The organism is Streptomyces populi (genome assembly GCF_002911015.1).
In the GTDB taxonomy this organism is placed as follows: Bacteria; Actinomycetota; Actinomycetes; order Streptomycetales; family Streptomycetaceae; genus Streptomyces; species Streptomyces populi.
Genome location: NZ_KZ626873.1, coordinates 1 through 85,687, shown reverse-complemented (window position 1 = coordinate 85,687; position 85,687 = coordinate 1). Strand labels below are relative to the sequence as shown.

74 protein-coding genes, 1 tRNA gene and 1 riboswitch are annotated in these 85,687 nt (G+C 72.5%); of the genes, 47 read left to right on the top strand and 28 right to left on the bottom strand.

Going from position 1 to position 85,687, the window contains the following annotated elements; all coding sequences use genetic code 11:
- Nucleotides 1–34: 34 nt before the first annotated feature.
- The 6 genes from CW362_RS19185 to CW362_RS19160 all read right to left on the bottom strand — a co-directional run bounded on the left by CW362_RS19185 (nucleotide 35) and on the right by CW362_RS19160 (nucleotide 6,402).
- Nucleotides 35–571: a hypothetical protein gene (locus CW362_RS19185; RefSeq protein WP_103550735.1), complete on the bottom strand. Its 537-nt coding sequence runs from the start codon at nucleotides 569–571 to the stop codon at nucleotides 35–37.
- A gap of 274 nt (nucleotides 572–845) precedes the next feature.
- Nucleotides 846–2,375 carry a hypothetical protein gene (locus CW362_RS19180; protein ID WP_162684125.1) on the bottom strand — a complete coding sequence of 510 codons (1,530 nt, stop codon included), beginning with the start codon at nucleotides 2,373–2,375 and terminating at the stop codon, nucleotides 846–848.
- Nucleotides 2,376–2,531: 156 nt separating this feature from the next.
- Nucleotides 2,532–4,391: a HEAT repeat domain-containing protein gene (locus tag CW362_RS19175; RefSeq protein WP_103550733.1), complete on the bottom strand. Its 1,860-nt coding sequence runs from the start codon at nucleotides 4,389–4,391 to the stop codon at nucleotides 2,532–2,534.
- A 245-nt stretch (nucleotides 4,392–4,636) separates the two neighbouring features.
- A complete protein-coding gene (locus tag CW362_RS19170; protein WP_103550743.1) occupies nucleotides 4,637–4,996 on the bottom strand; it encodes a hypothetical protein in 360 nt (119 codons plus the stop codon).
- 88 nt (nucleotides 4,997–5,084) lie between these two features.
- Entirely contained in the window at nucleotides 5,085–5,807 is a 723-nt protein-coding gene (locus CW362_RS19165) for a hypothetical protein (RefSeq protein ID WP_103550732.1), read from the bottom strand.
- A gap of 169 nt (nucleotides 5,808–5,976) precedes the next feature.
- Nucleotides 5,977–6,402 (bottom strand): hypothetical protein, encoded by a 426-nt coding sequence (locus tag CW362_RS19160; protein ID WP_103550731.1) that lies wholly within the window; start codon nucleotides 6,400–6,402, stop codon nucleotides 5,977–5,979.
- Between the two features lie 197 nt (nucleotides 6,403–6,599).
- Here CW362_RS19160 and CW362_RS19155 point away from each other — a divergent pair, with 197 nt between their 5' ends.
- The 15 genes from CW362_RS19155 to CW362_RS19085 all read left to right on the top strand — a co-directional run bounded on the left by CW362_RS19155 (nucleotide 6,600) and on the right by CW362_RS19085 (nucleotide 25,297).
- A complete protein-coding gene (locus tag CW362_RS19155; RefSeq protein ID WP_103550730.1) occupies nucleotides 6,600–8,834 on the top strand; it encodes an N-6 DNA methylase in 2,235 nt (744 codons plus the stop codon).
- 169 nt (nucleotides 8,835–9,003) lie between these two features.
- Nucleotides 9,004–9,603: a hypothetical protein gene (locus CW362_RS19150; RefSeq protein ID WP_103550729.1), complete on the top strand. Its 600-nt coding sequence runs from the start codon at nucleotides 9,004–9,006 to the stop codon at nucleotides 9,601–9,603.
- 38 nt (nucleotides 9,604–9,641) lie between these two features.
- The gene (locus CW362_RS19145; RefSeq protein ID WP_276313681.1) at nucleotides 9,642–11,126 is read left to right on the top strand and encodes a serine/threonine-protein kinase; all 1,485 of its coding nucleotides are present in this window, start codon (nucleotides 9,642–9,644) and stop codon (nucleotides 11,124–11,126) included.
- Nucleotides 11,127–11,301: 175 nt separating this feature from the next.
- The gene (locus CW362_RS19140) at nucleotides 11,302–12,129 is read left to right on the top strand and encodes a glycoside hydrolase domain-containing protein (protein ID WP_103550727.1); all 828 of its coding nucleotides are present in this window, start codon (nucleotides 11,302–11,304) and stop codon (nucleotides 12,127–12,129) included.
- 219 nt (nucleotides 12,130–12,348) lie between these two features.
- The gene (locus CW362_RS19135) at nucleotides 12,349–13,008 is read left to right on the top strand and encodes a SurA N-terminal domain-containing protein (RefSeq protein WP_103550726.1); all 660 of its coding nucleotides are present in this window, start codon (nucleotides 12,349–12,351) and stop codon (nucleotides 13,006–13,008) included.
- A 185-nt stretch (nucleotides 13,009–13,193) separates the two neighbouring features.
- A complete protein-coding gene (locus tag CW362_RS19130; RefSeq protein ID WP_103550725.1) occupies nucleotides 13,194–14,231 on the top strand; it encodes a nucleoside triphosphate pyrophosphohydrolase in 1,038 nt (345 codons plus the stop codon).
- A gap of 184 nt (nucleotides 14,232–14,415) precedes the next feature.
- Complete coding sequence (locus CW362_RS19125; RefSeq protein WP_103550724.1) at nucleotides 14,416–15,687, top strand: cytochrome P450 family protein; 1,272 nt, start codon at nucleotides 14,416–14,418, stop codon at nucleotides 15,685–15,687.
- 315 nt (nucleotides 15,688–16,002) lie between these two features.
- Nucleotides 16,003–16,902, top strand: coding sequence for a transglycosylase family protein (locus CW362_RS19120; protein ID WP_338069067.1), 900 nt, complete (start codon nucleotides 16,003–16,005; stop codon nucleotides 16,900–16,902).
- Between the two features lie 182 nt (nucleotides 16,903–17,084).
- Nucleotides 17,085–17,277: riboswitch (cyclic di-AMP (ydaO/yuaA leader) on the top strand.
- A gap of 4 nt (nucleotides 17,278–17,281) precedes the next feature.
- Entirely contained in the window at nucleotides 17,282–18,001 is a 720-nt protein-coding gene (locus tag CW362_RS19115; protein WP_103550722.1) for a LysM peptidoglycan-binding domain-containing protein, read from the top strand.
- Nucleotides 18,002–18,365: 364 nt separating this feature from the next.
- A complete protein-coding gene (eno, locus tag CW362_RS19110; protein ID WP_103550721.1) occupies nucleotides 18,366–19,652 on the top strand; it encodes a phosphopyruvate hydratase in 1,287 nt (428 codons plus the stop codon).
- A gap of 129 nt (nucleotides 19,653–19,781) precedes the next feature.
- Nucleotides 19,782–20,258 carry an FtsB family cell division protein gene (locus CW362_RS19105; RefSeq protein ID WP_103550720.1) on the top strand — a complete coding sequence of 159 codons (477 nt, stop codon included), beginning with the start codon at nucleotides 19,782–19,784 and terminating at the stop codon, nucleotides 20,256–20,258.
- A 40-nt stretch (nucleotides 20,259–20,298) separates the two neighbouring features.
- Complete coding sequence (locus CW362_RS19100) at nucleotides 20,299–20,868, top strand: DUF501 domain-containing protein (RefSeq protein WP_103550719.1); 570 nt, start codon at nucleotides 20,299–20,301, stop codon at nucleotides 20,866–20,868.
- Nucleotides 20,865–21,836, top strand: a complete 972-nt coding sequence (locus tag CW362_RS19095) for a Ppx/GppA phosphatase family protein (protein WP_103550718.1) — start codon at nucleotides 20,865–20,867, stop codon at nucleotides 21,834–21,836. Before CW362_RS19100 ends, CW362_RS19095 begins: the two co-directional genes overlap by 4 nt.
- A 556-nt stretch (nucleotides 21,837–22,392) precedes the next feature.
- Complete coding sequence (locus CW362_RS19090; protein ID WP_103550717.1) at nucleotides 22,393–23,781, top strand: NAD(P)/FAD-dependent oxidoreductase; 1,389 nt, start codon at nucleotides 22,393–22,395, stop codon at nucleotides 23,779–23,781.
- 226 nt (nucleotides 23,782–24,007) lie between these two features.
- The gene (locus CW362_RS19085; RefSeq protein ID WP_103550742.1) at nucleotides 24,008–25,297 is read left to right on the top strand and encodes an SAM-dependent methyltransferase; all 1,290 of its coding nucleotides are present in this window, start codon (nucleotides 24,008–24,010) and stop codon (nucleotides 25,295–25,297) included.
- A gap of 111 nt (nucleotides 25,298–25,408) precedes the next feature.
- Here CW362_RS19085 and CW362_RS19080 read toward each other — a convergent pair whose 3' ends face one another.
- Both CW362_RS19080 and CW362_RS19075 read right to left on the bottom strand, forming a co-directional pair.
- Entirely contained in the window at nucleotides 25,409–27,937 is a 2,529-nt protein-coding gene (locus CW362_RS19080; RefSeq protein ID WP_103550716.1) for an ABC transporter permease, read from the bottom strand.
- A gap of 231 nt (nucleotides 27,938–28,168) precedes the next feature.
- Nucleotides 28,169–28,939 (bottom strand): ABC transporter ATP-binding protein, encoded by a 771-nt coding sequence (locus CW362_RS19075; RefSeq protein ID WP_103550715.1) that lies wholly within the window; start codon nucleotides 28,937–28,939, stop codon nucleotides 28,169–28,171.
- A 587-nt stretch (nucleotides 28,940–29,526) separates the two neighbouring features.
- On the opposite strand from CW362_RS19075, the gene CW362_RS19070 reads away from it, so the two are divergent.
- The 3 genes from CW362_RS19070 to CW362_RS19060 all read left to right on the top strand — a co-directional run bounded on the left by CW362_RS19070 (nucleotide 29,527) and on the right by CW362_RS19060 (nucleotide 32,187).
- Nucleotides 29,527–29,609, top strand: a tRNA-Leu gene (locus CW362_RS19070).
- A 267-nt stretch (nucleotides 29,610–29,876) separates the two neighbouring features.
- Entirely contained in the window at nucleotides 29,877–31,061 is a 1,185-nt protein-coding gene (locus tag CW362_RS19065) for a 4-hydroxybenzoate 3-monooxygenase (protein ID WP_103550714.1), read from the top strand.
- Between the two features lie 229 nt (nucleotides 31,062–31,290).
- Nucleotides 31,291–32,187: a Bax inhibitor-1/YccA family protein gene (locus tag CW362_RS19060; protein ID WP_103550713.1), complete on the top strand. Its 897-nt coding sequence runs from the start codon at nucleotides 31,291–31,293 to the stop codon at nucleotides 32,185–32,187.
- Nucleotides 32,188–32,317: 130 nt separating this feature from the next.
- Here CW362_RS19060 and CW362_RS19055 read toward each other — a convergent pair whose 3' ends face one another.
- Nucleotides 32,318–32,548 carry a DUF4287 domain-containing protein gene (locus tag CW362_RS19055; RefSeq protein ID WP_103550712.1) on the bottom strand — a complete coding sequence of 77 codons (231 nt, stop codon included), beginning with the start codon at nucleotides 32,546–32,548 and terminating at the stop codon, nucleotides 32,318–32,320.
- A gap of 104 nt (nucleotides 32,549–32,652) precedes the next feature.
- On the opposite strand from CW362_RS19055, the gene CW362_RS19050 reads away from it, so the two are divergent.
- Nucleotides 32,653–32,964, top strand: a complete 312-nt coding sequence (locus CW362_RS19050; RefSeq protein WP_206300988.1) for a hypothetical protein — start codon at nucleotides 32,653–32,655, stop codon at nucleotides 32,962–32,964.
- Nucleotides 32,965–33,012: 48 nt separating this feature from the next.
- Here CW362_RS19050 and CW362_RS19045 read toward each other — a convergent pair whose 3' ends face one another.
- The 3 genes from CW362_RS19045 to CW362_RS19035 form a co-directional block, all read right to left on the bottom strand.
- On the bottom strand, nucleotides 33,013–33,819 hold the full coding sequence (locus tag CW362_RS19045) for a hypothetical protein (protein WP_103550710.1): 807 nt from the start codon (nucleotides 33,817–33,819) through the stop codon (nucleotides 33,013–33,015).
- A 282-nt stretch (nucleotides 33,820–34,101) separates the two neighbouring features.
- Nucleotides 34,102–35,322: an acetyl-CoA C-acetyltransferase gene (locus CW362_RS19040; protein WP_103550709.1), complete on the bottom strand. Its 1,221-nt coding sequence runs from the start codon at nucleotides 35,320–35,322 to the stop codon at nucleotides 34,102–34,104.
- A gap of 403 nt (nucleotides 35,323–35,725) precedes the next feature.
- A complete protein-coding gene (locus CW362_RS19035; protein WP_103550708.1) occupies nucleotides 35,726–36,754 on the bottom strand; it encodes an SGNH/GDSL hydrolase family protein in 1,029 nt (342 codons plus the stop codon).
- Nucleotides 36,755–36,897: 143 nt separating this feature from the next.
- On the opposite strand from CW362_RS19035, the gene CW362_RS19030 reads away from it, so the two are divergent.
- Nucleotides 36,898–38,292 (top strand): cystathionine beta-synthase, encoded by a 1,395-nt coding sequence (locus tag CW362_RS19030; protein ID WP_103550707.1) that lies wholly within the window; start codon nucleotides 36,898–36,900, stop codon nucleotides 38,290–38,292.
- A 591-nt stretch (nucleotides 38,293–38,883) separates the two neighbouring features.
- On the opposite strand, the gene CW362_RS19025 is transcribed toward CW362_RS19030, so the two are convergent.
- Nucleotides 38,884–39,321 carry a hypothetical protein gene (locus tag CW362_RS19025; RefSeq protein WP_162684124.1) on the bottom strand — a complete coding sequence of 146 codons (438 nt, stop codon included), beginning with the start codon at nucleotides 39,319–39,321 and terminating at the stop codon, nucleotides 38,884–38,886.
- A 144-nt stretch (nucleotides 39,322–39,465) separates the two neighbouring features.
- Here CW362_RS19025 and CW362_RS19020 point away from each other — a divergent pair, with 144 nt between their 5' ends.
- The 3 genes from CW362_RS19020 to CW362_RS19010 all read left to right on the top strand — a co-directional run bounded on the left by CW362_RS19020 (nucleotide 39,466) and on the right by CW362_RS19010 (nucleotide 41,553).
- Nucleotides 39,466–39,885, top strand: coding sequence for a hypothetical protein (locus CW362_RS19020; RefSeq protein ID WP_162684123.1), 420 nt, complete (start codon nucleotides 39,466–39,468; stop codon nucleotides 39,883–39,885).
- 74 nt (nucleotides 39,886–39,959) lie between these two features.
- A complete protein-coding gene (locus CW362_RS19015) occupies nucleotides 39,960–40,829 on the top strand; it encodes a MurR/RpiR family transcriptional regulator (protein ID WP_103550741.1) in 870 nt (289 codons plus the stop codon).
- Between the two features lie 154 nt (nucleotides 40,830–40,983).
- Nucleotides 40,984–41,553, top strand: coding sequence for a hypothetical protein (locus CW362_RS19010; protein WP_103550704.1), 570 nt, complete (start codon nucleotides 40,984–40,986; stop codon nucleotides 41,551–41,553).
- Nucleotides 41,554–41,583: 30 nt separating this feature from the next.
- On the opposite strand, the gene CW362_RS19005 is transcribed toward CW362_RS19010, so the two are convergent.
- The 5 genes from CW362_RS19005 to CW362_RS18985 form a co-directional block, all read right to left on the bottom strand.
- Nucleotides 41,584–41,958, bottom strand: coding sequence for a roadblock/LC7 domain-containing protein (locus CW362_RS19005; RefSeq protein WP_103550703.1), 375 nt, complete (start codon nucleotides 41,956–41,958; stop codon nucleotides 41,584–41,586).
- Between the two features lie 14 nt (nucleotides 41,959–41,972).
- Nucleotides 41,973–42,479 carry a roadblock/LC7 domain-containing protein gene (locus tag CW362_RS19000; RefSeq protein ID WP_103550702.1) on the bottom strand — a complete coding sequence of 169 codons (507 nt, stop codon included), beginning with the start codon at nucleotides 42,477–42,479 and terminating at the stop codon, nucleotides 41,973–41,975.
- Between the two features lie 65 nt (nucleotides 42,480–42,544).
- Complete coding sequence (locus CW362_RS18995; protein WP_103550701.1) at nucleotides 42,545–43,357, bottom strand: hypothetical protein; 813 nt, start codon at nucleotides 43,355–43,357, stop codon at nucleotides 42,545–42,547.
- Nucleotides 43,354–43,761, bottom strand: coding sequence for a hypothetical protein (locus CW362_RS18990; protein WP_037628227.1), 408 nt, complete (start codon nucleotides 43,759–43,761; stop codon nucleotides 43,354–43,356). The genes CW362_RS18995 and CW362_RS18990 overlap by 4 nt, the downstream gene beginning before the upstream one ends.
- Before the next feature lie 352 nt (nucleotides 43,762–44,113).
- Nucleotides 44,114–45,538 carry a type III PLP-dependent enzyme domain-containing protein gene (locus CW362_RS18985; RefSeq protein ID WP_103550700.1) on the bottom strand — a complete coding sequence of 475 codons (1,425 nt, stop codon included), beginning with the start codon at nucleotides 45,536–45,538 and terminating at the stop codon, nucleotides 44,114–44,116.
- 256 nt (nucleotides 45,539–45,794) lie between these two features.
- Here CW362_RS18985 and hutU point away from each other — a divergent pair, with 256 nt between their 5' ends.
- The 4 genes from hutU to hutI all read left to right on the top strand — a co-directional run bounded on the left by hutU (nucleotide 45,795) and on the right by hutI (nucleotide 51,285).
- A complete protein-coding gene (gene hutU, locus CW362_RS18980) occupies nucleotides 45,795–47,459 on the top strand; it encodes a urocanate hydratase (RefSeq protein ID WP_103550699.1) in 1,665 nt (554 codons plus the stop codon).
- The gene (locus tag CW362_RS18975) at nucleotides 47,456–48,679 is read left to right on the top strand and encodes an allantoate amidohydrolase (RefSeq protein WP_103550698.1); all 1,224 of its coding nucleotides are present in this window, start codon (nucleotides 47,456–47,458) and stop codon (nucleotides 48,677–48,679) included. The genes hutU and CW362_RS18975 overlap by 4 nt, the downstream gene beginning before the upstream one ends.
- Nucleotides 48,676–50,034 carry a formimidoylglutamate deiminase gene (locus CW362_RS18970; RefSeq protein ID WP_103550697.1) on the top strand — a complete coding sequence of 453 codons (1,359 nt, stop codon included), beginning with the start codon at nucleotides 48,676–48,678 and terminating at the stop codon, nucleotides 50,032–50,034. Before CW362_RS18975 ends, CW362_RS18970 begins: the two co-directional genes overlap by 4 nt.
- 75 nt (nucleotides 50,035–50,109) lie before the next feature.
- Nucleotides 50,110–51,285, top strand: coding sequence for an imidazolonepropionase (gene hutI, locus CW362_RS18965; protein WP_103550696.1), 1,176 nt, complete (start codon nucleotides 50,110–50,112; stop codon nucleotides 51,283–51,285).
- Between the two features lie 35 nt (nucleotides 51,286–51,320).
- Here the strand turns inward: hutI and CW362_RS18960 are convergent, their stop codons facing one another.
- Together CW362_RS18960 and CW362_RS18955 are read right to left on the bottom strand one after the other, a co-directional pair.
- Nucleotides 51,321–52,898, bottom strand: coding sequence for an RICIN domain-containing protein (locus CW362_RS18960; protein ID WP_103550695.1), 1,578 nt, complete (start codon nucleotides 52,896–52,898; stop codon nucleotides 51,321–51,323).
- A gap of 323 nt (nucleotides 52,899–53,221) precedes the next feature.
- Entirely contained in the window at nucleotides 53,222–54,130 is a 909-nt protein-coding gene (locus CW362_RS18955; RefSeq protein ID WP_103550694.1) for an RNA polymerase sigma factor SigF, read from the bottom strand.
- Nucleotides 54,131–54,379: 249 nt separating this feature from the next.
- Between CW362_RS18955 and CW362_RS18950 the strand changes: the two genes are divergently transcribed.
- The 6 genes from CW362_RS18950 (at nucleotide 54,380) to CW362_RS18925 (ending at nucleotide 60,794) form a co-directional block, all read left to right on the top strand.
- Complete coding sequence (locus CW362_RS18950; protein ID WP_103550693.1) at nucleotides 54,380–54,748, top strand: STAS domain-containing protein; 369 nt, start codon at nucleotides 54,380–54,382, stop codon at nucleotides 54,746–54,748.
- Nucleotides 54,749–55,023: 275 nt separating this feature from the next.
- Nucleotides 55,024–55,578: an ATP-binding protein gene (locus CW362_RS18945; protein WP_103550692.1), complete on the top strand. Its 555-nt coding sequence runs from the start codon at nucleotides 55,024–55,026 to the stop codon at nucleotides 55,576–55,578.
- A gap of 1,015 nt (nucleotides 55,579–56,593) precedes the next feature.
- Nucleotides 56,594–57,346, top strand: a complete 753-nt coding sequence (locus tag CW362_RS18940; RefSeq protein ID WP_103550691.1) for an LPXTG cell wall anchor domain-containing protein — start codon at nucleotides 56,594–56,596, stop codon at nucleotides 57,344–57,346.
- Between the two features lie 30 nt (nucleotides 57,347–57,376).
- Entirely contained in the window at nucleotides 57,377–58,357 is a 981-nt protein-coding gene (locus CW362_RS18935; RefSeq protein WP_103550690.1) for a hypothetical protein, read from the top strand.
- 5 nt (nucleotides 58,358–58,362) lie between these two features.
- On the top strand, nucleotides 58,363–59,466 hold the full coding sequence (locus CW362_RS18930) for a hypothetical protein (protein ID WP_240657862.1): 1,104 nt from the start codon (nucleotides 58,363–58,365) through the stop codon (nucleotides 59,464–59,466).
- Between the two features lie 62 nt (nucleotides 59,467–59,528).
- On the top strand, nucleotides 59,529–60,794 hold the full coding sequence (locus CW362_RS18925) for a hypothetical protein (RefSeq protein ID WP_206300990.1): 1,266 nt from the start codon (nucleotides 59,529–59,531) through the stop codon (nucleotides 60,792–60,794).
- A 115-nt stretch (nucleotides 60,795–60,909) separates the two neighbouring features.
- On the opposite strand, the gene CW362_RS18920 is transcribed toward CW362_RS18925, so the two are convergent.
- Nucleotides 60,910–62,406 (bottom strand): oligopeptide:H+ symporter, encoded by a 1,497-nt coding sequence (locus CW362_RS18920; RefSeq protein ID WP_103550688.1) that lies wholly within the window; start codon nucleotides 62,404–62,406, stop codon nucleotides 60,910–60,912.
- A 524-nt stretch (nucleotides 62,407–62,930) separates the two neighbouring features.
- On the opposite strand from CW362_RS18920, the gene CW362_RS18915 reads away from it, so the two are divergent.
- Together CW362_RS18915 and CW362_RS18910 are read left to right on the top strand one after the other, a co-directional pair.
- Entirely contained in the window at nucleotides 62,931–63,608 is a 678-nt protein-coding gene (locus tag CW362_RS18915) for a response regulator transcription factor (protein WP_037628240.1), read from the top strand.
- A gap of 285 nt (nucleotides 63,609–63,893) precedes the next feature.
- A complete protein-coding gene (locus CW362_RS18910; RefSeq protein WP_103550687.1) occupies nucleotides 63,894–65,177 on the top strand; it encodes an ATP-binding protein in 1,284 nt (427 codons plus the stop codon).
- Between the two features lie 30 nt (nucleotides 65,178–65,207).
- Here the strand turns inward: CW362_RS18910 and CW362_RS18905 are convergent, their stop codons facing one another.
- On the bottom strand, nucleotides 65,208–65,747 hold the full coding sequence (locus CW362_RS18905) for a GtrA family protein (RefSeq protein WP_103550686.1): 540 nt from the start codon (nucleotides 65,745–65,747) through the stop codon (nucleotides 65,208–65,210).
- A 210-nt stretch (nucleotides 65,748–65,957) separates the two neighbouring features.
- Between CW362_RS18905 and CW362_RS18900 the strand changes: the two genes are divergently transcribed.
- The 3 genes from CW362_RS18900 to CW362_RS18890 are packed head-to-tail and all read left to right on the top strand — an operon-like array spanning nucleotide 65,958 to nucleotide 68,838.
- A complete protein-coding gene (locus CW362_RS18900; protein WP_206300986.1) occupies nucleotides 65,958–67,118 on the top strand; it encodes a 5-(carboxyamino)imidazole ribonucleotide synthase in 1,161 nt (386 codons plus the stop codon).
- Nucleotides 67,115–67,639 (top strand): 5-(carboxyamino)imidazole ribonucleotide mutase, encoded by a 525-nt coding sequence (gene purE, locus CW362_RS18895; protein WP_103550685.1) that lies wholly within the window; start codon nucleotides 67,115–67,117, stop codon nucleotides 67,637–67,639. The genes CW362_RS18900 and purE overlap by 4 nt, the downstream gene beginning before the upstream one ends.
- Before the next feature lie 5 nt (nucleotides 67,640–67,644).
- Complete coding sequence (locus CW362_RS18890) at nucleotides 67,645–68,838, top strand: dipeptidase (protein WP_376452659.1); 1,194 nt, start codon at nucleotides 67,645–67,647, stop codon at nucleotides 68,836–68,838.
- A 119-nt stretch (nucleotides 68,839–68,957) separates the two neighbouring features.
- Here CW362_RS18890 and CW362_RS18885 read toward each other — a convergent pair whose 3' ends face one another.
- Nucleotides 68,958–69,317, bottom strand: a complete 360-nt coding sequence (locus tag CW362_RS18885; RefSeq protein WP_103550684.1) for a VOC family protein — start codon at nucleotides 69,315–69,317, stop codon at nucleotides 68,958–68,960.
- A 104-nt stretch (nucleotides 69,318–69,421) separates the two neighbouring features.
- Here CW362_RS18885 and CW362_RS18880 point away from each other — a divergent pair, with 104 nt between their 5' ends.
- Nucleotides 69,422–69,949 carry a CGNR zinc finger domain-containing protein gene (locus CW362_RS18880; RefSeq protein ID WP_103550683.1) on the top strand — a complete coding sequence of 176 codons (528 nt, stop codon included), beginning with the start codon at nucleotides 69,422–69,424 and terminating at the stop codon, nucleotides 69,947–69,949.
- 324 nt (nucleotides 69,950–70,273) lie between these two features.
- Here CW362_RS18880 and CW362_RS18875 read toward each other — a convergent pair whose 3' ends face one another.
- Nucleotides 70,274–71,617 carry a UDP-glucose dehydrogenase family protein gene (locus CW362_RS18875; protein WP_103550682.1) on the bottom strand — a complete coding sequence of 448 codons (1,344 nt, stop codon included), beginning with the start codon at nucleotides 71,615–71,617 and terminating at the stop codon, nucleotides 70,274–70,276.
- 191 nt (nucleotides 71,618–71,808) lie between these two features.
- Here CW362_RS18875 and CW362_RS18870 point away from each other — a divergent pair, with 191 nt between their 5' ends.
- A complete protein-coding gene (locus CW362_RS18870; RefSeq protein WP_103550681.1) occupies nucleotides 71,809–72,966 on the top strand; it encodes an acyl-CoA dehydrogenase in 1,158 nt (385 codons plus the stop codon).
- A gap of 69 nt (nucleotides 72,967–73,035) precedes the next feature.
- Here the strand turns inward: CW362_RS18870 and CW362_RS18865 are convergent, their stop codons facing one another.
- Nucleotides 73,036–73,710: a tellurium resistance protein gene (locus CW362_RS18865; protein ID WP_103550680.1), complete on the bottom strand. Its 675-nt coding sequence runs from the start codon at nucleotides 73,708–73,710 to the stop codon at nucleotides 73,036–73,038.
- Nucleotides 73,711–73,913: 203 nt separating this feature from the next.
- Here CW362_RS18865 and CW362_RS18860 point away from each other — a divergent pair, with 203 nt between their 5' ends.
- Genes CW362_RS18860 through CW362_RS18840 form a run of 5 tightly spaced genes read left to right on the top strand, consistent with a single transcriptional unit; the run spans nucleotide 73,914 to nucleotide 78,915 of the window.
- Entirely contained in the window at nucleotides 73,914–75,419 is a 1,506-nt protein-coding gene (locus CW362_RS18860) for a methyl-accepting chemotaxis protein (RefSeq protein WP_162684122.1), read from the top strand.
- Nucleotides 75,416–75,892 (top strand): hypothetical protein, encoded by a 477-nt coding sequence (locus tag CW362_RS18855; RefSeq protein ID WP_103550678.1) that lies wholly within the window; start codon nucleotides 75,416–75,418, stop codon nucleotides 75,890–75,892. The genes CW362_RS18860 and CW362_RS18855 overlap by 4 nt, the downstream gene beginning before the upstream one ends.
- A gap of 17 nt (nucleotides 75,893–75,909) precedes the next feature.
- Nucleotides 75,910–76,575 carry a vWA domain-containing protein gene (locus CW362_RS18850; RefSeq protein WP_103550677.1) on the top strand — a complete coding sequence of 222 codons (666 nt, stop codon included), beginning with the start codon at nucleotides 75,910–75,912 and terminating at the stop codon, nucleotides 76,573–76,575.
- Nucleotides 76,576–76,597: 22 nt separating this feature from the next.
- On the top strand, nucleotides 76,598–77,971 hold the full coding sequence (locus CW362_RS18845; RefSeq protein WP_162684121.1) for a protein phosphatase 2C domain-containing protein: 1,374 nt from the start codon (nucleotides 76,598–76,600) through the stop codon (nucleotides 77,969–77,971).
- Nucleotides 77,968–78,915 carry a hypothetical protein gene (locus tag CW362_RS18840; RefSeq protein WP_103550737.1) on the top strand — a complete coding sequence of 316 codons (948 nt, stop codon included), beginning with the start codon at nucleotides 77,968–77,970 and terminating at the stop codon, nucleotides 78,913–78,915. The genes CW362_RS18845 and CW362_RS18840 overlap by 4 nt, the downstream gene beginning before the upstream one ends.
- Before the next feature lie 97 nt (nucleotides 78,916–79,012).
- Here CW362_RS18840 and CW362_RS18835 read toward each other — a convergent pair whose 3' ends face one another.
- Nucleotides 79,013–80,323 carry an LCP family protein gene (locus CW362_RS18835; protein WP_103550736.1) on the bottom strand — a complete coding sequence of 437 codons (1,311 nt, stop codon included), beginning with the start codon at nucleotides 80,321–80,323 and terminating at the stop codon, nucleotides 79,013–79,015.
- Between the two features lie 118 nt (nucleotides 80,324–80,441).
- On the opposite strand from CW362_RS18835, the gene CW362_RS18830 reads away from it, so the two are divergent.
- The gene (locus CW362_RS18830; protein WP_103550675.1) at nucleotides 80,442–80,990 is read left to right on the top strand and encodes an acyl-CoA thioesterase; all 549 of its coding nucleotides are present in this window, start codon (nucleotides 80,442–80,444) and stop codon (nucleotides 80,988–80,990) included.
- A 120-nt stretch (nucleotides 80,991–81,110) separates the two neighbouring features.
- Here CW362_RS18830 and CW362_RS18825 read toward each other — a convergent pair whose 3' ends face one another.
- On the bottom strand, nucleotides 81,111–82,607 hold the full coding sequence (locus tag CW362_RS18825) for an LCP family protein (protein WP_446459443.1): 1,497 nt from the start codon (nucleotides 82,605–82,607) through the stop codon (nucleotides 81,111–81,113).
- Between the two features lie 176 nt (nucleotides 82,608–82,783).
- Between CW362_RS18825 and CW362_RS18820 the strand changes: the two genes are divergently transcribed.
- Nucleotides 82,784–83,815 carry a glycosyltransferase family 2 protein gene (locus CW362_RS18820; protein ID WP_103550673.1) on the top strand — a complete coding sequence of 344 codons (1,032 nt, stop codon included), beginning with the start codon at nucleotides 82,784–82,786 and terminating at the stop codon, nucleotides 83,813–83,815.
- 106 nt (nucleotides 83,816–83,921) lie between these two features.
- Here CW362_RS18820 and CW362_RS18815 read toward each other — a convergent pair whose 3' ends face one another.
- Nucleotides 83,922–85,634, bottom strand: coding sequence for an LCP family protein (locus tag CW362_RS18815; protein WP_103550672.1), 1,713 nt, complete (start codon nucleotides 85,632–85,634; stop codon nucleotides 83,922–83,924).
- Between the last annotated feature and the right edge of the window lie 53 nt (nucleotides 85,635–85,687).

Genomic DNA, 85,687 nt, shown 5'->3' with positions numbered 1-85,687 from the left:
CCGCGGTGGGCGGAGGCCGTCGGCCCCGGCGCCCTCAGCCGAGTCCGTACGCGGCCGATGCGTACGGGGCCGCCTGCTCCGGGGTGAGGTAGCGGGAGACGCGTACGAGGACCGGGCCGTGGACGTAGTCGTACTCGGCCAGGGCCGGGGAGGACTCGGCGATGCCGCGGATGTACTCCGCGCGCGCCCTGGCGTCCGACGCGTCGGCGAACACCTCGACGGCGCCGCCGCGTTCGACGGCGCCGGGGTCCGCTCCGGTCACCTGGGAGGCCTGGACCCAGCTGTCCGAGAAGGTGACCTTGGACGTGTACTCGCCCGGGCGGCCGAGCAGGTGGTTCGGGTCGTTCTCCGCCGTGACGGTTCCCGTCAGGGTCGCCGTCCGCACCCGTGCGGACAGGGACCGGAACGCGGCCCCCGCCGTGAGCTGTCCGTCCGCGCGCGTGCTCGCCCTCGCGGGTTCGTGCGCGTCGGCCGGGGTGTTCGAGGGCGCGTTGCCGCACGCGGTCAGGAGAGCCAGGAGGGCGACGACGGGTGCGACGGCCGAAGAGGCGGCGGAGGTGGTTCTGTGCATGCCGGAGATGCTGGCGGTCGAGCCGTCGTGGTGTGTCCGTGTAGCGGAGTCGTTACGCGGTGTTCCCATGATCGAGGCCGTGTTCGACCGGTGCGTGCGGGAGCTTCGCCGGGTGCGGCGGGGCGGGGGAACCGGCAGGGCTTCCCGTGCCGGTGGGGTGAGGTGTCGAAGACCTCACCCCACGGCACGGGAGCCCCGCTCGTCCTCGGACCGGGCGGCGTCACCCGGTCGAGGCCGCGCCGGAAGGCTTCCCGCGTCGTCCTGCGGGGAGCCCTCAGGACCGCCGGCGCCTGCGTGCCGTGGCGAACAGGACCGTGCCGGCGCCCGCGGCGAGGACGCCCGCCGCTCCGGCGATCCACGGCGCGGCTCCCGCTCCCTTGCCCGGCACCTTCACGACGATGGCGGCGGTGTCGTTCCCCGTGTCGCTGTTGCTCTCGCGCAGCACCTCCAGCCCCACCTTGCCGGGCTTGAGTGCGGACGCCTTGTCGATGCGCAGCTCGAAGGGCCACACGAGGCGCTCACCGGAACCGACCCACCACTCGTTGTTCTCGCCCCTGCACGTGTAGACGCGGCCACCGGGCCTGGTCTCGTGGTCGTCCTCCGTCCAGCACCGTTTCGGAACCTTCACCACGGTCGTGCCCGGAGGAATCGTGATCGTCGTCTGGACCGAGGGATCTTCGAGGGGCTCGGTGCCCGTCCAAGTGCGCATTCCGCCGGGGCCGTTGTCGCGGTATCCGACCTGCACCGTGACCACGTCGCCCGGCCGTCCCTCCGCCGAGGCGCCGACGGCTTCGACGTCCGCCGTGGTGTCGACCTTGTAGGCCGGTCCGAGACCCCTGGAATGCGGCTTGCCCGGAGGTGCGCTGTCCGGGCGCGGTACGAGCTTCAGCTCGGGTCCCTTGCCGGGGTGGACGTCGGTCATCCTCCTCAGCTGGTCCGTGTCGCCCAGATGGCTGATCAGCACCGTGCCGAGTGCGTCGTCGTCGATCCTGAGCGGGCCCGGGGACACGTCGAAGGAGTCGCCCACCTCGATCGTGTCGTCGAAGTGACAGACCGCCGCCGGGAACGCCAGGTCGGTGAGGGTCCCCGGATCGCTGTCCATGGGGAGGGGCAGCTTGCCGTACGTGCAGTTGCCGAACTCCTGCTTGAACGAGCCGTGCGCGGCATGCATGGAGAAGTCGGTGCCCTTGAGCGTGTTCGCGCCGAAGTAGGTGAAGCCCGCCCCGGGACGCACCTCGGCGCCGGGCTTCACCTCTCCCTTCACCGCTCCCGTCGCGCGGTCCTGGACGAACCCCTCGTCCTTGATGTCGACCTTCCACACCCGTTCGGTGATCGCGGCTCCGTCGGCCCGTCCGCTGACCCGGATCTCGCCGGTGGTCCCGCCCCGCGCGCCCTTCAGGCTCCGCACCCGGAAGTGGCCGAGCCGGGTCGTCCTACCAGGTGCGGGGGCTTCCTTGCCCTGGCAGACCAGGACGCCCTCGGTCTTCTTCTCGCATCCGGAGAAGGGGGTGGTGACGTCCACGGCCCCGACGAGCGAGCTGTAGTCGACGGTGAGCGTGTACGACGTGATCTTCGTCTTGCCCGTGTTGGTCAGCGTCACGTGATTCACCGCGTTCGGGTCCATGTCCGTATAGGGCACGGCCTCCAAGGTGTAGCTGCCCACGGTGCCGCCGCCGGCACCCGAGGCGACCTCCAGCCCCGCACCGGCGGCGACCGCATGCTCGGGCGGCACACCCGCCGTCGTGACCACTGCCAGTAACCCGGCCGCGGCCCACGCCCCCCGCGGCACTTGGGTCACCTTCATGGAACCCCTCCCAAGACCAAGCAATACACGCCGTGAACGGCGCGAGAACAATGACCTTCTAGACAAGACGGGGTGCCGAAAGGTTGTGCGGGCTCCGGCGGCGCGGGCCGAGGCTGTGGCGTGGTCGACCGGTGAGGCCGGACGCGATGGATCCGGTCAGCCGAGCAGGAGCAACATCCTTGACAGCGTGCGCAGTTCGTCGTCCGGGTGGTCGTTGCCCGAGAAGGGGGAGTCGGGGAGCAGGCGCTTGGGGGAGGAGACGTAGGAGCGGAGGACGGGGTGGAGTTCCTTCGGGGAACGGCCCGTCGCGACGAGGGCCTTGAGGGCGCTGACGCCGACCGGGCTGGGGCCGGCCAGCTCGGCGAGGACGGGGACCGCGCGGTCCGGGGATCCGGTGATCCAGTGGTGGGCCTCGGCGGCCGCCTTGCGCGTCCAGTCGTAGCCGGCTTCCAGCAGGGGCTCGACGAGGGGGAGCAGCGGAGCGGCGGCGCCGCCCAAGGGCTCCAGGCCGCTCAGGTACCAGTGGGTCTGGCCCTTGGACGAGAGCAGTTCCTCGTGGACGCGGAGAGCCACGGAGGGGTCGTCGGTCAACCGGTGGTGGGCCACGGCCGCCGTCCCCCTCAGCGAGGGGTCGCCGCTCCCCGTGGCGTCGAGCAGCAGGTCGACGACCTCCGGTGTGCGTACGCCGTTGGCGCCGAGTCGGCGGGCGGCGACGATGGCCGCGCGGCGGGACTTCAGGCAGTCGACCAGTTCGGGCCGGGCGGCGACGGCCGCGGTGGTGCCGAGCGGGTCCAGGGCCTGGACCAGGGCGATGCCGTCGTTCCCGGTGGCGCCCGCGGCCAGTTCGCGGCGGATCACGGGTATCAGCCGGTCGGCGGCCTCCGGGAAGTGCCGGGCCGCCGCTTCGAGCAGCCGCGCGGTGGGGCGTTCGAGCACCAGGTCCAGGGCGCGGGGGTCGCGGGAGTTCACCAGGGCGAGGAGCGCCGGTTCGGCGAACTCGTCGGCGGCGCCCGCGTACCGGTGGAGCGCGTCCTGGAGATCGGCGTCCGGTTCGGGCGCATGGCCGATCCAGTGGCCGATCGTGCGGAGCAGGGCGTTGGGCTTGTCCTGGTGGGGCAGGGCGGCCAGCGACAGGGCCAGGACCTCGTGCTCGCGGTCGCGCCACTTCTCGGCGATTCCCCCGGCCAGCCAGGAACCGCGTGAGCCGACGTCCCCGGCCGCGATCCAGCGGGCGGCCACGGTGAGGGCGACGTCCGGCTCCCGGCCGAGCAGGTCGGTGAGCCGCTGGTCCTGGGTGGTGGTGTCCGACCACGGGTAGTCGTCGTCCCCGGGGTCGGGCTCGGCGCCGTCCTCGGCGAAGACCTCCACGAGCTCGGGCGCGTACGGCGGGCCGGACCGTTCCGCGGCCAGCCGGGCCGCGGCGAGCCTCACCTCGGACAGCGGGCTGTCCAGGGGTTCCAGCCTCCGGCCGAGCAGGTTCAGGACGATCAGCGCGTCCGCCCGTACCGCCGGGACGGGGTCGTCGGCGTAGAGGCCGTCGACCCGTTCGACGGCCAGGGCCCGCAACGCGTCCGGGAGCACGTCGGCCACGGCCGCGACCGTCCGCAGCGCCGCCCGGCGCACCCCGCGCCCGGGGTCGTCGAGGCACGGCAGCAGCTCCGGGAGCACCTCGCGGAGTTCCGCGCAGACCGCGGCGACGTGACTGCCGGGCCAGCGCGGCGACTCGACGAAGCCGGGGTTGTGGTCGGCGAGGACGGCGAGCAGCATCAGCAGGTCCTCGCGCTTGTGCGGCGCGTGCAGCACGGCGTGGGCGAGGAAGGGGACGGCGGGGGCCGAGGCCTGGTAGATCGAGCCCTGGTGGTGGATGTTGCCGTAGAGCTCGTAGACCGCCTCGTCGGCCGTTTCCTCGCCGTCCTCGTAGAGCGCCCTGATCAGCTCGGGCACGTCCTCGGCGGGGCCGTAGGCGTGGGTCAGGTCGGACCACCGGACGTCGTCCAGCTCGGCCGGAGATCTCATGCGCGCGCTCCTCGACTGATCAGCTGCGCCGACCATATCGACCGCCTCCGACGGCAACGCTCGTGTGCCATTGCGCGGACGCCCGGGGCGGCCATCCGCTCGGCGACGATCTGTTCGGCGACGATCTGTTCGGCACGAGCGGGAAGGTGCTGTGGTGCGAGGCGGGGCCGTCGCCCCGCGGCGGTCCCGGTGCGCGTCGGCGCGTGACCGGCAGGGCCCCGGTTCCGGGGCCTCGCCGGGAGGTGTCAGCGCATGTACGGGTTGCCGGGCGTCTGGGCCGCCCAGGGGCCGCCCGCGCCGGCCATGGCGTTCCGCGGGGTGGGCTTGTCGAACAGCGGGCCCAGCAGCAGCCATACGGCCAGGGCCAGGCAGGAGATGGCGATCAGTCCCAGGGCCGTGTCCCCCTTGCCCGCCGGGAGGTCCGCCAGCGACAGCGACCCCACCTCGTAGAGCGCGAACGCGCCGAAGGCGCCCCAGTCGGCCCCCCGGCCCCGGCGGATCGCCACGTACAGGAAAGGCACCCATACCAGCAGGCCGACCGAACCGACCGCCAGAACCGACCACGCCAGCCGCTGGAACCAGCCGGCTTCCAAGCGCTTGTGCATCACGCCCCCGAATACCGCATCGAACCCCCGAGAGGATTCCCGGGCTCCCGAGAAACCGCCCGGGGGCGCCATACTCCCATCCGGCAGGTCACGCGTGCTCGTGTTCGGCTTTCAGGGAGGTCACGATCCGGGCGGTCAGCTTCTTCGCCGTGGCCGCGCCGTTGTCGTGTCCGTCGGTGGACATCACCGTGACGACGTCCGTCCCGGACTGCGCGGCGATCAGGGTCGACCCGTTCTCCCAGGCGCTGTTGGTCAGGGTGATCGTGTAGGCCGCGTCGCCGAGACCGGCGGTGTCGGCACCGGCGACCTTCACCTTGGTGTGCGTGTCCGCGTCGGTGTAGGTCGCGCAGGAGCCGACGGCCTTCTTCAGGTCCGCCATCACCTTCGCCGCGGTCGTGCCGCGGAAGGTGTCGATCTCCTGGGCGATGTCCTCGGACGTGTTCTTGTTGACGTAGTCGTTCTGGGCGAAGGAGACGCCCGAGGCGCCGGTGATCGCTATCCAGCTCGTACCGCCGAGCAGCTTGCAGTCGGGCTTCGCCACGGGCGAGGAGCTCGGCGCGGTGTACGTGGTGCCGGTGTCCCGCGCGCCGCTCGGGTCCACCGCGAAACCGGCGGCGAAGAAGGAGGCGGGCGCCAGTGCCTTCTTGAGCTGCGCGCCCGTCAGCAGACCGGCGTTGGGGTCCTTGGACGGCTTCTTCGCCGTGGCGGCCGTGTCCGAGGTGCCGTCGGTCGAGGAGGAGCAGGCGGTGAGGGCGAGCGGGAGCACGGCGGCGGCGAGCAGCGCCTTGGCCGCGAAGGGGAGGTGACGCATCGGGATCTGTCCTTCGGAGATGAGGTCGGAACGGGCGAGCGCCCGTCCGGGCGGTGCTTTCGGTTGCGGGACCGTGGACGCGCGGGTCGCGCACGGTCGGTGTGGTGCGATGTCCTGAGGTGCTCGCGCCGCCGGTGCGGCGTCGGCGGGCCGGGCGTACGGCGACGGGTCAGCCGGTTCTCTTCCAGGTCCCGCAGCCGGACGTCCTGAAGTAGGTGTCCTCGCGGCTGATCGTGACGACGGCCGTGCCGGTGACGTCGCCTTCCGCGATGAGCGAGGCCGGGCCGCGACCGGGGTCCTTGGAGCGTTCCCAGTGGCAGGAGCCGGTGGTGTTGCCGGTGGTGCGGTAGGTGCCGGGTTCGACGTCCGGGCCGACCCGGAAGTCGCCGGTCCCCGTGAACGCGGCCCTTCCCTTTCCGGCCGTGTCGGCCGTGCCGGTGTGCTGCCGGGTGCCGGGCCGTGGAGTCGTGGACGCCGAAGGGCCCCTGTCGGTGCCGTCGGCCGTACGGCCGTGGTCGGCGCTGCCTGCGTTCGCCGAGACGACGCCGATGACGACGAGGCCCACGGTGGCACTCAGTGCGGCCCTGCCCTTCATGCCCACGGCTGTTCCCTCCCCGGCGGACGCCGTGATGGCGGCCGCTCGTTCGCTGGGTCAATAAGACCAGAGGCTGTGAATCGAGTCAACACGGTTCACGCGATATCTTGCGTGCGTGGCGTGAACGGGCAGATCTTGCCCGCGTCGGTATGCTCGGCGTCACACAGGGGCGAGTCGGGGCGAGAGGGGCGAGGCGAGTGCAGGACAACGCGACCGAGGTGACCGCCGCCGGAATCGCACGGCTGGCCGGCGTCGGCCGCGCGGCCGTGAGCAACTGGCGCCGTCGGCACGCCGACTTCCCCAAGCCCGTCGGCGGCACGGAGACCAGCCCGTCGTTCGCCCGCGCCGAGGTCGAGACCTGGCTGCGCGACCAGGGGAAACTCGCCGAAGTGCCCCTGCGGGAACGCGTCTGGCAGCAACTCGTCGGCCACCCCGAGGGCCCGGCCGCCGCACTCACCCACGCCGGCTACGTGCTGCTGCTCATCCACGACCGGCCGGCGAGCTGGCTCGAGGCGAGCGCCGGCTCCGACGAGCGCCTCGCCGCGCTGCTGCCGACCGCGCTGGAGCAGGCCGTCACCCCGCGGTTCGGCCCGGTGCGAGGCGAACGGGGTGTTCACGCCGAAACGGACACGGCGTCCTCGACGGCTGTGAACCGACCGGTTACGGTGAACCCACCGGTGACTGTGAACACCCCGGAAGGCGGTCCAGGAGGATCGCCGGCCCCGCACACCCCTGCCGCTCACACAGCCCTCACAGCCCTCACAGCCCCCGCAGGCCCCGCCGCCCCCGCGGTCCCAGCCCCCGCCGCCGCGGTGCACCTCCCCACCGGCCCCCAACTGCTCCCCTCCGCCCCCCTCCTCCGCGGTGTGGCCGAACTCGCCGCCGAGCTGGGTGCCCGCCAGGCCTTCGAGTTCCTGCTCGGACGGCACCTCGACGCCAACCCGCGCCAGTACACGCCCACCCCCACCGAGCTCGCCCGCCTCATGGCCGACCTCGCCGGCCCCGCCCGCACCGTCCTCGACCCGGCCTGCGGCACCGGCGCCCTGCTGCGCGCCCTCGACGCCCGCCCCGGCCAGGAACTCCACGCCCAGGACAGCGCCCCCGAACTCGCGGCGCTCACCGCGCTCCGGCTCGCCCTGCACGGCCCGGCCACCGTGCGCGCGGCCGTCGGCGACACCCTGCGTGCCGACGCCTTCCCGCGGCTGCGCGCCGACACCGTCCTGTGCCACCCCCCGTTCAACGAACGCAACTGGGGTCATGACGAACTGGCCTACGACCCCCGCTGGGAGTACGGCTTCCCGGCCCGTGCCGAGTCCGAGCTGGCCTGGGTGCAGCACGCGCTGGCCCGGCTGCGGGACGGCGGCACCGCCGTCCTGCTCATGCCGCCCGCGACGGCCTCCCGCCGTTCCGGCCGCCGCATCCGCGCCGACCTGCTGCGCCGCGGCGCGCTGCGGGCCGTCGTCGCGCTTCCGGTCGGCGCGGCGGCCCCGTACAACATCCCCCTGCACCTGTGGGTGCTGCGCCGGCCCGAGAAGGCGCCCGGCCGGCCCGAGGTGCTGCTCGCCGACACCGGGCAGTTCGCCGGCGAGGGGCGCGGCGGTCCCGACTGGGGGGCCGTCAGGGACGTCGTGCTCGACGCCTGGCGGGCCCACGACCGGGACGGCACCCTCCAGGAGCGGCCCGGTCTGGCGCGTTCCGTGCCCGTCATCGAACTCCTCGACGACGACGTCGACCTCGCCCCGGCCCGCCACCTCCCGCCCCCGGCGGCGGCCGACGGCGCCGAGCAGCTCGCGGCCGTGCGCGAGTGCCTCGACGAGACGCTGCGCCTGGTCACCGGTCTCACTCCTCCTCCCGCCACGACGGCGGGGCCCGCCCGCTGGCCGCTCACCACCGTCGGCGAGCTCGCCCGCGGGAGCGCCCTGGTGATGCGTACGGGCGGCAACGGCGGCCCCACGCGGGTGCCCGTCCTCACCGACCACGACGTCCTCGCCGGCACCGGCCCCACCGGGACCCTGCCCGAGAGCGACGACGAAGCCGTGCTGACACGGGCGGGCGACGTGGTGGTGCCGGTGCTCGGCGGCGGCTCGGTGGTCCGGGTGGTCGACGGCACGACGGCGGGCGCCGTCCTGGGACGCAACCTCGTGCTCCTGCGCCCCGATCCCGCGGCGCTCGACCCGTGGTTCCTCGCCGGGTTCCTGCGGGGCACCGCCAACAACCGCCAGGCCAGCAGTTACGCGTCCACCGCCACCCGTCTCGACGTGCGCCGGCTGCAACTGCCGCGGCTCCCGCTGGACGAACAGCGCCGCTACGGCGCCCGGTTCCGCGCGCTCGACGAGTTCGAGCGGGCGCTCAGGCACGCGGGCAGGCTGGGGGACCAGCTCGTGCGCGGCATGTACGACGGGCTGACGGACGGGACGGTGCCCCCGGGCTGAGGCCCCGCGCCCCCCACCCGTCACCCGGGTCGCGGGGCCCGCCCTTCGCGGCCGCCCGCGGCGTCGTCCGAGGTGATCGGTACGACAACGGCTGCGTACAACCCGGGACCGGTCGTCCGTGTCGGGCTATACGCTCGAACTCCTATCGAACCCAGGTCCGGGAGCAGTCATGTACGGCCACGGCGGGACGCCACCCACCCGCGGCGCGGTAACCGTCATCGCGTTGCGGGTGCTGTACGCCTCCTCCGCGATCCTGTCGTGGGGTCTGTTCGCCTGTGTCCCGTTGTTCCGGGTGGCGGTCCAGCGCGGGCGGTGGTTCGACTGGGCGGCGGCCTGGGCGTCGCTGCCGGTGTCCTTCGGCGCGCTCATGGTCGTCGGCACGGTGCCGTACAGCGACAGCAGGGGCGATGTCGCGCTGACCGTGGCGCTGCTCCTCGGCGTCGGCAGCGCCGCGTACTACCTGACCAGCGACATCCGTTTCCACAACGAGCGGCGGCGCTCCATGGCGTACGCGCCGACCCACCCGTGGACCGTGCCCGGGCCGTACGCCGGTCCGCTGTCCGCGCCGCCCGCCCCGCCGTACCCGGGCGTCCTCGTGCCGCAGCCGGCGCCTCCCGTACCGGGGGCGTACCCGCCGGTGCTCCAGCCCCCGCCGCAGCGGGTCGCGCCCGCCCGCATCGACCAGGTGCGCGCCGAGCTCGACGAGCTCAGCGACTACCTGCGCAGCCACGGGGACCGGCGCGACGGCGACCACGAGGGCGGACGGTGACCGGGGAAGCGGGGCACGTCGTCGCCGGGCGGTACGAACTGGCCACGCTCATCGGGCAGGGAGGCATGGGCCAGGTCTGGACGGCCTACGACCAGCGGCTCGACCGGCGGGTCGCGGTGAAGCTGCTGCGCCCCGACAAGGTGGCCGGCCAGGAGGCCGACGAACTGCGCCGCCGCTTCGCGCGCGAGTGCCGGGTGACCGCCCAGGTCGACCATCCCGGACTGGTCACCGTGCACGACGCGGGCAGCGAGGGCGAGGAGCTGTTCCTCGTCATGCAGTACGTGGACGGCGCCGACCTCTCCGACCACCTCGCCGAGCACGACCCCTACCCGTGGCAGTGGGCGGTCGCGGTCGCCGCGCAACTGTGCGCCGTGCTGAGCGCCGTGCACGCGGTGCCGATCGTCCACCGCGACCTCAAGCCGCGCAACGTGATGGTGAGGCAGGACGGCACGGTGACCGTGCTCGACCTCGGGGTCGCCTCCGTCATGGGCACCGACACGACCCGCCTCACGCACACCGGCTCCCCCATCGGCTCGCCCGCCTACATGGCGCCCGAGCAGGCGATGGGCGGCGCGGTGGGCCCGTACACCGACCTGTACGCGCTCGGTGTGCTGGTGCACGAACTGCTCAGCGGCGACGTGCCGTTCAAGGGCTCGACGGCGCTCGGCGTGCTGCACCGGCACCTGTACGAGCCGCCGCTGCCCGTACGCCGGCTGCGTCCCGAGATACCGGAGGCGCTGGAGGACCTGGTCCTGCGGCTGCTCGCGAAGGACCCGCAGCACCGGCCCGCCTCGGCGCAGGAGGTGTACGAGGACCTCGTGCCGCTCCTGCCCGCGCGCGGAACACCCACCGGGGCGCCGCTCGATCCCACGCGCCCCTTCCTGCGCCCGCACGCCCCCTGGCCGGACCGCGCGCGCACGCCCGCGCCCCGGCCCGCCCCCGAGGCGCGGGCCGCGGAGAAGGCAGACGTCGCCGACGCCGTCGACGAGGTGAAGCGCCTTCTGGGCGAGGGCCGCATCACCCAGGCCGTCGACGTCCTCGGCGCGATCCTGCCCGTCGCCGCACGGCAGCACGGCGAGCGCTCCCCGGTCGTGCGCACCCTGCGCAAGCAGTACGCGGCCACGCTCATGGACGACGGCCAGTACCGGCGCGCGCTGCCCGAACTGCGCCGCCTCGCCGACGAACGCGCCGCCGAAGCCGGCCCGGCCGACCCCCAGTCCCTGCGCCACCGCTACGAATCCGCCCAGTGCCTGGAGCAGTTGGGCGACCCGGCGGCGGCGCTCGCCGAGTACCGGGCGCTGCTGCCGTACTACGAGAACCAGTCCACGGCCGACGACCCGGAAACCGCCCTCGACGTCCGCCGCCGCATCGGCCACCTGCTGCTGGCGCTCGGCGACCGCGCCGCCGCCCACGACACACTGGCCCGGCTGCTGCACGACGTGGAGCGCCTGCACGGCCCCGGACACCCGCTCGCGGCCGAGATCCGGAGCGCCCTGCACTGGCTGGGGCAGGTGCGTGGCTAGTTTTTGCCGTGTCCTGAGAGGATCTTGTGACTCTCCAGGGGCTTTCTTTCCCGAACGGGCATGCGCGGCCGGTTAGGTTGCGCTCTGTTCCGTGCCGTGTGCGTCACGCTCCGCGCGACGTGCGTCTCGTCGCACAACCGGCCGGCATCACCGGCACGACCAGGGGTGGATCCACATGTCCGAGCACCGTCAGTCGAAGAAGCGCCGGTACATCACGTGGGGGGTGGCCGGGGCCGCCGTCGTGGCCGGCGCCGGGATCGCGGCACAGGCGTCGATGGCGACGACCACGTGGCCGGCCCAGAGAACCTACACGGGCCGCGCCTTCGACACCTGCGCGGCGCCCTCGTCGGCCGCCATGAAAGCCTGGAACACCGGCTTCTACGGCGCCGCCGCCGTCTACATCGGCGGCAAGAACCGCGGGTGCAGCCAGCCCAACCTGACCGCGTCCTGGGTGAAGTCGGTCAGCGCGCTGGGCTGGAAGCTCATCCCGCTGTACGTCGGCGCCCAGCCGTCCTGCCAGACCGGCAGCAGCCCCGAGAAGCTCACCCCCTCGACCGCCGCGTCCATGGGGGCGGCCGACGGCGCGGACGCGGTAGCCAAGGCCGCCGCCCTCGGCATGAAGGCCGGCAGCCCGGTCTACCTCGACATGGAGCCGTACGACCTCACGAACAAGGCCTGCAACGACGCCGTGCTCACGTATGTGCGCGCCTTCGACAAGGCCCTGCACGCCAAGACGTACCGCACCGGGTACTACGGCTTCACCAGCTCCAGCGCCAAGGCCGTCGCCACCGCGACCGACAAGACGGACCTGCCGGGCAACCTCTGGTACGCGCTGTGGGACAAGACGAACACCACGACCACCGACTGGCCGTTCGGCGCCACCCAGTACCCCGGCCACAGCCGCGCCCACCAGTACATGGTCAACAGCAAGGAGACCCGCGGCGGCTACACGATCACCGTGGACCGCGACGCCTGGGACGCGCCGGTCGCCATCACCGGCTGACGCGGGGACGGTCGGGGGCGGGTCAGCCGGCGGGTCGACCGGCCGTGGTCACCCGTACGGGCGGGACGCACGACCGTTCCGCGAGGCGGGGCGGGCCCGGCGGTGCCCGAAGTCGTCGTGAATCGTTGGTCGAATGGCTGGCCGAGAGGCGGGCCACTGCCTACCATCGATCACCGCAAGACTTTGTGCACCGTCGCACAATCTCCTCGGGAGGCTTCCTTGCACCGCCGTCGTCGCACCGCGTTCGTCCTCTCCGCCGCGATCGTCGCCGCGGCTCCTCTGCTCACCGGCTGTGGCAGCGACGCCCATCCGGGCGCGGCGGCCGTCGTCGGCGACAGCCGGATCACCGTCGCGGAGCTCCAGGGCCGGGTCGACGAGGTGCGCTCGGCGCAGCGGGCCGCCAGCAAGGACGACGCCCAGTACGCGCAGGTGGTCGCGAGCACCGGCACCCTCACCCGGGACACGCTGCACGGCCTGGTCCTGGACCGGGTCCTGGACCGGGCGGCGAAGAACGCCGGCGTGACCGTCACCCGCAAGGACACCCAGCAGATGCGCTCGGCCCTCGAACAGCAGGCGGGCGGCCCACAGGCGCTGGAGACGGCCTGGCTGTCGAACTACGGCGTGGCGCCCAGGCGTCTCGACGACAGCCTGCGCACCGAGATCGAGGCCCGCAAGCTCGCCTCCGCCCTCGGCGTCGACATGAACACCACCGACGGCAAGGCCGCCTTCTGGAAGGCGATGTCCGCCGCGTCCGAGGAGCTCCACGTCGACCTGAACCCGCGTTACGGCACCTGGGACGTCCAGAAGAGCAGCCGCGTCGACGCGAGGACGCCGTGGGTGCGCGAGGTGTCCGCTCCGGCGAGCCCGCAGCCCGCGTGATCCCGTGCGGGCCGTGTGATCCCGCGCGGCCCGCGTGACCGGTCTCGCGGGCCGGCGGACCGGCCGTGTCCCCGGGCCCTGTGGACAACTCCGGGGGTGCCCGCGGTGTGGGTTACGTTCGAGGGGTGAACGCAACCAGTGAACCGACCGGGGCCGCTCAGGGCGGCGAGGGGAGCGCGGCCGGCATGACCGCCGACGGCGCGAGCGCCGCCGACCCCGGCCGCATCGTCCTGCTCACCACCAGCCACCGTGTCGCGCCCGGCCTGCTGTCCTGGCCGGCCTGGCAGGCGCTGCGCGGTGCCGACCGGGTGCTGTGCTCGGACGGCGCGCACCCGCAGGTGCCGTATCTGCGCGAGGCGGGCATCGGGGTCGACGAGGAGGCCCCGACCGCGCGGGAGCTGGTCGACGCGTGCGCGGGCGGCCGCTCGGTGGTCGTCGTCGCCACCGGTGAGGGCGAACCCCGGCTCACCGACGGTCTGGCACGCCTGGCGGGTTCCGGCCGCACACGGATGCCGGACCTCGAGCTGCTGCCCGCCTCGTACGACCTGCCGGGCGCCCGCCTGCTCGACCTCGTCCAGGTGATGGACCGCATCCGCGCCGAGTGCCCCTGGTCGTCCCGGCAGACGCACGAGGGCCTGGCGAAGTACGGCCTGGAGGAGGCGTACGAACTCGTCGAGGCCATCGAGGAGGGCGACCGGGACGAGCTGCGGGAGGAGCTCGGTGACGTCCTGCTCCAGGTCGTGTTCCACTCCCGGATCGCCGAGGACGACACGGAGGCCCCGTTCTCGATCGACGACGTGGCCGGCGGGATCGTCGCCAAGCTGATCCGCCGGCACCCCCATGTGTTCGGCGACGAGACGGCCACGACGCCCGAGGAGGTCCGGGAGCACTGGCTGCGCACCAAGGCCGAGGAGAAGCGGCGTTCCTCCGTCACCCAGGGCATACCGCTCGGCCAGCCGGGCCTCGCCCTGTCGGCCAAGCTGTCGTCCCGGGCGCGTACGGCGGGACTCGACGTTCCGCTGCCCGCGGGGGAGGGCGTGGGGTACGAGCTGCTGGCGATGGCCGTCCGGGCCGAGGCCGAGGGCGTCGACCCCGAGGCGGCGCTGCGGGCGGCGGCGCGGACGTACCGTGACGCGATCCGCGGGGCGGAGGGCCTCGGGGCCCCCGGCGCGGACGGCCACGAGGACGACGACCACGAGGACGACGGCGGGTACGAGGGCTAGAACGGGCACGACGGCCGGGACGGGGGCGAGGGCGAGAACGAGGGCGGGCCCGGTGTCCGGGCGGTGGCGTGCCGGGCGGTCCGGGGGCGGGGGCACCGCCTCCCGCGGCCACCGTGGTCCGCGGGGCGCACCACCGGCGCCCCGCGGCCAGGAGGCCGCCGCCCCCTGCGGATACCGTCGGGGAGTGACCGAGCACGAAGCCTCCGCAAGCGCCGCCCCCGAACTCTTCACCTGGGAGTTCGCCACCGACCCCTACCCGGCCTACGCCTGGCTCAGGGAGCACGCGCCCGTGCACCGCACCCGGCTGCCCAGCGGGGTGGAGGCCTGGCTCGTCACGCGGTACGCCGACGCCAGGCAGACGCTCGCCGACCAGCGGCTGTCCAAGAATCCCGCGCACCACGACGAGCCCGCGCACGCCAAGGGCCGCACCGGGATCCCCGGGGAGCGCAAGGCCGAGCTGATGACGCACCTGCTGAACATCGACCCGCCGGACCACACCCGGCTGCGGCGGCTCGTCAGCAAGGCGTTCACCCCCCGGCGCGTGGCCGAATTCGCCCCACGGGTGCAGGAGCTGACGGACCAGCTCATCGCCGGGTTCGCGGCCAGGGGTTCCGCGGACCTCATCCACGAGTTCGCCTTCCCGCTCCCCATCTACGCCATCTGCGACCTGCTCGGCGTCCCGCGCGAGGACCAGGACGACTTCCGGGACTGGGCGGGAATGATGATCCGGCACGGCGGCGGGCCCAGGGGCGGGGTCGCCCGGTCCGTGAAGAAGATGCGCGGGTACCTCGCCGAACTCATCCACCGCAAGCGCGAGGCGCTGACCGCGGAGCCCGAGCCCGGCGAGGACCTCATCTCCGGTCTCATCCGCGCCTCCGACCACGGGGAGCACCTCACCGAGAACGAGGCCGCCGCCATGGCCTTCATCCTGCTCTTCGCCGGGTTCGAGACCACGGTCAACCTCATCGGCAACGGGATGCACGCCCTCCTGACCCACCCCGGGCAGCGGGCGCTCCTACAGGCCTCCCTCGCGGCCGGGGAGAGCGGGCTGCTGGAGACGGGCGTCGAGGAACTCCTCCGCTACGACGGGCCCGTGGAACTGGCCACCTGGCGGTTCGCGACCGAGGACGTGCGGATCGGCGGGCAGGACATCGCGGCCGGCGACCCCGTGCTCGTGGTCCTCGCCGCCGCGGACCGCGACCCCGAACGCTTCGAACAGCCGGACACGCTCGATCTCTCGCGACGTGACCTTCAGCACTTGGGATACGGCCACGGCATCCACTACTGCCTGGGCGCGCCGCTCGCCCGGCTGGAGGGGCAGACCGCGCTCGGCACGCTCCTCAAGCGACTTCCCGACATCCAACTCGCCGGGGAATCGGCCGATTTGCGCTGGCGCGGAGGGCTCATTATGCGCGGATTGCGCACGCTTCCGGTGGAATTCACCCCGGCCAAATAGGACTTGATCGGCCCATCGGCGACCCTTCGGCGCCTCTGCCGAACGAACCCTTCCGCATACCGGAAAGAGTGCCCTTCGGGCTAGCGGAACATGACGCTCCATCAAGTCTGTGATCTTCGCGTGATCTGTACTGCATCGACTTGTAACCAGCGTTCGACTGCGACTACCTTCACCCATCAACGCGGCGCCCGTGCTTCTCGTTCGGCGGGGGCCGTGCTGCTCCCCCGCTGTCGCTCGAAAGGCTCTCGCATGCTCTCCGGGAACGGCCGTCACCGTCGCCCTCGTCAGGCCCCGGCACTCATCGTCGCCGCAGGGGTGACCGGATCGGCGATCGCCATCCCGTTGCTCGCCGCGGCGAGCGCGAGCGCGGCCGACGGGACCACCTGGGACAAGGTGGCGCAGTGCGAGAGCGGTGGCGCGTGGAGCTCCAACGGGGGCAACGGGTACTACGGCGGCCTCCAGCTCGACCAGGCCAACTGGGAGTCGCACGGCGGCCTCGAGTACGCCCCGACGGCCGACCAGGCCAGCCGCTCGCAGCAGATAGCCGTCGCCGAGAAGGTGCTCGCCGACTCGGGTCTCGCGGCCTGGCCGACCTGTGGGCCGCTCTCCGGGCTCGCCAAGAGCTCGGGCGAGGTCAGCGTCGACACGGGCGTGGCCGGCGACTCGTCGAACACCGGGGACGAGTCCGGCTCGTACGTTTCGTCCGGCCTGGCCACTTCGCCCAGTTCGTCCCCTTCGACCGGTTCCTCGACTTCCGCCGATTCGGGTGACTCCTCGGACGCGACCGGCGACACCGCGAAGCCCAGCGCCTCGCAGAGCTCCGGCGCCTCGGACGCGAAGGCCGGCAAGGGCGACAAGGGTGACGAATCGGCCAAGTCCAACCAGAAGGAAGCCTCTTCGAGCGCCTCCGCCACGCCGGGCACTGGCACCGGGCGGCACCGTGGCGCGGACGCCGCGGAGAGCACGGCCGGCAGCCAGGCCGAGGCCTCGGGCGGGCGGCACGCCGCGAGCGCCCCGGGTCTCCCGAGCGGCGCCGTCGGCAACTCGTACGTCGCGGAGGTCATGGACAGCCTCTGGGGCACCTCCGACTCCCTCGGCTCCGAGGACGGGGGCGGCGAGCTGCTCACCGTGGACCAGGTGGCGGCCGACAGCGGTCCCGGCCTCGTCGTCCCTGGTCGGAGCATTGCCGCCGCTGCCGAAACGGCCCAGAACTAGCGGCAGTTCGCGTCACGGTTCGCCATGGAATGTCCCTTTTGGATCGAGTGAGACATGAGTCTCAGAAGCCCTGATCGTCTTTGAATTTCCGGCGATTCACTGCTTACGGTCGGACCGCTCGCCACAGCGGGCCCCGACGGTCGCAACGCCGAATCCTGCCGACGGCCGTACGGGAACAGTCGTCGCGTCATGCGCCGTGGGCAGGAGCGGGGGAACCAAGGTAAGTGCCGGTCCCGGGAGTTGAGAGACACCCGGGAACGGCTTGGGGTTAAGCCGCGTGCCGGACGTCCTGGAGACGGGACGGGGGCGCGTGGCCGGGCAACTCAACCGGCCCGAACCCGACAGCTCACCTCGCAGGCGTCGGTGAGGGGATCACTCCATGCTGTTTTCCGGCAAGGGCAAGCACCGCCGTCCCAACAAGGCCACCCGTGTCGCCGCGCTCGCCGGCGTCACCGGTGCCGCCATCGCCGCCCCGCTGATGGCGGCCGGCAGCGCCTCCGCCGCCACCGCCTCCGAGTGGGACGCCGTCGCCCAGTGCGAGTCCGGCGGCAACTGGTCGATCAACACCGGCAACGGTTACTACGGCGGCCTTCAGTTCTCGTCCTCCACCTGGGCCGCGTACGGCGGCACCGCCTACGCCTCGACCGCCGACCAGGCCTCGAAGTCGCAGCAGATCGCCATCGGCGAGAAGGTCCTCGCCGCGCAGGGCAAGGGCGCCTGGCCGACCTGTGGCGTCGGCCTGTCGAGCACCCCGTACGGCGGCGGCTCGGCCCCGGCGGCCCCGTCCGCCTCCTCCTCGAGCGGCTCGCAGAGCGCTCCCGCCCCCCGCGCGACGGAACAGCCCGCCACCCGTACGACGGAGCAGCACGCCGCCCGTTCCGCGGAGCGCCCCGCCGTCCAGAAGACCGTCACCACCCCGACCGGCAAGAAGGTCAAGAAGGGCGACGGCGAGTACAAGGTCGTCAAGGGTGACACCCTCAGCTCGATCGCCGAGAAGAAGCACGTCAAGGGCGGCTGGCAGAAGCTGTTCAAGCTGAACAAGGACATCGTCGCCGACGCCGACTTCATCTACCCGGGCCAGCAGCTGCACCTGCGCTGAACGGTGCGGCACGCGGGCTGACCTGGCCGTCTTCGGCGGAGGACGGTCACGGTCCCGGTTCTGCTCCGCGCCTTCCCGGCCGAGGGCCGCTCTCCCGCCGGGCCTCCGTGCCGGAGGCCCGGCGGGACCCCCGTACCGGAGGCCCACCGAGGCCCCCGTCCCCACGGGCTCCCCGCTCCGGCGCGTGTTCCCCCGCACGCGCCGGAGCGGGGTTTTTTATTTCTTTTTTTGTTCCGTTCAGGAACAATATGTACGCTCAGTTCCGCTCAAGGGGTGGTCGATCGCTGGCCGATCCCCGTGAGCCGGTTAGGCTCATCCCGCAGGGCTGCCGAGCCCCGCGTACCGCGTCACATCCCATAAGGAGATGCTCGTGCCGTCCATCGACGTCGTCGTAGCCCGGGAAATCCTGGACTCCCGAGGCAACCCCACGGTCGAGGTCGAGGTCGGCCTCGACGACGGCAGCACGGGTCGTGCCGCCGTCCCGTCCGGCGCCTCCACCGGAGCCTTCGAGGCCATCGAGCTCCGCGACGGTGACCCCAACCGCTACCAGGGCAAGGGTGTCGAGAAGGCCGTCCTCGCCGTCATCGAGCAGATCGGCCCGGAGCTCGTCGGCTACGACGCCACCGAGCAGCGCCTGATCGACCAGGCGATGTTCGACCTGGACGCCACCGACAACAAGGGCTCGCTCGGCGCCAACGCCATCCTCGGCGTCTCGCTCGCCGTCGCGCACGCCGCCTCCGAGGCGTCCGACCTGCCGCTCTTCCGCTACCTCGGCGGCCCGAACGCGCACCTGCTGCCCGTTCCGATGATGAACATCCTGAACGGCGGCTCGCACGCCGACTCCAACGTGGACATCCAGGAGTTCATGATCGCCCCGATCGGCGCGGAGTCCTTCTCCGAGGCCCTGCGCTGGGGCACCGAGGTGTACCACACCCTCAAGTCCGTCCTGAAGTCCAAGGGCCTGTCCACCGGCCTTGGCGACGAGGGCGGCTTCGCCCCGAACCTGGACTCCAACCGTGCCGCGCTCGACCTCATCCTCGAGGCCATCAAGCAGGCCGGTTACGTCCCCGGCGAGCAGATCGCGCTCGCCCTCGACGTCGCCGCGTCCGAGTTCTACAAGGACGGCGTGTACGAGTTCGAGGGCAAGTCCCGCTCGGCCGCCGAGATGACCGAGTACTACGAGGAGCTCGTGGCGGCGTACCCGCTCGTCTCCATCGAGGACCCGCTGTTCGAGGACGACTGGGCCGGCTGGAAGGTCATCACCGACAAGCTCGGCGACAAGGTCCAGCTCGTCGGCGACGACCTGTTCGTCACCAACCCCGAGCGCCTCGCCCGCGGCATCGAGGAGGGCACCGCCAACGCCCTGCTCGTGAAGGTCAACCAGATCGGTTCGCTGACCGAGACCCTGGACGCCGTCGAGCTGGCCCAGCGCAGCGGCTTCAAGTGCATGATGTCGCACCGCTCCGGCGAGACCGAGGACGTCACCATCGCCGACCTCGCCGTCGCCACCAACTGCGGCCAGATCAAGACCGGTGCCCCGGCCCGCTCCGAGCGCGTCGCCAAGTACAACCAGCTGCTGCGCATCGAGGAGATCCTCGACGACGCCGCGGTGTACGCCGGCCGCTCGGCGTTCCCCCGCTTCAAGGGCTGACCCGCGGGCTGACCCGCAGGGCTCAGCAAGCGTCCTCCGTACGTCCCCGTACCCGGTCCCGTACCGTGTGCGGGGACGTACGCACGTGACGGGCCCGTACGGCGGGCCGGTACTGGGGAGGCGGGACTCATGGCCGTGAAGGACCGGGACCGGTTCTCCACCTCGACCAGGCTGAAGCTGCTCGGCGAGCAGACGGCGGCCAGGGTCTACCGCTCCCAGACCAAGCGGCAGGCGCGCCGCTCCCGGCTGACCGGCCGGGCCGCGCTGCTCGCCATGGTCCTGTGCTCCCTGATCGTCGCCCTCGCCTACCCGATGCGGCAGTACGTCTCCCAGCGCGCCCAGATAGGCGAACTGGAGCGGCAGCGGGAGCAGGCCCGGCAGCGGGTCGAGCAGCTGCGCGACCTCAAGGCGCGCTGGCAGGACGACGCGTACGCGAAGCAGCAGATCAGGCAGCGGCTGCACTACGTGATGCCGGGCGAGACCGGCTACGTCGTGATCGACCCGGACGCCACCAAGCAGGCCCGTGCCGAACGGGGCGCCGCCGAGCGCCCCTGGTACACCGATGTCTGGGACGGCGTGGACAGGTCCGACGCCGCCGACCACTGACGACCCATGAACTGAACCAGAAAGACACGTGACTCACGGCATGGAAACGCCACCTCCCACCACCCCGCGCACCGAGCCCACCGACGCCGATGTCGAGGCCTTCAAGCAGCAGCTCGGCCGGCCGCCGCGCGGGCTGCGCGCGATCGTGCACCGCTGCCCCTGCGGCCAGCCGGACGTGGTGGAGACGGCGCCCCGCCTCCCCGACGGGACGCCGTTCCCGACCACGTACTACCTGACGTGCCCGCGGGCCGCGTCCGCGATCGGGACGCTGGAGGCCAACGGGGTCATGAAGGAGATGACCGAACGGCTGGCCACCGACCCCGAACTGGCCGCGGCCTACCGCGCCGCCCACGAGGACTACATCGCGCGCCGTGACGCCATCGAGGTCCTGGAGGGCTTCCCGAGCGCGGGCGGCATGCCGGACCGGGTGAAGTGCCTGCACGTCCTGGTGGCGCACTCGCTGGCCGCCGGTCCGGGCGTCAACCCGCTCGGCGACGAGGCCATCGCGATGCTGCCCGAGTGGTGGCGCAAGGGGGCGTGCGTGACGGCCCCGGGCGCACCGGCCGGCGAGTCCGCGGAGTCCGGCGAGTCCGGCGAGGACGGCCGGTGACCCGCGTCGCCGCCGTCGACTGCGGTACCAATTCCATCCGGCTCCTGGTGGCCGACGCCGACCCGCGGACGGGCGAACTCACCGACCTGGACCGGCGGATGACCATCGTCCGGCTGGGCCAGGGCGTCGACCGCACCGGACGGCTCGCCCCGGAGGCCCTGGAGCGGACCTTCGCCGCCTGCCGCGCCTACGCCGAGGCCATCAAGGAGCACGGCGCCGAGCGGCTGCGCTTCGTCGCCACCTCCGCCTCCCGGGACGCCGAGAACCGGGACGAGTTCGTGCGCGGGGTCCTGGACATCCTCGGCGTCGAGCCGGAGGTCGTCACCGGGGACCAGGAGGCCGAGTTCTCCTTCACCGGCGCGACCAGGGAGCTGGCCGGGCGCGACGACCTCGCCACGCCCTACCTGGTCGTGGACATCGGCGGCGGTTCGACCGAGTTCGTCGTCGGAACCGAACACGCGCGTGCGGCACGCTCCGTGGACATCGGCTGCGTACGGATGACGGAACGTCACCTCGTCCGCGACGGCGTCGTCACCGACCCGCCCACCGCGGAGCAGGTCGCGGCCATGCGCGCCGACATCGAGGCCGCCCTCGACCTCGCCGAGGAGACGGTCCCGCTGCGCGAGGCGCGCACCCTGGTGGGGCTGGCCGGCTCGGTCACCACGATCGCGGCGATCGCGCAGGACCTCCAGGAGTACGACTCCGAGCGGATCCACCACTCCCGGGTCTCCCTCGCGCGCGTCCGCGAGATCACCGAGTGGCTGCTGCGCTCCACCCACGCCGAGCGCGCGGCGATCGGCTCGATGCACCCGGGCCGGGTGGACGTGATCGGGGCCGGCGCCCTCGTCCTGCTCTCGATCATGGAGCGGACCGGGGCGGAGGAGGTCGTGGTCAGCGAGCACGACATCCTCGACGGCATCGCCTTCCAGGTGGCGGAGGACGCCGAGGCCGGCGGGCAGGGCGACTGACGTGCGCCGGCCCGTCGAGAACGGGCACGAGACGGCCCCGGGGCCCCTTTCACGGGGGACCGGGGCCCCGTCGTCCCCCGGCCGCCGCGGGGGCTCCGGACGCCTTGTCCGGCGACGTGGCACGGGTCTCCTTTGCTACCGATCAGTAGCCTCGGCTGAGCGGAACGGATAACGTATGAGCGTGCCGGAAGGGGTCCTGGAACCCCTCCGGAGAGGCCCCGTCGAGAAACTTCGTGAAGTTCTTCACAAGGAAAAAGGCCCTCCCGGGCGACGAAGGGGCCACTTGGGTCCTTCCGGGGGGCCCGGACGGTCCGGCAGCATGCTCGGTGAAGCGTTGCGACCGCGTTTCGGAGCGGTGGAGCGCGGGTGTGGTCCGCTGGGCCGAACGGGTCGGTCCGCAGCTCACACGGTGTTGACAACGGTACGAACCGCCCGGCGGTCCACCCCTGCCGCCATGGCCCCGGCCGAGGGGGCGGCGGAGTGTAGCAGAGGCCCTGCCGGAGCTTGTGAAGGGGCGCACGAGCGACCCCTCGGAAGCGGGTGGATACTCGATGGCATGAGCACCACGGAGCGTCCCAGGATCCTCGTAGTAGGCGGTGGGTACGTAGGCCTGTACGCAGCTCGGCGCATCCTCAAGCAGATGCGCTACGGAGAGGCGACCGTCACGGTCGTCGACCCCCGGTCGTACATGACCTACCAGCCCTTCCTCCCCGAAGCAGCCGCCGGCAGCATCTCCCCGCGGCACGTCGTCGTCCCGCTGCGGCGTGTACTTCCCAAGGCGGAGGTCCTCACCGGCCGGGTCACCACCATCGACCAGGACCGCAAGGTCGCCACGGTCGCCCCCCTCGTGGGCGAGGCGTACGAGCTGCCTTTCGACTACCTCGTCATCGCGATGGGCGCGGTCTCCCGCACCTTCCCGATCCCCGGCCTCGCCGAGCAGGGCATCGGCATGAAGGGCATCGAGGAGGCCATCGGCCTGCGCAACCACGTTCTCGAGCAGCTGGACAAGGCCGACTCCACCACGGACGAGGAGGTCCGCCGCAAGGCGCTGACCTTCGTCTTCGTGGGCGGCGGCTTCGCCGGCGCCGAGACGATCGGTGAAGTCGAGGACATGGCCCGCGACGCGGCCAAGTACTACAGCAGCGTGTCCCGCGAGGACATGCGCTTCATCCTCGTCGACGCCGCGGACAAGATCCTTCCCGAGGTCGGCCCCAAGCTCGGCCAGTACGGCAAGGAGCACCTGGAGAGCCGCGGTGTGGAGATCTACCTCTCCACCTCGATGGACTCCTGCGTCGACGGTCACGTCGTGCTGAAGAACGGCCTCGAGGTCGACTCCAACACGATCGTCTGGACGGCCGGCGTCAAGCCGAACCCCGTTCTCTCCCGCTTCGGTCTGCCGCTCGGCCCGCGTGGCCACGTGGACACCCAGACCACGCTCCAGGTGCAGGGCACGGACTACATCTGGGCCGCGGGCGACAACGCCCAGGTGCCGGACGTCGCCGCCCGCAAGGCCGGTGTCGAGAACGCCTGGTGCCCGCCGAACGCGCAGCACGCGCTGCGTCAGGCCAGGATCCTCGGCGACAACGTGATCTCCGGCATGCGGGGCTTCCCGCAGAAGGAGTACGCGCACGCCAACAAGGGCGCCGTGGCCGGTCTCGGTCTGCACAAGGGCGTCGCGATGATCGTCATGGGCAAGATGAAGATCAAGCTCAAGGGCCGTCTCGCCTGGTACATGCACCGCGGCTACCACGGTCTGGCCATGCCGACCTGGAACCGCAAGATCCGCGTCTTCGCGGACTGGACCCTCGGGATGTTCCTCAAGCGCGAGGTCGTCTCCCTGGGTGCCATGGAGACTCCGCGCGAGGAGTTCTACGAGGCCGCCAAGCCGGCTCCGGCCGCCCCGGCGCCCGCCGTCAAGACCGAGGAGAAGGCCAAGGCCTCCTGACCTCCGGTCACCGAACGCCCCGAAGGGGCCGCCCGCCATCCGTGGTGCGGGCGGCCCCTTCGGCGTTTCCCCGTCCCGCGGCCCGGTGGGCGCCGCGCGGCTCGCACGGCACGGTCCGTGCGCATGTTTTGTGAATCTGTGTCGCGGACGGGGGACCACGCGTCGAGCGGGTAGATGTTTACCGGGTGTCGGAGCGTTCGGGAGTGCTGTCTCGGAGGTGTACGCCATGCAGGACGCCGCGCCGCGGCTCAGAAGCCTTGTCGGACAGTTGCTGGGAGCCCCGCTCCCGTTGCGCGTCCGCGCCTGGGACGGTTCGGAGGCGGGCCCGCCCGCGGCTCCGGTGCTCGTCGTCCACAACCGGCGGGCCCTGCGCCGACTGCTGTGGAAACCGGGCGAGTTGGGTCTCGCCCGTGCCTGGGTCGCCGGTGACCTGGGCATCGAGGGCGACCTGTACTCCGCCCTGGACCTGCTGTCCGGTGTCGTCTGGGAACGCGCCGAGGACGCGCGCGGACCCGTCGCCGCGCTGCGCGACCCCGAGGTGCGCGCCGCGGTCCGCGGGCTGGTGCGGATGGCGGGATCGCCGCTGCCGCCCGCCCCGCCCGCCGAGGAGGTGCGCCGGAGCCGCCACCTGCACACCAGACGCAGCGACCGGCGGGCCATCAGCCACCACTACGACGTCGGCAACGACTTCTACGAGATCGTCCTCGGTCCGTCCATGGTCTACTCGTGCGCCTACTGGGAGGAGGGCGGCACCCTGGAGGAGGCCCAGCACGACAAGCTCGAACTCGTCTGCCGGAAGCTGGCCCTGAAGCCCGGTCAGCGGCTCCTGGACGTCGGCTGCGGCTGGGGCTCGATGGCCGTGCACGCCGCCCGCGACCACGGCGTGCGTGTGGTCGGGGTGACGCTGTCGCAGGAACAGGCCGCGTACGCCCGCAAGCGGGTCGCCGACGAGGGCCTGACCGACCGGGTGGAGATCAGGGTGCAGGACTACCGGGACGTCGCCGACGGGCCCTACGACGCGATCTCCTCCATCGGCATGGCCGAACACGTCGGCGCCGAGCGCTACCTGGAGTACGCCGAGGTGCTCGGCGGTCTCCTCGACCCCGGCGGCCGGCTGCTCAACCACCAGATCGCGCGCCGCCCGCAGCGCGACGAGTCCTCGTACGCCGTCGACGCGTTCATCGACGCCTACGTGTTCCCCGACGGTGAACTCGCGCCCGTCGGGACGACCGTGGCGCAGTTGGAGCGGGCCGGGTTCGAGGTGCGTGACGTCGAGGCCCTGCGCGAGCACTACGCGCTCACCCTGCGCCGCTGGGTCGCCAATCTGGAGGCCGGGTGGTCCCGTGCCGTCCGGCTCACCGGCGCCGGCCGGGCCCGTGTCTGGCGCCTGTACATGGCGGCCAGCGCGGTCGCCTTCGAACGCAACCAGATCGGTGTCAACCAGGTCCTGGCGGTGAGGACCTCCGGCGGGACCGGCGCGTCCGGGATGCCGCTGCGGGCGAGGACCTGGAACTGAGGCGAGGCGGGGCGGCGCGACGCAGCGGGGAGGGGGTCCCGCTCCTGATGGAGCGGGACCCCCTCCCCGCGTGTCCTCGGGCCGTCGCGGCGGCCCCTCCGCCGCGTCCCGCTACTCGGACTTGATCGCCGTCAGCATGTTCAGACGGGCCGCCCGGCGGGCCGGCCAGAGCGCGGCCAGGACGCCGACCGTCGCCGCGAGCAGCAGGAAGACCGCCATCCGGCCCCAGGGCAGCACCAGTTCGTACGTCGACATCCTGCTGCCCAGCAGCTCACCGGCCGCCCAGCCGAAGAACACGCCGAGACCGATGCCGAGGACACCGCCGAAGAGCGAGATGACCAGCGACTCCAGGCGGACCATCCGCTTGATGCCCTTGCGGTCCAGGCCGATCGCGCGGAGCATCCCGATCTCCTGCGAGCGCTCGAAGACCGACATCGCCAGGGTGTTGATGACGCCGAGGACGGCGACGATCACCGCCATCGCGAGCAGGCCGTAGAGCATGTTCAGCATCAGCGTGAACATCTGCGCGATGCTGTCGGAGAAGTCCTGCTTGTCCTGGACCTTGACGGCGGGGTTGTCGCCGAGGGCCTTCTCCAGCCGGTCCTTGGTCGTGTCCGAGGCCCCGCCGGCCGTCTTCACCATGACCTGCATGTCGGAGGCGTCACGCTGGTGCGGGGCGAGCGTCGCGTTGTCGAGCATGATGCCCCGCATCATCTCGTTGGCCTCGTACACCCCGGCGACGGTCAGGTTCTGCTTCGCGCCGTCCTCGTAGGAGACCCGGAAGCCGGAACCGGCCTTCCAGCCGTGGGACTTCGCCGTGTCCGAGTCGACCACGACCCGGGTGCCGCCCACCTCGAAGGAGCCGTCGGTGACGGGGAGGTCGGTGAGCTCGCCGATCGCCGCGCCGTTGACGCCGGTCAGGAACTCGGTCTGCCGGTCGATGCGGGAGGGGGCGTTGCGCAGCCCGCTGATGCCGGTGACCCCGTCGACGGCGGCGAGCTTCTTCTCGACGTCGGGGGAGAGGGAGTTGCCGTTCGCCATCGACACCAGGTAGTCCGCCCTGATCGCCGACGTGGCCATCTTGTCGATCGACTTCTGGAGGCTGCCCGCCATCACCGTCATACCGGTGATCAGCGTGAGGCCGATCATCAGCGCCGAGGCGGTGGCGGCCGTACGGCGGGGATTGCGCACCGAGTTCTGCCGGGCCAGCTTGCCGGAGATCCCGAAGACCCGCAGGACGGGGGCCGCGGCGGCGATCAGCGGGCGGGACAGCAGCGGCGTCAGGACGAAGACGCCGAGGATGAGCAGCACCGCGCCCAGCCCCATCGGGGCCTGGCCGTCCGAACCGTCCATCGTCGTGGCGTAGAGGACCACGGCGACACCCACGGCCGCGAACAGGGCGCCGATCGTGTTCCGCAGGACCAGGGACTTCGTGGTCGCCTTCGCGTGGACGCTGCTCATCGCGGCGACCGGCGGGATCTTCGCGGCGCGGCGGCCCGGCAGCCACGCGGCCAGCATCGTGACGAGGACGCCGACGAGCAGCGCCGTGCCGACGGTGCCGGGGGAGACGACCAGCGGGCCGTCGGGCACCGTGGCGCCGAGCGTGCCCATCAGGGAGCGCATCGCGGCGCCGATGCCGATGCCCGCGGCGAGTCCGCCGACGGCCGCCACCGCGCCGACCACGAACGCCTCGATCAGCACCGACCGGGTGACCTGGCGGCGGGAGGCGCCGACGGCGCGCAGCAGCGCCAGCTCCTTGGTGCGCTGGGCGACCAGCATGGTGAAGGTGTTGGCGATGATGAACGTGCCGACGAACAGCGCGATGCCGGCGAAGACCAGCAGGCCCGTCTTCATCCCGCTCATCGCGGCGGAGATCTGCTCGGCCTGGTCGTCGGCGAGCTTCTGTCCGGTGACGGTGGAGGCGGTGTCCTCGGGCACGACGGCGTCGAGCGCCTCGCGCAGCGCGCTCTGGCTGGTGCCGGGGGCGGCCTTCACGTCGATCTCGTCGTACGCGCCGACCGAGTGGAACAGCCGCTGCGCGGTCGCCGTGTCGAACAGGGCGAGGCTGCCGCCCGCGGCCACGTTGCCGTCGTCGGTGCGGAAGATGCCGGTGACGACCGGCTCGAGGACGGGGCCGTCGACCGACATGCGGACGGTGTCGCCGACCTTGTAGCCGGCCCGCCTCGCGGTCTCGGTGTCGATGGCGATCTCGTCGGCGCCGTGCGGCGCGTGCCCGGCCGTCAGGGGGTAGCGGGGGTCCTTGTCGCCCCAGTAGTTGCCGCCCTGCGACTGGAAGCCGCCGCCGATGAGCTTGCCGTCCTTGTCGGCGATGGCGGTGAAGCCGTTGACGACACCGATCGCGGAGGCGGCTCCGGGCACCCCGGCCGCCTTGTCGAGCAGGGGCCGGGTCAGTTTGTGCCTCTTGCCGACGGTGTCGCCCGTGTCCGCCGCGCTCTCGGGGCGGATGGCGACGTCGACCTGGTCGAAGCCCTTGGCGGAGCTCTTCTGGTAGGCGTCCGAGATGGTGTTGGTGAAGACCAGGGTCCCCGAGACGAACGCGACGCCGAGCAGGACGGCGAGCACGGTCATCAGGAGCCTGGCCTTGTGCGCGAACACGTTGCGCAAGGCGGTACGGAACATGGGTCTTCTCAGTCCAGGAGTCGCGGGCGGGCGCGGGAGGGCGCGGTGAGCCGCGGACCGGCGCGCGGAAGGGCGCGGGCGGCCGGGGCGGGCACGGGGTCCGTGCGAGGAGGTGCGGGAGGCCGGCGCGGGGGAGGGGCGGAGCGCCGGGGCGGCCCGGTGGGGCGGGTCCGGCGCTCCGGCCGGGTGGCGCGGCGGCCGGGGACGCCGGGGTGGCCGTCCGGCGGGGTGTCAGCTGGTGCGGCCCTTGCCGTCGAACTGCTTCATGCGGTCCAGGACGGTCTCGGCCGTGGGCTCGTGCACCTCGTCGACGATCCGTCCGTCGGCGAGGAAGACGACCCGGTCCGCGTAGGCGGCGGCCACCGGGTCGTGGGTCACCATCACCACGGTCTGGCCCAGCTCCCGTACGGAGTTGCGCAGGAAGCCGAGCACCTCCGCGCCCGAGCGCGAGTCGAGGTTCCCGGTCGGCTCGTCGCCGAAGATGATGTCGGGGCGGGAGGCGAGGGCGCGGGCGACGGCGACGCGCTGCTGCTGGCCGCCGGAGAGCTGGGAGGGACGGTGGCTCAGCCGGTCCGCGAGGCCGATCATCTTGATGACACGGTCCAGCCACTCCTTGTCGGGCTTGCGGCCCGCGATGTCCATCGGGAGCGTGATGTTCTCCAGGGCGTTCAGCGTCGGCAGCAGGTTGAACGCCTGGAAGATGAAGCCGATCTTGTCCCGGCGCAGTTTGGTGAGCTGCTTGTCCTTCAGGGAGCCGAGTTCGGTGTCGCCGATGCGCACCGAGCCGGAGGAGAAGGTGTCCAGTCCCGCCACACAGTGCATCAGCGTGGACTTGCCGGACCCCGAGGGGCCCATGATCGCGGTGAACTCGGCCTGCCGGAAGTCGACGCTGACCCGGTCGAGGGCGACCACCTGGGTCTCGCCCTGTCCGTAGACCTTCGACAGTTCCGTGGCGCGGGCTGCGACCGCGGTGCTTGTGCCGGCGAGCGGGGTGGTGGTCACGGGAGGGTGCTCCTGTCGGGACGAGGGCGTCGAGGGGGACGTGTTCCATCGTCCGCGCCGATCCGCGGGATGTAGTCACCCGCTGTTCCGGTTCCGGAGACAGACTGGGGTCGGACCGGGAGCGGCCGTGTCATACCTGGGTATGACGCAGCTCCCTGAGAACCGTCCGGGTCGGATGCCGTCAGGACCGCCGGGAGACCCTCCGCGGGGCTCCCCGCGAGGACGCCCGGACCGGACGTCACGGCGGTGTGCGGGCACCTCCCGGCCGGGCGTCGCGAGGCCTGTGGCCCTCCTCGGGAAGTGCGCCGCCGGGGGGCGGGGGGCGCGCGTCGCGCGGTCGCCCTCCCGGGAGTCCGCCCGAGGTCTGGGCCGAGGCTCGTCGTGATCGGGTTCGGACGGTGAAATTCCGTCAATCCGCGTACGCGGGCCCGGCGCGTCCGGGAGGCTGTTGGCAAGTGCTGACGGCCTGTGCGGTGTGCTGATGCACCCTCAGACGCCAATAAAATAAGACAACATCGGTACGCACGCCCGCTGTTCGGGTGACGCTCCCCGATAGGCTCGGGAACTCGATGCGGAGCCCATGGTCCGCCCGGATGGTGGAATGCAGACACGGCGAGCTTAAACCTCGCTGCCCCTCGCGGGCGTACCGGTTCAAGTCCGGTTCCGGGCACTTCCCGTCCCTGTGACGCAGGACGCGGGTCACAGTCGGAACATTCCGAGCGTGGCCCGCCGGTCGCATTCCTGGTCGCCGCCGCCCTCTCCGCGACATCCCGCCGGCCCGTTCGGGGCCGTTCCCCCTCGCTTCTCCGCACCCCCTCGGCGTCACGCTCGGTGAGCGTCGCGTTCGCCCGTTGACAGCGGTTCCCCGGCGGCGGAGACTCGCGGGCCATGCAAGTGAAGGAAAGTTCACTGTGCGAACAGAGGAGAGGGTGGGCCGATGCGCACCACCGTGGGGATCGTGGGAGCCGGGCCCGCCGGGCTGCTGCTGGCCCGGCTGCTGCACCGCTCCGGGATCGGATCCGTCGTCCTGGAGAGCCGGGACCGCGCCCATGTGGAGCGGCGGCAGCGGGCCGGGGTCCTGGAGCAGGGGACCGTGGACGTGCTGCGGGCCGCCGGGGCCGGGGAGCGGATGGACCGGGAGGGGCTGCGGCACGACGGGATCGAGCTGCGGTACCGGGGGGAGCGGCACCGGATCGACTTCCCGGCGCTCACCGGCGGGCGCTCGGTGATGGTGTACGCGCAGACCGAGGTGTGCAAGGACCTCGTCGCGTTGCAGCTCGAGGAGGGCGGTCCGCTGCTGTTCGAGGCCGAGGCACTGGCCGTCGAGGGGGCCGAGGGCGACCGGCCCCGCGTGCGGTTCCGGCACGAGGGACGCGAGGACGTGCTGGAGTGCGACTACGTGGTCGGGTGCGACGGCTTCCGGGGCGTCGCCCGCAAGGCCGTGCCCGCCGCGCTCTCCCGCACCTACGAGCGCGCGTACCCCTTCGGCTGGCTCGGCATCCTCGCCGACGTCCCGCCCTCCCACGACGAGCTCGTCTACGCCCGCCACGACCGGGGCTTCGCCCTGCTCAGCATGCGCTCGCCCACGGTCTCCCGCCTCTACCTCCAGGTGCCCGCGGGGACGGACGCCGGGGAGTGGGGCGACGAGGCGATCTGGGACGAGCTGGAGCGCCGGCTGGAGACCGCCGACGACTGGCGGCTGCGGCGCGGCACCATCACCTCCAAGTCCGTCACCCCGATGAGGAGTTACGTCCACGAGCCGATGCGGCACGGCCGGCTCTTCCTCGCCGGGGACGCCGCCCACATCGTGCCGCCGACCGGGGCCAAGGGGCTCAACCTCGCCGTCGGCGACGTCGTCACCTTCGCCGACGCCCTGATCCACCTCGGGGACACCGGATCGGCGGAACGGCTCGACGCCTATTCCGAGACCTGCCTGCGCCGGGTCTGGCAGGCCGAGCGGTTCTCGTACGACATGACCGCCCTGCTGCACCGCGACCCCGCCGCGACCCCCTTCGAGGACCGCGTCCAGCTGGCCCGCCTGGAGCGGATCGCGAGCTCGCGGGCGGCCGCGGCGGACCTCGCGGAGGGCTACACGGGCTTCCCCCTGGGCGAACGGCGCTGACAGCGGGGAACAACGGGGGATCAAGGCGAATTGAGAGGGCATGCGGGCTCCGTGGAGCCGGCTCGACGGGAGCCGGTGTCACGGCTTAGTACCAGTACGGGCGTGCGAGGACGCACGCGCGTACGGTGGCTCGACGAGGGAAAGATCCTCCCCAAGCACTAGGGTCATTCCTTTGCCTACCTATTACCCTTGAGCCCAAGGCCGCGCAAGGTGGCCATGGAGGAGTGAAATGAGGAGCAGTAACCCGGTCTTCTCGCGACGGGGGTTCAGCCGCGACAACGGTTACGCGGGCTTCAACGCGGCGCCGCAGGCCGGGGGACCCGCTGTCGGCACGCAGGGGAACCCGTACGCCCAGCAGGGCGGCAACCCCTACGCGCAGAACCCCTACGCGCAGAACCCTTACGCACAGCAGGGCCTCCAGCACGGCGCTCCGCCGCAGGCCCCGGTCACCACCGGCCGTATGACGATGGACGACGTCGTCATGCGTTCGGCCATGACGCTCGGCACGGTCGTCCTCGGCGCCGTCCTGGCCTGGGCGCTGCTGCCGGTCTCCAGCACGAGCTACGGCCTGGCCATCGGCTCCGCCCTGGTCGCCTTCGTGCTCGCGATGGTGCAGTCCTTCAAGCGCACCCCCAACCCCGCGCTGATCCTCGGTTACGCCGCCTTCGAGGGCGTCTTCCTCGGGGTCGTCAGCGAGATGTACAACGCTGCCTGGTCCGGCGCGCCCTTCCAGGCCGTGCTCGGCACCATGGCCGTCACCGGCGCCACCCTCCTCGTCTACAAGGCGGGCTGGATCCGGGTCACCGCCCGGTACGCGCGCATCGGCCTGACCATCGCCATCGCGTTCGTCGCCGTCATGGCGGTGAACCTGCTGCTGGTCGTCTTCGGCGTCGCCCCGGACGGCGGACTGCGCAGCAGCGGCCCGCTGGGTGCGATCGTCGGCATCCTGGCGATCCTGATCGGTGCGTTCTTCCTGACCCTCGACTTCAAGCAGATCGAGGACGGCATCACCTACGGTGCGCCCAAGGAAGAGGCCTGGCTGGCCGCGTTCGGCCTGACCATGACCCTCGTGTGGATCTACCTCGAGATGCTGCGGCTGGTCGCCATCTTCAGCGGCGACGACTAGCGGCGCCGGCGGCCGGACAGGCCGTCGGACGACCTGAAGGGCCCGCGAACCACGGTTCGCGGGCCCTTCGTCATGGGGCGCGGGTCCTCACGTGCCTGTCGTCACGTGCCCGCCGTCCCGGGGCGCGCGGTCACAGCAGTTTGCGCGCGGCCCTTCTCAGGTCGTACTCGTGGATGATCGCTTTGGCGTGGCCGTACGCGAGGTCGTGCTCGGCGCGGAGCCAGCTGACCTTCTCCTCGAAGCGGAAGAGGGCGGGGCCTTCGTCGACGGTGCGGAGCCAGTCGGAGATCTCACGACCGGTGCAATGGGGGATGCGGGCGAGCAGGTTGCGATGGGTCTCCTCGGAGAAGACTTGGGACATCGGCGCCTCCGAACGCAAAGGGGATGTAAGCCGGTCCTTCACGCCACCGTGCCTGAGGGTTGAGGCGTTGGCAACAGTCCCGCCGCTGCGCGTAGTCTCGCGGCGTGCTGGATACGACGCCGTTGACCCGAGCCGTGGACCACTTCGCCGACCGGTTGCGGGCCGCTCCGCAGAGCCGCCTGCAACGCAGTGCCGCGGCCGAGGCACTGGGGCTGGCCAGGGAGTTCGCGCTGCGCACCCAGCGGGTCGAGGACCCGTCGGGGGAGCCCCGGGAGATGCCCGACGCCGGGATGTTCGCCGCCGCCGACCAAATCACGGTCGCCGCGCACGACTTGGCCCTCGTACTGAAGAACGAGGAGGAACTGGCCGAGGCGGTCACCCTCGTGGCCGAAGCGCAGAAGCGCGCCGGGGTCTGAACCTTCCGGCCGACTCCGGCGCGCGGGCACCGTGCCCCTGGGCGGGCGCTACAGGGACGTTATGACGCGGTCCGCCAGGATGTAGACGTTCTCCTCGCCGAAGGAGAAGGTCAGGGCGTACGCGCCCGAGACGCCGGAGCCGCCGAGCAGGACCGGGGTCTCGCCGGCCGTCAGGGCGGCGGCGAGCCGCTGCGCGGTCTCGCGGTGGCCGGGGGTCATGCACAGGGTCGTGCCGTCGGCGAAGACGTAGACGTCGAGGGTGCCGAGCGGGCCGGGGCGGACGTCCGCCAGTTCCGTGCGGGACTCGGCGAGCTCCTCCAGGCGGGCCACCGTGCGTTCGTGGTCGTCGACCACCGGTGACTGGACGGGGACGAAGTCCGGGTGCGAGGGGTGGCGGCGGCGGGCCGCGGCGAGTTCCGGCGAGTCTCCGGTCGTGCCGGTCTGGGGGAACTCCTCCAGGTCCGTGCCGGTCTCGGCCACCGGCTCCAGGTGGTCCAGGCCCGCGAAGTCCGAGTGGCGCGGCAGGAACGGTTCGCTGTCCGGCAGCCCGAGCAGCGACGGCGCGTCGGAGGCGTCACGCGCCTCCTGGGCGGCCCAGAAGGCCCGCGCCTCGGCGAGTTCCCGCTCCCGCTCCTCGGCCAGCGCCTCGGCCACGGCCGTGCGTATCTCGTCCGCGTCGGCGGATCCGCGCGCCGCGGGCACGAGAGGCCGTGCCAGGGCGGCACGGCTCGCGACGAGTTCGCTGTGCAGGGCTGCGACCTGCCGACGCACACCCCGCAGGGTGCGCAGAACGGCGACGCCCACGGCCGCGCTCGCGGCGGTGGTGAGCAGCAGAGCAATCGGCATGGCGCTCACTGACGTACTCCCGGTTCAAAGTCGGCCCCCGACTTCCTACATCAGCTTGAAGGGCGAACCATCAAACTGTCAGTGCGTAACGTCACGAATAGGACAGGACTTTGTGCCCAAGGTTTAGCCGTGCACGCATCTGACCTGCGGAAATACCCACCCGAGGGGACATAGGTCACATCTTGGAAGGGATTGGATCACAAATCGGCCCAGAGGCCCGGTGGTTCCGGGCTTCTGGGCCGATTCGTTCACGCTGGGTTCAAAACCCGTCACGGGAACGGGTCGTCGCGGTCAGCTGAGGCGTTCGATGACCATCGCCATGCCCTGGCCGCCACCGACGCACATGGTCTCCAGGCCGAACTGCTTGTCGTGGAACTGGAGGCTGTTGATGAGCGTGCCGGTGATGCGGGCGCCGGTCATGCCGAAGGGGTGGCCGATGGCGATGGCGCCGCCGTTCACGTTCAGCTTGTCCATCGGGATACCGAGGTCGCGGGCGCTCGGGATCACCTGGGCGGCGAAGGCCTCGTTGATCTCGAACAGGTCGATGTCGTCCACGGTGAGGCCGGCGCGGCTGAGGGCCTGCTTGCTGGCCTCCACCGGGCCCAGGCCCATGATCTCGGGGGAGAGGCCGGTGACGCCGGTCGAGACGATGCGGGCGAGCGGGGTCAGGCCGAGCTCGCGGGCCTTCGTGTCGGACATGATCACGAGGGCGGCGGCGCCGTCGTTCAGCGGGCAGCAGTTGCCGGCGGTGACCAGGCCGTCGGGGCGGAAGACCGGCTTGAGGCCCTGGACGGCCTCCAGCGTCACGCCCGCGCGCGGGCCGTCGTCCTTGCTGACGACCGTGCCGTCCGGGGTCGTGATCGGGGTGATCTCGCGCTCCCAGAAGCCGTTCTTGATGGCTTCCTCGGCGAGGTTCTGCGAGCGGACGCCGAACTCGTCCATGTCCTGGCGGGTGACGCCCTTGAGGCGGGCCAGGTTCTCGGCGGTCTGGCCCATCGCGATGTACGCGTCCGGGATCAGGCCGTCCTCGCGCGGGTCGTGCCAGGCCGAACCCTCCGACTGCGCGACATCGAGGGTGCGGGCCTCGGCGTCGGCGAAGAGGGGGTTGTGGGTCTCGGGCAGGCCGTCCGAGGTGCCCTTGACGGACCGCGACACCATCTCGACGCCCGCCGAGATGAAGACGTCGCCCTCGCCCGCCTTGATGGCGTGCAGGGCCATGCGGGAGGTCTGGAGGGACGAGGAACAGTAACGGGTGATGGTGCAGCCCGGGAGGTGGTCCATTCCCATCTGCACGGCCACGATGCGGCCGAGGTTGTGGCCCTGCTCGCCGCCGGGGAGGCCGCAGCCGAGCATCAGGTCGTCGATGAGCTTCGGGTCCAGCTCGGGGACCTTGGCGAGGGCGGCCTGGATGATCGTGGCGGTCAGGTCGTCGGGGCGCACGTCCTTCAGGGAGCCCTTGAAGGCGCGGCCGATCGGGGAGCGGGCGGCTGAGACGATCACGGCTTCGGGCATCACGGCTCCATTGGCGTACGGGAAGTGTGCAGGGCTGCTTGGGAAGTTACCCGTACGTACCGTCGAGGTCACCGGTGTGGGGGTGTGACACCGGCCGCACTTTTCTAAGCGCTTGCTTTTTCCTGGCGGGGGCGCCTCTGGGGTGTTTATCCCCGACCGGGGTCGTGAGGAACCCCGCGCCGGGGTGGCCGCCCACGGGGCTCCGCCCCGGACCCCGCTCCTCAATCGCCGGAGGGGCTGAATCTTTCCGTCGGCCGGGACTTGATCTTCCCGTCGGCCGGGGCTGAGTGGCGGGGCGACGCCGGGTCGGGTGACGGGGTCAGGGGCGCGGGGAACTGGGTGATCAGCCCCCGCGCACCTGCGGCCGGGTACGGGCCTCGGCTCGCCCTCGCCCCCGGAGGGGTCAGTTGGACGGGGTCGGGGCCGGGTCCGTCGCCGGGAGGCGTTGGCGGCGGCGGCGCTTGAGGAGGGCCCAGGGGCCACGGGGGCCGGTGGGCATCGCGGCGGTGACCTCGGTGCCGGGCTCGGAGGCCGCCTCGGCCGCCGCACGGGCGACCGGCAGGAACCCCTCGTGACGCGAGACGTCCGGGCGCTCCTCCTCGGCCGGCCAGAGGCCGAGCGCCGCGCAGACCGTGGGAAGTATCGCCATGGCCGCGGTGGCGTACCCCTCGGCCGAGGGGTGGTAGTTGTCCGGGCCGAACAGCTCGCGCGGGTTCGCCGCGAACTCCGGGCCCAGCAGGTCGCCCAGCGACACCGTGCGGCCGCCCTGCTCGACCGTCCCGATCGTCTGGGCGGCCGCCAGCTGGCGGGACGCGCGCCGCGCCAGCCAGCGCAGCGGCTGCTGGACCTGCTCGACCGTGCCCAGATCGGGACAGGTGCCGACGACCACCTCCGCACCGGCCGTGCGCAGCCGGCGCACCGCCGCGGACAGGTGGCGCACGGAGCGCGTCGGCGGCATCCGGTGCGTCACGTCGTTCGCGCCGATCATGATCACGCAGATGTCGGGCGGCCGGGAGGGGTCCGCGAGGGCGAGCGCGACCTGGCGGTCCAGGTCGTCGGACTGGGCGCCGGGCAGCGCCACGTTGCACAGCTCCACCGGCCGCTCGGCCACCGCCGCGAGCCCGGAGGACAGCAGCGCGCCCGGCGTCTGGCGGGCCCTGTGCACCCCCTGCCCCGCGGCCGTCGAGTCGCCGAGCATCGTCAGCCGCAGCGGGGCCTCACCGCTGGGGGCGCCGGTGTAGTCGTATCCGTACAGACCCTCCGCGCGCGGAGCGTAGGGAGCGTGCCCGTTGCCCACGTGCCGCTTCGCCAGCTGGACCTCGGCCAGCACCAGACCGACGGCCGCCGCCCCCACCAGGCCGACCCCGCCCCCGCCGTACGCCGCGCCCGCGGCGATCCGCCGGGCCACCCTCGCCCTCGACATGCTCGACATCCGTCGCCGCCACCTCCTGTAGCCGTACAACCACTGCTTGCCCCGGAGAACGGGTGAGCCAATCTCAACCACGGGTGAACGGCTGCCCAGGGCCGTAGGCTGACGGGACCATTCCTGTAAAAAACGCAGCTCCGGAGACAACGGTGCAATTCCACGACTCGATGATCAGTCTCGTCGGCAACACCCCGCTGGTGAGGCTCAACAGCGTGACCGCGGGTATCCAGGCGACCGTCCTGGCGAAGGTCGAATACTTCAACCCCGGCGGATCCGTGAAGGACCGCATCGCCCTGCGCATGATCGAGGCGGCGGAGGAGAGCGGCGCGCTCAAGCCCGGCGGCACGATCGTCGAGCCGACCAGTGGCAACACCGGTGTGGGGCTCGCCATCGTGGCGCAGCAGAAGGGGTACAAGTGCATCTTCGTGTGCCCCGACAAGGTTTCCGCCGACAAGATCAACGTGATGCGCGCGTACGGGGCCGAGGTCGTGGTGTGCCCCACCGCCGTCGACCCGGAGCACCCGGACTCGTACTACAACGTCTCCGACCGGCTGGTGCGGGAGACCCCCGGTGCCTGGAAGCCCGACCAGTACTCCAACCCGAACAATCCCCTCTCGCACTACCACTCCACCGGTCCCGAGCTGTGGGAGCAGACCGAGGGGAAGATCACGCACTTCGTCGCGGGCGTGGGCACCGGCGGCACGATCTCCGGCACCGGCCGCTACCTGAAGGACGCCAGCGACGGCAAGGTGCAGGTCGTCGGCGCCGACCCCGAGGGGTCCGTGTACTCCGGCGGCTCCGGCCGGCCCTACCTCGTCGAGGGCGTCGGTGAGGACTTCTGGCCGACCGCCTACGACCGGACGGTCGCGGACGAGATCGTCGCGGTGTCCGACAAGGACTCCTTCCAGATGACGCGCCGACTGGCCAAGGAGGAGGGGCTGCTCGTCGGCGGTTCCTGCGGCATGGCCGTCGTCGCCGCGCTGCGGGTCGCCGAGCGTCTCGGCCCCGACGACGTCGTGGTGGTGCTGCTCCCCGACAGCGGACGCGGCTACCTCAGCAAGATCTTCAACGACGAGTGGATGGCCGACTACGGATTCCTGGAGGACGAGGGCCCCAGCGCCCGGGTCGCCGACGTGCTGAACGACAAGGCGGGCGGCTCCATCCCGTCCCTCGTGCACATGCACCCGGAGGAGACCGTCGGCGAGGCCATCGAGGTGCTGCGCGAGTACGGCGTCTCCCAGATGCCGATCGTCAAGCCGGGCGCCGGTCACCCGGACGTGATGGCCGCCGAGGTCATCGGCTCGGTCGTGGAGCGCGAGCTCCTGGACGCGCTGTTCACCAAGCGGGCCTCCCTGGAGGACCCGCTGGAGAAGCACATGTCCTCCCCGCTGCCGCAGGTCGGCTCCGGCGAGCCGGTCGGCGACCTGATGACCGTGCTCGGCGGCGCCGACGCGGCGATCGTGCTCGTCGAGGGCAAGCCCACCGGCGTCGTCAGCCGGCAGGACCTGCTGTCCTTCCTGGCCAAGGGCGGCACCAAGGCCTGACCGCGCCGGGCCCCCGGGAGACCGCCGGGGGCCATGGGGCCGTCCGGGCCCGGCCGCGGGGCGGCGGTCCGGGGCGCACGGGTGACGGCCGGACGCGGCACCGGACGTACATCGTCCGGCAGTCCGGGGTCTGAGCAGGATTTTTGTTCGAAGTGTCGGATCCGTGTGGATCTTCAGGCTCCGGCCGGGACGAACTTCGCGGAAGTGGTACGAGCGCGTCACGTCCGCGCAGCACCCGCTTAACACGGGTCCGGCACATTGGTGGGTGTCGGCAGGGCGGGAGCGGCTCCCCGCCCGGGCCGACGCCGAACGGCGCCAAGGACCTCCGGAGCGGCTCCCGGACCTCCATGGACGCCTAGGACGCGCAAGCCCGGTCCTGACCCGGCCCGCGTCCCTCGCGGGGACCGCCGTCGTCCCGCCCCCCTTCACCGGGGGTGCGGCGGTCCCCGCGCAATACGTCGAAGGGCCCGGCGCTCGTCCCGAGCGCCGGGCCCTCTCGTATGCGGTACGGGATTCCGCGCCGCCCGTCCTCCCGTCCCGTGGCGTCGGCTTCCCGGCGCGTCTCCCGGCTCACCGGCGCCCCTCCGGCGCCTACTCCTCCCAGTCGGACTCCTGCCGGGACCCGCGGCGGCCGAAGAAACCGGGGGACAGGCGCGCCGCCTGGACCACGTTCACCCCGACGATGCCGCCCCAGGCGACCAGCAGTCCGGGCAGGTGCTCGTTGACGACGCCGATCGCGGAGAGCGGGATCGCGAGGACGAGCGAGACGATCCCGAAGCCGAAGCGCTCTCCCCAGGAGTCGGCCGACCGGGGCGAGCGGGCGTCGCGCGCCACCGCCATCTGCTGTTCGGCGAGCCGGCGCCGCACCCGGCGGTCGACGGTGCTGTCGAGACGCTGCTCGACCTTCTCCATGAAGGAGTCGACCAGCGCGGACTCGTACTCGGCGCCGAGTTCCCTGCGCGCGTGCAGGGTGGCGTCGAGTTCCTTCTTCAGCTCCGCGTCGTCATGGCGGGCGTTCATACCGGTCATGTCCATCACGTTAGGCAGCCGAGGCGCGCGTGGCACTGGGGATAGCCCCCCTGTTACGGCTGGGCCGAGCCCCCGGAAGGTGCCCCTTGCCCGCCTGCATATCGTCATGCAGAGTTCTCGGTACCTGAATAGAAGGGTGTGCGCGTGGTGTCGTCGCAGGTCGTGGGCATGTCGTGTGCGGTGACGCCCCGGGCGGCCGTCGCACTCGTGGCCCCGGACGGCCACGGCACCGGCACCGTGCCCGGTGTCCCGCGGGCCTTCTCCGCGCCCGCCCGGCCCGGCCACGCTGTACTCTCCCGGGGCGTCGAGGAACAGGCGGGCCCCGCCTCGCCCGCCGCGCGCCGGACGCCCGGCGCGTACCGTCCCGTCGTCGGCCGCGAACCGGCCGCCGCGGTGAGCGCGCCGTGCCGGCCCGACCCGGAGCCGCCGGCCGGGCGGGCACAGGAGGCGGCGGAGGCGTCGCCCGGCGCGGAGCGGACCGACCGGCCGCTCCCGGACGAGGTGACGGCCGACGCCGCACCGCTCGACCGGTTCACGGACATCTGGAGGGGGAGCACGTCATGAGCACGGGCGGCGACAGGGCCGGTGACGACAGGGGCAGGGACGGTGACGGCAAGGCGATGGGGAACGGCACGGCCATGGGGGACACCGGCGTGGAGAGCGACACGAGTGTGAGCGACAGCCCCGCCGGACGGCTCCAGAGCCTCTTCGAAGGGCGCCGGCTCACCCCGACCCAGCGGCGCATCGCCCACAGCATGGTGCGCAGCGCCGCCGACGTGCCGTTCCTGTCCAGCGTCGAGCTCGCCGAACTCGCCGGGGTCAGCCAGCCCTCCGTCACCCGCTTCGCGGTGGCGCTCGGCTTCGACGGCTACCCGGCGCTGCGCAGGCACCTGCGCGAGGTCGCCCCCGCCGAACCGGCCGCCGACACCGCCTCGTACAACGAGTACCAGCAGGCCGTCGAGGCCGAGATCGAGAACCTGCGCCACCTCGCCGCGGTGCTCGCCGATCCGCGTCCGGTCGCGAGGGCGGGGCGCCTGCTGGCCGCGTCCCGCCCGCTGCCCGTCCTCGGGCTGCGCGCCGCCGCCTCCCAGGCCTACGGCTTCGCCTACTTCGCCGCCAAGGTGCACCCCGACGTGCGGCTGCTGCACGAGGGCGGCACGATGCTCCAGGACCGCGTCGACGCGGCCGTCCGGGCCGGGGCCACGGCCCTGCTGTGCTTCGCGCTGCCCCGGCACCCGCGCGAGGTCGTCGACGCCCTCGGCTACGCGAAGGAGGCCGGGCTGACGGTCGTCACGGTCGCGGACTCGGCGTTCGCGCCGGTGGCGAAGGTGTCCGACCTGCTGCTCCCCGCCGCCGTCGGCACCGGTCTCGCGTTCGACACGGCGTGCGCGCCGATGCTGCTCGGCCGCGTTCTGCTGGAGGCCATGTGCGACGACCTGCCGGACGCGCAGGCACGGCTGGAGCAGTTCGACGCACGGGCCGCGGTGCGCGGACTGTTCGTGGAGTAGGGGCGGGCCCCTCCGGGCGCCGGAGCGGCGATTCCGGCGTTTCTCAGACGCGTCTCACCTTCCGTGGCTAACCTGCGCGCCCGAAGGCATACGGGCGTGACGGCGGTCGACGGCGTGCCCGTGGACGTGCAGGTGCTGGGACGGGAGGCGGATCGTGGCGCGCGGAGGACAGGGACTGGCCCGGGTGGCCGTCGTGGTGCGGGCGGGAGCCGCGCCGCTGTGGTGGTGCGGAGTGCTGGCCGCCGGGATCGGGGTGCTGCTCCCGGGGCTGACGGGGCGCAGGATCGGCGTCCTGGCCGGGACCGCGCTGTTCCTCGTCACGGCGGCCGTGGTGGCGTACTGGCGCAGGAAGCGGTACGACGCCCTGGTCCGCTCGGCCGCGCGCGCCGGTAAGCACGATGTGCTCCAGGACCGTGCCGTGACCGTGCGCAACTGGCGCAGGGGCCACCGCTGGTGGCTGCTGCTCGCCTTCGCCGCCGCGCTGGGGAGCTCGTTCGCCGTGCCCGCCGCGGGCGGCATGCTGCTCGCCGGAGCGGGTGTCGGGCTGTGGTGGAAGGCCGCCCGGCTCGGACGCCTGGAGCGTGCCGGGCAGGCGCTGATCTGGGTGCGCGTCGACTGGCTCGGCCCGCGCGCGGGTGCCCCCGTCGGGAAGCCGGTCCGGGCCGTCCGGGCCACGGGAGTGGCTGCGGGTGACGCCGCGCCCGGTGGGGCGCGGCGTCACTGACCGGAACGGAACCGGACCCGGTGCGGCGGACTAGATCTCCAGATCGGACTCGATCCGCTTCAACTGGTGCCGGGCCATCGCCAGGTTGGCCCGCTTCTGGTCGAGGACCAGGTACAGGAACAGACCGTTCCCGCCGCGGCCCTTCATCAGCCGGATCAGGTGGTACTGGTCCGAGAGCGTGATCAGGATGTCCTCGATGTCGCCCTTCAGGCCCAGGTGTTCCATCGTGCGCAGCTTGGCGCGGACGACGTCGGTGTTGCCGGCCGCCGCGACGGTGAGGTCGAAGCTCTTGCTGCCGCCGATGGTGCCCAGCGCCATTCCGCTGGTGTAGTCGACGAGGGCGGCTCCGGTCGCGCCCTCGATGGACGCCAGAGCCTCTTTGAGGGCGGTCTCGGTGTTCGACATGGTGTGGTGCTCCTTCAGCTCTCTGATGTTCTCGGGTGGTTGGTGGCAGGAGTGGACGGGGAACGCGGGGTGGTGCCGCGTGGGGTGCGCGTGCGCAGCGGGGCCTTCGTGGAGGTCCTGGCCGGTTCGGCGGCCGGCTCGCCTCGGGCCGTGGCGGCGTCGACGAGCTCGCCGATCCGGGTGCCGGAGCGCCGCCCCTCCAGGTGCAGCCGGCCGACGTTGACCCGGTCCTGGGCGAGCAGCGTCAGGACGGCGGAGCCGCCCGCCGCGTACGTCGCGACATAGCCGTGCACGCCGCGCACCAGCAGCTCGCGCAGGTCGCCGTGGCCGGTGGACTCGGCCATACGGATGGCGACTCCCAGGGCGGCCGCGGTGAGCGCGGCCAGGCCGTCCGGCTCGACGCCGGGTGTGTCGTGGGCGAGGACGAGACCGTCGGCGCTGGCCGCGAGGGCTCCGGTCAGCTGGGGCACCCGGGCCCGGAGCCGGTGGAGTTCGTCCAGGACTTCGGCCTCCGCCGCCATCAGCAGTCTCCTCTCGGCACGCTGTCGTAGCGCGCGGATCACAAGGCCTCCCGCGGGGTTGGGACTCACAAGGCCTCCAGCGCGTCTCTGAGCCGCCGCAGCAGCGCGACGTCGGGATCGGCGGAGGTCTGGGTGAGCACGCTGGGCGGGGGGAGCGGCTGCGGTACGGGCGCCGCCGTCACGAGTCCGGCGGCGGCGAGCCGGCGCAGGTCGACGAGCGTGTGGAAGGCGGGCCGCCCCAGCGCGAGGGACACGTCCGCCGCCGTGCGGACGCCGTCCACCCGGCCGAGGACGGCCTCCTGACGCAGCGGTACGGTCGGCTCCGCGGCGAGCGGGGCGCGCCGCAGGGGCGCGGTGTCGGTCGCCGGGTCGGGCCAGATCCGGTGCAGGAGTTCACGCCGGCGCACCGTCTCGCGTTCCACCGCGGCGACCGGGACGGGACGCAGCGGGCCGAACCAGTGCGCGGCGCCGTACCGGAAGCGGCTCGGGGTGCTGCTCGGCCCGAGGACGAAGTAGGCGGCGTCGTACAGGGAGCCGAGGTGGCACAGTTCCAGCGCGCCCTCGGCGATCCGCCCGCTGTCGATCAGGAACCGGCCGACCCGGCGGCGCGCGCCGGCGGTGGCGACCGCCTCCCGCCACACCTCGGGGGCCAGGACGCCGTGGACGGAGAACAGGACGTCGAGTCCGGGGGTGGCGGGACTCTCGGCGTGCACCACCTCGCCGTCGGCGAGGTAGAGGGTGCCGCGCTCGCGGATGAGGACTCCGGTGGCGCGCTCGTCGGCGAGCCTGCCGAGCATCGGTGAGACGCCGCCGGCGGCGCCCGGTGCCGTGTCCCGTATCGGGAGCCGGGGCGGGGGAGGCGTCCTGACGGTGGTCATACGAGCACCAGCCGTCCGGCCATCTCGCCCAGCCGGATGCGCGCCAGGGCGAGGTTGCCGTCCGAGCGGGCCAGCCACAGGTGCAGGAACACGCTGCTGTCGAAGGCGGTCCGGACGAACCGCAGGACGTGATAGCTGTCGCGGTTGCTGATGATCAGGTCTTCGATCGGGGTCTCCTGGTCGGACCACTCCGACCAGTCGGAGCCGCCCTTGGGGGCGAACGATCGGTTCTCCGCGGCGAGTCGGGCCAGTTCGGCGGCTTCCGCCGCGGTCGTCTCGTGGTCGTCACCCGGAGCGTCGCCGACCGTGCCCAGGGCCAGGCCGCTGGTCCAGTCGACCACCGAGGCGCCCCGGGCCCCGGGCAGTGTCATGGCCTCCAGCAGGCACTCGTCGATACCGGGCACCGTGTCTCCCTCCCGCCAAAGGGTTCGGCCGAGTGACGAAGAAGTTACGCACTGTGCGCACGGGAAGGGAGTGATCCGGCATTTTCCTGTGGAAAATGCCCGCGGTGACTAAGGTGGGTCGACTGGCCACATTCTCGGGCGCGTCTAAACCTCCTGGGGTCGGTTCGTGCTGCCCTGGAGCGGTGCCGAGGGGGCGCACATGGGTGCGAACGGGCGCCCTCGGTTCGAGTGCGCGCCGGGGTGTCGGTGAGCCCGTGGGGTGCCTCGGGGTCACGTTCCGCTGCCCCTGTCCTCCCGTGCTCGGGGCCGCGCCCCGGACACCGCTCCTCGAACGCCGGAGGGGCTGGAATCGCTACAGGCCGGTCAGCGCGTGGGCGTGGGCCCCGCCCGACTCCGTGACGATCTCCGCGAGGGTCTGCGGCTCCCGCACGACGGCGAAGCGCACGGCGTCCCCGGCCGGCGTGAAGCCGTAGACGCCGGGGCGGACCAGGGAGTTGTACGCGTAGTGGTGGGCGAAGCAGTACGCGCCGGTGTCCAGGGCGGCCACGTGGTCGCCCTGTTCGAGCAGCGGCAGCGGGCGGCCCTCGGCGAGCAGGTCGCCCGCGAAGCAGGCCGGACCCGCGACGTCCTGGACGACGTCCGGCCCCGGCTTGGGGTGCCCCTTGGCGTCGTACGCGGCGATCCGCAGCGGCCACGACTCCGGCGCGTACACCGTGCGGGTCGCCACCTGCACCCCGGCGTGGGTGACCGCGACCGCCCGGCCCCCGGCGGACTTCGTGTACTCGACCCGGGCCAGCACCGTCCCGTGCTTGGCCAGCAGTGACCGTCCGAACTCGGTGACCAGCCCGTACCGTCCGTCGAACAGTCCCGGTGCCGCCCGCGCGAGCAGCCGCGCGTACTGCTCGTACGTCGGTGCCGTGGCGTCGGAGCCGAAGTCGACCGGCAGCCCGCCGCCGATGTCGACCGTGTCGACCTGGTGCCGCCCGACGCGCCGGTTGATCTCCTCCGCCAGCGCGTACGTCTCCGCCACGCCCCGCGCCATCAGCGGGAGCGGCATGCCCTGCGAGCCGGAGTGCGCGTGCAGCCGGGTCAGCCAGGGGCGGTCGGCGTACGCCCGCACGATCCACGCGCGGGCCCCCTCGTCCCGCAGTGCGACCCCGAACTTGGAGGTCGCCGTCGCCGTGGACAGTGCCCCGATCGAACCCGCGCCGACCTGCGGGTTCACCCGGATTCCGATGGGGGAGGAGGTGTCCGTCGAACGGACGAGGGCGTCGATGCGGTCCAGTTCCTGCGGGTTGTCGGCGTTGACCGCGACGCCCAGGGCGAGTGCCTCGCGCAGCTCGGCGGGCGTCTTGGCCGGCGAGTCGAGCACGGTCCGCCCGGGCGGGATCCCGGCCGCCGCGGCGAGCGCGAGCTCCCCGGGGCTCGCCACCTCCGCGCCGATGCCCCGCTCGTGCAGCAGTCGCAGCACGGGCACGAGGGGCGTCGCCTTCACCGCGAAGGCGTGCAGCACCGGGGTGCCGGGAGCGGTCACCGCCTCGAAGGCGGCGTGCAGCGCGGCGACCGAAGCCCGGACGCCGGTCACGTCGAGGAGCGCGACGACCGGGTGGTCCGGGCCGAGGAGCCCCCGCTCCACGGCGGCCCGCACGGCGTGGTCCCGCCGCGGGACCCGCCCGGCGTCCGGCCCGGATCCCGGTGCCGGCCCGTCCGCCCGCGCCGGCCGGTCGCCCTCCCGGTCCGCCGCCCGGTCCGGGCCCGTCGTTCCGTCGCCGTTCATCGCCGTCCGGCCCCCGTCCGTGCTCCCGTGTCCCGTCGCGCGGGCCGACGGTGGTCCCGAACCCTCCGCCGGGGACGCCGGGGCCCGCCCGCGCCGCCGTCGTCCGCCCGATCCCCTGCCCTGTCCATGTCTGCGCCCATGCGTCCCAGCCAAACACCCGGCGGAAGCGCGCGCGGGGCCGCGCGCCTATTGACTAGTCTTATTCAAGAAGTCAGGATGTGAATATCTACATCAACAGTCCGCTGGGAGGCAGACCATGTCAGGACCCCGCCCCGTCCGAGCGCCGCGCGGTACGGAACTGAGCGCCCTGGGATGGCAGCAGGAAGCCGCCCTGCGGATGCTGCAGAACAACCTCGACCCCGAGGTCGCCGAGCACCCCGACAAGCTCGTCGTCTACGGCGGCACCGGCAAGGCCGCCCGTGACTGGCGCTCCTTCGACGCCATGGTCCGCACGCTGCGGACCCTCAAGCAGGACGAGACGATGCTCGTCCAGTCCGGCCGTCCCGTCGGCGTCATGCAGACCCACGAGTGGGCCCCGCGCGTCCTCATCGCCAACTCCAACCTGGTCGGCGACTGGGCGAACTGGGAGGAGTTCCGCCGCCTGGAGCAGCTCGGCCTGACCATGTACGGCCAGATGACCGCGGGTTCCTGGATCTACATCGGCACCCAGGGCATCCTCCAGGGCACCTACGAGACCTTCGCCGCCGTCGCCGCGAAGAAGTTCAACGGCACCCTCGCCGGCACCATCACGCTGACCGCCGGTCTCGGCGGCATGGGCGGCGCCCAGCCGCTCGCCGTGACGATGAACGACGGCGTCGCCATCTGCATCGACTGCGACCCCCGCGCCATCGAGCGCCGCATCGAGCACCGCTACCTGGACGTGAAGGCCGACTCCCTGGAGCACGCCCTCCAGCTCGCCGTCGAGGCCCGTGACCAGCGCAAGCCGCTCTCCATCGGCCTGCTCGGCAACGCGGCGGAACTGCTGCCGCGCATGCTCGCCGAGGGCGCGCCCGTCGACATCGTGACCGACCAGACCTCGGCCCACGACCCGCTCGCCTACCTCCCCGTCGGCGTCGACTTCGACGACATGGCCGATGCGGCCGCCAAGGACCCGGCCGGCTTCACCACCCGCGCCCGCGAGTCCATGGCCAAGCACGTCGAGGCCATGGTCGGCTTCATGGACGCCGGCGCCGAGGTCTTCGACTACGGCAACTCCATCCGCGGCGAGGCCCAGCTCGCCGGCTACGACCGCGCCTTCGCCTTCCCCGGCTTCGTCCCCGCCTACATCCGCCCCCTCTTCTGCGAGGGCAAGGGCCCCTTCCGCTGGGCGGCCCTGTCCGGCGAGGCCTCCGACATCCACAAGACGGACAAGGCGATCCTCGACCTCTTCCCGGAGAACGAGTCGCTGCACCGCTGGATCAAGATGGCCGGCGAGCGCGTCCACTTCCAGGGACTGCCCGCCCGCATCTGCTGGCTCGGCTACGGCGAGCGCGACAAGGCCGGTGAGCGCTTCAACGACATGGTGGCCTCGGGCGAGCTGGCGGCCCCGCTGGCCATCGGCCGCGACCACCTCGACTGCGGCTCCGTCGCCTCCCCGTACCGCGAGACCGAGGCCATGCTCGACGGCTCCGACGCGATCGCCGACTGGCCGCTGCTCAACGCCATGGTGAACGTCGCCTCCGGTGCCTCCTGGGTCTCCCTCCACCACGGCGGCGGCGTCGGCATGGGCCGCTCCATCCACGCGGGCCAGGTCTCCGTCGCCGACGGCACCAAGCTCGCCGGGGAGAAGATCCGCCGGGTGCTCACCAACGACCCGGGCATGGGCGTCATCCGGCACGTCGACGCCGGGTACGACATCGCCGAGTCCGTCGCGGACGAGCGCGGGGTCCGGGTGCCGATGCGCGAGGGCGGCGACGCGTGACGTTCCACAGCATGTGGGCGGAGCTGCGGCCGATCGGCCGCAGCTCCGCCTCCGGCGGCTACCGCCGGTTCGCCTGGACCGGGGCCGACACCGACTGCCGCGACTGGTTCCGGCAGCAGGCCGAGTCCCGCGGGCTCACCTACGAACTCGACCGCAACGGCAACCAATGGGCCTGGCTCGGCGACCCCGCCGAGGGGGACGCCGTCGTCACCGGCTCCCACCTGGACTCCGTGCCCGACGGCGGCGCCTTCGACGGCCCCCTCGGGGTCGTCTCCTCCTTCGCCGCCCTCGACGAACTCCGCGCCCGCGGTGTCCGCTTCACCAAACCCCTCGCCATCGTCAACTTCGGTGACGAGGAGGGCGCCCGCTTCGGCCTCGCCTGCGTCGGCTCCCGGCTGGCCGCCGGACAGCTCACCGTCGAGCAGGCCCACCGGCTCACCGACGCCGACGGCATTACCCTGCCGCAGGCCATGGAGCGCGCCGGGTACGACCCCGCCGCCATCGGGCCCGACCCCGAACGCCTCGGCCGGATCGGCGCGTTCGTCGAACTCCACGTCGAGCAGGGCCGCGCCCTCGACCTGAGCGGCGACCAGGTCGGCATCGCCAGCGCCATCTGGCCGCACGGCCGCTGGCGCTTCGACTTCCGCGGCGAGGCCAACCACGCCGGCACCACCCGGCTCGTGGACCGCCACGACCCGATGCTGCCGTACGCCGAGACCGTCCTCGCCGCCCGCCGCGAGGCCCGGCTCGCGGGCGCCGTCGCCACCTTCGGCAAGATCGCCGTCGAGCCGAACGGCGTGAACGCCATCCCCTCCCTGGTGCGCGGCTGGCTCGATTCCCGCGCCGCCGACCAGGCGACCCTCGACACGGTCGTCGACGGCGTCGAGAGGGCGGCCCGCGAGTACGCCGAGGCCCAGGGCGTCGAACTCGACGTCGTCCGCGAGTCGTTCACCCCCGTCGTCGAGTTCGAGCACGCCCTGCGCGACGAACTCGCCCGCATCCTGGGCAAGGACCGCGACGCCGCCCTGAACGTGCCCGTCCTCGGGACCGGGGCCGGACACGACGCCGGAATCCTCTCCGGCACCGTCCCGACCGCCATGCTGTTCGTACGCAACCCCACGGGTGTCTCGCACTCCCCGGCCGAGCACGCCACCGAGGACGACTGCGTGGCCGGGGTGACCGCACTCGCCGACGTACTCGAAGGGCTGGCTTGCAGGTGACACAGACGTACTGGCTGGAACACGCCTGGCTCGGCACCCACGTCGAGCCGGGCGTCGCCGTGACCGTGTCGGCCGACGGCTCCGGGGCCGGTGCGGACGGCCGTTTCACCGACGTCCGCACCGGGGTCGACGCCCCGCCGCCGGGCGCCGAGATCCTGCGCGGACTCACCCTCCCGGGCCTCGCCAACGCCCACTCCCACGCCTTCCACCGCGCCCTGCGCGGCACCGTCCAGGTCGGCTCCGGCACCTTCTGGACCTGGCGCGAGATCATGTACTCCTTCGCGGACCGGCTGACCCCGGAGACCTACCACGCGCTGGCCCGCGCGGTGTACGCGGAGATGGCCCTCGCCGGAGTCACCGCCGTCGGCGAGTTCCACTACGTCCACCACGCCCACGACGGCACCCCCTACGCCGACCCCAACGCCATGGGCGAGGCGCTCGTCGCCGCCGCGGCCGACGCGGGCATCCGCATCACCCTGCTGGACACGGCCTACCTCTCCTCCGGCTTCGGACAGCCGCCCAACCGGCACCAGCGGCGCTTCTCCGACGGCACCGCCGAGGCCTGGGCGGAACGCTGTTCCCTTCTCAAGGACCGGGACCACGCACGGATCGGCGCGGCGATCCACTCCGTACGGGCCGTGCCCGCCGGGCAGCTCGCCACCGTGGCGCGCTGGGCCGAGGAGCGGCGCGCCCCGCTCCACGTGCACCTGTCCGAGCAGACGGCGGAGAACGAGGCGTGCCTGGCCGCACACGGCCGCACGCCCACCCGCCTGCTCGCCGACCACGGCGTCCTCGGACCGCGCACCACCGGCGTCCACAACACGCACCTCACCGACGAGGACATCGCCCTGCTCGGCGGCTCCGGCACCGGCACCTGCATGTGCCCCACCACCGAACGCGACCTCGCCGACGGCATCGGCCCCGCCGTCGCCCTCCAGGCCGCGGGCTCACCCCTCTCGCTCGGCTCCGACAGCCACGCCGTCATCGACCTCCTCGAAGAGGCCCGCGCGATGGAGCTGAACGAACGGCTGCGCACCCGCACCCGCGGTCACTGGACGGCCGCCGCCCTGCTGCGCGCCGCCTCCGCCGACGGCCACGCGGCCCTCGGCTGGGACGACGCGGGCAGCATCGAGACGGGCGCGCTCGCCGACTTCACGACGATCGCCCTCGACTCGGTCAGGACAGCGGGACCGGTGCCGCGCCTCGGCGCGGAGACAGCCGTATTCGCGGCCACGGCCGCCGACGTCCGGCACACGGTCGTGGCGGGCCGGCACATCGTGCGCGACGGCGCGCACACGCTCGTACCGGACGTGCCGACAGCGCTCGCGGACGCCGTCCAGGCGCTGCGCTCCTGACTCCCGGGCGGGCGGGAGCACCCCCCCCCCCCCCCGACGCCCCCCACCAGCAGTCCCGCCACCCCTGAGGACGCCATGAGCAGCACGACCGTCATCACCAACATCGCCAGTCTGGTCACCAACGATCCCTCCCTGGGCGACGGGTCCCCGCTCGGTCTGATCCAGGACGCGGCCGTCGTCATCGAGGGCGACCGGGTCGCGTGGACCGGTGAATCCAGCAAAGCACCCGCCACCGACAACCGGGTCGACGCCGGTGGACGCGCGGTGATCCCCGGCTTCGTCGACTCCCACTCGCACCTGGTCTTCGCGGGCGACCGCACCCAGGAGTTCAACGCCCGCATGTCCGGCCGCGCGTACAGCGCGGGCGGCATCCGCACCACCGTCGCCGCCACCCGCGCCGCCTCCGACGAGGAACTGGAGCGCAACCTCACCCGCTACCTGCGCGAGGCCCTCCGCCAGGGCACCACGACCTTCGAGACCAAGTCGGGCTACGGCCTGACCGTCGAGGACGAGGCCCGCGCGCTGCGCATCGCCGCCTCACACACCGACGAGGTCACCTACCTCGGCGCGCACATCGTCTCGCCGGACTACGCCGACGACCCGGCCGGCTACGTCGCCCTGGTCACCGGCGAGATGCTCGACGCCTGCGCCCCGTACGCCCGTTGGGTGGACGTCTTCTGCGAGAAGGGCGCCTTCGACGGCGACCAGGCCCGCGCGATCCTCACGGCCGGCAAGGCCAAGGGGCTGCACCCGCGCGTGCACGCCAACCAGCTCTCGTACGGCCCCGGCGTCCAGCTCGCCGTCGAGCTGGACGCGGCGAGCGCCGACCACTGCACCCACCTGACGGACGCCGACATCGACGCCCTCGCGAGCGGCGACACCGTGGCGACCCTGCTGCCCGGCGCCGAGTTCTCCACCCGCGCCGAGTGGCCGGACGCCCGCAGGCTGATCGACGCCGGTGTCACGGTGGCGCTGTCCACCGACTGCAACCCCGGCTCGTCCTTCACCTCGTCCGTGCCCTTCTGCATCGCGCTCGCGGTACGGGACATGCGGATGACCCCGGACGAGGCGGTGTGGTCGGCGACCGCGGGCGGCGCGCGGGCCCTGCGCCGGGACGACGTCGGCCGCATCGCGCCGGGCGCCTACGCGGATCTCGCCCTGCTGGACGCCCCCAGCCACGTCCACCTCGCCTACCGCCCCGGTGTCCCGCTGGTCACCGGCGTCTGGCGCCGCGGAGTCCGCGAGATCTGAGCCCGCGGACGGGCCGGGCGCCGGCGCGCGGACCCTCAGGCGCTGCCCGCGCGCCAGCGCTGGCCCGTGCCCCCGGTCAGCGGCACCAGGGACAGCCCACCGTCCCCGTCCGGCGTCACCGCCGTCTCGATGGCGACGGCCGGGCGGATCACCCCGTCGTCGTCGACGGTGAAGCGGAGGTTGTCGCCGTGGTCGCCGTCGAGCGAGGAGCACGCCCAGATGCCCACGCCGCGGTCGACGGAGCCGCGGCTGTCCAGGCAGAAGTCGTCGTCGGCGGCCGACCGGAGGGAACCGTCGGCGACGCGCCAGCGCTGGGTGCGGGAGGAGTTGCAGGGCGCCGTGACGACGTCGGTGCCCTTCTCGAGGTCGCCGTCGCGGACGTCCAGGCACAGCCCCGAGGCGACGTTCACCACCTGCGCGGAGGAGCTGCCCGGCGGGCGGAGGACGACGGTCGGGGTGGGCTTCGGGCTCGGTGACCTCGGCGGTGCCGGGCTGTGGGACGGAGAAGGCGACGCGGAGGTCGCCGACGGCGAGGGGGAGGCCGAGGGCGAGGGGGAGGCCGACGGGGTGACCGGGACCGTGGCGGTGACGGTCACCGCGGGCGGCCCGGACGGCGCGGCGACCGAGCCCGCCGCGCCCGTGGACGGCGTGGCGTCCGGGGACAGCAGCAGGTAGAGGACCGGCGCCAGGGCCACGCCGAGCGCCGCCGCCGAGGTCAGGACGACCCGGCGGGAGGGCGGCCACAGCAGCGCCGGTCCCCGCGGGCCGACGGGCGGTACGGGAGGCAGGGGCCCCGGCTGCGGCACGTCGTCCGTGACGTACGCCGTGCCCGCCCACGGCAGCAGGCCCTCGGCCAGGGCGGAGCGCGGATGGTCGCGCAGGGCGGTCAGTTCCTCGTACGCGGCCGAGCAGTGCGCGCAGTGCGCCATGTGGGTGTTGAGGTCGGTGCTGGAGCGGGGGTTGTCGGGCCGCACCGACTCCTCGATCAGTCGGCGGAAGTCCCCGCAGCGCGGATCGTCCGAGGCGGCCAGCCGGTACCTCAGACAGGCCTGGGCCAGCGACTGGAGCGCCTGGGCGGTGCCGTACGCGACGTCCTCGGAGGTGAGGCCGAGCATGACCGCCGTCCGCCGCGCGGGTTCGCGTTCCACGACCGCGTACCAGATGAGGCCCTGGGCGCGGGAGGGGAGGGACTGGAAGGCGGGGAGCAGGGACGGGACGGGGCCGTCGGGGCCCGCCGTGCTGAGGACGAGGAGCAGACCGGGGTCGAGGCCCGCGGCCCGCTGGTCCCGGGCCCACGAGGCGGCCACCCGCCCGGTCAGCAGCAGGAGCTGGTGCCGCCAGGGGACGTTCGGGTCGATGCCGCGCGCCGTCTCGCGGGCCGCGAGGGTGAAGGTGTGCGCCGCGAGCTGTCCGGCCCCGGACTCGCCGGTGGTGCACAGCCGGGCGTAGGCGAGCACGGAGGCGCGGTGGCGTGCGCGGAGTTCCTGGAGGGCCGTGTACGCCGTCGAGGTGCCGCCGCGCAGCAGCTCGGTCAGCCGCGCGTCGGACGCCCCCGCGACCGGTCCGCCGCCCTCGGCCGCGTCGTTCTCGTCGGCCGGGTCCCCCTGCGCCATGTTCCTCCGCCTTCCCGTGCCTGGTGCGTGTTCGTCCCGAACTGACGTACCGGCCAGTTTGGGATGCCCATAGTGGCGGGATCGGCCTGCCGGGAAAAGAGTTGTTGAACAACGATTCCATGGGAGCGCTCTCAACATCCCTGCGCGGCAAGAGAGTTGTCTGTGTCGTGCAGACGTTCTCCCCGGTCGGGGCGAGCGGCCTCGACGGCGGGCGGACCGGGGCGCCGCCGGGCGGCCGGACGGGCGCCCGGAAAGACGGAGCGGCCCGGCGCTCTTCGCGCCGGACCGCCCGGATGCGCGGCCCCGCGGGCCGCGAAGTCCTGTCACTCCTCGACGGTCAGGCCCTTCCGGAGTCGCACGAGGGTGCGCGACAGCAACCGGGAGACGTGCATCTGGGAGATGCCGAGTTCGTCGCCGATCTCGGACTGGGTCATGTTCGCCACGAACCGCAGCGAGAGGATCTGCCGGTCGCGCTGCGGGAGTTCGGCGATCAGCGGCTTGAGGGACTCCACGTACTCGATGCCCTCGAGTCCGTGGTCCTCGTAGCCGATGCGGTCCGCGAGCGCGCCCTCGGAGTCGTCCTCCTCGGGCTGGGCGTCCAGTGAGCTGGCCGTGTAGGCGTTGGACGCGGCCATGCCCTCGACGACCTCGTCGCGGCTGATGCCGAGCCGCTCCGCGAGTTCGTCCACGGTCGGGGCGCGGTCGAGGCGCTGGGCCAGCTCGTCGCCGGCCTTGGCCAGGTCGAGGCGGAGTTCCTGGAGCCTGCGCGGTACCCGCACGGACCAGGAGGTGTCGCGGAAGAAGCGCTTGATCTCGCCGATGATCGTCGGCATGGCGAAGGTGGGGAACTCGACCCCGCGGCTCAGCTCGAACCGGTCGATCGCCTTGATGAGGCCGATGGTGCCGACCTGGATGATGTCCTCCATCGGCTCGCTGCGGGAGCGGAAGCGGGAGGCGGCGAACTTCACCAGCGCGAGGTTGAGTTCGACGAGTGTGTTGCGGACGTACGCGTAGTCGTGCGTGCCCTCTTCGAGGGACTGAAGCCGTGCGAAGAGTGTCTTGGACAGAGCCCGTGCGTCCACCGGCCCCACTTCGTCGTACGGGGGGATCTCCGGGAGTCCGGAGAGTCCGTCGACTCCGTGGGTTCCGGTTCCGTCGACGTGCTCCGGAGCTTCCGGAGAAGGTGCCGACGTCGCCGTCAGGGTCTGCGATGCGTCGAGCCGGGGTGACATGTGCCCTCCATCGTTCTCGGCATATGGCCGCCGATGCCCATACGTGCACTGCGGTGTGCGGCGCCTCCAGAGCCGGCCGGGTCGAATAGCTGTCTCTTCTAGCCCTACCCGGTTTCCCGAACTCGCCGCAAGTGTCATCTGGTATGAAATGTCCATTTCCGTAGGGTTGTTCGGGTGTCGGGTGGCGTGGAGAAGGCGTAGTGTTCGAGTGCGTACGTCAGTAGTCGCGACACTCGGGAGAGAGACGGCATGGACCGCGGGACGGTCGGCAGCGCACAGTCTGGCCGGCTTCTTGTCGAAGTGCGGGAAGAGGGCACGAGCGCTGTCGTGACCCCCGCGGGTGAGCTCGATCACCACACGGCCGATCTGTTGCGTGAGCCACTCGAGGGATGCCTCGAGAAGGGGTGCACGCGACTGGTCATCGACTGTTCCCGTCTGGAGTTCTGTGACTCCACCGGGCTCAATGTGCTGCTCGGCGCCCGGCTGAAGGCCGAGGCCGCGGGCGGCGGGGTGCATCTGGCCGCGATGCAGCCGGTGGTGGCCCGGGTCTTCGAGATCACCGGGGCGGAGGCCGTTTTCGCCGTCCACGACACGCTCGAAGCGGCCCTGGCGGGCTGAGCCGCGGACTTTCGGTGATGTCGTCGCTCGCGCCCCTGATGTCCCTGAGTGACCGGAGCGTCACTCGTGTCACGGGTTCCGTGCCGAATGAGTGGGTGTTCGGACGGTTCCGTCGGGCAGGAGACATCCTGGACACGTCGGTGGTCCACGGGCCGGCGGCCGGCGCGGCGGAAGCCGTTGGTCCACAAGCGGCGGAAGCCGTTGATCCATCCGTACTGAGTACTGCGTACCGAGTCTTGAATCGTGAACCGGTGAATCGGTGAGGTGAAGCGCTGATGAGCACCACCCGGCCTTGCTCGCCGGGCGACCGCGGCCCGGAAGCGGGCGACGGCGCCGCTTCCGCGGTGTCCGCGCGGAGCGTGACGCCCGTGGACGGCGTGACGCCCGTCGACGACGCCTCCCCGGCTCCCGCGCCCGTCGGCCGCCAGGCCCGCACGCTGAGCCTCGCCGGCGAGAGCGGCGTCGTGCCGCTCGCCCGCGACTTCGCCCGGCAGGCGCTGTACGCGTGGGGCTGGCTGCCCGCGGCGAGCGCCGACCGGCGCGCTGCCGCCGAGGACGTCCTGCTGGTCGTCTCCGAGCTGGTCACCAACGCCTGTCTGCACGCCGAGGGTCCGGACGAACTCCGGATCTCCTGCGACAACAAGGTGCTGCGCATCGAGGTCTCCGACCGCGGGGCCGGCCAGCCCGCCCCGCGCACCCCGCACCGCGCGGGCCGTCCCGGCGGTCACGGCATGTTCATCGTGCAGCGGCTCTGCCTGGACTGGGGGGTCGTACGGGCGCCCGGAGTCACGGGCAAGACGGTATGGGCGGAACTGGGCGCTCCCGCGTAGCCCCACCGGCGGGATCCGCGGCAGGGCCGGCCTCCGGGCCGCCGCCCGCTGAGGCTCCCGCCCGACCCGTCGTGGACCGGTTCCGCGGCCCGGCCCGTCGCCGGCTCGTCGTCGGTCCGGTCGCGGCAGGGTCGGCCTCCGGCCCGGCCCGGTGTCGGTCGGTCGCTGTCCCGGTTCGCGGCCGGCCGGCTGTCGGCCCGGTGCGTGGTCTGCTTGTCCGGTCGCCGGTCGCCGGTCGCCGGTCCGCCTGTCCGCAGCCCGGGCCCGGCCGGTCGTGCTCCAGTCCCGTGACCTGGTCCGTCGCCGGCTCGTCGTCGGTCCGGTCCGATGCCGGTCCGGCTGCCGTCCCGGCTCGTGGCCGACCGACCGTCGGTCTGATGCGCGGCTTGCTCTGCCGGGGCGGTGTCCGTCGTGGCCTCAGGGCTGGGCCGCCGTGGTCCAGCCCCGTGCCCCGGTCCGGCGTCGGCCGGCCGTCGGCCCGGTGTGCGGCCCGCCTGCCGGGGCGGTGCCGGCGGTCCTGCGGTCGAGGTCGCCCTCGCGGGGTGTGCCGCCGTCCGCCGGTGTCCTGGCCGTTCGTCCCGTCCGGTTCGCCCCGTGGCCGAGGCGGCCTTCGCCGGTGCCGGTGCCGGCACCGGTACGGGGCGTGCTCCGACTCGCCTGCTTCCGGGCCGGAACGCGTGCCGCCGGCAGGTCCGTTCGTTCCGCGACCGGGCTCGCGCGCGTGTGGGTTTCGGTGCGGGCCGTGGGCCGGGTGGCCTCCGTGAAGTGGTCGCCCGGGCCCGTCCGGGGTCGTGTCCGCTCCTCCCGTCGGCTTCGCGGGGCCGCTTCTCGGTCCGCCCCTGGGGACGGCCTCCCGACTCCACGCCCGTTCCATGGACTTGGCCACCCGCGGCTCGAAGGCTCCTCGGTGTGACGCCCGGTGCGCCGGGGATCCCCGCGGATCCGGCGCGCACTTTGTCTTCCCTCCACAAGTTCCCGGGCGTACCTTGACGGCCGATCTGATGTTCCGTCAGAAATGAGGGGCAGGCCCGTGTCGTACCGGACGTACCAGAAACGAACCGCCGCGCTCGCGTTCGCCGCGGCCCTGGCCGGCTCGGCGGTGCTGACGGCCGCCCCCGCAGCCCAGGCCCAGGTGGTGGACGTCAACTACCAGTGCAAGACGCCGATCGGCGACAAGAGCGCCGTGTCGCCCATCGACATCAAAGGTGTCAAGAGCGGCAGCTCCTACAAGCTCACCATGTCCTGGCAGAAGGGCGTCTCCTCCAGTCCGGTCGAGCTCGGCAAGGGCGCGATGACGCCGAGCGCGGTCATCAAGGTGGGCGGCGCGGACAGCGGCACGGTGGCGGTCAGCGGTCCGGCCAACGCGGCGGCCATCCCCGCCAACACCCCCATCAAGATCAATGACTTGAGCGGGACCTACACGCCGAAGAAGTCCGGCAAGGTCACCTTCACCGCGGGCGTCCTCACCATCAAGGCCCTCGGCACCACGACCACCTGCACGCCCTCGAACAGTCCGGGACCCTCGCTGACCCTCGACGTCGCGGCGGCCGGCGGGTCGGGTTCGTCGACCTCGGGCTCGTCGAGTTCGGGTTCCTCCGGTTCCGGATCCAGCGGGAGCCAGAGCGGCACCGACTCCGGCGGATCCCTCCCGCAGACCGGTCCCGAGGACTCCGTGGTCGCCCTCGGCACCCTCGGCGGCACGGTCCTGCTCGCGGGCGCGGCGGGCGTGCTGTGGCTGACGCGCAGGCACCAGGCGGTACGCCGCTGACCTTCCCGCACCACGACCTGGAGCCGCCGCATGCCGTACGCACTCCCCGCCGCCCGCGTGCTGGGCCTGACCCTGGTGCTGCTGGGCGCGGCACCGACGGCCCTGGCCGCCGAGGGCTGGTCCGTCGTGCCGGCCGCGGGCGGCGCGGCCGACGGACGGCCCTCCGTCTACGCGGAGGGCGCCCCCGGTACGGTCCTTCAGGACGCGGTGTCCGTGCTCAACCCGGGTGCGCGGCCCCTCACCGTCCGGCTGCGCGGCGCCGCGGACGACACCCCCGACGGCACCTCCGCCATGGACGGACGGCCCGCGGACGCGGGCGCGTGGATCGCCTTCGCCGGACGTGCGCGCGGCCGCCGGACCGCGGTGCGCGAACTGTCCGTACGGGTGCCGGCGCACACCCGCGCCGACGTCCCGTTCACCATCGGCGTCCCGGCCGGGGCGGTGCCCGGTGACCATCCCGGCGCGATCGTCGCGAGCGGCGGCGGACGCACCTCGGCGGTCCGGGTCCGGCTCCGGGTGCCGGGACCGGCGTTGCCGGCGCTGACCGTCGAGCACGTCAGGGTGGGCGGCGGGCGGATCTCGTACGAGCTGGTCAACCGCGGCACCACGGTCCTCGCCCCGCGCCTCGCCGTGCACGTCGACGGGGTCTTCGGAACCCTGCTCGACCGGGGCCCGCGCGTCCTGCCCGTCGAACTCCCGCCGGGCGGCCGGGCCGTGCTCCACGAGCCGTGGACCGACCCGCCGGTCCTCGACGCGGCGGACGTGCGGCTGACGGTGACGGCGGCGGGCGGTGTGCGCTCGGCGGCGACCGTGTCGGTCCGGTTCGTGCCGTGGGGGGCCGTGGCCGGGGCGGGAGGCGTCCTGGTGGCGGTGCCGGGCGTCTGGTCCGTCGTACGGAGGCGGAGGCGGACCGGGACGCGGGGACCGTGGCGTGGCGGGCGCCGGGAGCGGGACGGCGGGGCCGGTGAACGACCCGGCACGGAGGTCGAGTTGACGGGAGCGGTGTCGTGAGCGTCCTGGGCGGCAAGATACGGGCGGCGGCGCTGGGGGCGGTGCCGGCACTCGTCCTGGTCCTGTCGGCGGTGCTGGCCCCGGTGGCCCCGGCGTCCGCCGCCGGGAAGCCGGGCGTCACGCTGTCCAGGTCCGAGGCGGGCAGCGGCGGTTCGGTCACCGTGACCGGCAGCGGATGGCGGCCCGGAACGCTGCTGATGATGCTGATCTGCGGGCGGTCCGTGCCCTCGCGCGGGGTGATCGGCGGCACCAACTCCTGTGCCAACGCCGACGGACGGGCCGTCACCACCGACGCGAAGGGCGGCTTCAGCAAGAAACTGCCGGTGACCGAGCCGCCCGAGCCCTGCCCCTGCGTGGTGCACGTCGCCACCGTCACCGGCGAGAAGGCCGAGGCCGACGCCGTCTTCATGGTGGCGGGCCACCCGGTCGAGCCGCTGCCGAAGGAGGAGGGCGGCGGCCGGATCTCGGTCCTGACCGACACCCGGCTCGACGGGTCGAGCGGTCTGCTGACCTGGTTCGGCTCGCCCCCCTCACGCACCCTCGTCCTCACCGTCGGCAACGTCGGCACGGCTCCCGTGCGGAACCCGGTCTTCCAGGTCGGCACCGCCCACGGGGTGTTCGCCCCGCAGTGGGAGGAACAGCAGTGGCGCGGCACCATCGAGCCCGGCCGCAAGGCGCGGATCAGGATCCCGGTCGAACTGTCGGCCGGAGCGCACGGCGACTACACGGTCTCGCTGAAGTACGGCGGGAAGGTGCTCGCCGAGCAGCCGTGGGGCGTGGGCCGCCCCTGGGGCGTCACCGTCTTCTGGGTCCTGCTCTGCGTGGTCGTCCCGGCCGCCGTGTTCCGGATCGGCATGGCCGTGGTGGACCGGGTGCGCCCGCGCCGGTCGACCGGGCGCGCCGGCCACCGCGGAAGGCCGGCCCCGGCCGGGCTCACGCTGCGCCTGCCCTGGTCGGACCCCGCCCCCCGGACCCCGGCGGACGCCTCGGCCTCCCCGGCCCTGCCCTGGTTCACCCCGGACGACGATCCGGGGACCGGGACGAACGGTCAGCTCTCCGCACCGCACGAGAACGGTCCGACGACGCAGACGAGAAAGGGGCACGCGTGAGCACGCTACGGAGAGTGGTACCGGCCCGGGGCCGCAGAGCGGGCGCGGCCGGGGTCGCGCTGATGCTCGGCGGTGCGGGCGTCCTGCTGGGGGTGGCCGCCGTCCCGGCGCAGGCCGCCGAGGTGTCGTACAGCACGGAGTGCGTTCCGCCCGCGATCTCCGGGCTGCCCCCGGTGGAGGGCACCACCAAGGTGGAGATCACCGCGCCCGCCGAGGCGAAGGTGGGCGACGAGGTCACCGTCACCTGGAAGTTCGTCCAGGCGGCCTCGAAGAACCCCGACGTCCTCGACCTCGACAAGGACACCGTCAAACCCACCGGCACGCTGAAGGCCGGCGGAGCCCAGACGGCGGACATCGCGATGGAGGGACCGCGCACGAACCCCGCCATCCCCAAGAACAGCGACATGAAGCTGTCCGACATGACGGGCAGGCTGAAGCTGACGACGGCGGGCGACGTCACGCTCACCCCGGGTGCGTACAACATCAACGTCAACAAGCCGATCTCCACCGACACCAAGTGCACGCCCAAGGAGGCGGTGAACCCCTCGGCGACCATCAAGGTGACGAGCGGCGGGACGGGCGGCACGCCGACCCCGACGCCCACCCCCACTCCCACGCCGTCGCCCACCCCGACGCCGAGCGGGTCGGCCACGCCGTCGCCCAGCGGCAGCGGGACCGACACCGGCGGTTCCGGGAACGGGCAGACCGACTTCACGGGCAAGGAGGTCTCCGTGCCCTACGCGTGCAAGACGCCGATCGGCGACAAGAACGCCACCTCGGCCGTCCAGATCGACGCGAAGAAGAACGGCGGGAGTTTCGACCTCACCGTGCGGTTCAAGGCGTCGGTGATGGACAGTCCGGCGGACATCCCCGCGGACTCCGTGAAGCCGTCGATGGAGGTGGTCCTGGGCGGCGCCGACAAGGGCACGGTGCACGTCGAGGGGCCGACGAACTCCGCGCCGATCAAGTCCGGCGACCCGATCGAGATCCCCGATCTGAAGGGCACCTACAAGCCGGGCGCGACCGGCAGTTCGACCCTGTCCCCGGGCGTGCTGACGGTGATGGCCCTCGGCACGACCACGACCTGCACCCCGGCCAGGTCCGAGGTCTCGCTGACCCTGGACACCTCGGAGCAGGCGAACGGCGCCTCGGGCGGCGGGTCCTCCTCGTCCGGCTCCGGTTCCGCCGGTACGTCCTCCAGCGGAGGCCTGGCGGAGACGGGCTCCGACAGCCACGCGGCCCTTCAGGCGCTCGGGCTGGTGGCGGGCACGGTCGTCCTGCTGGGCGGCGCGGTCCTCACGTTCATGCCGGGACGCCGGACCCGGTGACCGGCACGCGCTGATCCCGGCCGCGGCGCCGGGCAGGCCTCGCCCCTGCCGCGGAAACGGCGAGGGCCGCCGCACCGTCCGGTGCGGCGGCCCTCGCCGTGTGCGGGAGCCGACGTCAGTTGACGTCGCCCATGAGCACCTTGACCTTCTTGCGGTACATCCACACCGCGACACCGGCGATCACGGCGAGCGTGGCCTCCAGGGCGACGATGCCCGTCTTGTTGAGGTCGACCTCGGCGATGGAGAGCAGACCGGTCGTGGCGTCACCGGCGGTGACGGCCAGGAACCAGACACCCATCATCTGGGAGGCGTACTTGGCCGGGGCCATCTTCGTGGTGACCGAGAGGCCGACCGGGGAGAGCGTCAGCTCACCGACGGTCTGCACGAAGTAGATCGCCACCAGCCACATCGCGGCCGCCTTGTGACCGCCCTCGGCGATCGCCAGCGGGGCCAGGAAGAGGAAGAACGACGCGCCGACCAGGATCAGGCCCGAGGCGAACTTCGTCGCCGTGCTCGGCTCCTTGCCGCGCTTGTTCAGCCACAGCCAGGCCCAGGCGAAGACCGGGGCCAGCGCCATGATCATGACCGGGTTGACCGACTGGTACCAGGAGACCGGGAACTCCCAGCCGAAGACGGTGTTCTTGGCCGACTCGTCGGCGAAGATCGACATCGTCGAGCCGCCCTGGTCGTAGATCATCCAGAAGACGGCCGCGGCGACGAAGAACCAGATGTACGCGGACATCTTCGACTGGTCGGCACGGTCCAGGGACTTGTCGCGCTTGATGCGCCCGATGACCATGACCGGGATGACCAGGCCGGCGATCGTGATCGGGACCAGCAGCCAGTTCAGCGTGTAGTGGCCCGAGAAGCCGACGATCGCGTAGAAGACGACGGCGACAGCGGCCCACAGCGCGGACTTGCGCAGCGTCGAGGACTTCTCCTCGGCCGTCAGAGGCGTGGGGACCTCGTGCGAGCGGGCGCTGAGGTGACGGCCGCCGAGCAGGTACTGGACGAGACCCAGCGCCATGCCGAGCGCGGCGAGGGCGAAGCCCAGGTGCCAGTTCACGTTCTCGCCGACGGTGCCGATGATCAGCGGGGCGGCGAAGGCGCCGAGGTTGATGCCGACGTAGAACAGCGTGAAGCCACCGTCACGGCGCGGGTCGTCCGGGCCGTCGTAGAGGTGGCCCACCATCGTGGAGATGTTGGCCTTCAGCAGACCGGAACCGATCGCCACGAGGCCGAGGCCCGCGTAGAAGGTGCCGGAGGAGGGCAGAGCCAGCGTGAGGTGGCCCAGCATGATGATCAGACCCGCGACGGCGACCGTCTTGCGGGGGCCGAGGACGCGGTCGGCGAACCAGCCACCCGGCAGGGCGAGCAGGTACACGAGGGAGAGGTACACCGAGTAGATCGCGGTCGCGGTGGCCGCGCTGAGGTGCAGGCCGCCCGGTGCCACCAGGTACAGCGGGAGCAGTGCCTTCATCCCGTAGTAGGAGAAACGCTCCCACATCTCGGTCATGAAGAGAGTGGCCAGTCCGCGGGGGTGGCCGAAGAAGGTCTTCTCGGAACCGGAGATTCCCGGAGAGACCGAGTCCTTCGTCAGGCTGGACGCCATGGTCGATCCTTGCTGGTCGGGACGCGCTGTTGGGGGGTCCCCACGCTCACGGCATGCCGTGAGCGTGGGGGAATGACGCGCCCATGGGGGGCGGCCGGCACCGGCGGGGTCAGGCGTCCTTCCCCACGCCCACGGGGAGTCCGCTCCGGATTGCCGGAGCGGCGGACGGCGACCACCGGGATCCACGCCCGTCACGCGTCAGTGCGTGAGGGCCCGGCCACAGGTCTTTCCTTCAAGCTGGCTGACACCAGCCCGCACACAGAAGAGACCTTCAGCATCAAGTTCTCGCCAAAGGTCCCGAGGTGGTGCATCAGGCGTCTGGTCACCATACGACATCACAATGCCCTATATGGAAGGACTTGAGACGCGGATCACAGGCGATCGTGGAACCGCGGGCGATCATTCGAAGGTCTCAGTAACGATCTCATCCCACACCCGCAGGTAAGAAACACCCGGACGGAGGGTGTGAACCGGGGAGGCGGATCACTGCCCTGGCGCAGTGCACGGCGGACTACCATCACCCCATGACCCGTGTACTGCTCGCCGAGGACGACGCGTCCATCTCGGAGCCGCTGGCCCGTGCCCTGCGCCGGGAGGGTTACGAGGTCGAGGTCCGCGAGGACGGCCCCACCGCGCTCGACGCCGGAATGCAGGGCGGTGTCGACCTGGTCGTCCTGGACCTCGGACTGCCCGGCATGGACGGCCTGGAGGTCGCCCGCCGGCTCCGCGCCGAGGGCCACACCGTGCCCATCCTCATCCTCACCGCGCGGGCCGACGAGGTGGACACCGTCGTCGGTCTCGACGCGGGCGCCGACGACTACGTCACCAAGCCGTTCCGGCTCGCCGAACTCCTCGCCCGGGTACGGGCCCTGCTCCGGCGCGGCTCCGCCGAGCCCCAGCAGCCGCCCGCCACCCACGGCGTGCGCATCGACGTCGAGTCGCACCGCGCCTGGATGGGCGACGAGGAACTCCAGCTCACGGCGAAGGAGTTCGACCTCCTGCGGGTCCTGGTCCGCGACGCCGGCCGCGTCGTCACCCGCGACCAGCTCATGCGCGAGGTCTGGGACACCACGTGGTGGTCCTCCACCAAGACCCTCGACATGCACATCTCCTGGCTGCGCAAGAAGCTCGGCGACGACGCGGCGAACCCCCGCTACATCGCGACGGTGCGCGGCGTCGGCTTCCGCTTCGAGAAGAGCTGAGGCTTCGCGGCGGCGGAAACCCCGGGGACGACCGAGACCCCGGGGACGACCGAGGCCCGGGTCGGCTGAGGCCCCGGGTCGTCCGAGGCCCCGGAACGGTTGAGGCTCGAGAAGGACCGGGCCCGGAACGGCCGAGGCCCCAGGGCCGCCGGGACCCGGGGCGCCGAGACCCGGCCGTCCCGGGCGGCGACGGGAAACCCGCGCCCCCGGACCGGCACCCCGCCCGTGCCGGAGCGGCGAACGTGCACACTGGACCCGGTACAGCCATCTGCCCGGAGGGCCCCCGTGCGTCGCCGCCTGATCCAGTCCACCCTCGCCGTCGTGCTCGTGGTGATCGCCGTCTTCGGCGTCTCCCTCGTCATCGTCGAGACCCGCACGATCAGCAACAGCGCCCAGGAACGCGTGGACTCCGAGGCACTGCGCCTGGCCAGCATCGTGGACAGCCGCATCCTCGGCGACGAGAACATCACCGACGAGACGTTCAGGAACCAGGTCACCGACCGGCGCTACGCCGTGATCAGGATTCCGGGCCGCGATCCCATCGAGGTCGGCAGCCAGCCCGCCGGCGACGTCATCCAGTACACCGCCAAGGGCGAGTCGGGCGAGACGGTCACCGTCCAGGAACCCCGCTCCTCGGTGACCAAGGAGGTCGGCCGTACCCTCCTGGTCATCGGCGCCGTCGCCCTGCTCGCGATCATCGCCGCGGTCCTGCTCGCCGTACGCCAGGCCAACCGCCTCACCTCCCCGCTCACCGACCTCGCCGAGACGGCGGAACGGCTGGGCTCGGGCGACCCCCGCCCGCGTCACAAGCGCTACGGCGTCCCCGAGCTGGACCGGGTCGCCGACGTCCTGGACGGCAGCGCCGAGCGCATCGGGAGGATGCTCACCGCCGAGCGCCGCCTCGCCGCCGACGCCTCCCACCAGCTGCGGACGCCCCTGACGGCGCTCTCCATGCGCCTGGAGGAGATCACCCTCACCGACGACCTCGACACGGTGAAGGAGGAGGCGACGATCGCGCTGACCCAGGTGGAGCGCCTCACGGACGTGGTCGAGCGCCTGCTCACCAACGCCCGCGACCCGCGCACCGGCTCCGCCGTCTCCTTCGACCTCGACGAGGTCATCAAGCAGCAGCTGGAGGAGTGGCGCCCGGCCTACCGCAGCGCCGGCCGCGCGATCGTCAGCTCCGGCAAACGTCATTTGCAGGCGGTGGGCACCCCGGGCGCGGTCGCCCAGGTCCTCGCGGCACTGATCGAGAACTCCCTCATGCACGGCGGCGGCACCGTCGCGCTGCGCACCCGCGTGACCGGCAACCAGGCCGTCATCGAGGTCACCGACGAGGGCCCCGGCGTCCCCGCCGACCTCGGCGCCCGCATCTTCGAGCGCACCATCAGCGGCCGCAACTCCACCGGCATCGGTCTCGCCGTCGCCCGCGACCTCGCGGAGGCCGACGGGGGCCGTCTGGAGATGCTCCAGGCCCAGCCGCCGGTCTTCGGCATGTTCCTGTCCCGCACCCCGCTCAAGCGCCCGCTCCGGCTCTCGGAGGACGACGAGGAGCGCACGGTCAGGTAGGGAAAACCCCTGCTCGGCGCACGCGGGTGCTCAGTTCGCGCGGGCCCGCGTGCGGTGCGCCCCGGGCTCCTCGTCCAGGAACGATTCGGCGCTGGCCACCGCCTCCCTGGCCGGAAGCGCCCGGAACACCCAGGTGCGGTAGGACCAGAAGCGGAAGAGCGTCGCGACACCGATGCCGAGGAACTTGAAGACGTTGCTCTGCAGCGGGCTGTCCCAGCCGAAACCGTACGTCGCCGCGTACAGCACACCGTTCTCGATGACCAGGCCCACCACGCTGAACAGCAGGAAGAGCGTCAGCTCCTTGGTGCGCCCGCCCTTGTCGCGGTCCCGGTAGGTGAAGTAGCGGAACCCGACGTAGTTGAAGGCGATGGACACGACCGTGGCGATGACACTGGCCCGTACGACCTGCAGGTCCGTGAGGTGACGCACCAGGTTGAACACGAGCAGGTTGACGAGCAGCCCCGCACCGCCCACCGCGCCGAACTTGGCGACCTCGCGGAAGAGCAGCTCGAAGCGCTGCCGAACCGCGCCGCGAGACCCCGTCCGAGGCCCCGATGAAGCACTGCTCATGGTGTCGCCAGCCCCCGTCGGTGGGTCTTGATCGTCTGCCGCGCCGGTGAACGCGCGGTGGAATACGCCATCCAGCCCATGCTAACCAGCGCTCCCGCACGGTGCCTGTGCATGTGCTCACAGGTAAGAAAAGAGGCGGTCACCGACAGGGAAAATCGGGCGTATCGCCGCGGAAACCGGCCACTGTGGCGCGGCCGATACTCTTGGAGCGTGACGTTCCCGGTAGTCGGCATGGTCGGCGGCGGTCAGCTCGCTCGTATGACACACGAGGCGGGCATCCCGCTCGGCATCAAGTTCAAGCTCCTCAGTGACACCCCACAGGATTCCGCGGCGCAGGTCGTCGGCGAGGTCGTCGTCGGCGACTATCGCGACCTCGACACGCTGCGTGACTTCGCGCGGGGCTGCGACGTGATCACCTTCGATCACGAGCACGTCCCGACCGAGCACCTGCGGGCCCTGGAGGCGGACGGCATCCCCGTCCGGCCGGGCCCCGACGCGCTCGTGCACGCCCAGGACAAGGGCGTGATGCGCGCGAAGCTCGACGCGATCGGCGTGCCGTGCCCGCGGCACCGCATCGTGACCGACGTGGCGGACGTGGCCGCGTTCGCCGCGGAGGGCCTCGCCGCGGGGGAGGAGGGTGACGGCTTCCCGGTCATCCTCAAGACCGTCCGCGGCGGCTACGACGGCAAGGGGGTCTGGTTCGTCCGTTCCCCCGAGGAGGCGGCCGAGCCCTTCCGCGCCGGTGTTCCCGTCCTCGCCGAGGAGAAGGTCGACTTCGCGCGCGAGCTCGCCGCGAACGTCGTCCGCTCCCCGCACGGCCAGGCCGTCGCCTACCCCGTCGTCGAGTCCCAGCAGGTCGGCGGCGTCTGCGACACCGTGATCGCCCCGGCGCCCGGCATCGCCGAGGAGCTGGCCCTGGAGGCACAGGAACTGGCGCTGCGCATCGCCAAGGAACTCGGCGTCGTCGGGCACCTGGCCGTCGAGCTCTTCGAGACCCGCGACGGGCGCATCCTCGTCAACGAACTGGCCATGCGCCCGCACAACTCGGGCCACTGGACCCAGGACGGCGCGGTCACCTCCCAGTTCGCCAACCACGTCCGCGCGGTCCTCGACCTCCCGCTCGGCGACCCGCGCCCGCGCGCGAAGTGGACGGTCATGGCGAACGTCCTCGGCGGCGACTTCCCCGACATGTACTCCGCGTACCTGCACTGCATGGCCCGCGACCCGCAGCTCAAGATTCACATGTACGGCAAGGACGTGAAGCCCGGCCGTAAGGTCGGCCATGTCAACACCTACGGCGACGACCTGGACGACGTCCTTGAGCGCGCCCGGCACGCAGCCGGCTACCTGAGAGGCACGATCACCGAATGAGCCCCGTTGTAGGCATCGTCATGGGGTCGGACTCCGACTGGCCCGTCATGGAGGCCGCCGCCCAGGCGCTGGACGAGTTCGAGATCCCCTACGAGGTGGACGTCGTCTCCGCGCACCGCATGCCCCGCGAGATGATCGCGTACGGCGAGCAGGCCGCGGAGCGCGGGCTCAAGGCGATCATCGCGGGCGCCGGCGGCGCGGCCCACCTGCCGGGGATGCTGGCGTCCGTCACCCCGCTGCCCGTCATCGGCGTGCCCGTCCCGCTCAAGTACCTCGACGGCATGGACTCGCTGCTCTCCATCGTGCAGATGCCGGCCGGCGTGCCCGTGGCGACCGTCTCCGTCGGCGGCGCCCGCAACGCCGGTCTCCTGGCCGCCCGGATGCTCGCCGCCCACGACGAGGAACTCCTCGGCCGGATGCGGGAGTTCCAGCAGGAGCTGAACGACCAGGCCACCGAGAAGGGCAAGCGGCTGCGCGCCAAGGTCGAGGGCGCCGCCGGCGGCTTCGGCTTCGGGAAGTGACGCGGATGCCGGAGTCCTCCCTGCCCTCGATCGACCGCGCCCGGGCCCTGCTCGACGAGTACCCGGTCGTCGACGGGCACAACGACCTGCCGTACGCCCTGCGGGAGCAGGTCCGCTACGACCTCGGCGCCCGTGACATCGCCGCCGACCAGAGCGCCCACCTGCACACGGACCTGGCCCGGCTGCGCGCGGGCGGCGTCGGCGCCCAGTACTGGTCGGTGTACGTCCGCTCCGACCTGCCCGGCGCCCTCACCGCGACGCTGGAACAGATCGACTGCGTGCAGCGGCTGATCGACCGGTACCCGGCGGACCTGCGGGCCGCGCTGACCGCCGCCGACATGGAGGCGGCCCGCGCCGAGGGCCGTATCGCCTCCCTCATGGGCGCCGAGGGCGGTCACTCGATCGACAACTCCCTCGCCGCCCTGCGCGCCCTGTACGCGCTCGGCGTCCGCTACATGACCCTCACCCACAACGACAACATCGCCTGGGCCGACTCGGCGACGGACTCCCCCGCGGTGGGCGGCCTGTCCGCGTTCGGCCGCGAGGTCGTCCGGGAGATGAACCGCGAGGGCATGCTCGTGGACCTCTCGCACGTGGCCGACACGACCATGCGCGACGCGCTCGACACCTCCGTCGCGCCGGTGATCTTCTCCCACTCCTCGGCGCGCGCCGTGTGCGACCACCCGCGCAACATCCCGGACGACGTGCTGGAGCGGCTGCCCGCCAACGGGGGAGTGGCGATGGTGACGTTCGTGCCGAAGTTCGTCCTCCAGGCGGCCGTCGACTGGACGGCCGCCGCCGACGAGAACATGCGCGCGAACGGCTTCCACCACCTCGACACCACCGCCGAGGCCATGAAGGTGCACCGCGCCTTCGAGGAGGACAACCCGCGCCCCGTCGCCACGGTGTCGACGGTCGCCGACCACCTCGACCACATGCGCGAGGTCGCCGGCATCGACCACCTCGGCATCGGCGGCGACTACGACGGCACGGCCTTCACCCCGGCGGGTCTCGACGACGTCTCCGGCTATCCGAACCTGATCGCCGAGCTCCTCGACCGCGGCTGGTCGTCCACGGACGTGACCAAGCTGACCTGGCAGAACGCCGTGCGCGTGCTGGGCGCGGCGGAGGACGTGGCGCGCGACCTCCGCTCCCGTCGGGCCCCGTCGCACGCGACGCTGGAGCAGCTGGACGGCTGACGCTCCACCGAGCCGTGGGCCCCGGACTCCGGGGCCGGCCAAGGCGCCCGGGCACACCGCCCGGGCGCCTTCGTCATGGGCCCGGCGAGACCCCGGCCGGTGCCGGGTGCCGGGCGCGCTCAGCAGGCGCAGAGGCAGAACGGGTGCCCGGCCGGATCGGCGTACACCCGGAACGAACGCGACCTGTCCTCGGTGTCCAGCGGCGTCGCGCCGAGCTCCAGCACGCCCTTCTCCGCCACGTCCAGGTCCTCGACGGCCAGGTCCAGGTGGAACTGCTGCGAGCCGTCGGCCGAGGGCCAGCGCGGCGGTACGTACCCGGGTGAGGCCTGGAACGCCAGCTTCCGGCCGCCGGGCAGGTCCAGGTCGATCCAGTCGGTCTCCTCCGTGATGGTCCCGCCCAGCACCCCCGCGTAGAACTCGGCCAGCGCACGCGGGTCGGGACAGTCCAGGACGACGACATCCAGTTCGGCGAGAGCCATGACTTCCTCCGTGGGATCTCCAGCGACACCGATGGGTTACCCGTAGACCTCTTCAAGAGGTAACGGTTACTGCATGCTCCCGCATAAGCGGTAACGTCGCAAGCATGAACGACCGAGCGCCCGCACCCGGCGGTCTGGCCCTGGTCCAGGCACTGGTGAACACCCTGGACATCGAGTCGGGCGCCGACTCCCTGGACACGCCCGAGGGGCTGGCCCGGTTCGGCCTGGCGGCGGAGGGGGCGGAGGGCGCCCGCGAGCTGCGCGAGTCGCTGCGGGCGGTGTGCCTGGCGCACGCGGGCCATCCGGCGCACCGGAGGACGACCCCCCTCGGGGAACTCCTCGCCCGCGCGCCCCTGCGGGTGACGCTCGACGAGGACGGCGCCGCCCGCCTGGTCCCCGCCACGGAGGAGACCTCCCCGGCCTCCCCGGCCTTCTCTGCCCCCCTGGCCTCCCGCGTCGCCGCCGCGATCGCCGAGTCGCTGGTCGAGGGCACCTGGGCGCGGCTGAAGGCCTGCGAGGCCCCGACCTGCCACTGGGTGTACTACGACCGCTCGCCGGCGGGCCGTGGCCGCTGGTGCTCGATGTCGGTGTGCGGGGCGCGCGCCAAGATGCGCCGCTACCGCGCCAAGTAGTCCCCGGACGCGATAAATCCTGCGGGACGTGGGGCCGGGAGCCGGACGGAGTCCGGTGGTCCCGGGCCATCGCACAGCGAAGTGGTGCAGAATGCAACCGGCGCCGGTCCGGCCGACTGAGCCTCGGCCGGACCGGCGTCACCCGCCGCGCCCTGCCGTGAGCCCGTGCCGCGGGGCCCATACCGCGGGGCCTGTGCCGCGTCGGCCGAACCCCCCGCTCCCGCCCGCGGCGTGAGCCGGTGCTCCGTCCGGAGTCCGGCCGGTGCCGTGCCCGGAGCCCGGGGCGGGGCGAAGGGAGTGCCCCAGGCCCTGCCGGTGGTGGGCTCAGGCGGTGGGCCGGCCCATCGCCCGGTACGTCCAGCCGGCCCGGCGCCACGCCTCCGGGTCCAGCGCGTTCCGCCCGTCGAGGATCACCCGGGACGACGCCACCTCACCCAGCGCCGCCGGGTCCAGCTCGCGGAACTCGCGCCACTCCGTCAGGTGCAGGACGACATCGGCCCCCCGCACGGCCTCCGCCGCGGAGTCGGCGTACCCGAGCGTCGGGAAGAGCCGCTTGGCGTTCGCCATGCCCTTCGGGTCGTAGACGGTGACCTGGCCGCCCTGGAGGTGGATCTGCCCGGCGACGTTCAGCGCCGGGGAGTCGCGCACGTCGTCCGAGTCCGGCTTGAAGGTCGCGCCGAGCACGGCGACCCGCTTGCCCAGGAACGAACCGCCGCCGAGCGCGTCACGGGCCATCTCCACCATCTGCCCGCGGCGCCGCATGTTGATGGAGTCGATCTCGCGCAGGAAGGTCAGCGCCTGGTCGGCGCCCAGCTCGCCCGCGCGCGCCATGAAGGCACGGATGTCCTTGGGCAGACAGCCGCCGCCGAAGCCGATCCCGGCCCGCAGGAACTTGTTCCCGATCCGCTCGTCGTACCCGATGGCCTCGGCCAGCTTGGCCACGTCGCCGCCCGCGGCCTCACAGACCTCGGCCATCGCGTTGATGAAGGAGATCTTGGTGGCGAGGAAGGAGTTCGCGGACGTCTTCACCAGCTCGGCGGTCGGGAAGTCGGTCACGACGAACGGCGTGCCCTCGGCGACCGGCGTCACGTAGACCTCGCGCAGCAGCTTCTCGGAACGCTCGCCGCGCACGCCCACCACGATCCGGTCGGGGTGCAGCGTGTCGTTCACCGCGAAGCCCTCGCGCAGGAACTCCGGGTTCCAGGCCAGCTCGGCGTCCGCGCCGGCGGGCGCGAGCTCGGCGAGCCGGGCGGCCAGCCGCTCCGCGGAGCCGACCGGCACGGTGGACTTGCCGACGACGAGGGCGGGACCGTGCAGATGCGGCGCCAGCGCCTCGAAGGCCGCGTCGACGTACGACATGTCGCAGGCGTACTCGCCGTGCTTCTGCGGTGTGTTCACACACACGAAGTGGACGTCTCCGAAGGCGCCGACCTCGGCCCAGTCCATGGTGAAGCGCAGCCGGCCCGTGGAGCCCTCGATCCCGGCCACGTGCTTGCGCAGCAGCTCCTCGAGACCGGGCTCGAACATCGGGACCTCGCCCCGCTGAAGCATCTCGATCTTCTCCGGCACCACGTCGAGCCCGAGGACCTCGAAGCCGAGTTCGGCCATGGCCGCGGCGTGGGTGGCGCCGAGGTAGCCGGTGCCGATCACGGTGATCTTGAGGGCCATGGATGCTCCTGGGGTGTGCGGCGCGTAGGTGCGCGCCCGAGCATAGTCGGGGCTTCGGGGAGCGCTTTCACGGGCGGTTTCCCCCCTGTCGCCAAGCTCACGTATCCGTCTCGCGGGCGAGACCTTTAAAATTGTGTTACTTAACGGTAGTTAGCGCAGCCATCACAGCAGCACTTGGAGCGTGAGAGACCTTGGCCGGATCGGCTGATTTCGACCTGTACCGCCCGTCCGAGGAGCACGACATGCTCCGGGACGCGATCCGTTCGCTGGCCGAGGCGAAGATCGCGCCGTACGCCGCCGCGGTGGACGAGGAAGCCCGCTTCCCGCAGGAGGCGCTGGACGCCCTGGTGGCCAACGACCTGCACGCCGTGCACGTCCCCGAGGAGTACGGCGGCGCGGGCGCCGACGCCCTCGCGACGGTCATCGTGATCGAGGAGGTGGCCCGCGTCTGCGTGTCCTCGTCCCTGATCCCCGCGGTGAACAAGCTGGGCTCGCTGCCGGTGATCCTCTCCGGCTCCGAGGACCTGAAGAAGAAGTACATGACCCCGCTCGCCAAGGGCGAGGGCATGTTCTCGTACTGCCTCTCCGAGCCGGACGCCGGTTCGGACGCGGCCGGCATGAAGACGCGGGCCGTCCGCGACGGCGACTCCTGGGTCCTCAACGGCGTGAAGCGCTGGATCACCAACGCGGGCGTCTCCGAGTACTACACGGTCATGGCGGTGACCGACCCGACGAAGCGCTCCAAGGGCATCAGCGCGTTCGTCGTCGAGAAGTCCGACGAGGGCGTCTCCTTCGGCGCCCCGGAGAAGAAGCTCGGCATCAAGGGCAGCCCGACGCGCGAGGTCTACCTCGACAACGTTCGCATCCCCGCCGACCGCATGATCGGCGAGGAGGGCACCGGCTTCGCGACCGCCATGAAGACCCTGGACCACACCCGCATCACCATCGCGGCCCAGGCCCTCGGTGTCGCCCAGGGCGCCCTCGACTACGCCAAGGGCTACGTCCAGGAGCGCAAGCAGTTCGGCAAGCCGATCGCCGACTTCCAGGGCATCCAGTTCATGCTCGCCGACATGGCCATGAAGATCGAGGCCGCCCGCCAGCTCACGTACGCGGCCGCCGCCAAGTCGGAGCGCGGCGACAAGGACCTCACCTTCCAGGGCGCCGCCGCCAAGTGCTTCGCCTCGGACGTCGCCATGGAGGTCACCACGGACGCCGTCCAGCTCCTCGGCGGCTACGGCTACACCCGCGACTACCCGGTCGAGCGCATGATGCGCGACGCCAAGATCACCCAGATCTACGAGGGTACGAACCAGGTCCAGCGCATCGTCATGGCGCGCAACCTGCCGTAGTACGCCGCTCGTCGGCAGCAGAGGTGGGAGGCCCCCGGGGGGGCCTCCCACCTTTCGTGTTCCCCGGGGTCAGTCCTTTCGCATCCGGACCCACGTGAGGCCGAATCCGTAGGCGCCGTCCATCTGTTCCTGGACCGAGTGCCGGAGGGTGCCGGTGAACCAGCGGACCTCGCGGCTGACCGTGAGGCCGCCCTCCACCGGCGTGGCCAGGGCGATGGCGCAGCCCGTCGCCCCCTCGGGAGAGTCGTCGAGGGGGATGCGGAAACCGCCGGACGGGGCGGTCACGGTGGCCGTGGCGCCCAGGCTCCGGAAGTCCACGGCGCCGCTGTACACGTAGACGTGGAAGAGCAGCCGCCGGAAGAGCTCGCGCCGCGCGAGGTCCACCCGGACCGTCTCCCCGTCCGCGGACGCCCCGGTGCGGTCGTCCTGGTCGAGTTCCATGTACGGCCACCCCGACAGCGAGCCGAAGTTGTTCCCCAGCGGCTGGACGGCCGCGCGGCTGCCGTCCGTGAACGCGGCCATGCAGCCGAGGTCGAGGTCGGCCCCGGTCCCCGGCGGGCGGTTGAGGTTCACCTGGAGGACCCCGCGCCCCGTGACACGGGCGTGCGGTGCCGATCTCGTCAGCACCGTCTCGGGACGCGCGGCGGGGAGCCGCGGCGCTTCACGGGCCGGTGGAGCCGGCTGCCGGGCGCCGGGCGCGGGCCTCAGACGGATGGTCGCCCGTGGACGTTCGTCGTTGCTCAACTGATCCCCCTCGCGCCGCCGTCGGGGAGAGTGGCGGGTGCCGCGAGTTTATGCGCGGAGCGTGTCCGCTGGAGTACTCTCTGTTCCCTCGGTCGCGCGTCTGGTGCGTGTGAACCGGCGGGGGCACGACGGCACATGACACGGGTGGGGATCCAGGGCGCCGTCGACGCACCCCCCGCGTCCGTCGTGTTGTGGGGGTGGGCATGCCGTCAGGCGCCCTGGTGGACCGTCATGTGATCGCGCAGAGCATCGAGGAACTCGCGGAGCGGCCGGCGCTCGGAACCCGGAGGGAAGAGCTGACCGCGCTCGCGGCGGCGCTCCGGAACCAGGACGCCACCGGGCTCGACCCGTGGTCCGAACTCGATCTCCTCGCCGCCTACGCCCGTCCGGAGAGTCTTCGGGCGGCCGCGGGCGCGGGCCGGGGCGGAGGGCACCCGCTCTGGTCCTACGCCGAAGGGGTGCTGGGCGCGCTGGTCTTCGTGCCGCTGATGCTCACCTGGTACGGACTGACGCAGGCGTCGAGCGCGTACGGAGCGCTGACGGGCGCGGACCCGGGGGCCGCCTCCCGGCCCTTCCTGCAACTGTGGCAGTCGGGTTTCGAGGGGCACCTCACCGGAGCCTTCACGTTCGGCCACGTGGCGATGAGCGCCACCGTCGCCATCGCGCTGCTCTTCGCGCTGGTGCTCGTGCACGGTCTGCGGCGGTCCGCCCTCGCCCGTCGGGAGGAGGACGCCGATCGCGGCCGCGAGGAACTGATGGCGGCGCTCGTCCCGGTGCTGACCCGCGCCCAGCTCGTGCTGAACGGGCGGCGGTCGGGTTCCCCGCAGCGGTTCGCGGCCGAGCTCACCGAGGCCGCCGTGACGCTCCGGCGGCTGGGCGACAAGGCGGTCCGGGTGCAGAAGGATCTGACGTCGGCGGCCTCGGCCGTCGGCGACGCGGTGCGGGGCGCCGAACGGGCGCTGGCCGGGGTCGACACCTCCGTCAAACCCCTGGAGACCGCGGTGGGCCGGGTCGAGGCCGCCGTGAGCGACGGCGGGGAGCGGGTCCGCAAGGCGCTCGACGGCGTCCGCGACGTGAGCGGCGAGGTGCGGCTCGCCGTGCAGGGCGCCGGTGACCGCGTCGAGGACTCCGTCACCGTGCTGGCCGCGTCCCAGCGCGCCTACGCCACCGGCGTCGAGGTGGCGTCGGACGTCTCCGCCCAACTCCTGGGCCGGTTCGGCGAGGTGGCGGAGGGGACGGCCCGCGCGGTCGAGGAGTCCCAGCACGCCGTTCGTGAACTGACCGTCCAGAGCAGCGCGTTGCGGGCCGTCGCCGACGAGTTCGCCCGGCTGGTGGCCGAGTTGCGGGCGGACCGTCCGCCGCGCACCGCCCTGCCGGACCTGCCGGACCAGCAGGGCCGGGGCGATCGGCCGGACCGAGGGGGCCGTGCCGGGGCGGCGGACGGTCACCGGCACGGGCGGTCCACGGACGGGGGTCACGCCCCCTCCGGCGACGCCGGCCGCGCTCCCTCCGCCGACATGGGCCACGCGCCCGCGGGGCAGCTCGGCCGTGCGGTGGAGCAGGCCGACGCTCCCGTCGACGGGCCCGGCGCCCCCGCCGACCGGTACGGTCCTCCCGCCGGCGAGCCGGGCCGCGCCGGCCCCCGGCCGTTCGGCCCCCGCCGCGAGCCCCCGCAGCCGCCTCCCGCGTCCCTGACCGAGGCCCGATGAAGCGGGGTGGAAGGTTCCAGCCGCTGCACATGGCGGGCTGGCTGTTCGCCGACATGCTGCTCGTCCTCGCGCTGGTGGCCATGGGCGACCAGGGCGACCCGGGGGCCGCCGACAAGCGCCCCGCCGCCTCGTCCTCCGCCGCGGCCGGGAAGAAGTCCCGGCACACCGGCCCGCGGGCGGTGGTCCGCACCCCGGTCGAGGTGGCCGTCGACGCGCCCGCCGGCGACGACGACGGCATCGTGCGGGCACTGCGCGGGGCGACCGCGCGCTACCGGGGCCGACAGGCCGCCTTCGTGCTGACCTTCGGACGTCACACCGACCCGGGTGCCGGGGGCCGCTACGCCCACGAGGTCAACGCCCTGCTGGAGAAGGCCCGTCCGGACATGTTCCGCGCCGCCACCACCCGCGACTTCTGGAAAGGCGGAGCCTCCCCGGGCCACGCCGACATCGAGATCTACTTCTACACGTACTGACCCGGAGGTACGAGACCTTGCAGATCCTGCCCTTCTACCTGCTCTGCGACGAGTCCGGGTCGATGATCGGCGAGCCGATCGACGCCATCAACGGCGCGCTCCCGGACCTGCACCACGAGATCAGCACCAACCCGACCGTCGCCGACAAGACGCGCTTCTGCCTGATCGGCTTCTCCGACACCGCCACCGTGCTGCAACCGCTCGTCGACCTCAGCGACATCGACTCGGTCCCCGCGCTCGCCGCGGGCGGCCTCACCTCGTACGGCGACGCGTTCCGCACCCTGCTGCGCTGCGTCGAGGCCGATGTGGCGGTACTGAAGGCGGAGGGTCACGAGGTGTACCGCCCCGTCGTCTTCTTCCTCTCGGACGGCATCCCCACCGACCCGGACTGGGACCAGGCGTACAAGGAGGTCACCCAGTCACGGTTCTGCCCGAAGATCATCGCCTTCGGCATCGGCGAGGCGCAGGAGTCGACGATCGCCCGGGTCGCGAACTTCCGGGCGTTCATGCAGAAGGATTCCTCGGTGTCACCGGCCCAGGCGCTGCGCGAGTTCGCCTCCAGCCTCACGCGGTCGATCGTCCGGTCCGCGGGCAGCATCGGCGAGGACGGCGGCAACGGATTCACGCTGGCCGTGGACGACACCGTGCCCGGCTTCTCCCTCGTCTCCCTCGACAAGCTGTGAGGTCGCGCCGATGGGGAACGACATGAACGCCGCAGGACCGTCCCGGACCGGCCCGCGGCAGCCCGAGCCCGACCTGCCCGAGCCCGGGGCGCGGGAGCCGGACGGGGACCGGCCGGGCGCCCGGCGGACGGAGTTCCGCTGGCCGGACGCGCGTGAGCCCGACCCGCTGGACGAGACCTGGCAGAGCGTGGACCAGGTCTTCAGCGACGGGCCGGAGTCCGGCGCGGCCGTCGCCGTGCCGGGACCGTCCGCGACACCGCCCGTAGGACCGGCCCCGCCCTTCTCGTACGGGCAGGCCCCGCAGTCGCCGGTCCCGCCGTACGGGCCCGTGCCGGCGCCTCCGTCCCCTCGGCCCGGTTCCGCGGAGCAGCCGGTGCGGCACGCTCCCGTGCAGCCGTCGCCCCCGCGCGTCCACGTGCCACCCGAGCCCGGCCCCGTGTGCACGCCCCCACCGGCGTCCGAGGGGCCCGCCGGGCGGACCGGGGCCGTCCCGGTGCTCGGCGCGCCGTTCCACTCGGGACCCAAGCCCCCGCTGTACGCGCCGGAGCCGCTGGAGCTCCCCCCGGTCCGGCAGGACCCGGCCGCGGCGCTGACGCCCGACATGGTGGTGGACGGCGCCGGGTACGGGGCCCTGACGGTGCGGGCGGCGTCGGTGCGCGGGGACTCGCACCGGTACCAGGGCGAGCCGCGCCAGGACTCCCTGGCCGTGGTGCGTCTCGGGGCGCCCGGCCCGGACGGGCTGCTGCTGCTCGCGGTGGCGGACGGCGTGGGATCGGCGGCCCGCTCGCACGTCGGCTCCCAGGAGGCCTGCCGGCTCGCCGCGATGGAGCTGGAGGGCGTGTCCGCGGAACTCTCGGAGACCGTGCGGGCCGGCGACCGGCCGGGGTTCGCCGCGCTGGTGGACACCGCCGTGGGGCGGATCGCGACCCTGCTCGCGCACCGCGCCCGCGAACACGGCGACGACCCCGCCGCGTACGCCACCACCCTGCGCGCCCTGCTCGTCCCGCTCGACCCCCGGGTGCGCACCCGGGGCTTCCTGGCCGTCGGCGACGGCGGCACGGCGCTGTTGCGCGACGGGGAGTGGAACCTGTCCCTCACGGATCCCGAGCACGACGGCGACGGGATGATCGAGACCCGCACCGCCGCCCTGCCGCACGGCCATCGGGCCCGCGCCCTGCTCCTGCCCCCGGCCCTGCCCGGCGACGTCCTCGTGCTGTGCACGGACGGTCTGTCCACGCCGCTCGCCGGTGACGCGGGAATGCGGGACTTCCTGGGGGCCGGATGGGGACGGGGCGCCGCGCCGGCACCGGCCGACTTCCTGTGGCAGTTGCAGTACCGGGTGAAGTCGTACGACGACGACCGCACCGCCGTCGTCCTGTGGGAGGCCGTGCCGTGAGCGCCGACGACGGCGCCGACGTGACGCTCGGCTCGCTCGCCCTCGGAGCGCGGATCGGTGACGGCGGCCAGGGCGAGGTGTACGACGTCGCCGGTCCGGGCCGGCTGCTGTACAAGGGCTACCGCGAGCCGGGGAAGGCCGACGGCGGGGAGCTCGCGGCGCTCGTGGCGCTGCGTCAGGGGCTCGCCCCGGCCGACCGCGAGCGCCTGGACCGGGAGGCGGCGTGGCCGCTGTGCCGGGTCGTGGACGGCGGCCGGGCGACCGGCTTCCTGATGCGCCGCGCGCCCGACTCCATGACCTGGCGGACCTCGCGCGGCGAGGCGCGGCTGACCGACCTGTCCTATCTGCTCCGGCCGCCGAGGCCGGCCTGGCAGGCCGTCGCGCAGCCCTCGCCGGCCGAGCGGTTCGCGTTGGTCGTCGCCGTGCTCGGACTCTTCCGGTGGCTGCACGCCCTGGGGCTGGTCGTCGGTGACGTGTCGCACGCGAACGTGCTGTGGACCGTCCGGCCCGCGCCCGCCCCGTACCTGCTGGACTGCGACGGCGTACGCATGGCCGGGCGGCCCCCGGTGCTGGAACAGGCGGACACCCCCGACTGGCACGATCCGCTGGCCGCCGCCGGCGTCGCCACGGTGGACAGCGACCGCTACAAGGCGGCCCTGGTGGCGGGCCGTGTCCTGAGCCAGGACGCGTACGTGACGCCCGGTGGGCCCCTGCGGCCGCTGTCCGGCGTCCTCGACGACCGGCGGGCCGACGCGGTCCGGGACCTCTGGGAGGAGGCGTCGGGCCCCCGCGGCACCCGCCCCCACCTGGCGCAGTGGTGCACCGCCCTGGCGGGCCGCGACACGATTCGCCTCATGGCCGCGGAACCGGCCCCGCGGCCCGTCGTCGACCGCTCGAAGTTCGACGGCCCCCGCACCCGGGGCCGCATCACCCTGCGCAAATGACCCACCGCCGCCGCGCGTCGCGGTGCCGGTGGGTCATCGGTCCGGTGGCCCCGCGCGACGCCGGGTCAGGCCGTCGGCGAGGGCGGGCGGTGCCGGGTCAGTTGCCCGACACCGTGACCTTCTCGTCGTTCTTGAGCTGGTTCACCAGCGTCTTCATCTTCGCCTCGTCCCAGACGAGGTTGCCGCCGGAGGAACCGGATATCGGCATGTTCATGGACTTGCCGTCGCCGCCCGTGACGCCCTTCATGGCCCAGAACATGTCGGCCAGGTCCCACAGGCTCATGTCCTTGTCGACGATCAGCGAGTCGAGGCCCGCGCCCATCGTCGGGTAGAACTTGAACGGGTTCAGGACCGTCGAGGGGGTCGCGACCTGGTGGGCCAGGGCGGCCAGGAACTTCTGCTGGTTCTTGGTGCGCTGTAGGTCCGAGGCGGCGAAGGCGTGCCGGGTGCGGACGAAGGCGAGGGCCTGCTCGCCGTTCAGCGTCTGCTTGCCCGCCTTGAAGTCGGCGCCGGACCACTTGTCCTTGAAGCCCTGGTCGAGGTCCATCTCGACACCGCCGACCGCGTCGACGATGCCCGCGAACCCGGCGAAGCCGATCTCCACGTAGTGGTCGATGTGCAGGCCGGTCTTGGCCTCGATCGTGCGGACCAGCAGGGTCGGCCCGTCCTTGGCGTACGCCGCGTTCAGCTTCACGTGCTGGGCCGAGGCGGGGTAGACCTTGCCGGACTCGGAGCCCTGGAACTTCGGGATCGTGACGTCCGAGTCACGCGGCAGCGATATCAGCGTCGAGCCGTTGTCGCCGGTGTGCAGGATCATCATCGAGTCGGTGCGCTTGCCCTCGGCGGAGCCGGTGTGCAGCTTCTTCTTCTCCTCGGCGGACATGCCGGCGCGGCTGTCGGAACCGACGATCAGGTAGTTCGTTCCCTCGCCGGTCTCCGGCCGGTCTATGACCTTGGAGAGGTCCACGTCACGGTGGAGCTTGGAGTCCGCCCAGAAGTACGTGCCGACGGAGACCACGACCAGCGTCGTGACCAGCGTGATCGCGGTCCACTTGATCCGGCGCCGCCAGTTCGGCGCGGGGCGCTGCGCGTACGTGCCGTCGCCGCCGGGCCCCTGCGGGCCGCCGGACCCGTTCCCGTACACCTGCCCGGTGTTGTAGCCGGAGTCGTACCCGTTGTCGTAACCCTGGCCCCCGTCGTGGCCCTGGCCGTCGACGTAAGAGGGCTGCCGGGGGACCCCGGCGCCGTACGGCGGTGCACCCTGGCCCGGTGCGGGCGCGGCCGGGCCGCGGCGGACCTGCCGCATGACGCGGGCGCTCTCAGGCTGGGAGCCTGCGCTGCCGCGTCCGTAGCGGTTGCCGCCGTTGCTGCGGTTGTCGTCGGACCACCCGTCGGGCCAATCATTCATGCGGACCAGTGTGCCGCCCCCCACCAGGCGTCTTACAAGAGAGCGGGGAGATCTGGGTCACGCCTGTTGCAGAGCTGATGCAAATCGACCGGACCGTGCCCGGCATAAGGTGGAGGACATGACAGAACAGGCCCCCAACCCGGAAAACGACATCCCGGGCAAGCCGACCTCCGCGTCCAGGACCACCCTCAGCCACATCATGACCCACAACGACACGAACCTCCTGGGGTCGGTGCACGGTGGCGTGATCATGAAGCTCGTCGACGACGCGGCGGGCGCGGTGGCGGGGCGGCACTCCGGCGGCCCCGCCGTCACCGCCTCGATGGACGAGATGGCCTTCCTCGAACCCGTCCGCGTGGGCGACCTGGTCCATGTGAAGGCCCAGGTCAACTGGACCGGACGGACCTCGATGGAGGTCGGCGTGCGGGTCCTGGCCGAGCGCTGGAACGAGTCCACCCCGCCGCAGCAGGTCGGTTCGGCCTATCTCGTCTTCGCCGCCGTGGACGCCGACGGCAAGCCCCGCCGGGTGCCGCCGGTCATCACCGAGACCGAGCGCGACGAGCGCCGCTTCCAGGAGGCGCAGATCCGCCGCACCCACCGCCTCGCCCGCCGCCGGGCGATCGTGGAACTCCGCGAGAAGCGCGCCGCGGAAGGCCTCGACGACTAGGACCTGTCCGGTCGGTCACGGTGGAGGCGCGGGGAAGCCGCCGGTGGCGGGACACCCGCCGCCGGGCTCGGCGGACCGGGGACGGGCGGACCGGGGACGGGCCCCGGCGGACGTCCGGGGTCAGGGGCACACCACCTGGTCTCCCGTCACCACCCCGGACCCGCCCTGGGTGGGATCCTCGGCCCGTACCCGCGTCACCCGCTTGAAGTCGGCACCGGCGATCACCTTCAGCAGCGGGCCCTGCCCGGGGACCGGGCGCAGCTCGGCACCGGGCAGCGCGGCCGCGAGGGACTTCGCCGAGCGGTCCCAGCGGGGGTCGTACGCGACGACGGTGCGCCGGACCGTGGGACGGGAAGCCGTCGTGGGCCGGCCCGTCGTCCGGAACCCGGTGGCGGCGAGCGCGCCGTCGACCCGCCTGCCGAGCCCCGCCGTGGCGGTCCCGTTCTCGATCTGGACCCGGATCTGCTGCGGGGCCACCGCGACCTGGACGGCCCTGGGCCGCGGGGCGGCCCCGCGGGTCGCGAGCGGCCGGTCCTCGCGCAGCGTCTCGAAGAGCTTGCGCGCCTTCGGCCCGTCCCATTTCAGGGTCGAGCCGACGCCCTTGACGGCATAGGCCATCTGCCCGATCGGCACGGTCGTGAACTCGGACGAGGACGGGGAGAAGTTCCGCATCGCCCGGCCGAGGTCCAGCAGCTCGTCCGTGCCGAAGCCCTTGTCGGCCCGCACCGAGCCCAGCACCGCCCGCGTCACGTCCCGGAACTTCATCGGGTTCAGCAGCACCCCGGAGGACGTGGCCCGGGAGACGAGCGCCGCCAGGAAGCGCTGCTGGCGCTTCATCCGGCCGAGGTCGGAGGAGCCGTCGGTGTGCCGGGACCGGACGTACTGAAGGGCCTGTCCGCCGCCCAGCAGATGCCGGCCGGCCGTCAGGTCGAGGCCGGTGTACCTGTCCTTCAACGGCTGCGCGGTGCAGACGCGGACCCCGCCGAGCACGTCGACCGTCTTCATGAAGCTGGTGAAGTCGACCTCCAGATAGTGGTCGATCTTCACGTGGGTCATGTTCTCGACCGTCCGCACGGTCAGGGTCGGGCCGCCCTCCGCGTACGCCGCGTTCAGCTTGAGGGGGTGGGAGCCGCGCGCCCTGCCGGTGACCGCGTCGGTGTGCGCGGGCGCCTCGGCGTAGGAGTCGCGGGGCAGGCTGACGATGCTGGCGCGCTCCCGGTCCTCCGAGATGTGCACGATCATGACCGTGTCGGTGCAGTGGCAGGGCGCGCCCCCGAGCCGGTACTTCCGCCGTTCCGCCTCGGTGACCTTCTCCCGGCCGTCGGTGCCGACCAGCAGCAGGTTCATGCCGTGGCCCGCCTCGGGCCGGTTCTTCATGTCCTTGAACGGGTCGACCCGGGCGATGTCCGCGTCCAGGCTGTTCAGCACCGCGTGTCCGATGCCCGCCGAGGCGAGGACCACCACGGAGACGGTGGTCAGCACCCGCATGGCCCAGCGCGGCCTCCTGCGGCGCCCGGGCCGCACGGGGCGCCCGTCGGCGCGCCGGGCGGGCCGCCGCGCCGGGGACGGCCGCGGGGGGTGCTGGGGGCGGACGGGGGAGCGGGGCGGTGTGGGCAAGGGGGACACCTCCGCGAGGCGGGACGGGGGAGGGAAGCGTTCCGCGGGGCCGGACGGAGCCGCGTTCCGGTGGGCGTGGGGATCCGCGAGCACCGTAGGCCCATACGATCTGCGGCCCGGTCCTTACGCCGGGCGGCGCGCGACCGTGTCCCCCGTTCGCGGTAACGTGAGCTCCGATGAGCGAGAAGTCTGACGTGCGGTCCCCCGCCGTTTCTGTGATCATGCCCGTCCTCAACGAGGAGCGGCATCTGCGCGGGGCCGTCCAAGCGATCCTGGCGCAGCGGTACGACGGCGAGATGGAGGTCGTGATCGCGCTCGGTCCCTCCACGGACCGGACGGACGAGATCGCGGCCGAACTCGTCCGCGAGGACCCGAGGGTCCACACGGTGCCGAACCCCACCGGCCGTACGCCCGCGGCGCTGAACGCCGCGATCAAGGCGTCCCGGCACCCCGTCGTCGTGCGCGTCGACGGGCACGGCATGCTCTCCCCGAACTACATCACCACCGCGGTACGGCTCCTGGAGGAGACCGGCGCGCAGAACGTCGGCGGCATCATGCACGCCGAGGGTGAGAACGACTGGGAGCACGCCGTCGCCGCCGCCATGACGTCGAAGATCGGCGTGGGCAACGCGGCCTTCCACACGGGCGGTGAGGCGGCCCCGGCCGAGACCGTGTACCTCGGGGTGTTCCGGCGCGAGGCGCTGGAGCAGCAGGGCGGTTACAACGAGGAGTTCATCCGCGCCCAGGACTGGGAGCTGAACTTCCGCATCCGTGAGGCCGGCGGGCTCATCTGGTTCTCGCCCGAGCTGAAGGTGTCCTACCGGCCGAGGCCGTCCGTCAAGGCGCTCGCCAAGCAGTACAAGGACTACGGCCGCTGGCGGCACGTCGTCGCCCGCTATCACGAGGGCTCCATCAACCTGCGCTACCTCGCCCCGCCGACCGCCGTCTGCGCGATCGCGGCGGGCCTGGTCGTCGGCGCGGCGCTGACGCCCTGGGGGTTCGTCGTCCCGGCCGGCTACCTCGCGGCCATCGGACTCGGCTCGCTGCCCGCGGGCAAGGGGCTGCCGGCGAAGGCCCGGCTACAGATCCCCGTCGCCCTCGCGACGATGCACATGTCGTGGGGCTGGGGCTTCCTCACCAGCCCGAAGGCGCTGGCGAAGAAGGTCATAGCGTCCCGGCGCCCCGCGGTCCTCAGCGGCTCGAACTGATCCCGTCCCGGCCGCGGAGGTCCGCGGCCGGGTACCTCTGGCGCAGAGCGGTGGGGCCCTCCCGGATTCCGGGAGGGCCCCACCGCTCTGCGGCCGTCGGTCTGTCCTACGACCAGGTGTAGTCCGGGTTGACGTGCATGCAGGCTTCGGTGTCCGAGCCCTTGTCGAGCTTCGCGGACTCGGGCGTCGCGTCGTCGTCCTCGGGCGCCTTGTACGTCGTGCCCTCCCGCCAGTCGGCGCCGACGACGAGCGTGATCCCGGAGACGTCCTCCGACTTCTCCACCGCGTGGGTCGACACCCCGAGCGCCTTGGCGACCCGCAGGGCGTCGCCCTCCAGATCGGCGCTCGGGTAGCGGATCACCGTGGTCGCCTCGGCGGTCACCGTCGACGGGTCGGCCTTCGCCTGCGTGAACCCCTTGCCGACGAGCAGCTCGCTCACCGCGCTCGCGCGTCCGGACACCGGGGCCAGCGTGGTCGTGCGGGTGCCGTTCCGCACCTGCACCGCGATCTTGTCGTCCGCCGCGGCCGGATCCGAGGAGGTCCTCTCCTTCTTCTTCTTGCCCTTGCCGTCCAGCGGGATGTCCTCGCGCAGCAGCCGCCAGACCTTGTCCGCGTCCGTCGGCTTGGGCAGCACCCGGTTGCCGTCGCTGGAGTACACCCACGGCATGGTGGTCATGGCGATGCGCTTGGTCGGGACCTTCTTCAGCTCTTTGCTGAGGTCGTAGAGCTTGGTGACCGTGCCCAGGCCCTGGTCGACGGTCAGCGCGGTGGTGGCCGTCTCCGCGAGGCCGCGCAGCTTGCCCGGGTTGCTCAGCGTCGCGTTCTCGCGCAGCTGGCGCACCATCGAGTTCATGTACTGGTGCTGGGCCTTGGTCCGGCCGATGTCGCTGCCGTCCTCGAAGCCGTACCGCGTGCGCAGCCACTGGAGGGCCTGCTTGCCCTTGACGGACGTCGTGCCCTTCTCGAGCTTGAGCCCGGAGCCGTGGCCGGTGGAGGTGTGCGAGTAGATGTTGGCGTCCACGCAGACGGGGACGCCGCCGATCGCGTCGGCCATCGAGACCACACCCGCGAAGTCGACCATGATGAAGTGGTCGATGTGGATGTCGGTCAGCTTCTCCCAGGTGGCGACCGTGCAGCCGGGGCCGCCGCGGCCCAGCGAGTCGTTCGTCATCGTCAGCGACGTGCTCGCGGTGTAGGTCTTCCCGGTTTTCGGGTCGGTGCAGTTGGGTATCTGGAGCAGGGTGTCGCGCGGCATGCTCACGACCGACATGTTGGTGCGGTCGGCGGACAGGTGCAGCAGCATCTGGACGTCCGCGCGGGGCGGTGTGTCGAAGGTGTCCCTCGCGCCGCCGAGCTTCTGGTTCTCGGTGGAGTTCCGGGCGTCCGAACCGATCAGGAGGATGTTCAGCGGGGTCTGGCCCGCCGCGTTCGGTTTCGTCTTCGCGGCGCGGTCCTTCGCGTCGCCGATGTTCAGGTCGTCCTTCTTGAGGTTGTTGTTCAGGTGCTGGTAGTAGAGGTAACCGGCGCCCGCGGTGCCGAGTATCAGGACCGACAGCACCATCGCCGACCAGCGGAGTATTCGACGTCTGCGCCGGGGGCGGCCTTCGTTCCCGTGCCCCGCGTCGTCGTCCCCGCCGTGCGGTGCGGCGTCCTCGGAGGGACGTGCCCCGGCGCCGTCACGGCCGGACCGGTCACGGACGCCGTCCGCCGTCCGAACGGGTTCGCCGCCCTCGTCGTACATGCTGTCGTCCCAGCCCAGTTCGCCGGCTCCCGGGACACGCGGCCGTGCTCCCTCCCCGCGCACACTGCTCTGCGCCATCTCCCAGCCTCTCCCCACCCTGCGCCTGACAAACGGGTCCGCCGAGCGGTCGG

Bases quoted from the DNA above. Each gene is read 5' to 3' on its own strand.
- CW362_RS18830 (WP_103550675.1), top strand. From the start codon at position 80,442: ATGACAGAACAGGCCCCCAACCCGGAAAACGACATCCCGGGCAAGCCG.
- CW362_RS19080 (WP_103550716.1), bottom strand. From the start codon at position 27,937: ATGTTCCGTACCGCCTTGCGCAACGTGTTCGCGCACAAGGCCAGGCTC.
- CW362_RS19185 (WP_103550735.1), bottom strand. From the start codon at position 571: ATGCACAGAACCACCTCCGCCGCCTCTTCGGCCGTCGCACCCGTCGTC.
- CW362_RS19105 (WP_103550720.1), top strand. From the start codon at position 19,782: ATGGCCGTGAAGGACCGGGACCGGTTCTCCACCTCGACCAGGCTGAAG.
- CW362_RS19055 (WP_103550712.1), bottom strand. From the start codon at position 32,548: ATGTCCCAAGTCTTCTCCGAGGAGACCCATCGCAACCTGCTCGCCCGC.
- CW362_RS19175 (WP_103550733.1), bottom strand. From the start codon at position 4,391: ATGAGATCTCCGGCCGAGCTGGACGACGTCCGGTGGTCCGACCTGACC.
- eno (WP_103550721.1), top strand. From the start codon at position 18,366: ATGCTCGTGCCGTCCATCGACGTCGTCGTAGCCCGGGAAATCCTGGAC.
- CW362_RS19140 (WP_103550727.1), top strand. From the start codon at position 11,302: ATGTCCGAGCACCGTCAGTCGAAGAAGCGCCGGTACATCACGTGGGGG.
- CW362_RS18860 (WP_162684122.1), top strand. From the start codon at position 73,914: ATGCCGTCAGGCGCCCTGGTGGACCGTCATGTGATCGCGCAGAGCATC.
- CW362_RS18855 (WP_103550678.1), top strand. From the start codon at position 75,416: ATGAAGCGGGGTGGAAGGTTCCAGCCGCTGCACATGGCGGGCTGGCTG.
- CW362_RS18985 (WP_103550700.1), bottom strand. From the start codon at position 45,538: ATGAACGGCGACGGAACGACGGGCCCGGACCGGGCGGCGGACCGGGAG.
- CW362_RS19090 (WP_103550717.1), top strand. From the start codon at position 22,393: ATGAGCACCACGGAGCGTCCCAGGATCCTCGTAGTAGGCGGTGGGTAC.
- CW362_RS18885 (WP_103550684.1), bottom strand. From the start codon at position 69,317: ATGGCTCTCGCCGAACTGGATGTCGTCGTCCTGGACTGTCCCGACCCG.
- CW362_RS19100 (WP_103550719.1), top strand. From the start codon at position 20,299: ATGGAAACGCCACCTCCCACCACCCCGCGCACCGAGCCCACCGACGCC.
- CW362_RS18905 (WP_103550686.1), bottom strand. From the start codon at position 65,747: ATGAGCAGTGCTTCATCGGGGCCTCGGACGGGGTCTCGCGGCGCGGTT.
- CW362_RS18890 (WP_376452659.1), top strand. From the start codon at position 67,645: ATGCCGGAGTCCTCCCTGCCCTCGATCGACCGCGCCCGGGCCCTGCTC.
- CW362_RS18945 (WP_103550692.1), top strand. From the start codon at position 55,024: ATGAGCACCACCCGGCCTTGCTCGCCGGGCGACCGCGGCCCGGAAGCG.
- CW362_RS19160 (WP_103550731.1), bottom strand. From the start codon at position 6,402: ATGAAGGGCAGGGCCGCACTGAGTGCCACCGTGGGCCTCGTCGTCATC.
- CW362_RS19005 (WP_103550703.1), bottom strand. From the start codon at position 41,958: ATGTCGAACACCGAGACCGCCCTCAAAGAGGCTCTGGCGTCCATCGAG.
- CW362_RS18955 (WP_103550694.1), bottom strand. From the start codon at position 54,130: ATGTCACCCCGGCTCGACGCATCGCAGACCCTGACGGCGACGTCGGCA.
- CW362_RS18925 (WP_206300990.1), top strand. From the start codon at position 59,529: ATGCTCGGCGGTGCGGGCGTCCTGCTGGGGGTGGCCGCCGTCCCGGCG.
- CW362_RS18835 (WP_103550736.1), bottom strand. From the start codon at position 80,323: ATGAATGATTGGCCCGACGGGTGGTCCGACGACAACCGCAGCAACGGC.
- CW362_RS19115 (WP_103550722.1), top strand. From the start codon at position 17,282: ATGCTGTTTTCCGGCAAGGGCAAGCACCGCCGTCCCAACAAGGCCACC.
- CW362_RS18940 (WP_103550691.1), top strand. From the start codon at position 56,594: ATGAGGGGCAGGCCCGTGTCGTACCGGACGTACCAGAAACGAACCGCC.
- CW362_RS18950 (WP_103550693.1), top strand. From the start codon at position 54,380: ATGGACCGCGGGACGGTCGGCAGCGCACAGTCTGGCCGGCTTCTTGTC.
- CW362_RS19150 (WP_103550729.1), top strand. From the start codon at position 9,004: ATGTACGGCCACGGCGGGACGCCACCCACCCGCGGCGCGGTAACCGTC.
- CW362_RS19180 (WP_162684125.1), bottom strand. From the start codon at position 2,375: ATGAAGGTGACCCAAGTGCCGCGGGGGGCGTGGGCCGCGGCCGGGTTA.
- CW362_RS19170 (WP_103550743.1), bottom strand. From the start codon at position 4,996: ATGCACAAGCGCTTGGAAGCCGGCTGGTTCCAGCGGCTGGCGTGGTCG.
- CW362_RS18820 (WP_103550673.1), top strand. From the start codon at position 82,784: ATGAGCGAGAAGTCTGACGTGCGGTCCCCCGCCGTTTCTGTGATCATG.
- CW362_RS18815 (WP_103550672.1), bottom strand. From the start codon at position 85,634: ATGGCGCAGAGCAGTGTGCGCGGGGAGGGAGCACGGCCGCGTGTCCCG.
- hutI (WP_103550696.1), top strand. From the start codon at position 50,110: ATGAGCAGCACGACCGTCATCACCAACATCGCCAGTCTGGTCACCAAC.
- hutU (WP_103550699.1), top strand. From the start codon at position 45,795: ATGTCAGGACCCCGCCCCGTCCGAGCGCCGCGCGGTACGGAACTGAGC.
- CW362_RS19130 (WP_103550725.1), top strand. From the start codon at position 13,194: ATGACCGCCGACGGCGCGAGCGCCGCCGACCCCGGCCGCATCGTCCTG.
- CW362_RS18915 (WP_037628240.1), top strand. From the start codon at position 62,931: ATGACCCGTGTACTGCTCGCCGAGGACGACGCGTCCATCTCGGAGCCG.
- purE (WP_103550685.1), top strand. From the start codon at position 67,115: ATGAGCCCCGTTGTAGGCATCGTCATGGGGTCGGACTCCGACTGGCCC.
- CW362_RS18845 (WP_162684121.1), top strand. From the start codon at position 76,598: ATGAACGCCGCAGGACCGTCCCGGACCGGCCCGCGGCAGCCCGAGCCC.
- CW362_RS19085 (WP_103550742.1), top strand. From the start codon at position 24,008: ATGCAGGACGCCGCGCCGCGGCTCAGAAGCCTTGTCGGACAGTTGCTG.
- CW362_RS19060 (WP_103550713.1), top strand. From the start codon at position 31,291: ATGAGGAGCAGTAACCCGGTCTTCTCGCGACGGGGGTTCAGCCGCGAC.
- CW362_RS18935 (WP_103550690.1), top strand. From the start codon at position 57,377: ATGCCGTACGCACTCCCCGCCGCCCGCGTGCTGGGCCTGACCCTGGTG.
- CW362_RS18960 (WP_103550695.1), bottom strand. From the start codon at position 52,898: ATGGCGCAGGGGGACCCGGCCGACGAGAACGACGCGGCCGAGGGCGGC.
- CW362_RS19000 (WP_103550702.1), bottom strand. From the start codon at position 42,479: ATGGCGGCGGAGGCCGAAGTCCTGGACGAACTCCACCGGCTCCGGGCC.
- CW362_RS18875 (WP_103550682.1), bottom strand. From the start codon at position 71,617: ATGGCCCTCAAGATCACCGTGATCGGCACCGGCTACCTCGGCGCCACC.
- CW362_RS18880 (WP_103550683.1), top strand. From the start codon at position 69,422: ATGAACGACCGAGCGCCCGCACCCGGCGGTCTGGCCCTGGTCCAGGCA.
- CW362_RS18920 (WP_103550688.1), bottom strand. From the start codon at position 62,406: ATGGCGTCCAGCCTGACGAAGGACTCGGTCTCTCCGGGAATCTCCGGT.
- CW362_RS19025 (WP_162684124.1), bottom strand. From the start codon at position 39,321: ATGACCGGTATGAACGCCCGCCATGACGACGCGGAGCTGAAGAAGGAA.
- CW362_RS19165 (WP_103550732.1), bottom strand. From the start codon at position 5,807: ATGCGTCACCTCCCCTTCGCGGCCAAGGCGCTGCTCGCCGCCGCCGTG.
- CW362_RS19040 (WP_103550709.1), bottom strand. From the start codon at position 35,322: ATGCCCGAAGCCGTGATCGTCTCAGCCGCCCGCTCCCCGATCGGCCGC.
- CW362_RS19035 (WP_103550708.1), bottom strand. From the start codon at position 36,754: ATGTCGAGCATGTCGAGGGCGAGGGTGGCCCGGCGGATCGCCGCGGGC.
- CW362_RS19065 (WP_103550714.1), top strand. From the start codon at position 29,877: ATGCGCACCACCGTGGGGATCGTGGGAGCCGGGCCCGCCGGGCTGCTG.
- CW362_RS19015 (WP_103550741.1), top strand. From the start codon at position 39,960: ATGGGGGACACCGGCGTGGAGAGCGACACGAGTGTGAGCGACAGCCCC.
- CW362_RS18995 (WP_103550701.1), bottom strand. From the start codon at position 43,357: ATGACCACCGTCAGGACGCCTCCCCCGCCCCGGCTCCCGATACGGGAC.